Annotated in this window: 93 protein-coding genes (2 of these 93 only partly in view); 45 read left to right on the top strand and 48 right to left on the bottom strand. The window is 39.1% G+C overall.

What is annotated here, in order from left to right; all coding sequences use genetic code 11:
* A protein-coding gene (locus tag OQ268_RS00910) for a M16 family metallopeptidase (protein WP_265854180.1) crosses the window boundary here: on the top strand, positions 1–1,195 show its 3' portion. Its footprint begins 1,739 nt before the window's first position; 1,195 of the gene's 2,934 nt are visible here — the last part of the coding sequence; the start codon falls outside the window, past its left edge; its stop codon occupies positions 1,193–1,195.
* Positions 1,196–1,414: 219 nt separating this feature from the next.
* Here the strand turns inward: OQ268_RS00910 and OQ268_RS00915 are convergent, their stop codons facing one another.
* The gene (locus OQ268_RS00915; RefSeq protein WP_265854181.1) at positions 1,415–2,455 is read right to left on the bottom strand and encodes a glycoside hydrolase family 130 protein; all 1,041 of its coding nucleotides are present in this window, start codon (positions 2,453–2,455) and stop codon (positions 1,415–1,417) included.
* A 103-nt stretch (positions 2,456–2,558) separates the two neighbouring features.
* Positions 2,559–2,744 (bottom strand): CsbD family protein, encoded by a 186-nt coding sequence (locus OQ268_RS00920; protein WP_265854182.1) that lies wholly within the window; start codon positions 2,742–2,744, stop codon positions 2,559–2,561.
* Positions 2,745–2,939: 195 nt separating this feature from the next.
* Between OQ268_RS00920 and OQ268_RS00925 the strand changes: the two genes are divergently transcribed.
* Entirely contained in the window at positions 2,940–6,032 is a 3,093-nt protein-coding gene (locus OQ268_RS00925) for a SusC/RagA family TonB-linked outer membrane protein (protein ID WP_265854183.1), read from the top strand.
* A gap of 16 nt (positions 6,033–6,048) precedes the next feature.
* Positions 6,049–7,416, top strand: coding sequence for a RagB/SusD family nutrient uptake outer membrane protein (locus tag OQ268_RS00930; RefSeq protein WP_265854184.1), 1,368 nt, complete (start codon positions 6,049–6,051; stop codon positions 7,414–7,416).
* Positions 7,417–7,473: 57 nt separating this feature from the next.
* Here the strand turns inward: OQ268_RS00930 and acs are convergent, their stop codons facing one another.
* Positions 7,474–9,369, bottom strand: coding sequence for an acetate--CoA ligase (gene acs, locus OQ268_RS00935; RefSeq protein ID WP_265854185.1), 1,896 nt, complete (start codon positions 9,367–9,369; stop codon positions 7,474–7,476).
* Positions 9,370–9,583: 214 nt separating this feature from the next.
* On the opposite strand from acs, the gene rpmB reads away from it, so the two are divergent.
* From rpmB to rimO, 5 genes are all read left to right on the top strand, one after another.
* A complete protein-coding gene (rpmB, locus tag OQ268_RS00940; RefSeq protein ID WP_010599806.1) occupies positions 9,584–9,817 on the top strand; it encodes a 50S ribosomal protein L28 in 234 nt (77 codons plus the stop codon).
* Positions 9,818–9,861: 44 nt separating this feature from the next.
* On the top strand, positions 9,862–10,044 hold the full coding sequence (gene rpmG, locus OQ268_RS00945; RefSeq protein ID WP_010599807.1) for a 50S ribosomal protein L33: 183 nt from the start codon (positions 9,862–9,864) through the stop codon (positions 10,042–10,044).
* Positions 10,045–10,128: 84 nt separating this feature from the next.
* Positions 10,129–10,284 (top strand): DUF4295 domain-containing protein, encoded by a 156-nt coding sequence (locus OQ268_RS00950; protein WP_088301992.1) that lies wholly within the window; start codon positions 10,129–10,131, stop codon positions 10,282–10,284.
* 81 nt (positions 10,285–10,365) lie between these two features.
* Entirely contained in the window at positions 10,366–11,328 is a 963-nt protein-coding gene (gene ftsY / locus OQ268_RS00955) for a signal recognition particle-docking protein FtsY (protein ID WP_265854186.1), read from the top strand.
* 114 nt (positions 11,329–11,442) lie between these two features.
* The gene (gene rimO / locus OQ268_RS00960; RefSeq protein WP_265854187.1) at positions 11,443–12,777 is read left to right on the top strand and encodes a 30S ribosomal protein S12 methylthiotransferase RimO; all 1,335 of its coding nucleotides are present in this window, start codon (positions 11,443–11,445) and stop codon (positions 12,775–12,777) included.
* Between the two features lie 68 nt (positions 12,778–12,845).
* Here rimO and OQ268_RS00965 read toward each other — a convergent pair whose 3' ends face one another.
* The 4 genes from OQ268_RS00965 to OQ268_RS00980 form a co-directional block, all read right to left on the bottom strand.
* A complete protein-coding gene (locus tag OQ268_RS00965) occupies positions 12,846–13,187 on the bottom strand; it encodes a hypothetical protein (protein ID WP_265854188.1) in 342 nt (113 codons plus the stop codon).
* A gap of 205 nt (positions 13,188–13,392) precedes the next feature.
* Positions 13,393–14,391 (bottom strand): NAD(P)H-dependent glycerol-3-phosphate dehydrogenase, encoded by a 999-nt coding sequence (locus tag OQ268_RS00970; protein ID WP_265854189.1) that lies wholly within the window; start codon positions 14,389–14,391, stop codon positions 13,393–13,395.
* A gap of 119 nt (positions 14,392–14,510) precedes the next feature.
* Entirely contained in the window at positions 14,511–15,845 is a 1,335-nt protein-coding gene (locus tag OQ268_RS00975) for an efflux RND transporter periplasmic adaptor subunit (RefSeq protein WP_265854190.1), read from the bottom strand.
* Between the two features lie 78 nt (positions 15,846–15,923).
* On the bottom strand, positions 15,924–17,279 hold the full coding sequence (locus OQ268_RS00980) for a TolC family protein (protein ID WP_265854191.1): 1,356 nt from the start codon (positions 17,277–17,279) through the stop codon (positions 15,924–15,926).
* Between the two features lie 74 nt (positions 17,280–17,353).
* Here OQ268_RS00980 and OQ268_RS00985 point away from each other — a divergent pair, with 74 nt between their 5' ends.
* From OQ268_RS00985 to OQ268_RS00995, 3 genes are all read left to right on the top strand, one after another.
* Complete coding sequence (locus OQ268_RS00985; protein ID WP_265854192.1) at positions 17,354–17,971, top strand: polysaccharide deacetylase family protein; 618 nt, start codon at positions 17,354–17,356, stop codon at positions 17,969–17,971.
* Between the two features lie 354 nt (positions 17,972–18,325).
* Complete coding sequence (locus OQ268_RS00990) at positions 18,326–20,605, top strand: aconitate hydratase (protein WP_265854193.1); 2,280 nt, start codon at positions 18,326–18,328, stop codon at positions 20,603–20,605.
* A gap of 36 nt (positions 20,606–20,641) precedes the next feature.
* A complete protein-coding gene (locus OQ268_RS00995; protein ID WP_265854194.1) occupies positions 20,642–20,842 on the top strand; it encodes a hypothetical protein in 201 nt (66 codons plus the stop codon).
* Positions 20,843–20,900: 58 nt separating this feature from the next.
* Here the strand turns inward: OQ268_RS00995 and OQ268_RS01000 are convergent, their stop codons facing one another.
* Both OQ268_RS01000 and OQ268_RS01005 read right to left on the bottom strand, forming a co-directional pair.
* Positions 20,901–21,338, bottom strand: a complete 438-nt coding sequence (locus OQ268_RS01000; RefSeq protein ID WP_265854195.1) for a putative signal transducing protein — start codon at positions 21,336–21,338, stop codon at positions 20,901–20,903.
* Between the two features lie 72 nt (positions 21,339–21,410).
* Positions 21,411–22,748, bottom strand: a complete 1,338-nt coding sequence (locus OQ268_RS01005) for a GH1 family beta-glucosidase (protein WP_265854196.1) — start codon at positions 22,746–22,748, stop codon at positions 21,411–21,413.
* 122 nt (positions 22,749–22,870) lie between these two features.
* On the opposite strand from OQ268_RS01005, the gene OQ268_RS17825 reads away from it, so the two are divergent.
* Positions 22,871–25,387: a PKD domain-containing protein gene (locus tag OQ268_RS17825; protein WP_322973917.1), complete on the top strand. Its 2,517-nt coding sequence runs from the start codon at positions 22,871–22,873 to the stop codon at positions 25,385–25,387.
* Here the strand turns inward: OQ268_RS17825 and OQ268_RS01020 are convergent.
* Positions 25,379–27,202: a MutS-related protein gene (locus OQ268_RS01020; protein WP_265854197.1), complete on the bottom strand. Its 1,824-nt coding sequence runs from the start codon at positions 27,200–27,202 to the stop codon at positions 25,379–25,381. The two genes, OQ268_RS17825 and OQ268_RS01020, sit on opposite strands and share 9 nt — an antisense overlap.
* 42 nt (positions 27,203–27,244) lie before the next feature.
* Here OQ268_RS01020 and rlmH point away from each other — a divergent pair, with 42 nt between their 5' ends.
* Positions 27,245–27,718 (top strand): 23S rRNA (pseudouridine(1915)-N(3))-methyltransferase RlmH, encoded by a 474-nt coding sequence (gene rlmH / locus OQ268_RS01025; protein ID WP_265854198.1) that lies wholly within the window; start codon positions 27,245–27,247, stop codon positions 27,716–27,718.
* 355 nt (positions 27,719–28,073) lie between these two features.
* Here rlmH and OQ268_RS01030 read toward each other — a convergent pair whose 3' ends face one another.
* Both OQ268_RS01030 and OQ268_RS01035 read right to left on the bottom strand, forming a co-directional pair.
* Positions 28,074–28,616, bottom strand: a complete 543-nt coding sequence (locus tag OQ268_RS01030) for a DUF5606 family protein (RefSeq protein ID WP_265854199.1) — start codon at positions 28,614–28,616, stop codon at positions 28,074–28,076.
* Positions 28,617–28,758: 142 nt separating this feature from the next.
* Positions 28,759–29,217: a peptidylprolyl isomerase gene (locus OQ268_RS01035; RefSeq protein WP_265854200.1), complete on the bottom strand. Its 459-nt coding sequence runs from the start codon at positions 29,215–29,217 to the stop codon at positions 28,759–28,761.
* Between the two features lie 235 nt (positions 29,218–29,452).
* On the opposite strand from OQ268_RS01035, the gene OQ268_RS01040 reads away from it, so the two are divergent.
* Positions 29,453–30,634 carry an asparagine synthetase B gene (locus OQ268_RS01040; RefSeq protein ID WP_265855152.1) on the top strand — a complete coding sequence of 394 codons (1,182 nt, stop codon included), beginning with the start codon at positions 29,453–29,455 and terminating at the stop codon, positions 30,632–30,634.
* Between the two features lie 264 nt (positions 30,635–30,898).
* Positions 30,899–31,633 carry an outer membrane beta-barrel protein gene (locus tag OQ268_RS01045; RefSeq protein WP_265854201.1) on the top strand — a complete coding sequence of 245 codons (735 nt, stop codon included), beginning with the start codon at positions 30,899–30,901 and terminating at the stop codon, positions 31,631–31,633.
* Positions 31,634–31,819: 186 nt separating this feature from the next.
* Here OQ268_RS01045 and OQ268_RS01050 read toward each other — a convergent pair whose 3' ends face one another.
* From OQ268_RS01050 to lpxK, 3 genes are read right to left on the bottom strand one after another with little or no spacing between them, the layout of a single operon-like run.
* Positions 31,820–33,817 (bottom strand): putative porin, encoded by a 1,998-nt coding sequence (locus OQ268_RS01050; RefSeq protein ID WP_265854202.1) that lies wholly within the window; start codon positions 33,815–33,817, stop codon positions 31,820–31,822.
* A 1-nt stretch (position 33,818) separates the two neighbouring features.
* Positions 33,819–34,634 carry a purine-nucleoside phosphorylase gene (locus OQ268_RS01055; protein WP_265854203.1) on the bottom strand — a complete coding sequence of 272 codons (816 nt, stop codon included), beginning with the start codon at positions 34,632–34,634 and terminating at the stop codon, positions 33,819–33,821.
* Positions 34,606–35,667: a tetraacyldisaccharide 4'-kinase gene (gene lpxK, locus OQ268_RS01060; protein WP_265854204.1), complete on the bottom strand. Its 1,062-nt coding sequence runs from the start codon at positions 35,665–35,667 to the stop codon at positions 34,606–34,608. The genes OQ268_RS01055 and lpxK overlap by 29 nt, the downstream gene beginning before the upstream one ends.
* 198 nt (positions 35,668–35,865) lie before the next feature.
* Between lpxK and OQ268_RS01065 the strand changes: the two genes are divergently transcribed.
* From OQ268_RS01065 to OQ268_RS01105, 9 genes are all read left to right on the top strand, one after another.
* A complete protein-coding gene (locus OQ268_RS01065) occupies positions 35,866–36,993 on the top strand; it encodes an NAD(P)/FAD-dependent oxidoreductase (protein WP_265854205.1) in 1,128 nt (375 codons plus the stop codon).
* Positions 36,994–37,707 (top strand): methyltransferase domain-containing protein, encoded by a 714-nt coding sequence (locus OQ268_RS01070; protein ID WP_265854206.1) that lies wholly within the window; start codon positions 36,994–36,996, stop codon positions 37,705–37,707. It begins immediately after the preceding gene.
* Positions 37,668–38,756, top strand: coding sequence for a type III polyketide synthase (locus OQ268_RS01075; RefSeq protein WP_265854207.1), 1,089 nt, complete (start codon positions 37,668–37,670; stop codon positions 38,754–38,756). The genes OQ268_RS01070 and OQ268_RS01075 overlap by 40 nt, the downstream gene beginning before the upstream one ends.
* A complete protein-coding gene (locus tag OQ268_RS01080; protein WP_265854208.1) occupies positions 38,750–39,196 on the top strand; it encodes a 3-hydroxyacyl-ACP dehydratase FabZ family protein in 447 nt (148 codons plus the stop codon). Before OQ268_RS01075 ends, OQ268_RS01080 begins: the two co-directional genes overlap by 7 nt.
* The gene (locus OQ268_RS01085; RefSeq protein WP_265854209.1) at positions 39,189–40,469 is read left to right on the top strand and encodes a beta-ketoacyl-[acyl-carrier-protein] synthase family protein; all 1,281 of its coding nucleotides are present in this window, start codon (positions 39,189–39,191) and stop codon (positions 40,467–40,469) included. Before OQ268_RS01080 ends, OQ268_RS01085 begins: the two co-directional genes overlap by 8 nt.
* Entirely contained in the window at positions 40,462–40,716 is a 255-nt protein-coding gene (locus tag OQ268_RS01090) for an acyl carrier protein (RefSeq protein WP_265854210.1), read from the top strand. Before OQ268_RS01085 ends, OQ268_RS01090 begins: the two co-directional genes overlap by 8 nt.
* Positions 40,706–41,275 (top strand): 4'-phosphopantetheinyl transferase family protein, encoded by a 570-nt coding sequence (locus tag OQ268_RS01095; protein WP_265854211.1) that lies wholly within the window; start codon positions 40,706–40,708, stop codon positions 41,273–41,275. Before OQ268_RS01090 ends, OQ268_RS01095 begins: the two co-directional genes overlap by 11 nt.
* 81 nt (positions 41,276–41,356) lie before the next feature.
* A complete protein-coding gene (gene pruA, locus OQ268_RS01100; protein ID WP_265854212.1) occupies positions 41,357–42,991 on the top strand; it encodes an L-glutamate gamma-semialdehyde dehydrogenase in 1,635 nt (544 codons plus the stop codon).
* Between the two features lie 244 nt (positions 42,992–43,235).
* The gene (locus tag OQ268_RS01105; RefSeq protein WP_265854213.1) at positions 43,236–43,493 is read left to right on the top strand and encodes a hypothetical protein; all 258 of its coding nucleotides are present in this window, start codon (positions 43,236–43,238) and stop codon (positions 43,491–43,493) included.
* Positions 43,494–43,657: 164 nt separating this feature from the next.
* On the opposite strand, the gene OQ268_RS01110 is transcribed toward OQ268_RS01105, so the two are convergent.
* Together OQ268_RS01110 and OQ268_RS01115 are read right to left on the bottom strand one after the other, a co-directional pair.
* Complete coding sequence (locus OQ268_RS01110; RefSeq protein ID WP_265854214.1) at positions 43,658–45,262, bottom strand: SulP family inorganic anion transporter; 1,605 nt, start codon at positions 45,260–45,262, stop codon at positions 43,658–43,660.
* 147 nt (positions 45,263–45,409) lie between these two features.
* Entirely contained in the window at positions 45,410–45,754 is a 345-nt protein-coding gene (locus tag OQ268_RS01115; protein ID WP_265854215.1) for a hypothetical protein, read from the bottom strand.
* Between the two features lie 391 nt (positions 45,755–46,145).
* On the opposite strand from OQ268_RS01115, the gene OQ268_RS01120 reads away from it, so the two are divergent.
* The 4 genes from OQ268_RS01120 (at position 46,146) to OQ268_RS01135 (ending at position 50,624) form a co-directional block, all read left to right on the top strand.
* Positions 46,146–47,687 carry an acyl-CoA carboxylase subunit beta gene (locus OQ268_RS01120; protein WP_265854216.1) on the top strand — a complete coding sequence of 514 codons (1,542 nt, stop codon included), beginning with the start codon at positions 46,146–46,148 and terminating at the stop codon, positions 47,685–47,687.
* A gap of 78 nt (positions 47,688–47,765) precedes the next feature.
* Positions 47,766–48,950: an MFS transporter gene (locus OQ268_RS01125; RefSeq protein ID WP_265854217.1), complete on the top strand. Its 1,185-nt coding sequence runs from the start codon at positions 47,766–47,768 to the stop codon at positions 48,948–48,950.
* A gap of 1 nt (position 48,951) precedes the next feature.
* Positions 48,952–49,371, top strand: coding sequence for a GNAT family N-acetyltransferase (locus OQ268_RS01130; protein ID WP_265854218.1), 420 nt, complete (start codon positions 48,952–48,954; stop codon positions 49,369–49,371).
* Between the two features lie 137 nt (positions 49,372–49,508).
* A complete protein-coding gene (locus tag OQ268_RS01135; RefSeq protein WP_265854219.1) occupies positions 49,509–50,624 on the top strand; it encodes a M42 family metallopeptidase in 1,116 nt (371 codons plus the stop codon).
* Between the two features lie 85 nt (positions 50,625–50,709).
* Here OQ268_RS01135 and xth read toward each other — a convergent pair whose 3' ends face one another.
* Positions 50,710–51,498, bottom strand: a complete 789-nt coding sequence (gene xth / locus OQ268_RS01140; protein ID WP_265854220.1) for an exodeoxyribonuclease III — start codon at positions 51,496–51,498, stop codon at positions 50,710–50,712.
* 120 nt (positions 51,499–51,618) lie between these two features.
* On the opposite strand from xth, the gene OQ268_RS01145 reads away from it, so the two are divergent.
* The 4 genes from OQ268_RS01145 (at position 51,619) to OQ268_RS01160 (ending at position 53,872) form a co-directional block, all read left to right on the top strand.
* Complete coding sequence (locus OQ268_RS01145; RefSeq protein WP_265854221.1) at positions 51,619–52,086, top strand: hypothetical protein; 468 nt, start codon at positions 51,619–51,621, stop codon at positions 52,084–52,086.
* Complete coding sequence (locus OQ268_RS01150) at positions 52,076–52,570, top strand: hypothetical protein (protein ID WP_265854222.1); 495 nt, start codon at positions 52,076–52,078, stop codon at positions 52,568–52,570. Before OQ268_RS01145 ends, OQ268_RS01150 begins: the two co-directional genes overlap by 11 nt.
* 58 nt (positions 52,571–52,628) lie before the next feature.
* Positions 52,629–53,201, top strand: a complete 573-nt coding sequence (locus tag OQ268_RS01155) for a DUF1543 domain-containing protein (protein ID WP_265854223.1) — start codon at positions 52,629–52,631, stop codon at positions 53,199–53,201.
* Positions 53,202–53,284: 83 nt separating this feature from the next.
* The gene (locus OQ268_RS01160) at positions 53,285–53,872 is read left to right on the top strand and encodes a DUF4142 domain-containing protein (RefSeq protein ID WP_265854224.1); all 588 of its coding nucleotides are present in this window, start codon (positions 53,285–53,287) and stop codon (positions 53,870–53,872) included.
* 18 nt (positions 53,873–53,890) lie between these two features.
* Here OQ268_RS01160 and OQ268_RS01165 read toward each other — a convergent pair whose 3' ends face one another.
* Positions 53,891–55,627 (bottom strand): FAD/NAD(P)-binding protein, encoded by a 1,737-nt coding sequence (locus tag OQ268_RS01165; RefSeq protein ID WP_265854225.1) that lies wholly within the window; start codon positions 55,625–55,627, stop codon positions 53,891–53,893.
* 102 nt (positions 55,628–55,729) lie between these two features.
* On the bottom strand, positions 55,730–56,131 hold the full coding sequence (locus tag OQ268_RS01170) for a LytR/AlgR family response regulator transcription factor (RefSeq protein WP_265854226.1): 402 nt from the start codon (positions 56,129–56,131) through the stop codon (positions 55,730–55,732).
* Between the two features lie 115 nt (positions 56,132–56,246).
* On the opposite strand from OQ268_RS01170, the gene OQ268_RS01175 reads away from it, so the two are divergent.
* Entirely contained in the window at positions 56,247–56,669 is a 423-nt protein-coding gene (locus OQ268_RS01175; protein ID WP_265854227.1) for a DUF1810 domain-containing protein, read from the top strand.
* Between the two features lie 106 nt (positions 56,670–56,775).
* On the opposite strand, the gene OQ268_RS01180 is transcribed toward OQ268_RS01175, so the two are convergent.
* Together OQ268_RS01180 and OQ268_RS01185 are read right to left on the bottom strand one after the other, a co-directional pair.
* Positions 56,776–59,271, bottom strand: a complete 2,496-nt coding sequence (locus OQ268_RS01180) for a PAS domain S-box protein (RefSeq protein WP_265854228.1) — start codon at positions 59,269–59,271, stop codon at positions 56,776–56,778.
* 601 nt (positions 59,272–59,872) lie between these two features.
* Positions 59,873–60,295, bottom strand: coding sequence for a helix-turn-helix domain-containing protein (locus OQ268_RS01185; protein WP_265854229.1), 423 nt, complete (start codon positions 60,293–60,295; stop codon positions 59,873–59,875).
* Positions 60,296–60,585: 290 nt separating this feature from the next.
* Here OQ268_RS01185 and OQ268_RS01190 point away from each other — a divergent pair, with 290 nt between their 5' ends.
* The 8 genes from OQ268_RS01190 (at position 60,586) to OQ268_RS01225 (ending at position 69,280) form a co-directional block, all read left to right on the top strand.
* A complete protein-coding gene (locus tag OQ268_RS01190; protein WP_265854230.1) occupies positions 60,586–61,008 on the top strand; it encodes a DUF1801 domain-containing protein in 423 nt (140 codons plus the stop codon).
* 115 nt (positions 61,009–61,123) lie between these two features.
* A complete protein-coding gene (locus OQ268_RS01195) occupies positions 61,124–63,541 on the top strand; it encodes an alpha/beta hydrolase family protein (RefSeq protein WP_265854231.1) in 2,418 nt (805 codons plus the stop codon).
* Between the two features lie 158 nt (positions 63,542–63,699).
* Positions 63,700–64,584: a J domain-containing protein gene (locus OQ268_RS01200; RefSeq protein WP_265854232.1), complete on the top strand. Its 885-nt coding sequence runs from the start codon at positions 63,700–63,702 to the stop codon at positions 64,582–64,584.
* Positions 64,585–64,589: 5 nt separating this feature from the next.
* Entirely contained in the window at positions 64,590–64,886 is a 297-nt protein-coding gene (locus tag OQ268_RS01205; RefSeq protein ID WP_265854233.1) for a chaperone modulator CbpM, read from the top strand.
* A gap of 103 nt (positions 64,887–64,989) precedes the next feature.
* A complete protein-coding gene (locus OQ268_RS01210; protein ID WP_265854234.1) occupies positions 64,990–66,561 on the top strand; it encodes a helicase HerA-like domain-containing protein in 1,572 nt (523 codons plus the stop codon).
* 54 nt (positions 66,562–66,615) lie between these two features.
* Positions 66,616–67,515 (top strand): nucleotidyltransferase family protein, encoded by a 900-nt coding sequence (locus OQ268_RS01215; protein WP_265854235.1) that lies wholly within the window; start codon positions 66,616–66,618, stop codon positions 67,513–67,515.
* Positions 67,506–68,579 (top strand): phosphotransferase enzyme family protein, encoded by a 1,074-nt coding sequence (locus OQ268_RS01220; protein ID WP_265854236.1) that lies wholly within the window; start codon positions 67,506–67,508, stop codon positions 68,577–68,579. The genes OQ268_RS01215 and OQ268_RS01220 overlap by 10 nt, the downstream gene beginning before the upstream one ends.
* A gap of 5 nt (positions 68,580–68,584) precedes the next feature.
* A complete protein-coding gene (locus tag OQ268_RS01225) occupies positions 68,585–69,280 on the top strand; it encodes a TMEM175 family protein (RefSeq protein WP_265854237.1) in 696 nt (231 codons plus the stop codon).
* Between the two features lie 253 nt (positions 69,281–69,533).
* On the opposite strand, the gene dnaK is transcribed toward OQ268_RS01225, so the two are convergent.
* From dnaK to OQ268_RS01245, 4 genes are all read right to left on the bottom strand, one after another.
* Positions 69,534–71,441: a molecular chaperone DnaK gene (gene dnaK, locus OQ268_RS01230; RefSeq protein ID WP_265854238.1), complete on the bottom strand. Its 1,908-nt coding sequence runs from the start codon at positions 71,439–71,441 to the stop codon at positions 69,534–69,536.
* A gap of 309 nt (positions 71,442–71,750) precedes the next feature.
* Positions 71,751–72,311 (bottom strand): aminoacyl-tRNA hydrolase, encoded by a 561-nt coding sequence (gene pth / locus OQ268_RS01235; RefSeq protein WP_265854239.1) that lies wholly within the window; start codon positions 72,309–72,311, stop codon positions 71,751–71,753.
* Positions 72,312–72,611: 300 nt separating this feature from the next.
* Positions 72,612–73,196: a 50S ribosomal protein L25/general stress protein Ctc gene (locus OQ268_RS01240; RefSeq protein WP_265854240.1), complete on the bottom strand. Its 585-nt coding sequence runs from the start codon at positions 73,194–73,196 to the stop codon at positions 72,612–72,614.
* A 70-nt stretch (positions 73,197–73,266) separates the two neighbouring features.
* Positions 73,267–74,208, bottom strand: coding sequence for a ribose-phosphate pyrophosphokinase (locus tag OQ268_RS01245; RefSeq protein ID WP_322973919.1), 942 nt, complete (start codon positions 74,206–74,208; stop codon positions 73,267–73,269).
* Between the two features lie 370 nt (positions 74,209–74,578).
* Here OQ268_RS01245 and OQ268_RS01250 point away from each other — a divergent pair, with 370 nt between their 5' ends.
* Positions 74,579–74,929 carry a hypothetical protein gene (locus OQ268_RS01250; protein ID WP_265854241.1) on the top strand — a complete coding sequence of 117 codons (351 nt, stop codon included), beginning with the start codon at positions 74,579–74,581 and terminating at the stop codon, positions 74,927–74,929.
* Positions 74,930–75,215: 286 nt separating this feature from the next.
* A complete protein-coding gene (locus OQ268_RS01255) occupies positions 75,216–78,263 on the top strand; it encodes a glycosyltransferase family 117 protein (RefSeq protein ID WP_265854242.1) in 3,048 nt (1,015 codons plus the stop codon).
* A 198-nt stretch (positions 78,264–78,461) separates the two neighbouring features.
* On the opposite strand, the gene OQ268_RS01260 is transcribed toward OQ268_RS01255, so the two are convergent.
* The 18 genes from OQ268_RS01260 to OQ268_RS01345 all read right to left on the bottom strand — a co-directional run bounded on the left by OQ268_RS01260 (position 78,462) and on the right by OQ268_RS01345 (position 107,495).
* The gene (locus OQ268_RS01260) at positions 78,462–79,424 is read right to left on the bottom strand and encodes an acetyl-CoA carboxylase carboxyltransferase subunit alpha (protein ID WP_265854243.1); all 963 of its coding nucleotides are present in this window, start codon (positions 79,422–79,424) and stop codon (positions 78,462–78,464) included.
* Between the two features lie 53 nt (positions 79,425–79,477).
* Positions 79,478–80,341, bottom strand: a complete 864-nt coding sequence (locus OQ268_RS01265) for an SPFH domain-containing protein (RefSeq protein ID WP_265854244.1) — start codon at positions 80,339–80,341, stop codon at positions 79,478–79,480.
* A 5-nt stretch (positions 80,342–80,346) separates the two neighbouring features.
* A complete protein-coding gene (locus OQ268_RS01270) occupies positions 80,347–80,520 on the bottom strand; it encodes a hypothetical protein (RefSeq protein ID WP_265854245.1) in 174 nt (57 codons plus the stop codon).
* A 325-nt stretch (positions 80,521–80,845) separates the two neighbouring features.
* Positions 80,846–82,399 (bottom strand): S10 family peptidase, encoded by a 1,554-nt coding sequence (locus tag OQ268_RS01275; RefSeq protein ID WP_265854246.1) that lies wholly within the window; start codon positions 82,397–82,399, stop codon positions 80,846–80,848.
* A gap of 131 nt (positions 82,400–82,530) precedes the next feature.
* Positions 82,531–84,111, bottom strand: a complete 1,581-nt coding sequence (locus OQ268_RS01280; protein ID WP_265854247.1) for a SusD/RagB family nutrient-binding outer membrane lipoprotein — start codon at positions 84,109–84,111, stop codon at positions 82,531–82,533.
* 19 nt (positions 84,112–84,130) lie between these two features.
* Positions 84,131–87,406, bottom strand: a complete 3,276-nt coding sequence (locus OQ268_RS01285) for a SusC/RagA family TonB-linked outer membrane protein (protein ID WP_265854248.1) — start codon at positions 87,404–87,406, stop codon at positions 84,131–84,133.
* A 189-nt stretch (positions 87,407–87,595) separates the two neighbouring features.
* Positions 87,596–88,654, bottom strand: a complete 1,059-nt coding sequence (locus OQ268_RS01290) for a FecR family protein (protein WP_265854249.1) — start codon at positions 88,652–88,654, stop codon at positions 87,596–87,598.
* Between the two features lie 330 nt (positions 88,655–88,984).
* A complete protein-coding gene (locus tag OQ268_RS01295; RefSeq protein WP_265854250.1) occupies positions 88,985–89,539 on the bottom strand; it encodes an RNA polymerase sigma factor in 555 nt (184 codons plus the stop codon).
* Positions 89,540–89,655: 116 nt separating this feature from the next.
* On the bottom strand, positions 89,656–91,542 hold the full coding sequence (locus OQ268_RS01300; protein ID WP_265854251.1) for an alpha-amylase family glycosyl hydrolase: 1,887 nt from the start codon (positions 91,540–91,542) through the stop codon (positions 89,656–89,658).
* A gap of 206 nt (positions 91,543–91,748) precedes the next feature.
* Complete coding sequence (locus OQ268_RS01305; protein WP_265854252.1) at positions 91,749–93,125, bottom strand: MFS transporter; 1,377 nt, start codon at positions 93,123–93,125, stop codon at positions 91,749–91,751.
* A 72-nt stretch (positions 93,126–93,197) separates the two neighbouring features.
* Positions 93,198–94,877 carry an alpha-amylase family protein gene (locus OQ268_RS01310; RefSeq protein WP_265854253.1) on the bottom strand — a complete coding sequence of 560 codons (1,680 nt, stop codon included), beginning with the start codon at positions 94,875–94,877 and terminating at the stop codon, positions 93,198–93,200.
* 161 nt (positions 94,878–95,038) lie between these two features.
* Positions 95,039–97,354, bottom strand: a complete 2,316-nt coding sequence (locus OQ268_RS01315; protein WP_265854254.1) for a glycoside hydrolase family 65 protein — start codon at positions 97,352–97,354, stop codon at positions 95,039–95,041.
* Between the two features lie 316 nt (positions 97,355–97,670).
* Positions 97,671–98,351 (bottom strand): beta-phosphoglucomutase, encoded by a 681-nt coding sequence (pgmB, locus tag OQ268_RS01320; protein ID WP_265854255.1) that lies wholly within the window; start codon positions 98,349–98,351, stop codon positions 97,671–97,673.
* A 66-nt stretch (positions 98,352–98,417) separates the two neighbouring features.
* Positions 98,418–100,262: a glycoside hydrolase family 13 protein gene (locus tag OQ268_RS01325; RefSeq protein ID WP_265854256.1), complete on the bottom strand. Its 1,845-nt coding sequence runs from the start codon at positions 100,260–100,262 to the stop codon at positions 98,418–98,420.
* A gap of 81 nt (positions 100,263–100,343) precedes the next feature.
* Positions 100,344–101,390 (bottom strand): SusE domain-containing protein, encoded by a 1,047-nt coding sequence (locus OQ268_RS01330; RefSeq protein WP_265854257.1) that lies wholly within the window; start codon positions 101,388–101,390, stop codon positions 100,344–100,346.
* Positions 101,391–101,498: 108 nt separating this feature from the next.
* Positions 101,499–103,082 carry a RagB/SusD family nutrient uptake outer membrane protein gene (locus tag OQ268_RS01335; protein ID WP_265854258.1) on the bottom strand — a complete coding sequence of 528 codons (1,584 nt, stop codon included), beginning with the start codon at positions 103,080–103,082 and terminating at the stop codon, positions 101,499–101,501.
* Positions 103,083–103,094: 12 nt separating this feature from the next.
* On the bottom strand, positions 103,095–106,049 hold the full coding sequence (locus OQ268_RS01340) for a SusC/RagA family TonB-linked outer membrane protein (RefSeq protein WP_265854259.1): 2,955 nt from the start codon (positions 106,047–106,049) through the stop codon (positions 103,095–103,097).
* Positions 106,050–106,481: 432 nt separating this feature from the next.
* On the bottom strand, positions 106,482–107,495 hold the full coding sequence (locus OQ268_RS01345; protein ID WP_265854260.1) for a LacI family DNA-binding transcriptional regulator: 1,014 nt from the start codon (positions 107,493–107,495) through the stop codon (positions 106,482–106,484).
* Between the two features lie 319 nt (positions 107,496–107,814).
* Here OQ268_RS01345 and OQ268_RS01350 point away from each other — a divergent pair, with 319 nt between their 5' ends.
* Positions 107,815–108,174, top strand: coding sequence for a response regulator (locus OQ268_RS01350; protein WP_265854261.1), 360 nt, complete (start codon positions 107,815–107,817; stop codon positions 108,172–108,174).
* A gap of 202 nt (positions 108,175–108,376) precedes the next feature.
* Positions 108,377–109,483: a DNA polymerase IV gene (dinB, locus tag OQ268_RS01355; RefSeq protein WP_265854262.1), complete on the top strand. Its 1,107-nt coding sequence runs from the start codon at positions 108,377–108,379 to the stop codon at positions 109,481–109,483.
* An 89-nt stretch (positions 109,484–109,572) separates the two neighbouring features.
* Here the strand turns inward: dinB and OQ268_RS01360 are convergent, their stop codons facing one another.
* The 4 genes from OQ268_RS01360 to OQ268_RS01375 all read right to left on the bottom strand — a co-directional run.
* Positions 109,573–112,062 (bottom strand): glutaminase family protein, encoded by a 2,490-nt coding sequence (locus OQ268_RS01360; RefSeq protein ID WP_265854263.1) that lies wholly within the window; start codon positions 112,060–112,062, stop codon positions 109,573–109,575.
* A gap of 187 nt (positions 112,063–112,249) precedes the next feature.
* On the bottom strand, positions 112,250–113,083 hold the full coding sequence (locus tag OQ268_RS01365) for a PKD domain-containing protein (RefSeq protein ID WP_265854264.1): 834 nt from the start codon (positions 113,081–113,083) through the stop codon (positions 112,250–112,252).
* Between the two features lie 25 nt (positions 113,084–113,108).
* Positions 113,109–114,548: a PA14 domain-containing protein gene (locus OQ268_RS01370; protein ID WP_265854265.1), complete on the bottom strand. Its 1,440-nt coding sequence runs from the start codon at positions 114,546–114,548 to the stop codon at positions 113,109–113,111.
* A gap of 24 nt (positions 114,549–114,572) precedes the next feature.
* Positions 114,573–115,343: the final stretch of an alkaline phosphatase family protein gene (locus tag OQ268_RS01375; protein WP_265854266.1), read on the bottom strand. The gene runs 924 nt beyond the window's last position; the window shows 771 of its 1,695 coding nt (coding positions 925–1,695); its start codon lies beyond the right edge, outside the window; its stop codon occupies positions 114,573–114,575.

Below are 115,343 nucleotides of genomic sequence, written 5' to 3' on the forward strand. Positions count from 1 at the left end.
GGGCTCTTACAACTACAAACTGTTGCCCTACGCTTCCCAGTATCTCGCTTTTTTAAGTACAGATAAATATTCTGCAGAAGAGCTAAGTAAGGCATTCTATAATATTGCATGCTCTTATAACATAAATGTGGGCACAGAAGTTACCACAATTTCAATTTCAGGCCTCCAGGAAAACTTCGATAAGGCGGTTTCATTGGTAGAGGATGTATTGGCAAATTGCAAACCAAATGAAAAAGCGTTAGACGATTTAAAAGGGAGATTATTGAAAGCAAGAGACAATGCCAAACTTAACAAATCGTCAATTTTAGGTGGGTTAATGAGCTATGCACAATATGGAAAAGATAATCCATTTAACCACGGATTAAGTAATGATGAGATTAAAAACATGAAATCTGCCGATTTAATTTATCTGTTGCACAACTTAACCAACTATAAACATACGGTAACTTATTATGGGCCTAAAACACTCGCTGCCTTATCAGCAGATATTGTAAAACTTCATCCCCTGGCTAAAGAGTTTACAGAAGCAGCGCCAATGAAAAAGTTTGCATATACCAAGACTGATTCTAACCGGGTTTATTTTGCAGATTACGATATGGTTCAGGCAGAAATTCGTTGGGTGCGCAATGGCGGTTTATACGATCCGGCAAATGCAGCAAAAATAGGTTTGTTTAATAACTACTTTGGTGGTGGTATGGGTTCAATCGTATTCCAAACCATTCGCGAATCTAAAGCATTGGCTTATTCTACATTTGCGGTTTACTCATCGCCAAATACTAAAGAAAAAGAGAATGCCATAATCGCTTATGTAGGTACACAGGCAGATAAAATGACCGATGCTGTTGCAGGAATGAACGAACTTTTAACAACCCTTCCAGAATCAGATAAATCATTCAATCTTTCTAAAACCAATTCTTTAAATAGTTTAGAAACTTCGAGAATTACTAAAGATGGCATCATATCTACCTATTTAGCTGACAAGAAATTAGGTTTTGACCACGATTCTAGAATTGATGAATACGCCAACCTGAAGCCGCTAACCTTTGCTGATGTAAAGTCTTTTCATCAAAGTAATTTATCTGGAATGCCATACAACTACTGTATTGTAGCTTCGGAAAAGAAAATAAACATGGCAGATTTGGCAAAAATTGGTCCGGTAACGAAGCTTAGTCTCGAGCAAATTTTCGGTTACTAATTCCCAAATAAAGCTTTATAAGAATGCCCTGATGAGATATCGGGGCATTTTTTGTTTTAATAATATTAGAAAATGAACGGTCTGGTGGTTGTGGCCGCCTTCCGGCCCCGCCATCCGTTATAGCCCTTCATTGCATTACGGGGCTGCCACTTCTGTCGAGGTTTAGGTCCAATGGCTTGTTTAAACGCCACCTCAGAACATTTGATGTTAACCTTAAAGCTAAGCAACTGGCACTAATTGAGATAGAATTTCCTTAATTGAATACTTCGCTCCACAAACAAACTCATCTGCTGCACCGTAGTAAATTATAAGCTCATCAGCATTTACAGTATGGCCGTTTGTAAAAACAACGTTTCCAAAAAACCCACACTTTTCGTACTTGGCAGTAGGACGCATAATGGGCTCATCGGTTTGCGCTAAAACCTTTGATGGTTCTTCCAGATCCATTAGAAAAGCACCCAGGCAATATTCATGTTGGGCATTAGCACCATGGTAAATTGCCAACCAACCCATGCTGGTTTTAATTGGAGCAGCGCCCGCACCAACGCGTTTACTATCCCATTTATCTACCCGGGTTTTAATTAGGCACCTATGATTTCCCCAGTGTATACCATCCGGCGATTCAGCAATCCAAATGTAGTTGCCCCCCAAGCCAACACTACTTGGGCGGTGCAGTGCGAAAAATTTGCCGTTAATTCTTTGCTCAAAAATTGCGCAATCCTTATTGTGTGGTGGGATAATCATTCCATGATGTTCAAATGTCTTCCAATCTTTAGTAGTCCGCATTCCAACACCAACACCATGTGCTGATACCGCTGTATATGTAAGGTAATAAGTATCTGCTATCCAGGCAACCCGACAGTCCTCAATACCAAATACCTCGTTTAAACCCTGTCCGTGTAACAATGGATAATCATCAGGTTGATAAAAATTAATACCGTCATCACTGCAAACCAAACGAAAATGAGAAAGCGTAGTTAAATAATCGGCACCCTTATAATTGATAACCCGTGGGTCGTCAGCTATCAAATCCGGATCATTCTCTGCAATTTCGATTACTTCAATACCATCGCCTTTTAGTATAGGAAATGAGATCATTCCCGTTTTTTGCCGCGGCCGCTCTGCCACACGGATGAGCAACCATGTTTTAGCTTGAAAAACAAAAACACCAGGGTTAAGTAAGCAAGCAATTTCAAGGCCTGGCCTGCTTGGTACCAGGTCCTGCGGCGATAAAATTGGATTCTGGGGAAATCTTTCCATCTGTCAAATTTAAATTGGCAACATCAAATTACTATTACAACCTACATCAAACAAAAACGGCAATCAAAATTGATCGCCGTTTCGCTGTGACAGTTTTACTATCTTATAATGAATTGATCCATTTAACCAGTTCATCTCTACCCTTTCCAGTTTTTTGCTGCAATCTACCTAATAACTCGTCTTCCTGGCCTTCTTCATGCTTTAAATCATCATCAGTTAACTCGGCATAAGATTGTTTAACCTTTCCTTTTAACTCATTCCACTTTCCTTTTATTTCTAACTTATCCATAGTCTTAAAATTTAGTACATGTTAATTGATTGTATGAAATAAACAGGGTTAAATAGATTTTGTTTCAATAATCCTGGCAAAAATCAAATAATATAGCCGTTCCTATACTCCTATTAGTTTTATCAGCTTTTTTTAATTAAATTGAGTAAGAATTACCAGATAATACAAACTACTCACTATTAAATTTAGAATTTGATGAAAAAACTACTCCTAAGTATGATTTTAGCTTTCGGTTTAATTTCATTTGCTTTCGCACAAAGCAAGGTAATTAGCGGCAAAGTTACATCTGAAAATGCTGGACCAATACCGGGTGTCAGTGTTTTTGTAAAAGGTGCTCCATCTAACGGCACCCAAAGTGATGCCGTTGGAAATTACAAGCTCAATGTTCCAAATGATGCAAAAACTTTGGTTTTTAGTTTCATTGGATACAGCACGCTTGAGCTACCCATAACAGGTAATACAGTTAATGCCAGTCTCAAAGAAGAAAATACCACGCTTACTGATGTTATTGTCGTGGGCTACGGCACGCAGATTAAACGAGACATCACCGGTTCTGTTGCTTCGGTAAAATCGAAAGATTTGGAAAATCTTCCCGTTACTAGTTTCGAGCAAGCACTACAAGGAAAAGCTGCAGGGGTGCAAATCGCTGCGCAAAATGGAAAGCTTGGTCAGGGCATTACGGTGCGTGTTCGGGGCGCAGCATCTGTAACCGCCGGTAGCGAGCCTCTTTACATTGTAGATGGCATCCCGATCACATCTGGTGATTTTTCGAGCACAACAGCACCAACCAGTGCTTTAGCGGATCTCAATACCAACGATATTGAATCTATAGAAGTTTTGAAAGATGCATCGGCCTCTGCAATCTATGGTGCACGTGCCTCAAACGGTGTGGTTATTATCACAACCAAACAAGGTAAGATTGGTAAAACATTGATCCAGTTTAATGCCTTAGGCGGAATAAGTACACCTTCAAACCATAGAGAATTTCTTAACGCAGAACAATATGTACAGATTTTAAGAAGAGCCGGTGCAGGTGCAGCAAACCAGGATTTTTTAAATGGCGATTACGCCACCTTGCAAGAAGCTATTGATGATTATGCAACAATAGTTGAGAACAGACTTACCCGGTATTCAGCAGGAAATACAGATTATCAAACCTATAAGGTAAACACAAACTGGGAGAGAGAAACTTTTCAGGACAATCCTGTAACGCAACAGTACGATTTAAATTTGACTGGTGGAAACGAAAAAACTAAATTTTATATTGGTGGCCAGGCGCTAGACCAACAAGGTATAATAGTTGGTAACAGTTATAAACGCTATAGCGGAAGATTGAACCTAACGAACAAGGTTACTGACTTTTTGGAAGTGGGTGTAAACGTAAATTTTTCAAATAGCATCAACAACCGATTATCAAACGATAACGCATTTTCAAGCCCGCTACAATCAGTGGCCCTGTCTCCTATTACGCCATTTATCGATCCAAGATCTGGTTTAGTTAGCGGTACATTACCGGGGGCGGCATCCAATTACCCGGTATACTATAATCCATTCATCGGAATTGATAATGCATTCTATAAGGCTACGGTTTACCGCACCATTGGTAAGGCATTTGCAAATGTTAATATCGCCAAAGGCTTAAAGTTTAGCACCGATTTTTCTGTTGATAATTTAAATCAAAATGAAGAAAGCTACTACGGATCGCTAACGTTTAGAAATACCGGAACAGCCAATGGCGATGGCCAAAACATTTCTACCTTCGTAATAAACACGAATACGAACAATTTTTTTAGTTACAATACTTCAATCGGGAAAAGTAGTTTAGATGCCATATTGGGCACTAGTTATCAGAAGTCTACTACAAAATACAGTACGTTAGAAGGACAGGATTTCCCTAGCGATGCATACATTAAATTGGGGTCTGCGGCTACTAAGGTAATTGCCACAAGCAATGAAAGTGCATTTAGCTTCCTGTCGTATTTCTTCAGAGCGAATTATAAATATAACGATCGCTATTTAGTAGGTTTTAGTGTAAGAGCCGATGGCTCATCTCGGTTTGGAGAGAACCACAGGTATGGCTATTTTCCTGCCGGATCTGTAGCGTGGATTGCATCGGAAGAAGATTTTCTGAAAGCCAGCGAAACCATTAGCTTATTAAAAATAAGAGCAAGTTATGGGTTAACTGGTAATGCTGAAATTGGTAATTATTCTGCAAGAGGACTTTTTAGTGGTACAGGCGCATACGGCGGTTTACCTGGCCAAATACCTACTCAAATTCCCAATCAGGAATTAACTTGGGAGAAAACTAAACAATTGGATTTAGGATTGGATTTTGGAATCTTAAAAAATAGAATTACCGGTACATTCGATTTTTACCAGAAAAAAACCACCGACCTGTTGCTTAACGTACCCATTCCGCAAACTACCGGTTTTTCTATCATCACTCAAAACCTTGGTGCTTTAGAAAATACAGGTTATGAACTGGGCATAAATACCGAAAACTTTGTGGGTGCCTTCAAATGGTCTACAGCAATAACGGCAGCAATAAATAACAACAAAATAACAGATCTTGGCGGGCAGACCTTAAATTCTAATGAAATTAATGCTGCAATAGAGGGACAACCAATTGGAGTATTTTATCTTCCAGAGTATGCAGGTGTTAACCCGGCAAATGGAGATGCTATGTATTACCGCAATACCAGAGATGCAGCTGGAAATCTCGACAGAAGTACCACAAACAACATAAATGAAGCACAGCGCATTTTCGCTGGTAATCCAAATCCGAAATATACATTTGGCTTAAATAATACCTTTTCTTTTAAGAACTTCGATTTAGGTGTGTTTTTACAAGGAGTTTCTGGCAATAAAATTTTTAATGCCGGCGGTCAATATATGAGTGCCAGTGCTTCTAATGGATATGATAACCAAACTACAGATCAAATGGCTTATTGGAATAAACCAGGAGACATCACATCGGTGCCAGAACCCAGGTTGTTTTATGGTAATGGTGTTGGGAATTCAACCAGATACTTATCAGATGGAAATTATGTTCGTTTAAAAACGTTAACCCTGGGGTACACTTTTCCCTCAACAGTGTTATCGAAAATTAAGTTAAGTAAATTGAGACTTTATGCTACTGCGCAAAACCTGGCTACCATAACGGGTTATAAAGGTTGGGATCCGGAGGTAAACGCAGATTACCAATCTACCAACATTAACCAAGGCGTAGATTTTTATTCGGCGCCCCAACCACGTGTAATTTCATTTGGTATTAATATAGGTTTATAAATTTAATTAGATAGACATGAGAAAGATATATATATACAATCTGCTACTTGCCTCGGTATTACTTTCGCTAACACCAGCTTGTAAAAAAGCACTCGATATTAGCCCGGTAGATACGATAGAACAAAGTAAAGCATTGCTTACCTCTAAAGATGTAGAGGTGGCACTGGTAGGGTCTTATAGTGCGCTCGGAAGCAGAAACTTTTATGGAGGCAGGCCGTTCTTAATGGCCGATTTTTTGGCAGCCACCGATGAGATAGAATGGTACGGTACTTATGAGGAACTTACACAAACAATAAATAAATCCTTATTAAAAACAAATACTTTTGTTGATAACATTTGGGCGGCTGGCTATACAGCTATCAATGATGCCAATAATGTGCTCGCAGCTGTTGGTAAAGTTGATGCAGCTAAGAAAAACCGAGTAGAGGGAGAAGCAAAATTTATTAGAGGTGCAGCGTATTTCGATTTAGTAAGGCTATTTGGTAAAGCATATAACGATGGGTCTCCAACTACCAACCTGGGCGTACCAATTGTATTGACACCCACCACTGCTGTTACGCCAGAAAGTTTTGTAAACAGAGCTACGGTTGCTGCAGTATACACGCAAGCCCTGGCAGATTTAACAGATGCAGAAAGCAAGTTGCCCGCAACGAATGGATTTTTCGCAACAAAATCAGCCGCTGCAGGGATGCTTGCCAGGATATACTTACAGATGGGCAACTACGCTGCAGCCGGAGCGGCAGCCAACAGGGTAATTACATCCGGAAACTATTCTTTAACAGCTACCTATCTTGGTGCTTTTCCTACTATGGGCTCAACCCCGGGGGGCAATACAACCGAAGATGTGTTTTCGATACAAGTTACAACGTTGACCGGATTTAATGGCTATAACGAGTTTTACGGATCGTCTACCTACGGCGGACGAGGAGATGCAGTAATCTCCCAAGACTGGATTGATAATACTTACAGCCCTAACGATGATCGTATTAATGCCTTTTACGATGATGGCGACATTTATACCTCTAAATATGCGAACTTATATGGTAACGTTCCAATGATGAGACTTGCAGAAATGTATTTAATAAGAGCAGAATGCAATGCCAGGTTAGCGCCGGCTGCCCCAATCGGCGGACGAACTCCGCTACAAGATTTATCAGTGGTTAGGAGCAGAGCAGGATTAACAACTACCACGGCAACACTTGCTGATATCTTAACAGAAAGAAAATTAGAGCTGGCATTTGAAGGATTTGCATTACATGATGCGAAGAGAACGCAGACTAATATCGGCTCAATTGCGTGGAATGCTAATGCACTAGTGTTCCCCATTCCTCAAAGAGAAATAGATGCAAACAAAAACCTGGTTCAAAACCCAGGCTATAATTAATAAACAAAAAAATGCCGGTTAAAAGACCGGCATTTTTGTTTACTGAAAGGCAAAAAACTAGAGCACTTTCGCGGCTGCAATGATTTCATCTACAACTGCAGGATCTAATAACGTAGAGGTATCCCCTAAGTTTGAAGTATCCCCTTCAGCTATCTTACGCAGAATTCTACGCATAATCTTTCCCGAACGGGTTTTTGGTAACCCCGAAACGAATAATATTTTATCGGGTTTGGCAATGGCACCAATAACCCTAGTTACGGTTTGCAATATATCTTTCTTAGATAATTCTGCTTCACTATGCATCTCCGGATAAATTACGAACGCATAAATACCTTGGCCTTTTACATCATGTGGATAGCCCACAACGGCACTCTCAACCACACCAGCATGCATGTTTATCGCGTTCTCAACCTCGGCGGTACCAATTCTGTGACCGGAAACATTTAAAACATCATCTACCCTGCCTGTAATGCGGTAATAACCATCTTCATCGCGTAAGCAACCATCACCGGTGAAATATAGATTATCATAGGTTGAGAAATAAGTTTGCTTACAACGCTCGTGGTCGCCATAGGTGGTGCGCAACATGCCCGGCCACGGAAATTTAATACAAAGGTTTCCGCTAACCCCATTGCCAACAATTTCATTTCCATTTTCATCTACCAGAATGGGCTGTATACCAGGCAGAGGCAGAGTAGCGTAGCTCGGCTTTGTTGGGGTTACTGTGGCTATTGGCGAAATCATAATGCCGCCGGTTTCAGTTTGCCACCAGGTATCTACAATTGGCGCCTGGCTATGGCCAATTTTTTCATCGAACCAGTGCCAGGCTTCCTCGTTGATAGGCTCACCTACCGATCCTAAAACCCTGATGGTGCTGAGGTCTTTTCCTTTCAGAGGTTCGTCACCAAAACTCATAAGCGAGCGAATGGCTGTTGGCGCTGTGTATAGCGTATTTACCTTGTGCTTTTCTACAATATCCCAAAAACGCGATGGCGATGGGTAAGTTGGAATTCCTTCAAATAACACAGAGGTTGCTCCTTGCGAAAGCGGTCCGTAAACGATGTATGAATGGCCTGTAATCCAGCCTATATCTGCAGTGCAAAAATAAACTTCTCCAGGTTGGTAATTAAACACATTTGAGAATGTATATCCGGCATAGACCATGTATCCGCCACAAGTATGCACTACACCTTTAGGTTTTCCGGTAGAGCCCGACGTGTAAAGAATGAAGAGTAAATCTTCAGCATCCATTTCCTCGGCTTCGCAAATATCATTTACATGTTTAACTTCATCTTCCCACCAAACATCTCTACCTTTTAACATCGAAACCGGTGTGCGAATGTGTGTTAAAACAATACATTTTTCAACCGTGGGGCAACCAATCAAGGCATCATCAATAACATCCTTTAACGGTATTGGCTTATTTCCACGGTAAGCACCATCGGCTGTTATAACCAATTTACATTTAGAATCGTTTATCCTATCTGCAATAGACTTTGCAGAAAAACCACCAAAAATTACGGAGTGCACCGCACCAATCCTGGCACAGGCAAGTACAGCAATGGCAAGCTCGGGTACCATTGGCATGTAAATACAAATTCTGTCGCCCTTTTTTGCACCGTTCCGCTTCAATACATTTGCAAAACGGCATACCCTTTCGTGCAACATTTTATAAGTGTAGATAATGCTTTCTTGTTCGGGGTTATTGGGCTCCCAAATTATTGCAGCTTTATCGCCATTTTTTTCTAAATGACGGTCGAGACAATTCTCTGTAATATTAAGCTTAGCTCCTTCAAACCATTTAATACTGGGTTCGTTAAAATTCCATGATAACACTTTAAACCAAGGCTTACGCCACTGAAAGTTCTGCGCTACCTCTCCCCAAAACTGTTCTGGATTTTCTACACTTTTCTTATAATGTTCTTCGTATTGGCTAAAAGATGTAATTTGCATGGCAATGTTTATATTTATTGGATTAGATGTGGCTAATTTAATTAAATAATATTGGTAGATTATCCAAATTCAAGAAAAATCCTCAGGCAGAAACAATTTTGATAATTTATAAAAATATTTATCTGCACTATTGATGATTACAATTATTATTCAGATATTTGCACACTCTTAAAAAAATTAAGCGACGATATTTTAACAACTATATTTACAAGTCATGTCAAGAGTTTGTGATTTAACAGGAAAAATGGCAATGAAAGGTAATAACGTATCACACTCGAACGTTAAAACCAAACGCAAATTTTATCCTAATTTGAAACTTCAGAAATTTTATATCCCTGAAGAAGACCGTTGGATTACGTTGAAAGTTTCTACTTCAGCGATTAAAACCATCAATAAAGTGGGTATTAGCGAAGCAATAAACCGTTTCGTAAAAAAAGGATTTTTGTAAAAAACATTAACTGTTGAGATTAACAGTTTATAATTAATATTAAAATGGCAAAAAAAGGTAACAGAGTTCAGGTTATTTTAGAATGTACTGAGCACAAAGAAAGTGGCATGCCAGGTATGTCTAGATATATTTCTACTAAAAACCGTAAAAACACTACTGAGCGTTTAGAATTGAAAAAATTCAACCCAGTATTGAGAAAAGTAACCGTACACAAAGAAATTAAATAAGATTGATGATTCTAAGTTAGAAGGTTTAGGGTGAGTAACCCCCATTCTATCAGTCTATCATTCAATCATTAAAATTATAAAAACATGGCAAAGAAAGTAGTTGCGACCCTTAAAACAGGTACAGGTAAAGAATATTCGAAAGTAATTACAATGGTAAAATCACCAAAAACTGGTGCTTACTCATTTAAAGAACTTATCGTACACAACGACCACGTAAAAGATGCTGTTGCATCTAAATAAGGTTAATATTTTTTAACATAAAATATTAAAGGCCGTTCCGTTTTTTCCGGAAGGGCTTTTTTTGTTACATTAAATTTAGATATGGGCTTATTTGATTTTTTCAAAAAGAAAGAGACTGCGCCTGAAGCTCAAGAAGCTTTAGATAAAGGTTTAGAGAAAACAAAAGATGGTTTTTTAAGTAAAATCACTAAAGCTGTAGCTGGTAAATCTTCTGTTGATGACGAAGTTCTGGATAACCTGGAAGAGGTTCTGGTTACCTCTGATGTTGGTGTAAGTACTACACTGAAAATCATTAAAAGGATAGAAGAACGTGTTTCTAAAGATAAATACCTTAACACCTCCGAATTAAATTTCATTCTTCGTGATGAAATTCAGTTATTGCTAGCCGAAAATAATAGTAACGACTTCAGGCAGTTCGAATATGGCGACCATAAACCCTATGTGATTATGGTGGTTGGAGTTAATGGGGTTGGCAAAACAACAACAATCGGCAAATTAGCACATAAACTAAAAGAATCTGGCTTAAGAGTTTGCCTGGGCGCTGCAGATACTTTTAGAGCAGCGGCTGTTGATCAAATCAAACTATGGGGAGAACGTGTGGGCGTACGTGTAGTGGCACAAGCAATGGGCTCTGACCCAGCTTCAGTGGCGTTCGACACCCTGCAATCGGCTGTTGCAGCCGGCGAAGACGTAGTAATTATTGATACGGCGGGTCGCCTTCACAATAAAGTTGGTTTGATGAACGAGCTTGGAAAAATTAAGCAGGTAATGCAAAAGGTTGTTCCCAATGCACCACACGAGATTTTATTAGTGCTAGATGCATCTACAGGACAAAACGCCTTTGAGCAATGCAAGCAATTTACAGAAGCAACAGATGTTAACGCTTTAGCCATTACCAAACTAGATGGTACTGCCAAAGGGGGCGTGGTAATTGGTATATCCGACCAGTTTAAAATCCCTGTCAAATATATTGGTGTAGGCGAAAAAATTGGAGACTTGCAGCTTTTTGATAAGAAAGAGTTTGTAAACAGTCTTTTCAAATAAGACAGATTAACTGTTAGGCTTAGATGGTAATTTGGAAATGAATTTTGGGTTCTTTCAGTTGCCGAAGCTTATTGCAGAAAGAACAGAAATAACAGCAAAGATTAAGTGTAAAAGATGAATACGAAAATCATACGTAGTAAAACGCCCGCAAAGCAGCCAAAAATTAATGTTATTACTTTGGGTTGCTCAAAAAATATATACGACTCTGAGGTATTGATGGGACAGTTACGTGGTAACAACTTAAATGTTGTACACGAATCTGACAAGATGGGAAAGGATGATATTGTAGTTATAAATACCTGCGGTTTTATTGACAATGCTAAACAGGAATCTATTGATACTATTTTGCAATTTAGCGAGCTTAAAGAGGCTGGCAAAATTGGCAAAGTGGTTGTTACAGGATGTCTATCTGAACGCTACAAACCAGAACTTGAATCTGAAATTACAAACGTAGATGCCTTTTTCGGAACAAATGATTTACAAAACATCTTGCACGAATTAGGTGCAAACTATAAACATGAACTTATAGGCGAGCGCCTACTAACTACTCCTTCGCATTTTGCTTATTTTAAAATAGCCGAAGGCTGCAACAGACCCTGCTCTTTCTGTGCCATCCCGCTGATGCGTGGGAAACACATGAGCAAGCCTATGGAGGAGCTGGTAAATGAGGCTAAAATCTTAGCTAAAAATGGAACAAAGGAGCTAATTCTAATTGCACAAGATTTAACTTACTATGGCCTGGATTTATATGGTATGCGTAAGCTTGATGAATTAATGCGCAGATTGTCTGACGTTCAGGGGATTGAATGGATACGTTTGCAATATGCTTACCCAAGCGGTTTCCCTATGGAAATTTTGGATGCCATGAACGAGCGTGATAACATTTGCAAATATCTGGATATGCCTTTACAGCACATTACCGATAACATGCTAAAATCGATGCGCCGTGGTACTACTAAGCAAAAAACAATTGATTTGGTTAATCAAATTAGAGATAAGGTGCCAAATATAGCTATGCGTACCACACTTATCTGCGGTTACCCTGGCGAAACTGAGCATGATTTCGAAGAAATGAAACAGTGGGTAGCTGATACTAAATTTGATCGTTTAGGTTGCTTTACTTATTCGCATGAAGAGAAAACCCACGCACACACGCTAGAGGATAACGTGCCTGAAGAAGTTAAACAACAAAGAGTGGATGATATTATGGAAATTCAACAAGGTATTTCATTTGATATTAACCAAGAGAAAGTTGGCAAAACATTTAAAGTTTTGGTTGATAAAAAAGAGGGAGACTATTTTGTTGGAAGAACAGAATTTGACTCGCCAGAAGTGGATAATGAAGTGTTGATTGATGCCGCTACAGGTTATGCTGCTAACGGAAGCTTTGTTAATGTTAAGATAGACAGAGCCGAGGATTTTGATTTATACGGAACAATTGTATTTTAATGATTTTGCGATTTAGACATAAAAAAGCCCGATAAAACAATTATCGGGCTTTTGAATATAATCTAAAATTAATTTTTTACTGGTCTGGTTTTAATTTGACTAGGCTTTAACCAAATCTTCGCACCTTTTGCATTAACATAATACTTTTCGTTTTTCGCGTTAATGTAAACATCAGAACCATCCGGAGCCATTTTGCCTTTCCAGGTTTTGTCTGCTACTTTAGAAGAACCTTTTACTGCAACTTCTGCAGTTTTGTTCCCAACTGATTTAGCACCTTTTTCTATTGCTTTACCAGTGTGGTCTAGTGCTTTACCTACTTCTGTTTTCTTTTTCTCTTGCGCATTAACGCTTAAACTTATGCCTCCAAACAAGGCTAATGTTAACAATCCTACTGCTAATTTCTTTTTCATGACAGTTAATTTTTTATTTAAATAACTTAACAGCTCAGGTGAGAATTTGTTTTTTTTAGCCCGCAGATATTTTGCCATCTAAACCTTATTGTAGCGGTATCCTATTTTGGAGCACTTTACAAAAGTTTTAACCTGACAGACACAAAATAGATTAAGCGGAAAGAAGGAATGACATTGCTAAGTACGAGTGGCTTTGCTTTTCTGATTAGTTTAACTTTTCGGCGAGCAATTTCATTTCAATTTGTGGTGAGCGATTCTCGTATAAAATACTGTGCACGGCCTTGCAAATGGGCATTTCTACGCCATAGGATAAATTTTTGAGGTGCATACACTTGGCGGCATAATAACCCTCGGCAATCATATTCATTTCCAACTGCGCAGACTTTACGGTGTAGCCTTTGCCAACCATGTTACCAAAGGTTCTATTCCTGCTGAATTGCGAATAAGCGGTAACGAGTAAGTCGCCAAGATAGGCAGACTCCATGATGTCGCGGTTAATGGGGTGGACGGCATCTACAAAAAGCTTGATTTCGCGAATGGCGTTGCTGATAAGTACGGCTTGAAAATTATCTCCATAGCCAATGCCATGGCAAATTCCACTGGCTACGGCATAAATATTCTTTAGTACGGCGGCATATTCAGTGCCATAAATATCGTCGGAAACGTTTGTTTTAATATACCGGGTGTTTAATAAGGTGGCAAATTTCGTTGCCGTTTGTATTTCTGTACATGCAATGGTGAGGTAAGATAATTTCTCTAAGGCAACCTCTTCGGCATGGCATGGACCGCTTACAACAAGAATGTCATCATAAGGAATATTGTAAACTTCATGCAGAAATTCGCCAATAATGAGGTTATCTTCTGGTACAATGCCTTTAATTGCAGAAACAATTTTTTTCCCTTTTAGATGAGCTGCAGTTATGCCAACGAGAGTTGATTTTAAGAAAGCTGCAGGCACATTTAAGATAACAAAATCAGCTTCCTGAACAATTGAACCAATATCTGATGACAGATGATCTGCTTCCAATTTGATTTCTACAGAGCTTAGATAATGGGGGTTGTGCTTAAACTTTTTGATATGTTCGATAGCAGTTTCATTGCGCATCCACCAAAAGATTTCTTTCTCAGATAAGTTATCTGATAGCATTTTAACGATCGCCGTAGCCCAGCTCCCACCCCCAATCATTGCTATTTTAGGTACCATTTTATAAAGAAGATTTAAGGTAAAAGGTGTAAGTTTTAGGACTTGAGACCTTGCAGCCCGCAACCTAAACCTTACACCCTAAACAACGCAAGTTACTATTTCCGACGATTAAATATAAACTACTTTTTACCGTCTTTACTAAATAGTTGGTCTTTAGATGTTTTTTCTACAACAGCCCCATCTTTTAGTTTGTTTTGAATGGCTGAATATGGTCCGGTTACAATTTCCTGGCCCGCTTTTAAGCCAGATTTTACAATAATAAACTGATCATTCTGGATGCCAGTGGTTACCTCAACTTTCTTAACTTTCTTCGTTTTTGCATCATAATCAAAAACGAATTGTTTTACTTTCTTATCAGATAATTTAGATTTCTGCTTTTCGGTATTTTCCTGGTTACCCGCTTTCTCGTCGCTACCTTTGCCACTATCTGTAAATACGGCTTGAATTGGAATTGCTAAGCCCTTTAGTGTAGCACTTTCAATATCTACCGTAGCCGACATGCCTGGTCTGAAGATAGACTGTTGCTTGCCTTCCATTTCTTCCGTAATTCTGATTTTTACCGAAAAATTGGTTACCTGATCTACAGATGTAGAAGCTGTAGCACCCACTGCTGTTGATGAACTGGCAATTTCTGTTACTGCGCCTCTGAACTTCTTATCAGAAAAGGCATCGACTTCAATGGTGGCTTTATCTCCAACTTTAACACGTGTAATGTCGTTCTCGTTAACATCTACGTTCACTTCCATTGATGATAAGTTCGAGATACGCATAATTTCGGTACCTGCCATTTGTGATGTACCCAAAATACGGTCGCCAAGTTCTATCGACAATTTAGATACTACCCCATCTACCGGAGCATATATTGTTGTCTTTGCTAAATTTGCACCTGCTTCCTTAACATTTGCACCTGTTTGCTCTAAAGTATATTTGGCACCTGTCACATTCTCTTTTGCACTGGCTAAGGTAGCTTTTGCCGTAAGGTAAGCTGCTTTTGCTGCGTCAAATTCTGCTGCTGTTATCACCTTTTTATTGAAGAGCTCTACGTTACGCTTGTAAGTAGCTTCTGCGTTAACAAAATTAGCCTGGTTTTGTATCAACTGCTGTTGTGCAGCAGCAACACTTGCTTTCTGTGCATTATAGGTGGCGACTGTGCGTTCATAACCCGATTGCAAAACATCTGGGCGTACTTTACACAATAACTGGCCTGCCTTTACTACATCTCCTTCTTTAACTTTCAACTCCACAACCTCTCCAGAAACTTCAGAACTTAGTTTTACTTCGGTTTCTGGTTGAATTTTGCCACTGGCAGTTACTGTTTCTACAACAGTTCTATCACCCGCTTTTTCTACGGTAACCTTTTCTGTCTTATCACCACCGATAACACCGGCTAGTTTTAACCCGATTAAAATAGCAATGATAACACCAATGGAAATTAATATGTGTTTCAGTTTCATAATTGTTTATTGTATTTCGTTTATTTAGTACTTAAAGGTTTATACTGCTTGCCCGATTGTTAACATCTTTTCGCTTAATTAAAAGGTAATTTGCTTGCCCAGGTAATAGTCGATTACCTTGGCTCTGAAAATCAGATCGTATTTAGCTAGGATAAAATCTATTTCTGCACGGTTTCTATTTGTTTGCGCAGTGCTATAATCCAGTGAGTTTACCAAGCCTACATTATAGCGTTGATCGATAACATAAAATGCATCTTTCTGAGCCTGGAATGCTTTATGGGTAGAACTGTACCGGCTTTTGGCTGCATTCAAATCTGCAACCGCCTGATTAATTACTTTAATTAAATTATTCTTGGCTAATGCTTCATCCGTTCTGCGTTGCTGTAAGTTTATTTTTGCTCTTCGAACATTAGACCTGGTACTAAATCCATTGAAAATTGGAATCTGAATGCCCATGCTAACAAACTGGCCGAAGTTATCTGATAATTGGTTGGTAAAAGCTGCATTTGGAAATAATGGATTAGCATTAAAGCGATAATAATAAGCAGAACCCAATCCGCCACCAAGGCTAATTTGCGGAAAGAAACTACCCCTGGCAACATCTACTGCTTTTTCTGCAGCTTTAGAATAATTCCAGGCTAACCTAATATCCGGAAAAGCATCCATAGCCTGTTTGTATATGTCATTCGGTACATAATCAGATTTTACATTTTCTACTTCGTCAACCAAAGGAGGCTGTACTTTGAATGTCATTGGTGGCTGTATCTCCATCAACTGCCCAAGCGTGAGGTAAGCAATGGTTAATTGGTTTTGGGCGTTCGTCAGATTTAACTCTGCCGTTGCCGCTTGCGATTTTGCTTGCGAAATATCTGCCAAAGTTTTATTTCCAACATCCAGAAGCGCTTGCTCTCGTTTTAACGTAGAGTTGGCTACTTCAAGTTGTTGCTCGGTAGCCTTAACTTGATCTTGGTTATTTAATACCTGAAGATATGCTGTTACAACCTGCAAAACAAGGTCGTTCTTTACCTTTTCTACATTGGTTTTACTTGCATCAAGCAAGAATTTATTTTGCCTGATTTGATTGAGTTTTGTACCGCCACCGAACAAAGTAACATTTGCGTTAAGGTTGGGGTTAAGGTTATAATTTTGAGTGTTTTCAAACAAACCTGAAACCTGCTGACTCCTTCCCCACTGCATCGATTGATTGACGCTTCCATTCAGGCTTGGCAGTAGCGCATTTTTCGATTGCCTTAAATCCTCTTCACTTATAGCCGCACTAAAAGCAGCTTGTTTGATGTTTAAATTATTTTTTAGGGTGTTTTCAACCGCTTGTTCGATGGTAATGACTTGCTGTGCACCAGCACTTAGCCCTAAACTCGTGGCTATTAATAATGCAGATCCGGTAACTAACTTATTTTTGGTAAACATTTTCATATTTTGCTTCAAATCTATATAAACAACTTTAATAATTTCTATGTATACAGGCAATTAGTAACTTTGATTACAAAATGTACCTCATCAAATCACCGCTTCTGCTAAAATGGTATTATCCATCGCTGTTATGGAATAAATCCCGCAACGAAAAAGTTATTTATTTAACCTTTGACGATGGACCTATACCCAATGTTACAGATTTTGCGTTAAAAACTTTAGCCGAATTTAATGCTAAAGCTACTTTCTTTTGCATTGGTGATAATATTATTAAACATCCTGAAGTTTTCGAGCGCCTTAAAAATGCAGGGCACGCAATTGGCAACCACACTTTTAACCACCTTAGAGGATGGAAAACGGACGATGACACCTACCTTGCCAATACACTAAAATGCCAGTCGCTTACGCAAACTAAACTCTTTCGCCCTCCCTATGGAAGGATTAAAAAGTCACAAATTTCTACCCTAAAATCCAGCGTTGCTAACCTGGAGATTGTAATGTGGGACGTACTAAGTGGCGACTTCGACGTTAATCTATCGCCCCATAAATGCTACCAAAATGTAATTAAACATACGGAAAATGGTTCTATAATAGTTTTTCATGATAGTTTAAAAGCATTTGACAGAATGAAATATACACTTCCACGAACACTCGAGTATTTTAGCACTAAAGGCTTTAAATTCTTATCGCTGTAGCCAATGTTATGCCAGTTGACAAAAACGCACAGCATAGCGATAGAATAGCTGCCCGGAGCGCTACAGTATTGCAAACCTGTTCATATTCGAACATTGGTGTGCATAAACGCACAGCATAGCCCCGATTGAACGAATGCCGGTTTTTCCCCGGCAGCAGGGAAAGCGGGAGGAAACTTTAATTGAAAAATAAGACATTGCGCTCCTAAATAAAGAATCAAAACCAAATCAACCAGCTAGTTATTTAGAACCCTTCCAAATAATACAATGATCTAAGTATGACCAGAACAGGAGCATTTTTTTTGTAAATTCGCAGCTATTAGAATAGAAGTATTACCTTTTAACCAATAAAAATCGATGGCTTTTGATATAGACATGATTAAAAAGGTGTATGCAAACTTCGGTCCGCGTGTAGATGCGGCTCGTAAAATTGTTGGCAGACCTTTAACATTATCAGAAAAAATATTGTATGCTCACCTTTGGGATGGAGATCCTAAGAAAGCATTCTCTCGCGGAACGGATTATGTAGATTTCGCTCCAGACCGCGTTGCTATGCAAGATGCAACAGCACAAATGGCGCTTTTACAGTTTATGCAAGCTGGTCGCCCGCAAGTTGCTGTCCCGTCTACGGTTCATTGCGATCACTTAATTACAGCTAAAGAAGGTGCTGCGATAGATTTGCCTCATGCCAGAACAGAAAGCGCAGAAGTATTCGACTTCCTTTCTTCTGTATCTAATAAATATGGTATTGGTTTTTGGAAACCAGGTGCAGGAATTATTCACCAGGTAGTATTAGAAAATTATGCATTTCCCGGTGGAATGATGATTGGAACCGACTCCCATACTGTTAACGCAGGTGGTTTAGGTATGGTTGCTATTGGTGTTGGCGGTGCCGATGCTTGTGATGTAATGGCTGGTTTACCATGGGAGCTTAAATTTCCTAAATTAATTGGTGTTAAATTAACTGGTAAATTAAACGGTTGGACAGCTGCTAAAGATGTTATTCTTAAGGTAGCTGGTATTTTAACAGTAAAAGGTGGCACAGGTGCTATTGTAGAATATTTTGGCGATGGTGCTATTAACTTAAGCTGTACTGGTAAAGGTACTATTTGTAATATGGGTGCCGAAATTGGCGCAACCACCTCTACTTTTGGTTACGATGAAAGCATGGAGCGGTATTTACGTTCTACTAACCGTAACGATGTAGCCGATGAAGCCAACAAAATAAAAGACTATTTAACGGGCGATGCTGAAGTTTATGCTAACCCTGAAAAATATTTCGATCAAGTTATCGAGATCGATCTAGATACTTTAGAACCTTACCTAAACGGTCCGTTTACGCCAGATTTGGCTACTCCGGTTTCGCAAATGAAAACCGAAGCTGAGAAAAATGGCTGGCCTTTAAAAGTAGAATGGGGTTTAATTGGTTCTTGTACCAACTCATCTTATGAGGATTTATCGAGGGCTGCATCTATTGCAAACCAAGCTATTGCAAAAGGCTTAACCACCAAAGCAGAATTCGGTATTAACCCTGGTTCTGAGCAGGTACGTTATACTGCCGATCGCGATGGATACCTTAAAACTTTCGAAGATTTAAATGCAACAATCTTTACCAATGCTTGTGGCCCATGTATTGGTATGTGGGATAGAACCGGCGCAGAAAAAGCAGAAAAAAACACCATTGTACACTCCTTCAACAGAAACTTTGCTAAACGTGCAGATGGAAACCCAAATACTTTCGCTTTTGTAGCTTCACCAGAAATGGTTGCTGCCATTGCCATTGCCGGAGATTTAGGCTTTAATCCGCTAACAGATACACTCACCAATAATAATGGAGAGCAAATTAAATTAGACCCGCCAACGGGCGATGAGTTACCAGCAAAAGGTTTCGATGTAGAAGATGCCGGTTATCAAGCTCCGGCAGCAGACGGCTCTACGGTTGAAGTGTTAGTTTCGCCAACTTCGCACCGTTTACAGTTATTAGATCCATTTACTCCTTGGGAAGGCACTGATTTAAAAGGTTTAAAACTTTTAATTAAGGCTAAAGGTAAATGTACTACCGATCATATTTCTATGGCTGGTCCCTGGTTAAAATTCCGTGGTCACTTAGATAACATTTCTAACAACATGTTAATTGGTGCAGTAAACTACTTCAACGATAAAACAGATAACGTTAAAAATGAATTGACTGGCGAGTACGGTCCAGTTCCGGCAACCCAACGCGATTATAAAGCTGCAGGTTTTGGCTCTATCGTAATTGGCGATGAGAACTACGGCGAAGGTTCATCTCGTGAACATGCAGCTATGGAACCTCGCCACTTAGGCGTGCGTGCGGTGTTGGTAAAATCTTTTGCCAGGATCCACGAAACCAACCTTAAAAAACAGGGCATGTTGGGTTTAACCTTCGCAGATAAAGATGATTATGATAAAATTTTAGAGGGTGATACCATCGATATTTTAGGCTTAACCACGTTTGCGCCAGACAAGCCGTTAACGTTGGTGTTGCACCATGCAGATGGTTCTGAAGAATCTTTCCCGGTTAACCACAGTTACAATGCACAACAAATTGAATGGTTTAAGGCTGGTGGTGCACTAAATATCATCAGGGCTGAAGCAGCTGCAAAAGCAGGTCATTAAAACAAGTAATTAAATTTAAATAATAGAAATCCCGTTTTGAATAACATCAGAACGGGATTTTTTTATGATTTAGAAAGCAAATGCAGTATTACTTATGCCGGGTTCCATCCCGCTAATGCTGCTGCCGATATAACCTGTGCAAACATTAATGGTAGGAAGTATTTTGTGGGTGGCAATGCCCACAATCGGCATCCGCGAATATCGGGTTTAGGTGGCACGGCAAAATGCATCAGTTAACGTTTGCCTTGCAAAGCGAATTAGCTAGCGGGCTAGTAGCAAGAACATAGGCAAGTAGTTAGGCAACCTTAAATTCGTGACCGCAATCGTAACAATGAAAACATTTTTTAGCTACAATTGGCGGCGATAAGGTTAAAAACGCTATGATAGATGCAAAAATCCCATACTTGTTTTTTGTAGCCATTCCATAACTTACATTTTTAGAATTGCAGTTAGGGCAAAGTGCTCCACTATCTGCTGCAGCGAAATCTGTATCTCCATCTAAGTCGGTATCTATGGCAATATCTTCACTCAATAAAGATTGTATGGCTTCAACATCTCGTTCAAAAACGATTAACTTAACACCACCAATGGCCTGGTTATACAATGGATTTATGGTTGCTACGTTTTCATCTGCCAGGAAACACGCAAACCCAGAATCTTCTAATCTTGCCCTAATAATGTTGGCCTGCATCGGATCGTAAAAAGTGCTGTAAACTATCGTCTTGTCGTTCATATTCAAGACTAAGATATTTATTCCAATCTGGATAATAAAATAAATTGATGTAAATGAATGCTACAATTTCCTTTAAGCTCTTAAAAATTCCTGCCACCAGTATCCAGAATACTTTATTGTTCGTTTAAGGGTTGCAAAATCAGTATGTATCAGTCCGAAACGGGCATTGTAACCTTCTGCCCATTCAAAATTATCCATCAAAGTCCACACCATATAGCCTGTAACATTAATGCCCTCGTTTTTTACCTTTAATAAAGCTGCGAGGTATAATTCAAAATACTTAATACGCTCGGCATCTACAACATTTCCAGTTGCTAGATGATCCCGGTAGGCGGCACCATTTTCGGTAATTACAATGTTCTTAACCTGTGGATACGAAGAAAACTGTTTAATGATGTTGTAAAAGCTGTCGGCATTAACTTCCCAACCCATTGCCGTATGTGGCTTTTTCCTGCTTTTGGCTTTTACTTCCCAAGCCTGTATCACAGGAATAAATGGATTGTATTTTACTGTAAGGGGAAAATAGCTTTGTAGTCCGATGAAGTCAAAATCAAATTTCATTCGGTTGTTAAATCTCCAGGTACCATATTCCATTTGAAACTTTTCCAGCATTTCCCAATCTGCGGTAGGGAATCCTAGACCTTGCGCAGGTTCAACAAAAAGCCTGTTCATTAAACAATCTACACGTTTGGCCGCCAAAAGGTCGTTATCGCTCTGCGTATATGGCAAAATTTCAGAGCAAGAATAGGTGGTGCCGATATTGGCATTTTTCACTTCCGAGCGGAGAATATGTCCTCCATCTGCCTGTGCAAGTGCAGTATGTAAAACTGCTGGGAAAAAATTACTTAGGCCTGTTTTGCCAGGTGCATGTACACCTAACATATAGCCTAAAGACGTGAAGCCGAATGGTTCGTTAAGGATTAACCAGTTCTTCACTTTATCGCCGTATTCTAAGGCGCAAAGTTTAACAAAAGCATTAAATGCAGCATTGATACTGAAACTTGTCCAGCCACCATCATTCTCAAGTGCCTGTGGCAAATCCCAGTGGTAAAGGGTGATGTAAGGCGTTATTTGTAAAGCGAGGCATTCATCAATAACCTGGTGGTAAAAGCTGATCCCTTGTTGGTTCGTGGCTCCTATTCCATTTGGTAAAATCCGCGACCAGGCAATGGAAAAACGAAAAACTTTGAAGCCAAGCAACTTAACCAATGCAAGGTCTTCGCGATAGCGGTGATAGAAATCGCAAGCTCGATCTGGCTGATGATTATTTTTTATTTTACCACTTCGGCTAGCGAATGTATCCCAGATAGAAGGTCCTTTGCCATATTGAGAGGCAGCGCCTTCTATTTGAGGGGCAGCAGTAGCTACTCCCCAGGTAAAGTTTGGGCCAAAATCGCTTGCTTTTATCATGATCAATTAATCGATTGAAGATGCACCTTTTAATATTAACAAATCATTAAAATTTAAATTGTATCAAGAAAATATTTTTTTAATAGCTTTACGGTATGCGCTTTCTGTTTATCACATTCTTAATGCTATCAATTGTTTCGAATTGTTGGGCTAAAAATGTACCTCCCACTAATGATGAACTGCCAGATGCCCTTAACATCTCGAATACTACTGCCTTTTGCACAGAAGATGCGGCTTACAGTAACATTGAGGCTACCACATCTACGTTTTATAATAAGCCCCTGGCATGGAATGCAATAGGTAAGGATGTTTGGTTTAAATTTACTGCTACAAAATACGACGTAAATATTTCTGTAACAGGACAAATTAACACAGCAAGCACTAACTCTCTGGTTAATCCATTGGTTGCACTATATACTATTGACCCCAGCAATAATGGAATTAGCGAAATGATTGGAACTTCTTTCAGCTCTAACAATGTTACTTCGCTCTATAAAGGCGCTTTAAACTTAGGGCAGGTATACTATATTCGGGTTAGTGCCCAAAATGACAATACCGGAACCTTTAAACTTTGTGTAGATAACTATTTCCCTCCTATAAAACCGGGTCAAGATTGCGGTACAGTTTCTATTCTTTGTTCAAAGGAAACGTTTACGCAGCTAAATGTAAGCGGCACAGGCACCAATAGAAACGAGTCTGCAGGTACCTGCCTGGGTACCGAATCGAATTCTGCATGGTATATGTTTAGGGCATCAAAAGCAGGGAGCTTTACCTTTGTGATAACGCCAACGGTAACCACCAACGATATAGACTGGGTATTTTATGACCTCGGCGTAAACGGTGATTGTAGTAACGTAAATGCCTCCACAGCAATCAGGTGTGCATCAGGAAGTGGGGTAACCTGCTCCCCATCCTATTACAAAACCGGCCTAAGCCTTACCGAAACTGATTTATCGGAGGCGTCGGGCTGTCCCGCCGGTCAAAATGGTTTTGTTAAATACGTAGATTTAATTGCAGACCATACTTATGCTATATTGATTGATAATTTTTCGAGCGGAAATAACGGCTTTACAATAGAGTTTGATGGAACAGCAGATTTAGCTGGCCCAAGTGCCGAGATAGCGGTGCAGAAATTAAATCCCTGCACAGACAATCAGGCTTACATTTTCGAAAGCATTGCCACAAATTATACGGAACTTAAATGGTCTTTTGGCGAAGGTGCAAGCATTGCTTCGGCCACAACTGAGGGGCCATTTACCGTTACTTATAGCACACCGGGTGAAAAAGTGGTAGTTTTGGAAGCCAAGGCCAGTAATGGATGCAGTGTTGTTACCACAAGAAACTTTATTGTAGCCAAAACCCCAGATCCACCTGCTATTAACGCATCCGATTTGACCCTATGTCAAGGAGATATATTGCAGCTCTCAACACCATCACTTGCCTTGGCTACGTACCATTGGTCGGGTCCAAATAACTTTTCATCTACACTGCAAAATCCAAATGTGCCCATAACAGGGCCTGAAAATGTAGGTATTTATCAACTTTTTGTTCAAGTGGGCGACTGTGTAAGCTCAGTAAGCCAGATCGCAGTACAATCGGTTGACCTGAAGCCTGAAGCAGATTTTTCAGTTATCATTAACAACAAATGCGAACCTAACCAAAGTTTTTCATTTGTTAACGCCTCAAAAAATTACACCAAAATATCATGGGATTTTGGTAATGATGTAGTGAGTAACGTGGTGTCCACCAATGACAGCCGAGTGGTGAGATACGCTACGACAGGAGCTCGAACCGTTACTTTGAAAATAGAGACTGATAACGGTTGCATCGCTACCAAAAGTTTAGATTTACTCGTTGAGTTAAGTCCGGAAGTACCCCAAATTGCAGTTAACCAACCATTGTTTTGCATAAAGGATGTGATTAAACTCTCGGTACCAGAGCAACCGGGCGTTGCCTATGCCTGGACAGGACCGAACAATTTTACCGCAAGTACAAATGCTGTTGAGATCCCAATCATCGACTTTAACCAGGCAGGAACCTACCAGGTAACATTAACTGCCGGCAGCTGTAGCGCAGCTCCCGCAACTATAATTATTCCACCTATTGCTAAAATACCAACAGCAAAATTCTATACTGAGCCAAATTTTAACATCAAATTCGCTGTTCCAGCGCCAATTAATTTTATCAATACATCTACCGATGCGGATGATTATGAATGGGACTTTGGGGACGGACAAACTTCAAATGAAATAAGCCCGACACACACCTACCGAATTGATGGGTTATTTAAAGTTAAACTTACTGCATTTTCAAAGAACGGGTGTTTCAATTCGATTATTCTTGGTGATTTACTTGTGAAAAAAGAGGGCTCGATTTACACACCAAATGCCTTTTCGCCCAATGGAGATGGTGTTAATGATGAGTTTGTAGTAGGAGTAACCAATTTAAAGCGCTATCGGATACAAATTTATAATCGCTATGGCAGTCAGGTATTTTTTACTGATAATATTTTCGATAACTGGAAAGGAACCTTTAAAAATGGCGAATTGCCGGTAGGCGTTTATTATTATGTCATTTTAGGCACTACGCTAAGCAATGAAAACGTTAAGTTTTCCGGTTCGGTGACATTGTTAAGGTAAACCCTCGACTGGAAGTCCGATTTCAGCTAATAAAATAGCTGCGTTAAAGGTGGCGCATGGCCCTTGTTTTAATTTATAATCGAAACGCATTTCTCCATCACTAACCTGAATATCAAAATGAAAATTCCGCAGCCGATTTGGGTATTCATCCTTTAAGTCTGCCAATTGAAGATCATGCGTAGCAAACAAGGCGGGTGTTTTTTCGGAAATTAATTTTTCTACAAACACCTTAGACCCCAGATATTTATCGCGACTATTTGTGCCACGAAGCATTTCATCAATTAAAACAAGAGTATTTTTATCGTGGGCAACGTTGTTCAAAATCATCTTTAGCCGATTCAGTTCTGCCTTAAAAGTTGAAGTACTTTCTGTTAACGAATCTTTGATGCGCATGTATGTGTTAATTGCGAATATTGATAATTGCATAGCGGAAGCGCAAACTGGAGCCGCTGCATATGCCAAAACCATATTGATCCCTACCGTTCGCAAAAAGGTACTTTTACCTGCCATATTAGACCCCGTTATTACATCCACTGTTGGCATTTTATCAAACTCGAAATAATTGGTAACACTTATGCTTTCTGGAATTAATGGATGAGCCAAATTCTCAGTAGCCAAACTGAAATCGTCGACTATGATTGGAAAAGCCCATGTAGGCTTATTGTAAGCTAGTGTTGCCAATGAAATTATTTCCTCGAAATCTCCAAGATGATTGAGCGAGGAAACTACATCCTTAGATGATGATTGATACCATTGATCTAAGTTAATGCAGCATTTAAGGTCCCAAAGTAGAACTGCATTTAAAATCCCACCAACAATTATATTTAAACGGGCATCGAAATTCTGAATAATTTTAGATAGGGATTTAATCTCTTTACTCACCGGAACTTTAGAAATGAACAGATTTTTGATATACTGGCTTTCCCAATTATGACTTTCTGTCCAGGAAATAGCCAAAGCATAGCCATTTAAAAGGTTTGAGCTACCACCGAAGCTATAGAATACCTTGTTTATTTTTGGACCTAGCAATACATTCCAACCGATATGCATAATTAATAGGGTAACAAGGATTTTGCCGAAGATTGCACTGGCAAATATTGTAGCCAATATCAAAGTTAAGGAGATATAGGGGACAATTGCAACGTAAAATCTGGTTGTCTTGTTTCGAACAAAACTCAGTTGTTCACCAAGCTGGTGTTTAAGTTGAAGTTTAATCTGTTCCATCTTATCGATATCATGTCCGCGCAAATTCGCCCTGAAATCGAAAGTAGTGTCTATCTTCCCAAGCATTTCTGTTACGGCGATTTGTCGTTCAACGATTCCTGCCTGCGTTGTTTTAATTTCCAGGCGCTTGGCTAACAGATTTTTGCCGTTAACGGTATAACACCTGTTTAAAAGCGAATAAAGAGAAGATTTTCCAAAAATATCCAGATCTGATGAGTAAGGATGAGTCGCTTTTTCAAACGCAGATCCGTCGTAGTAACCATTCGGCAAATCATTTAAAACATTCCATTCATTTTGATATACCCATAGTAATTGCTTTTGATAATCTATCTGCCGATCTAATTGGCTTTGTTTACGTACTACCGCAACGAAAATTAACACAGGCAAGATCAGCAGAAACTGAATCAGCGATCGCCAGCCATTATCTTCAGAATTTAAGAGCAAAACAAAAAACAGTATTTCCGCTAAAAAAAGCCCAATGCGTACAAATGAAAGTTGATCTACAAGCTTTTTTGTTTGACAGATGATAGCCGTTACCTCTTCTATTTTAGTGGTGTAAGCAGATATTATTTGTGCTTCTGTTTTTAACATTATCTTTGGTTGGCGGAAACGATAAAGATAAGAAATTATTAAATGAAGATTACTTTACTAGCTATAGGCAAAACCGAAGACAAGTACCTTATCGAAGGTATAGAAAAATATATTAGCCGGTTAAAACATTATATTAATTTCAGCTTTGTACCAATTCCCGATGTAAAAAACGTGAAGAATTTAAGCGAGGCACAGCAAAAAACAAAAGAAGCAGATCTGTTACACAAACAAATTAATAATGGTGATGTTGTTATTTTACTTGATGAAAGAGGAAAAAAATACTCATCTGTAGCATTTTCCAACTACTTAAATAAACAAATGGTTGGAAGCGTGCAGCATTTGATCTTTATAATCGGTGGGCCCTATGGTTTCGATGAAACCATTTATAAGCGGGCCAATGGTTTGATCTCATTATCTGATATGACCTTCTCACACCAGATGATCAGGCTGTTTTTTGTAGAACAGCTTTATCGTGGATTTAGTATCTTGAAGGGCGAGCCTTATCATCATGCCTAACACAAAAATTGTGTGGAATTATCGTTTAAAAATCATCAATAATAAAAAAATATGTTAGATAAATATAAAAGACAGTACCGCTTTAGGAGTAACCAAAGCGGTAACAATAGAATGCTTTGGATTAGCATCATTATCTCGTTGGTAATTGTGGCAATTTTATACTATTTCTTCTAAAAGAAATTGCCTATTCATGTGGTTTTCGAACCCGTTAGATAACTTAATCAGTCGTCTTGCAGCGCACAACCTTCTTAAGGGCTTTGCGCTTCCCTGGAGGCGAATTAACTAATGGCGGCTGCAATTTTAATTTCAAAAAAAAACACCAGGCAAATACCTGGTGTCTTATTGAGAAAGAAGCTTAAACTCCTTTTTTGCTCGTCATACTTGCTTTTTTAGCAGGAGCTGAGGTTTTCGTAGTTGCTTTAGCGCTTCCTGAAGCTTTAGCACCACTGGTTTTTTGTTTTTTATCAGCGGTTGCTTTTTCCTCTGCCAATTTAACTTCGGCAGCAGAGCCAGGAGTTTCTGGTGTTTCTTCGGTAAATAATGGTAGATCTTTCAACAAGTTATACCAGGTAAGGATTTTCTTCATGTCAGAACCATATACTTTTTCTTGGTCGTGCCCCGGAGCCACTTCTAAGAAATATGGACGTAGATCGCCCTTTAAGTCAGGTAGGTTTCCTTTTTCAGAAATCTTTGCAAAAATATCGGCTAATTTAATTTCATCTTCTTCGCCATATACAGTAATGTCTTCCAAAGAAGCCAGTTTGGTATTGGTGATGTTGGCTACTACCTTAGTTTTCTTCTCGTCTAAGCTTTCTAAAATGTAACCTACTTTATTTTGTCCAATCAGTTTAAATAAACCTGGTCTGCCAGATACGGCAACAATTCCTCTTAAGTTCATAATTTTTTGAGATGTGAGATATGGTAATCATAATGAGCAAAAGTGCTCAAAGTAAAACTCAAATCTAATGTCAATTAATGGAGAGGAAGAATCAAATAGAAGAATAATCGCTATCTGATTGCTTGCAACTCGCTGTTATTTATTAGTCTTCAACGATTTCAATTCCTAAAATCTTATCTCCCTGGCGGATATCATCCACAAGATCAACATTATCAACAGCTTTACCAAAAACGGTGTGGTTACGATCTAAATGGGCAGTATTAGTTCTGCTATGGCAGATGAAAAATTGAGATCCGCCGGTATTGCGACCTGCATGCGCCATTGACAATACGCCACGATCGTGATACTGATTTTCGCCATCTAACTCACAATCTATTTTGTAACCCGGGCCACCTGTACCAGGCATTCCTGTTGCACCTTCTTTAGAATTCGGACAACCAGTTTGAACCATAAAGTTTGGAATTACGCGGTGAAAAGTTACTCCATCGTAAAATCCTTCGTTTGCCAATTTTTTAAAGTTTGCAACTGCTTTCGGCGCATCTTGTTCAAAGAACTCAACAGTCATATTACCTTTTTCGGTTTTTATTATCGCTTTACTCATATCAATTTTGGTACTAATTTTAAATTTTAAACCCTAAATAAACAAATGCGTTTTTTTAAGTAGAGGGCAAAAATAACAAATTTGTGTAACTTCTAACACCATTAAATTTTTCTAACCAATTTAAATGAGGTATTTTAGTGTTTTAAGCATCTGCATTTTGAAAATAAAATATTATATCCTGATCATCTATTTGTGTTTCACATTTGGAGCCAAAGCATCATCCTTATTAATTTATATGGATGAAGATCAAAAAAACCACCTCAAAGCATACGGAATAGCCTATTGGACGATAAGTAAGCAAGTGGAGGTAGATTGGTTGTTAAATTACCGAGGGGGAAGTTTTCTAATTAAATACAATAAAGCCGTAGAAGATGAATTGAAAATAAGAGGTGTTTCTTACGATGTAATGGCTGATGGAAAAGTGATAAACCTACTGAACGAAATTAGCGATCCATCGGTTAATATGGAGATGGTGAAATTAGAAAAAACGCCAAAGATTGCGGTTTATTCACCAAAAAGTAAGTTACCTTGGGACGATGCGGTGACGCTGGTGCTCACTTACGCAGAAATCCCCTACGAAGTAATTTATGATGATGATATTATCCAGGATAAATTGAGTAAGTACGATTGGCTACACTTGCATCATGAAGATTTTACCGGACAATACGGGCGGTTTTGGTCGAGCTTTAGATATGCCACCTGGTACCAGGAAGATGTTAAAAACCAGGAGGCACTGGCTAAAAGACTCGGTTTTAAAAAAGTATCAGAAATGAAATTAGCTGTTGCTAAACAAATTAAGCAATATTGTGCTGGCGGAGGCTTTTTATTTGCCATGTGCTCTGGTACTGATAGTTTCGATATTGCACTAGCAGCAGAGGGTATAGACATTTGTGCACAGGTTTTTGATGGCGACCCTGCAGATATGAATGCGCAATCGAAGTTAGATTTCAATAAAACGCTGGCATTTCAGAATTTTAGATTAGATAATAACCCGATGAACTACGAGTTCTCGGACATCGATGTAACACAATACAGGACACTAAACCAAAGCAATGATTACTTTTCCTTATTTGATTTTTCTGCCAAATGGGATTTAGTACCTACCATGCTGACGCAAAATCATGATAAAGTGATTAAGGGTTTTATGGGCCAAACTACTGCGTTTAAAAAAAGCTTAATTAAAACCAGCGTAACTGTTTTAGGCGAAAATAAGGGCGCAGGAGAAGTTAGGTATTTACATGGCGAAATAGGCAAAGGTCAGTTTACTTTTTATGGTGGCCATGATCCTGAAGATTATCAACATGCCGTAGGCGATCCACCAACTGATTTAAATTTACATCCCAATTCTGCAGGTTACCGCTTAATTTTGAATAACGTACTTTTCCCCGCGGCAAAAAAGAAGCCCCAGAAAACTTAAGGGTAGATTCAATTTATTTTGTAAAGCGTACCGTTTTAAACAATATTCCTAATTTGTATACAACCTATACTGCCGTTTAGTTAGTATCATAAATTTTATAATGAATACCTGTGGGACAAAAAAACGTCCTGTAAACCAATATATTAACCATGGTATTGTAACACACCTGATACTTTGGCACAGCTTTTGGAATTGAGGCTTGTAATTAACAAGGGTTAATCCCTAAATTTTTAAACAAGATTCTTTACCTAAAAGAAAAATATTATGAAAAAGTTACTATTAAGTGCATCGGTTGTTTTATTGGCTACTGGAGCATTCGCACAAACTACAATGTCAGGATCGGATGCTAGATTTGGATTAAAAGCTGGAGTAAACTTAGCAAGATTTCATGTAAGCGGAGATGGAAATTCTTCATACAATGATAATGTTAAAGACAACGTTGGATTCAATGTTACTGCATTTGCCGATTTCGGTGTAGCAAACAATTTCTTCATCCAGCCAGGTGTTTCATTACAAAACAAAGGTGCCAAGTTTGAATCTACCAATGCTGTTACTGTGGGCAATACAACTACCACAACAGTTGCTGCTAACAAAACCAGTCTGATGACTATCGAAGTTCCGGTAAATGCTGTTTTCAGAATCCCTACGGGAGATGCTGGTGCCGTGCAGATTAGTGCAGGGCCATACGTAGGGTTCAATATTTCTGGTAAAAACAAATTGGAAAGCACTACTACAGTTTTAAACACTACCACAAATACAAGCAGTGTTTCAACTGGATCTAACGAAAATGATTTATCCTTCGGTAGCGCAGCAGATAAAAATTATGCTAGCACTGAATTCGGAGCAAACTTCGGGTTAGCATATCGCACTAATTCAGGTTTCTTAGTAGGCGCAAACTACGGCTTAGGTTTATCTAACTTGGTTCCAAAAGACCAACGTAGTGGAGATGCCAAATTAACAAACCGTGTATTAGGTTTCTCAGTTGGTTATTCTTTCTAAGACAATATTGATTAAATAAAAAAACCTGCCTTGAGTTAATCATGGCAGGTTTTTTTGTGTCCTATATTTTACAAATACTTGCGGCAGTTTCACAAGGTGCTCCATACCTAAAACCATCTTTGCTTTATTCAATCATAGTTAAACTTCTTTTAATATCTCGTTAAGATGTTCTTCTAAGCATGAAGTTTAGTCGTAGAAGTTCCAGCTTACGCCGAACTTAAGTAAGGCATCTTGCATTGGATATCTGTTCACGACATAGTAACCCGGAACTAAAAGCCCTTGGTTAACAAAATCATATTTAATAAATAAGTTAGCACGTTTTAGATTAGCTTTCAAAAATACGTCTACAATTGGCGTAGATTCCAACATTTCATTACTACCAATATAAAACTGGGCCGTAGCCGGAGAATAAGAGTAATTGGAGTAAGCGGTATTATACCTCACATCGAAACCAATATTGGCTTTTAGCACTTTAAAAAAGGTGTTGTTAAGGTAGAAACTGTTATAGGTGTAAAACTCTGGTGTCCTTAAAATTTCATTACGATCTGTCTTTTGGTAAGCAACATAATTTTCCAAAACAAACTTTCCAAAACGCCACTTTTTGGAAACATCCAATCGAACTAAACTAATATCACCATCAACCTGACGGGGCAGAATAGCATTGGTAGCATTTGAATTGTTTAGCGCAAAATACAAATGGTTACTTGTTAAAAAATAGTTAGCTCCGGCGGTGAAATCATATTTATCGTTTATAAACTTGAAAGATAGGTTGGCAACCTTTGTATTTTTAAAGCCAGTATTATCCCAACGGTAATGATTGCCATGGTAATAATTGTAAAGTTGAGACGGAGATTGATTTTGAACATAAGCTCCGAGTTCTATTCTACCTACGGTTTTACTTAATAAAATCTTGCTTTTGGCTTCGTAAAGGTAATCGCCTGCGTTCTCCCCCTGTAAAATTTGCTGTAAATCTAGATTAAAATCGATGTTATTAGAAAACCGATAACCGGCATTCCCCAAGATGGTAATATTCTGGAAGGCAAATTGACTTCGCTCATATGCACTACCATCACGTTTCAAGCCTAAAAACTGATGCTTAAAATAATCATGGCGTATCCCAGCATCAATTTTTAATTCGTTTTTAATGACTGTAGAATTTTTTGGCCGCAGAAAAAAGCTGTAAATGAACTCATTTTTTATGTGCTGCACATGGGTTGAATCGTTTGTATAAATGGCATCTGCGATCCCCGGGGGCAATACGCTACTATCATCATCTTCATCTTTAAAGAAATCGTAACTATCGTTATTGTATTCGAGGTTGTAGGTTACCTTATTGGTAGGCACAACCGAATTGTTTACGTTTACTGAGGTATCTATACGTCCAACGTAATAGGTTTGCCTCAGGAATAAGGTGTTTTTTCTGTATAAATTTCTTGCCGTGGAAAGGTTAACTTCCTCCGCATCTCTGGGAATTTTATCGTAACCAGGCTCAAATATTGTGGTGTCTTTATTAGAACCATTTTCATATGCCCGCATGGTATTGAAGATTGCGGATGCCCACATATTGTAGCGTTTATTTGGCGATTGATACCATGAGAATAATGCAACATTCAGATTGTCGCCACGTTGACGGCGGTAAAAACCTCTCGAATCTCCCCTATTAAAATTTACACCTACATTCCAATTCTTTTTAATATTCTGACTGTGAATAAGCTTGAAAAGTTGTTCTTTTTGTCCTGCACTTACAAGATAAAGGCTGGTATAGGGTGCCCTGGCCTGGTAGTAAATAATATCTTCGGGCGTTAGTGCATAATAATCCAAAGAATGAAAACCTATATCAAAACCAATTCGTTTGCTTGGCTCGTAAAGTAAAGGTCTGGCAGCAAGCCCCATGTTTCCATTGTTGATAGTTGGATGCATGGGTTGCAATAAAGGACTATAATTTTGGATATTCGTAGTAGAAGTATCTAACGGCAGGAGCACGATACTATCTTTACTTAGCGCCAACTTGGTAAACCGAATAAACTTTGCTGTATATACGATAGAATCTTTACTATCTAACTTCTTTCTGATCGAATCGGCCTCAGTTTTATCGTTGATACTGGTTTTTAAATCTTGTGCAAAGGCAGACTGATAACCCGAGAGGAACAAGATTACTAAACAGATTCGAAAAACGGTGCGCATGTTACAGTTCGGCAATTAGTCGGGTTAAAATCTCTGTCATTTTGGGTTCTGCTTTAGCAGCATCTTCTAAAATTTCATTTAAATTAAATGGTTGCAACACTTCTGGAAAACCTTCATCTGTTAAAACTGAAATGGCAAAAACAGGTAGACCAGCATGGTTGGCTACAATTACTTCGGGTACTGTACTCATCCCCACAGCATCGGCACCAATTAACCTCAAATATTTATATTCTGCTTTGGTTTCTAAATTCGGCCCAGAAACAGCAACATAAACACCCTTATGACAGTTAACATCCACTTCTTGTGCAATCTTGAGCGCTTTAGCAATTATAGAACGGTTGTAAGGCTCACTCATATCAGGAAAACGTGGCCCTAAAGAACTTTCAATTAAACCCCGAAGTGGATTATCTGGCTGGAGATTGATGTGATCTTCAATAACCATCAAATCGCCTTTTTTAAAATCAGGATTTAATGAACCTGCCGCGTTAGATACGATTAGGTTTTCAATGCCTAAACCCTTCATTACCCTAACCGGAAAGGTAATTTGCTGCATGCTGTAACCTTCATAATAATGCAAACGACCTTGCATGGCAATTATTTTTTTACCATTTAAGGTTCCGAAGATGAGTTTGCCACTGTGAAACTCTAATGTAGAAATTGGAAAATTTGGAATATTGGAATACATCAATTGATGCTCCACTACTATTTCATTCACTAAACCGCCCAACCCAGTGCCTAGAATAATTCCTATTTCAGGCTTAAAGTTTTCAGTTTTTCGTTTTATATACTCAACGGTTTCTTCTATTACTCTTAACATAGTTTAAAATAAGTTCATCAAAGGTAAACTTATCTTCCTCAAATAAATCAACCTCGATGGGTAAAAAATATACGGGTAAATTTACCAGTAAATCTTTAAATCCCGCAGCTTTTAAACGTTTGCTATCCTTTTCTGTTGTGATGATAATTTTATCTTTTCTTTCACTTTTCTCAAATGCTGTTTTAAACTTCTTAATGTCGTCTATTTTAAAAGCATAATGATCTGGAAATTTCTCATGTTTGATCGTCTTGGAATACTTTTCGAGTTCTTCAATCAAAGGATCAGGGTTTGCAATGCCTGTTAAAAGGAAGATCTCTTTATCTTTTATACTAGCTAGTTCCAAGTCACTTTCAGTATAAAGGTGCTTTAAACCGCCATATTTTAGGTAAGAGTGAAGAACCTTTTGATTCGTATTTGGCTGCAATTCGTTTACAGAAGCTTGTTGGGCCACATGCAGCAATGGTACCGGCGATTTCGTAACTAATAGCACATCAGCCCGCTTTCGCGAAGAAAATACATCTCTTAAATTTCCTGCCGGAAGTAGGAATTGCAAGGTGCCCAATTTTCGAAATTCGAAAAGTAAAATGTTTAGCCCCGCTCTAACCGAACGGTGTTGAAAGGCATCGTCAAGAATAATCACATCGTGACCAGGTGATAGTTTTTCGATGCCATCTACCCTGCTTTCGCTTACTGCTACGCTAATATTGTCGAATTTTTGATAATATTGAAGTGGTTCGTCGCCAATAGTTTCTGCTGTTGCATCCGCATCAGCCAGAATATATCCCTTCGTTCTTCTGCCGTAACCACGACTCAAAATTGCCACTTTATAATCAGACAACAGCCGAACCAGGTATTCGGTTGTAGGCGTTTTACCTGATCCCCCAACCGCCAAATTACCAACGCAAATAATGGGCAAATCGAACTTAACTGAACGCATAATGCCCCAATCATAAAGCTTTTTACGCAAAGTTATGGCCATGCCATAGATCAAAGAAAAAGGTAACAGTAAGAGGCGAAGGTAATTAACTAACATATCTTGTTGTTTTCAAAAATACAGATAATTTAAAAAACCAGTGTATGTTTTACACATTGGCTATAAATGCAACCAACATTGCCAAAAAATGTTTGTAAGTAGTTTATAATTGCTACTTGCGGCATTATAATACAATGTTGTAACCTTTTTATTATAGCGAACAAAGATTAATTTAAAGTGTTATCTTGTGATATGCCCATGAAAACAGAAATCTTAATAATTGGCGGTGGTTTGGCGGGCTTAACAGCAGCATTACACCTCCAAAAGTTAGGCATTTCAGTTATCATTATCGAGAAAAAATCTTATCCTCACCACAAAGTTTGCGGCGAATATATTTCAAACGAAGTGTTGCCTTATTTCGATTGGCTAAACCTGAATCTTGACACCCTGTTTCCAACCACTTTAACTACTCTGCAGGTTACCTCGGCAGATGGTGGAAAAATTGATAGCCAGCTGCCACTTGGTGGCTTCGGCTTAAGCAGGTACACTATCGACAATTATTTATATCAGGTTGCCGTAGCCCGTGGGGTTCCGGTTCTAACGGATACGGTATTGGAGATTAACTTCAGCAATGACCAATTTGTTGTTGAAACGAGCGGATCTAAAACGTTTAATGCTAATCATGTGATAGGTGCATACGGCAAACGTAGCCATTTAGACACCAAGTTGAACAGGGCTTTTATGCGCAAGAAATCTGAATATTTAGGTGTGAAGGCACACTACCAGTCAGATTACCCAAATCACATTGTTAGCCTGCATAACTTTAAAGGTGGCTATTGTGGGGCATCGAAAGTAGAAGGAGATATATTGAACCTATGTTACCTGGCCGACTACCAAAGTTTTAAACAATACAAAAACATCGAAAGTTACCAAGAGCAGGTAATATATAAAAACCCATCTCTAAAGAAGATTTTCGAAAATGCTACCATGCTATTCGATGCGCCAATTACGATTAGTCAAATTTCGTTCGAGCCTAAAACGCCAGTTCACAATCATATTTTGATGGTTGGCGATACCGCAGGGTTAATTAACCCGCTTTGTGGCAATGGGATGGCGATGGCCATTCATAGCGCTAAAATTGCCTGCATCTGCTTAATGCAGTATTTGAACCATACAATCCCATCTAGACTTGCCCTAGAAAACACATATACAAATGCCTGGCAAAAAGAATTTGGAAGCCGGTTGAGAGCAGGCAGAATTCTTGCATCGCTAATGCGAAACCAAAAAATTGAGAAGTTAGCAATGAATACTTTAACTAAAATGCCTTTTTTGCTCAACACCATCATTAAGAAAACACATGGAAAACCAATTACAATACCAAACTAAATGCCTGTAAATACCAGATTTAGAAGCACTGCCCCAGAGCTGATGGATGATTTTGGGATGGAAGGCGAAATTTTAAAAGATGCGCTTGACAAACTTGCCAGCATTAATAAATTGTTGGGTGGCAACAACGTTACCATTAAAGGTATTCAATTTCTTTTAAAAGACAAACCAAGAACCCAGCCCATACGTATTTTAGATATTGGTTGCGGTAATGGAGACATGCTTAGACAATTGGCCCAGTATGCAAAGAAACACGAGTTAAATTTTTTACTGGAAGGTATAGATGCCAATCAGTTTACAATTAATTATGCAGCACAAATTTCTGCTAACTATCCAAACATCTCTTACCATTGTGATGACATTTTTAATAACTTTTTTGCAGATAAAACTTACGATATAACACTATGTACCTTAACCTTACATCACTTTACTGATGAGGACATCGTGAAACTATTGGCCAATGCTGCCGAAAAAACAAGTATTGGCATTGTGGTTAACGATCTCCAACGAAGTGCTTTGGCCTATCGACTTTTTCAGGCATTATGTTGGGCATTTCGGTTAAATGATATGTCGAGAGAAGATGGATTGGTTTCGATATTAAGGGGATTTAAAAAGATAGATTTAATACATTATGCAAAACAACTCAACTTTAAAACAAGCTTAATTAAGTGGAAATGGGCATTTCGCTATCAATGGATAATAAGAACAACATGAGTGTAAAAATAAAAGCGGTAGCTAGGGCCTTACCAGAATTTTATAGTAAGACGGCGGACATTTTCCCTTTTTTGGATGTATGGTTGAGAGATCAGGATGAGCGGTTTATCAGAAAAGTAAAGAAAATTTTTGAGGGAGCGGCCGTTGATAAGCGCTATGCCATCATGTCTCCTGAACAGGTTTTTAGCGACCTTTCCTTTGAAGCACGAAACGATATCTACATTAAAGAAGGAATCAAATTAGGCAGGCAATGCCTAGAAAAGGCCCTTGAAAAAGCTTCCTGGAAACCCGAAGACCTAGACTATATCATTACGGTAAGTTGCACAGGGATTATGATCCCATCTCTGGATGCTTACTTAATTAATGCACTGCAGCTTAGGCAAGATATTGTTCGCTTACCCGTTACCGAAATGGGTTGTGCTGCAGGCGTTTCTGGGTTAATTTATGCCAAAAACTTCCTTAAAGCAAACCCGGGGAAAAGAGCGGCTGTAATTGCGGTAGAATCGCCAACGGCAACTTTCCAGCTCAACGACTTTTCTATGGCAAATATTATAAGTGCTGCCATTTTTGGCGATGGTGCCTCCTGCGCATTGCTGAGTTCTTGTCCCGAAGAAAGTGGCCCGGAGGTAGTTGCTGAAGAAATGTACCACTTTTATGATGCAGAACAAATGATGGGATTTAAGTTAACCAATACCGGTTTGCAAATGGTTTTGGATGTAGCCGTTCCTGACACCATTGAGTCGCATTTCCCGCAAATAATTCATCCCTTCCTAGCCAAACATCACTTAGAAATAAAAGATATAGATTACCTTGTTTTTCATCCCGGAGGGAAAAAAATTATACAAGTGGTAGAAGAATTATTTGGTAGCTTTGGCAAAAATTTAAATGAAACAAAGGCAGTTTTGCAAGACTTCGGAAATATGAGCAGTGCAACAGTTTTATATGTATTGGAAGATGTGATGAACAAACAACCGAAAGCCGGTTCTACTGGCCTCATGCTCAGTTTTGGGCCAGGGTTCTCGGCACAGCGAATCTTATTAAAATGGTAACATCAGGCAAGGAAATTATCGAACGCTTACCGTATGGTAAATCTTTTTCTTTTGTTGACGAAATAATAGATATAAATGAAAATGGGGTTGTCGGTACATTTACATATGCTAAAGATTTACCCTTTTACGAAGGACACTTTAAAGATAACCCAATTACCCCGGCTGTAATTTTAACCGAAACTATGGCGCAGATTGGTTTGGTTTGCCTGGGTTTATTTTTGTTAGACGCAAAAGTTGAAAACCGGTCTTTGGCCATGACCTCAAATGCCGTAGACTTTTTTAAGCCAGTTTATCCTGGAGAGAAAGTTTTAGTAAAAAGTGAGAAAATTTATTTTAGATTTAAAAAACTTAGTTGCCGCGTAACGATGTATAACCATCAAAATGAAATAGTGTGCAAAGGAACAATATCTGGTATGTTTTTCGAAAATTCAAATGAATAATATTCGTGTTGTAATTACAGGTTTAGGTGTTTGTGCCCCAAACGGAACAACAATTCCAGATTTTACGCATGCCATAAAAAATGGCATTTCTGGAATCAGACATCAGCCCAATCTAGCTACATTAGCTTTCTCTTGCCAAATTGCGGGCAAACCCATGTTAGATGCTGAGCGAATTGCCGATTACTTTACACCTCTGGAAATTAGAAATCTAGATAGCAGTGGCATTGTATATGGCGTTATTGCTGCTTCTGATGCCTGGAAAGATGCAGGGCTAGAAAAGAGTTCGAAGGAAACCCCAGATTGGGATAGCGGTACTATTTTCGGAACGGGTACCTCGGGTATAGATAAGTTTAGGTGGGCAATTAACAAGATAGATAATCTAGAACTTCGCAAACTTGGCAGCACCTCGGTAGTACAAACTATGGCCAGTGGCATTAGTGCATTTATCAGTGGCAAATTGGGCCTGGGAAATCAAATAAGTACTAACTCATCTGCCTGTGCAACCGGTGCAGAAAGTTTGCTATTGGCTTACGAGCGGATAAAGGCCGGCAAGGCTGTTCGCATGCTCGCCGGAAGTACCAGCGATAGCGGCCCCTACATCTGGGCCGGTTTCGATGCCATGAAGGTTTGTACCATTAAACATAATGAAGATCCTGAAAAAGGAAGTAGACCTATGAGCGCAACTGCTAGCGGTTTCGTTCCCGGTAGTGGCGCTGGAGCAATGGTTTTAGAATCTCTTGAGTCGGCCCTGGCAAGGAATGCAAAGATTTACGGAGAGGTATTGGGTGGCAACCTAAATTCTGGCGGCCAACGTGGTTTAGGAAGCATGACAGCACCAAACCCGCAAGCGGTACAAAAATGTATTACCAATGCATTAGCCGACGCCAATATTAAACCAGAACAAGTGGATGTAATTAACGGACACCTAACTGCAACAAGCAAAGACGCGTTGGAAATTGAGAACTGGAAAACTGCATTGGGTTCCTCAGCAGAAAACTTTCCGCTCATTAACTCTTTGAAAGGAATGATTGGCCACTGCATTGCAGCATCTGGAAGCATAGAATGCGTAGCTGCCGTACTACAATTAGCAGAAAATTTTGTGTTTCCTAACATCAACTGCGAAGATTTACATCCTGATATTACCGATCTTATCGATAGCAAATGCATCCCTCAAAAATTAATAAATAAAGAATTTGATATACTTGCTAAGGCCAGTTTTGGCTTTGGTGATGTAAATGCCTGTGTCATCTTAAAAAAATACAAACATGAATAAAGAAGAAATTTTATCAAAACTTAAAACAATTATAACGCCTTACACGGAAGAACACTCGGCATTAGACAATATTGATGAAAACACAGATTTCATTAAAGATCTTAAGATTAACTCGGCCAATTTAGTAGATATTGTTTTAGACATTGAAGAGAAGTTTAATATTGCAATTGATGATGATTCTATGGCTAAAATGTTGACTGTTAAAGCTACGCTGGATATTATCGAAACCAAACTTAATGTTGGGTAATGATATTGTAGATTTAAGCCTGGCGAAGACACAAAGCAATTGGAGGCGCAGAGGCTACCTTAATAAACTCTTTACCGCTACAGAACAAGCATTGATTGCCAGTGCCAAAGATGCTGATTTAATGGTTTGGCTTTTATGGAGCATGAAAGAATCTGCTTATAAGATTCAGAACCGCAACACTGGCGAACGCCTCTTCAACCCAATTGATTTCGAATCTAGTTTGGCACTTGTTACTGATGAAGAAGCACGGGGCCAGATACGGTATAAAGGAACGATTTATTGCACCAAATCTACATTTAAGCACGATTGCTTGCATACCGTATCTATAGCAGATGCTTTAAATTTCGAAAATTTAATATTGCATTTTCTTGTAAACCACGAAAATTACTTAAATCGTTTCAACAACGATCATCCATTTTTGCGACTATTCAAAGATAATGACGGATTGCCAAAAGTTGAGCACTCGACGCTCAATTTCTGTATAGATGCGTCTGTTAGTCACCATGGAAAATACCTAGCCATTGCCTATCCCGACTTTGGCAATCCTTTAATGCAGTAATATGCGCCATTTTCTTTACAGAAGAATAGAATTGCATCTCTCAAAAAGCCTTATCTTTGCGCAACTCATAAAAAATACACTATGCTTAAAGGATTTTTTAACGTACCCACCCCGGTAAACGAACCTATATTAAATTATGGCCCAGGTAGTAAAGAAAGAGCACTTTTGAAAGAAGCGCTTGCCGAAGCCAGATCACACCAGCAAGACATTCCGATGTACATTGGCGGAGCGCAAATTTTCACTGATAAAAAAGGCAAGGTTGTTCCTCCACACGATCATCAACATATTTTAGCGCAGTATAGCATTGGCGATAAAAGCCATATTGCAAAAGCCATAGATGCTGCGTTAGCAGCAAAAGCAGACTGGGAAAACCTTGCTTGGGAGCATCGTGCTGCTATCTTTTTGAAAGCAGCTGATTTAATTGCAGGCAAATACCGCTATAAATTGAATGCTGCTACCATGCTGGGCCAAAGCAAAAACGCTTATCAGGCAGAAATAGATGCTGCTTGCGAACTTATCGACTTCTTACGTTTTAACGTAAGCTACATGGCAGATATTTATAAGCAACAACCTCCTGTTTCTCCCCGTGGAAGCTGGAATCGTGTAGAGCAACGCCCTTTAGAAGGATTTGTGTTTGCCCTTACCCCTTTTAATTTTACTGCAATTGCTGCAAACCTTCCTGCTTCGGCAGCCATGATGGGAAATGTTGTAGTTTGGAAACCAGCTGATACGCAAGTGTATGCTGCTAACTTGTTAATGGAAATTTTCCGCGAAGCTGGATTACCAGATGGCGTGGTGAATTTAGTTTATGCCGATGGACCCGAAACTGGTGATGTTATTTTTAATCATCCGGATTTCGCTGGGATTCACTTTACAGGCTCTACGAAAGTGTTTCAGGAAATTTGGAAAACCATTGGTACAAACATTCATAAATACAGATCTTACCCACGCATTGTTGGCGAAACTGGCGGTAAAGATTTCATTTTGGTTCACCCCTCTGCAGAAACAAAAATTGCCAGCACAGCCATTGTACGTGGTGCATTCGAATATCAAGGTCAGAAATGCTCTGCCGCAAGCCGCGTTTATATCGCAGAAAGCTTATGGCCGGAAATTAAAAATCAAATGCTTGCTGACCTTGCAACTTTTAAAATGGGCGGAACTGAAGACTTCACCAACTTCATTAACGCTGTAATTGATGAGCGCTCATTCGATAAGTTGGCTAAGTATATCAACCAAGCCAAGCAAGATCAGGGAGTTGAAATTATTGCCGGTGGCAATTGCGATAAAACTAAGGGTTATTTTGTAGAGCCTACGATCTTAGTGGTTAACGATCCCAATTATACCACCATGTGCGAAGAGTTATTCGGACCTGTTTTGACTGTTTATGTTTATGCAGATCAGGATTTCGATGCCATTTTAGAGGTAATTGATACCACATCACCCTATGCCCTAACAGGCGCTGTCATTGCGCAAGATCGTTATGCCATCGATAAAGCCAGTCATGCATTACGCAATTCTGCAGGTAACTTTTACATTAACGATAAATGCACCGGAGCAGTGGTTGGTCAACAACCATTTGGCGGTGCCAGAGGTTCGGGTACTAATGACAAAGCGGGTTCGATGATTAATTTATTGCGTTGGGTTTCTCCGCGTACCATCAAAGAAGTTTTCGAATCGCCAACAGATTACCGCTATCCGTTTTTAGCAGAAGATTAATTCAATAACAGAAAGTTTTCAGCATATGCTGAGCGCTTAACAGTATTTAAACCCTCGAGCATTTCGGGGGTTTTTGCGTTTTGTGGATTAGGAGATTAGCCTACGCTTAACACCTAATAAAAGTTCACATCACCAAAACTTGCTAATAACGCTACAACCATCAACCTAATTAATACAGGAAATCTCTTCGAAAGATTAAAACCATGTTGAGCGACAAATGTTCTATTCTATAAAGTGATGTATTATGGAAAATCAAGAAGATAAAAACGAGAATTTAAAAGACAATAAAGTTGAACATTCGGCAGAAAATTCGAATATGCCAGATCAACAAGTTCCGCGACACCGCAGCGATGAAAACAGCGACGAGAATAAGGTAAAAACCGAAGCAGGCTATCTGGGCCGAAACTTTGGCAAGGGCGATTTTGGATCGGAAGAGGCTCGTGAAGATGCCGAGAAGGGCAACGAAGGACACGCAGGCAATATGCCTAATACAGCAGATTAATATTAACGCCCCGATGGTGATCGGGGCGTTGCTCCTCTTGCATACGGTAAGCATCGCGAATGTTCCTAAACCAGTTATCGATGATACCAGCTTGCTTATCGCCGAACCTTATAACAAAAACCTTAAGTTAAGCTTTTGTTTCTATGGGTTTTGCGCACATAGCTTTATCTATTTATGTCTTCAATTATTTTATCAGTTAATTTTGGCACGGTATAGTGTTTCTGTACATGCTCTAATGTTACTACTATACCTTTTGTATAGGCATTGTGTTTATAATTGAAAATTGTCTCCAGCACATCCGGATCAATGTATCTGGCATTAGACCCATCAATAATTACATTGGTTTCTTTCGGAATATTCGTTAAAACCACTTGTATGGCAGCCTTATTTAGAAAAGAAACTTCCTCCGCCAGCTTAATTCTAATGTGTTTTTTATCACCTTCATTGGTAATCCTGTAGAAATACGGGTTACGCATGTTGGTACGGAGCAGGTAAAAAATAGATACCAGCATGCCAACCGCTACACCCTTAAGCAAATCGCTAAATAGCACCGCAACAATGGTAACTACGAAGGGCACAAACTGATCCCACCCTTTATGGTACATGTGTTTGAACAAACCAATTCTTGTTAGCCTGTACCCGGTTACCAATAGAATGGCAGCTAAGCAAGAAAGCGGAATCATGTTTATAACCTGCGGAATAAACAGCAAGGATAACAATAACCAACAACCATGAAAAATTGCCGACATTTTTGTTCTTGCACCCGAATTTACATTAGCAGAACTCCGCACAATTACCGAAGTCATGGGCAAACCGCCCACCATACCACTGGTTATATTACCCAAACCCTGGGCAATCAATTCCCTATTAGTTGGCGAAACCCGTTTTATGGGATCAATTTTATCAATTGCCTCGATGCTTAAAAGTGTTTCTAAACTGGCCACAACTGCTATGGTAACAGCAACGATATACACATTCTTGTTGGCAAGTTGAGAGAAATCTGGCATGGTGAATAAACCAAAAAATTCAGCAACACCACTTACTACCGGAATCTTCACCATTTGATCTGCCCTTAATGGAAACGACGTTTGAGAAAATATGAACGTGGCTACAATACCTAAAATTACCACCAGCAAAGGTGCTGGTACAATGGCCAGTTTCGAAAACTTTGGCCACACAATTAATATAGCAATGGAAAGTAAACTAATTACCACTGCAGCTAAACTAAAGTGCCCTAGAGCTGCAGAAATCGCCGAAAAAGTATTTTCATGGTCTTGCTGAAAAAAACCCTCGTCGCCTGTAAAATCGGTATCTACACCTAATGCATGTGGCAACTGTTTTAAAATCAAGATCAAACCAATGGCGGCCAACATACCTTCAATAACGCTCGATGGAAAATAGTTGCCAATAGTACCGGCCTTTATCAAGCCTAAAACCAGCTGAAAAACCCCTGCCAATACAACGGCGAGTAAGAAAGTTGGGTAGCTTCCTAAAGAAGTGATGGCACCCAAAACAATAACGGTTAAGCCTGCTGCGGGTCCGCTAACACTTAGCTGTGAACCACTAAATGTGGCAACAACTATTCCTCCAATAATGCCCGTTATTAAACCGGCAAATAACGGGGCGCCAGATGCAAGGGCAATGCCCAGGCAAAGCGGCAAAGCCACCAGAAAAACAACTATACTCGAGGGTATATCTTTTTTAAGATTCTTTTTAAGAAAATATTTTTTAACATCCGAGCCTACAGCGGTCGGGTTTAACTTTTGCATAACGATGTAATTATCTAGTAAGTTTTAACGAATAAATCGTAGGGCAACATAAATTCCTTAAATGGCGGCAAAAAAGCTATTGAAAAATCAATAACCTTTTTAAGCAGCGATAACTTGCTTAAGGAAAGGGCACCCTATTAAAAAATGCTAAATAAAATTCGGAGGTGGTGTTGGAACCGTAGGGTGGTATGGATCTACATATCGCCTAAAATGCTCAATAAAGCTGCTTTTAAGCACAAAATGATTCGAAGAAAATTCGTAAGCAAAAATAGGATGGTTCAGCTCTAATAGCTTAATATCTGTAAACTTCGTAGTGTCTTTAGCTGTATCTTTCCCGCCGTCATGCTCTAATTCAATTTGCATAATAACGGCGTTCATAATCTCCTTATCAATACTGGTGCAAAAAACCGGCGCACCAGAAATACCCATTTTCGCAACGAAAATAAGCATGAAAGATGCTACGATAACATATTTGTACCTTCTTAAAAACATTCTTAGTTCTAATGCTATTCTAATGTGACTTTACAAAAATAAACGGATAATTGGTTTTTCAACATCTAAATGCATAAATATTTTCGCTTTTCTAATTTCCAGACCGCTATATCTAAATCACGCAGCTATATTTTTTGAAAATGTACGGTCAGAAAATCTTCGGGAACTGTCGCCCTACCATTCACTTTATCTTTTTGGTTGCATCAACAATGCAGCTACTTGAGCCGAAAAGATGGTTAAATAGTTACGGAAACCAAAAAGGATATCGTTCCTGTTAGGTTTATTTAACCTGGGCATGTGGCTCTTGGGCCGTTACAAAATCTAAAGACTTGCTAACTTACGCTTGCTTTACCGCAAGTAATTTATAATTTTAAATCCTCATACCCTTACAATGGATAAGAAAATAGCAGTACTACAAGACAAAATAAACCAGGCACAACTTGGAGGCGGCCAGGCACGCATAGATAGCCAACATAAAAAAGGAAAATTAACCGCCAGAGAGCGTATTCATTTCTTGATGGACGAGGGCAGTTTTGAAGAGATTGGCATGTTGGTTACGCACCGGAGTACTGACTTTGGCATGGAACGCGAAAAGTACCTTGGCGACGGTGTAGTTACCGGGTACGGCACCATCAATGGCCGATTAACCTATGTATTCTCGCAAGATTTTACCGTCTTTGGTGGTTCTTTATCCGAAACCCACGCCGAAAAAATTTGCAAATTAATGGATATGGCCATGAAAAATGGCGCCCCATTAATAGGCTTAAATGATAGTGGTGGTGCCCGTATTCAGGAGGGTGTAGTTTCACTGGGTGGCTATGCCGATATCTTTTACAAAAATGTACAGGCATCGGGTGTAATTCCCCAGCTATCTGCCATTATGGGCCCATGTGCTGGTGGTGCTGTATATTCTCCTGCCATTACCGACTTTATTTTGATGGTAGAAAATACGTCTTATATGTTTGTAACCGGCCCTAACGTTGTTAAAACCGTTACACACGAAGAAGTAACATCAGAAGAATTAGGTGGTGCAAGCACACATGCTACCAAATCTGGGGTTACCCATTTTGCCTGCGCCAATGAAATTGAAGCCATCAACCAGCTAAAGAAACTGTTAACTTACATGCCGCAGAATTGCGAGGAAATGGCTAAACCACTACCTTACGAGCCTGGTGATGAAAGCAGACCTGCGTTAAATACTTTTATGCCAGAAAACGCAAGCCAACCTTACGACATTAGATCGGTAATTGCAGAAGTTACAGATGCCGACAGCTTCCTTGAAATTCATAAAGATTACGCAGAAAATATCGTAGTTGGTTTTGCACGCCTTGCCGGCAGAAGCATTGGTATTGTAGCCAACCAGCCGGCCTACCTGGCGGGAGTTCTAGATAGCAATTCATCTACCAAAGCGGCTCGTTTTGTACGTTTTTGCGATTGCTTTAATATTCCTTTGTTGGTTTTTGAAGATGTACCAGGTTTCTTGCCAGGCACCGATCAGGAGTGGAACGGTATCATTACCAATGGTGCAAAACTGCTTTACGCCTTTAGCGAAGCCACTGTTCCACGCATTACAGTAATTACCCGTAAGGCCTACGGTGGCGCTTACGATGTAATGAATAGCAAACACATTGGTGCCGACTTGAATTATGCATGGCCAAGTGCAGAGATCGCAGTAATGGGTGCTAAAGGTGCGGCAGAAATTATTTTCAAAAAGGAAATCACAGCAGCCGAGCAGCCAGAAGAAAAATGGTTGGAGAAAGAAAAGCTATATTCAGATATTTTCGCCAACCCATACCGGGCCGCAGAACGGGGCTTTGTAGATGAGGTGATTACACCATCGCAAACTCGTTTGAAGCTAATTAAAGCCTTTAAGATGTTAGAAAATAAAGTAGTAAACAGTCCCAGAAAAAAACACGGAAATATACCTTTATAACAACTATTATAACATAGTGGCTACCTAATGAAGCTGACTTTTCGGCTGTTTTAAACCTTCATTACCCTCAAAAACTCCATGCTTAAACGAATAGATATATTGCTAATGGCTTTTTGTACTGGCCTTATTGTAGCTAATATTTATTACTGTCAACCCTTAGTTATTCTCATCGCTAAAGATTTCAATTTAACAGAAACCTATGCTGGCAGAATTACTTACATCACTCAAATTGGATATGCCTTAGGCCTATTGCTATTGGTTCCCCTGGGCGATATGTTTGAACGCAAAAGTCAGATTTTGACTATTACGGGCATGTCTATCTTGGCTTTATTGGTTGCGGCACTCGCCAAATCCTTTCTATTGTTAGAAATTGCATCACTTCTTATTGGCGTGTGTTCTATTGTTCCACAACTTATATTGCCATTGGCGGCCAACCTTAGCACCGATCAAAATAGAGGTGCAAACATCGGTATGATTATGAGCGGACTGTTAGTTGGCATTTTGGCCTCACGGGCCGTGAGTGGGAGTATCGGCTTTTGGCTGGGCTGGCGAGCTGTATACTACATTGCTGCAACAATTTGTTTGCTTTTAATTGGGCTCATGGCTCGACGTTTTCCCAAGAGCTACCCAAGTTTTAAAGGAAACTACAAACAGCTTATGGGCTCAATGTTTTTATACATTAAAACGCAACCTGCATTAAGAGAAACTTCCATTATTAATTTTTTAGCTTTTGCCATCATCAGTGCTTTCTGGACAACCATGGTATTGTTTTTAGCAAATCCGCCATTCAATTTTCAAACCTTACAAATTGGTTTGTTTGGCATTGCAGGCGCCGCCGGCGCATTAGCTGCGCCTTTGGTAGGCAAGTTAAGCGATGGAGATAATCCCCGGAAAAACCTAATGATTGGTTTCCTCCTGCAAATCGTTAGCATAGCTTTATTTTATTTCACAAAATCACACTTGTACTTATTTGTTGTAGGCATTATCCTTATTGATATCGGACAACAAGCGATCCATGTAACCAACCAAACCCGGATATATACCCTGGTACCCGAGGCCCGAAATCGGCTAAATACCATTTTCATGTCGGTGAGCTTTGTAGGCGCCAGCTGTGGCTCGGCTTTAGGATTGTGGCTTTGGGGGATGGGCGGATGGGCCTTGTTTTGCTATGGTATGCTAACAATCATCGCCCTAAATATTGCAATCTATTTTTTCTATGGGCGAAAAAGTACTCACGTAACTTCTAATAGTAACACAATATAATATGGCTTTAGTTCAGATCGAACAGATGTTTCCATCATTAACCTGGCGCATTAGGCACGAGGTAATGTATCCGGAATTATCACTAGATGCCGTGAAACTGCCAGAGGATTTCGATGGTGTACACTTCGGGTTGTACGTTGACCATAAATTAACCGGCGTAGTTTCACTATTTAATGAAGGCAGTATTTATCAGTTCAGAAAACTTGCCATCCTTAAAGATGATCAGAAAAAAGGTTACGGTAAGCTATTGATGGATTATTTACTAGATTTTTGTAAAATTCAAAACGCGAGTAAGCTATGGTGCAACGCTAGGGTAAATGCTAAAGAATTTTATTCTAAATTTGGATTCATTGAAACCGATAAAACCTTTTCTAAAGATGGGTACGATTTTGTGGTAATGGAGTTAGCATTTAGCAAATAAACTCAGAAACTGAAACCGGTTGGCAATAAAATTTGGTTTTGCTAAACCCTTTCTCAAATCAATAAGAAAAATTAATTTAGTTAGCAGATGTAGCCGGTTAATTTGGCCGCATCGAAAACCTAACAAAGCACATCAATATGGCTAAGAAAAAAGAAGAAGAAAAAAAGACACATGTTCCTGTAGTAACAAAAAAATCGTTACAGTTTTTAGAAGCATATATCAACAACCCCGCTCCTACTGGCTACGAGTGGGAGGGTCAAAAAATTTGGTTAAATTATTTGAAACCTTATATCGACGAGCATTTTGTAGATAATTATGGTACAGCTGTAGGCGTAATAAATCCGAAAGCACCATTTAAAGTTGTTATTGAAGCACATGCTGATGAAATATCCTGGTATGTTAATTATATCACAAATGATGGTTTGATCTATGTTATTCGCAACGGCGGATCAGATCACCAAATTGCGCCATCAAAGCGGGTAAATATTCATACCGAAAAAGGGATGGTAAAAGCGGTATTTGGTTGGCCTGCTATCCATACCCGCCACGGCGAAAAGGAGCAGGCGCCAGAACTTAAAAACATCTTTTTAGATTGTGGCTGTACTTCAAAAGAAGAAGTAGAGAAATTAGGAATTCATGTGGGTTGCGTAATTACCTACGAAGACGAATTTATGGTGTTAAATGACCGCTACTACGTTGGCAGAGCTTTAGATAACCGTGTTGGTGGATTTATGATTGCCGAAGTTGCCAGGTTACTAAAAGAAAATAAGAAGAAACTCCCTTTTGGCTTATACATCGTGAACTCTGTACAGGAAGAAATTGGCTTGCGTGGTGCAGAAATGATTGCACAGCGCATTAAACCGAATGTAGCCATTGTTACTGATGTAACGCATGATACAACGACGCCAATGATTAATAAAAATACCCAGGGCGATCTTTCAGCAGGAAAAGGTCCTGTGGTTTCTTATGCTCCGGCAGTACAAACAAACCTAAATAAATTGCTCATCGCAACTGCGGAAAAAAATGGAATCCCTTTTCAGCGCCAGGCATCATCTCGCTCTACGGGAACTGACACCGATGCATTTGCCTATTCGAACGGCGGTGTGCCATCTGCCTTAATTTCGCTTCCGCTGCGCTACATGCATACCACGGTAGAAATGGTTCATAAAGAAGATGTAGATAATGTAATTAGTTTAATCTACAATAGCTTACTAAACATTAAAAACGGACAAGACTTTAGGGCTTTCTCATAGAATAATCGCTTACAATTAAGGCTTAGGGCATGTGCCCCAAGCCTTAATTGTTTAGATACTATATTAAACGCACCTTAGTACGCGTCTATTCGCCAGATGCTTCGTCGCTAAGGGTAATCCATACTGGTGCATGGTCGCTAGATTTTTCCCAACCACGAACATGCTTGTCTACTCCAGCCTTTTCCAGGCGACTTTCCAACTGCGGACTGAGTAAAAAGTGATCAATCCTTAATCCGGCATCCCTTCCGTAAGCATTTCTAAAATAATCCCAAAAGGTATAAATGGTTTCTGTTGGATACAGCTTTCGAATGGCATCTGTCCATCCTAAATTTACCAGGTCTTTAAATGCCTCCCGAACTTCAGGCCTGAAAAGTGCATCTGTAACCCAACGTTCTGGTTTATAAACATCTTTTTCAGTCGGCATTACATTGAAATCACCAGTTAACACTACAGGCAAATTAAATGTTAATAGCTTCTCTGCATGACTAGTCAAACGCTTAAACCAATCCATTTTATAATCAAATTTTGGTCCGGGCGATGGGTTTCCATTAGGCAGGTACAAACATGCAACAACCACATTATTGATTAAAGCCTCTATGTATCGGCTATGCAGGTCCTCATCATCTCCTGGCAAACCTCTTCTTAGCTCTTTAATTTCATAACCACGAGCCAGAATAGCCACACCATTCCAACTTTTCTGGCCTTGCCAAATCGCATTGTATCCTGCATCCCTAATTGCTTGTAAGGGAAATTTCTCTTGCGGGGCTTTCAGTTCTTGTAAACAGACCACATCTGGCTTGGTTTCCGCCAGCCAGCGTAATAAAACAGGCAGTCTGCCGTTTACACCATTTACGTTATAGGTTGCAATTTTCATTTTACAATATTCTTAAGACAGTAACTCATGTGGAAAATACATAAACAAATGATATATTTATAATGTAAATCCAATTATTGGCCTTACCTTGCAGTTTTACAGATGCATCCCCGATAATTAATGTCAAACGCTATTTTAAACGTCCCGAAAACAGCGCCTAAAGATATTCGTATTTTATATGATAAATATGCGAGTATGCTTCTAGGGTTTATAAGCGGAGTAATTCAGGATCCGAAAAAAACTGAAGAACAATTGGTAAAAATATTAACATCGTTTGTATTGATAACACAATCAAATTCTGAAAACATTACAAGCACCTGGTTGCAATTGAGGCAGCATGCGCTAAGTCATCTTGAGCAACTTGACTTAGCTTCAGGGTATATCGGGGAAGAAAATATCAGTTCATCTGTGGGCAAGGGAGACGATCAGAATTATTTATCTGCTGAGGAGAAGTTAATTTTCCATTCGGTTTATCACCAGAGAAAATCGATATCCTATTTAGCAAACATACTAGGTAAGGAAGAGCACCAAATACGTATTCAATTAAAATCATCAATAGATAAAATGAGGAGGGCAAATGGAAATTAACAAGTTAATAGAAAGTGGCCTGATGGAAACCTATGTGATGGGGATTGCCACCGAAGACGAAGTTGAACAAGTTCTGATGTTGAAAAAGCAGCATCCGGAATTTGCACATCAATTAGCCAAACTGGAATACGATATGGAAGTGATGGCCCACAGCATGGCTATTGAGCCACCTCCTGGGATATTAGCTAAAATCGAAAATGAAATAAATGAAATTCGTTTACGCGAACAACATATAGAAGAATTTATCCAAAAAGACTACACCACCCATAACGACTATAAAAAGCAGGAACGCTTTATCGAGGTAGAATCAGAATCAAACCAAATGCGCATTCATAAATCTTGGCGTTTGGTTTTTGCCGCGGTATTCATCCTTGGAAAAATATTTCTGGGCTTTGCCCTTTATTTTTATCTAGAAAACAGACAGGCGCAAGAACAAATAAAAGATCTAAAAATCGAGCTTAAACACAATAAATTCCCTCGCTAACAAATTAGATATTTTTTAAACCATAATTGCGGTAATGGGTTATTAATAAAAAATTATAATGGGCGAAGAAACGAACAAACTTAAATTATATATGCTTTTATTGGGCTCAAAAGCCCCCAAGAGAAATGTAGAGCAGCACGATTATTTTTTCGGCATAGGTACATCACTTAAGGATCTGGTGCCAGAAATTAAGTCCTTTTGGCCAGAAGCCGGGGCAAGTATCCACATAGATGGTTGGCGTGAAGTAAATTGCGTGGAAGGTTTCAAGATAGAAGTAATTTCTAGAACGGCAGAGGTGCAAGCCAATAACCACAAGCTTTTTTTTACCAACTTAGGCGGTTACCAGGCCGGAAAGCTGGCAGAACAGCATTATATTGTTTTAAGTGTAAAAGATGATCGGGCTACAGCCATACAAGATGCTAAGAAGACTGTTTTCTTTAAAACAAATTCTATAAAAGGTGCTAATTCGCACATCGATGAGAAATATGGGATAGATATTGATGACATCTATCGGGTAGAAGAGATTTTGAGCCCGGTTTATAAAGATCAATACCGGATTCATATCTCCCCAACAGAGGAAATGGTAGAAGACGAAATTAGACTCGGCTACTTTAAATTGGATAAATTATAGTACATCTGCCCTACCGAGGTTTAAAGCCAGGCAAACTATTCGTTGCGATTCATGTTGTTATAGGTATATCAAAAACCGATAATATGAAAAAGTTAATTTATGCAATGGTATTTGCAACATCTGCAATGGCCATCCAGGCCTGTAATAGTGGCGGTAAAGACGCCAAAGAAACTGCAGACAGTTTGAACATGAGCAAGGATACTACCATGAATGCAGCCGCAACAGGTGGTATAGCCGTTGACGATGCAGATTCTAAATTTGCTACTACCGCGGCAGTAAATGGCATGGCCGAAGTTGAAATGAGCAAACTTGCGCTTCAGAAAAGCACAAATGCCCAGGTAAAAGAATTTGCTACAATGATGGTTACAGACCATGGCAATGCAAATGCAGAGCTCACTGAAATTGCAAAAATGAAAAACATCACTTTGCCAACCACAGTTGATGAAGATCATCAAAAAAAGTATGATGACTTAAGCAAAAAAACCGGCGCTGATTTTGACAAAGATTATGTTAGTGCGATGATGGATGGCCATAAAGCTACCCTTAAGCTAATGGAAGATGAAGCTAAAGATGCTAAGGATGCAGATTTAAAAGCGTTTGCAAGCAAGACCGCTCCAGTGGTACAGGGCCACCTGACCATGATTAACAAGATTAATGACAGTATGAAATAAAACTAAAAAATCCCGAAATTAATTTTCGGGATTTTTTTTGCCTTTAAGGCTGTATAACACCTCAAGCGATGCAGCTTCGCAAAAATCAATGCCAGAGTAATCTGGATTATAACCGCCAATATAAGGCACTGCCATCATATAAATCCGCTCGTTAGCTTTCCCTTTGTTACTGATTACCTGAAAGGAATCGTTAATTGTTATGCCAGGCACCCGTAAAAAGTATGTTCCCCGGCCATTTCTCTCCACTAATTCGTTCCCATTTTCCATTTGTTGTCTACCTGCTTTGTTCGATTTAAATTTCAGTTTAGCAGGGCTAACTGTACCTTCTTTTACCAGAGTTTGAAATGGAAAATCATCGAAAGATAAGTGTGGTTGACCAACGCAGTTTACAAAAGCTTTATACTTTTCTGAGACCTTTTCTCCAGCATCTGTAGTGTAATGATATTTTATTCCACCTGTTGGTAGGTTCTCTACGTAACTATCTTCGCCTACTGCGTTAATCTCCAGGATTCCGGCATCATGAAGTGCCATTAAATCTTTACAAGAACTCTGAGGAACGAAAGCGATAACAATTGAGATCAGTGGCATTAATACTTTTTGCAAGCGTTGCATGTCTTCAGCACTCAAGTATTTAGCCGGATAATTCATAGTAAAACTCAGTACCGCCAACGCCTCTTTCCAATAAATAGATTCTCGCTTTGCGATCGATTTTTCAGCCTCTTCATACTCTTTTTTAAACAAGCCAAATGGAGGTAAATTCTCACGATAAGACATCATTGCATCTACAAACTCCTCGAGCGTATAGTCTTTTATCTTGTGGTAAAATGCCGTATCTTTTTCCTTAAATTGATCTTTAAAATTTTTCTCAAACACATAATCTAAAGAAATAAATCCTTCGTTCTTATTGGTATTTCTCAACATCTGTGCCCGGGTTAAGGTAGTATCTTTACCGAGGTGAGAGTCTTCCAAATGGAATCTAATAGCAGGTAATAATCCATTTCTGGAGTGCATTACAATCTTAAATTTGCTGCTATTTTCGTTTAAAACAAATTTGTATTTTCCATCGTTCTGGTGAATAAATTCTCCGTTATTTCTAGCCAGCGTTCTAATGGCATCTATAGCCGTTAATGACGATCCCATTAGGGCTACCGGATAGTTAAATCGTTTTGCTATTTTTTTCGGCGGATATGGTGAATCGAAATAATTAGGAATTTTGCCCTCATGCTTTTTAGGCCAGGAATGGCCAACGCAAACAATTACCTTATCAAAAAAAATTACTTCTTGTTCGCCTACCTTAACACCAACTTTTTTCTTCCGCTTATCATCTATAAGATCGGTAACAGTTGTGTTTAAATGGATTTTGGTGGTTATTCCTTTTCCTGTAGCGGCATCATTTAACAATTTAAATTGCGCAGAGAGATATTCGCCAAAAAACAGACGAGGTAAAACTTTATACTCGTTAAAAGAATCGATACTGATATTGAACCGTTCCAGTATTTCTTTTGGCGCAATTTTAATCCATTCTTCAATGGAACTGAAAATGATTGGTATTTCATTATCAGACACATTTGTAATGTGCTCTTCGCTGGCACCATCTGTACTGTAAGGCATTCCAGAACCCAGAAAATCTTTCTTTTCAAAAATCTCGATTTCGAGAGGATGCAGATCAGACTCTACAAATCTTTTATACATAAAGAGGCCAGCAGGGCCCCCTCCAAGAATCGCTATCCGTTGTAACTTATGCTGTTCGCTCATTTAACTGAATTAAATAGTAGGAAAGATGCACCCAAAGCGTACACTATCCCAAATCATTTAAACACAATCAAAAAAAGTCGAAATTGTTTTGCAAACTTTGATCTAAAGTAAATTGAACCTTTTCTGCTCTCTAACTAAGATTTCAGCTACTACATCACGTAATTTTTCAAATGATACTGGCTTTGTCAAAAAACGATCTCCATGCACACTAAAAGCATCGATCGCATACTCGCTGTGCGAACTTACGAATACTAGAAACCTTACTTTGTCTCTTAGCACCCGTGCTACGTCTAAGCCGGAAATATTCATCCTGATATCAAGAAATAGAAAATCGATATCATCATGCTCAGAAATTTCAAGTAATCCCGAAAGCGGATCTGAAAAGGTTTTGTATACGGTTAGGTTTCCGATGTTTTCGATATGTTTACAAAGTATGTTTATACTTAAGGGGTCATCGTCTATTACCACACATTTGCAAGGTAAATTTTTGTTTAAAGCATCCATTCCGTATTGATTAGTCAAACCATAAGCCAAGATAGCATTAAGAGCGTACCTTCAAACCTGCATTAAGATAAAGAAAAACTTGCAAACCATCGCAAATGGCATCTGTTAATTATTTATGATCTATAACCTGGAAAGATTTATCATTGCGCAAGAGAAAAATTACGATGCGGCATTATCAGAACTAACAGCCGGAAAGAAGCAGAGCCATTGGATGTGGTATATATTTCCCCAACTTGAGGGATTGGGGCGTAGCGAAACTGCACAATATTATGGCATCAAAGATATTTCCGAAGCACAGGGATACCTCAGTCACCCAATACTAGGATCAAGATTAATTAGCGTGTCGAAAGCAGTTTTAGAACACAATGATAAAACCGCCAAGGATATTTTTGGCTTTCCAGATTATTTAAAGCTTCATTCATCAATGACACTTTTTGCTTCCCTGGCTACTTCCGATGTCGTGTTTAATCAGGTACTAAAAAAATATTTTGATGGCAAAAAAGATTTGAATACAACAAGATTGTTAACAAAACAATAGCCAGATCAAACCAAGATGATATACTTTTGTTTAACAAATAATTCATTCATGTTTGAGCGCATGTTTGGGTTTAGATATAGGGGTAGGCTTTTGTCTACCCCTTTTTTTACTCAATAGGAAGTGAGAAGTAGAAAGTGGAGCCCTGCCCCCCTTCGCTTTCTACCCAAATTTTACCATTATGACGCTCAATTATTTCGGCACTTAAATATAAGCCAATACCAAAGCCCGAAATGGTGTGGTTACTTTGAACCCTGTAGTACCTTTCGAAAAGCTTTTTGGCATCATCCATAGAAATACCAATTCCTTCATCTTTAACACTTACTATTACTTCTCTATCAACAACCTGGCAGTTTATGGCTATGCTAGTGCCATTTGGCGAATATTTATGCGCATTGCTCAGCAAGTTTGATATCACATTTCCTATTTTATCACGGTCGGCATTAACAGTAACATCACATGCCAAGCCTAGAACTATTTTGTGTGTAGAAGGCGAAATGAAAGTTTCATCTACCGTTTCCCTAAGCAAATTGTCTAAACGAAAGCTTGTTCTATCAATGAGGAGCTTTCCAGATTCCAATCGGGAGACGTTTAAGAAACCATTTATCATGGTTGTCATTTTCTTAATTTGGATGTGTGTTTTATCTAATGCAGATTCTGAATAATGATCTTCACCAAGCCTGGCTTTTCGTTGTAAAACCTGAACAAATCCATTTATGGCTGTTAGCGGAGTTTTTAATTCATGGCTTACCATGCCAATAAAATCATTCTTTCTCAGTTCATCAAGTTTACGCTCGGTAATGTCCATAAACATACCCGAAAATTCTTCAATGTATCCTGATTGATTTAAGAAGACCTTTCCGGTGGTTCTTACCCATTTTTCTTCACCGGTTAGAATATTATTTATTACAAATTCTAAGTCACTTGCCGTTCGGTACGTAATTGCATTGTGATAGGCGTTGTACAAAATTTGGTGGTATACTGGCTGAACCGCCTTCATAACCTCCTTTACAGAAACTTTTCCAGGTGTAGCTATCCCCAAAAAGTCTTTAACGAAGTTAGATAGCGAAAGATCTAAGGAATGTGGCTCAATACTCCAGGTACCCATTTTCCCTGTTTCTATTGCCTGAAACAGTTTTTCCTCGCTATCAGATAATTTTTTAATGTATTGTACTAAATCGTTGTGTGTTTGAGCAAGCTCTTCGTTAGTGGCCGCCAGTTCCTCATTGGTAGCTGCAAGTTCTTCGTTTGCTGCAGCCATCTCTTCATTAACGTTTTGTAACTCTTCCTGGTAGAGTTTTCTTTCCGTAATATCTGGTCCGATGGTTGCAATGGCACTCACCTCGCTTGATAACTCATCCAATATTGAAAAGCAATTCCAGTTAATCCAAAAAGGCTTCTCTGTTTTTTCATTCCAAAACCTTATTTCATATCTGAATATACCGTATTCTGCCAAATTCGATAGTGCAACTTTTGCAAAGTCTCGATCTGGAGGGTAAACGCAATCTATCAGAAACCGATTTTCAACAGAATTCCAGCCGAGTTTTTTTAGCGCTACCGGATTAGCATAAACCATCTGCTGATCTAGGTTGGCCAGTGATATGAATTCTGAGCTCGCATCTACCAAAGCACTTAAACTTTGTTTTTCCAGCTCAATAATTTTGCGTTCTGTAATATCTACACCTGCCGAAATATAACCGGCAAAGCTGCCATCGGCATTTAAGCGAGGAGGTCCGTTTACCAAGATCCACCTGTACTCTCCACCTTTAGATAGCAACCTAAATTCTGCGCTAAAATGTGCCTTTTTTTCAAGTGCCGAAAAATAAACGTCAACATAATTTTGTTTATCGTCTGGATGGATCAAATCAATCCAGCCAGATTTCAGAAAATCCTGAATCGATCTTCCTGTAAGCGCAACCCAGGGTTTGTTAAAATAAAGTGCATTTCCAAATTCATCGCTAACAGAGATCAGAATATCTGTGGCTTCGGCCATGGTTTGAAAACGCTTCTCGCTCTCAGAAAGCTCATTTACTCTGGCACGCACTCGATCTTCTAATTCGTAGTTAAGTGCACTAAGGCGCTCTTGAGTGTGCTGTAATTCGTCATTGGTGGCAGATAGTTCTTCATTGGTTGCTGCTAATTCTTCATTTAATGCTTGCTCTCGATTTAAGGCAGCTTCTTTTTCAGCAGCCCGTTGGATAGCCTTGGTTTTTAGCACCCTTTCGGTTACATCAAGTGCGGTATGAAGAATACAGATTACTTTACCATCATTATTTTTAACTGCCCGGTACTCAAAATCGAAATAGAATGTTTTGATTTGACCATCTATTTCCAAGTCTGCGGGGGTGTCTTCGCCAGCAATTATGAGTCCTTCATTCCAAACACGCTTAAACATTTCTATAAAAGGCTGGCCTTTAAGTTCGGGCAATGCATCTTGGAGCGATTTGCCAATAACGCTTCGGTCTTTACCCCAAATTCTGAGCATTGCATCGTTCGCTTCTTGTATAATTGCGTCTTCTGTAACGTGTATGGCAGTGGCAGTATAAGTGAGGTTGTATACCTCGAGCAGCTCTTCGTTAGTTAATAGATATGGCGGACGACTCATTCGACAAAATAGGATGACAGGTGAAAATATGCTTTAAAAAAATAAATCAAATTTAACTTATGCTTACTTTCTCATTTCGAGAACTAAGTACGTTTGTTGAAATGCAAAGATTGCATTATGTTTTACAAAACCAACAACATTAATAAATGTTTGCTCAGTGCTTTTTTATTAACATTATTAACAGAATGTGTAAAATTATTTCGCGTAAGCAAACCAACATTTATTTAAATTGTTAGCATTAAAACATCCAGCAAAAAAAGTCCTGTGAGCGGGTAATCCGCGGAGGGCAGGCACACCATACAGGCCTCACCTGAAAAAAGATAGCCACCTATTTTTGTAGGTGGCTATTCATTTTGCTTCACGCTAAGCGTATTATTTGAAAGCGGATTAATGTAGATAAAACCAAGTGGATAATATCTGCGTTTCGTTTGTTAGAACTATACCAAAATTTCTCTGTAAATATCTACTCCAGTTAGATAGGGATGTTTGCATTAATGTTTAGGATGTATGCGCCGGTAAAGACAGGCGCATGAAACTTTTTAGCAATGATCAACTGGTAAGAATATTTTTACAACGATCTAGATTTCATCAGTAAAAGATGCTATTGAAACATAAAACTTTCTGTTCGTCTGTTTCTTAAAGGCAACGTTTTGTGCTGATGCTCTGTGTGGGCTTGCTGCTCTTCAACGCTCAATAAATCATTATACTTCTCAAGCAGATGAATGTACTTATTCATCCAGAAATAAACTGATGTTGAATCGTTGGATTGTTTGCCGGCAGCGGCGACGAGGTTTTCGGTTTCGGAATTCCCTTTCGGAAAAACATCGGGAAATGATACAGAAAGATCTTGGCCAAGTAAATTTCCAATCTGCCAAATTACTTCATGACTTAGCCTGTCTTGGCCAAACCAGTTGTAAATTGTTCTTCTGCTCACATTCAGTTTCCTTGAAAGTTCGCTAATTCCCATGCGATCTCGGCGCACTATGCGCTCTAAAATCTCACCGTGTTTTGTTTGTGTTGTCATCGAGATAATTAATTTTTAAAATGTAAAAATTAAATTAAATCAATATCGGGGACGATTGACAATACGAATCTATAAAAAATCGTATAGACTTGTATAAAGTATGCGCATTATTTGACTTGGATCAATATTTTGCGTGCTTTTTTGTAAAAATACTAGTTAATATGCGGAAAACACCTTTTCTAAAAACGTATATTTACGCATACAAACCTCAGAATATCTGATTGCTGAAAAGATTAATTTAACTATTGACCATAACTTTACTTTAATCAATCTACTCAACCTTAAAACAAATGGCACAGAATAAAACAACTGAAAATAACCTAAGTGTAAGCAACTTTCTAAATAAGGTTTCTGACGAGCAGAAGCGAGCAGACGCATTTGCACTTTGCTTGATAATGGAAGAAGCCCTTAGCTTTCCTCCCAAGATGTGGGGAGATGCAATAGTTGGCTTTGGGAGTTACCACTATGTATACGAGAGTGGCCGCGAAGGCGATGCTCCATTAGCAGGCTTTTCGCCCAGAAAGGATGCAATAGCGATATATCTTTCATCGCAGTTTAAAGATCGGGAAGAGCTGCTGCAGGTTTTTGGAAAACATAAAAGTGGAAAGGCATGTATCTATATTAAAAAATTAAGCGATGTTGATGGAGATATTCTGAAGAAAATGGTTTTCAATTCTGCCGAGGCGATTCAGCAAAGATATCCCCAATTGTAGAAAGGATTTCCTTTATATCGCTTTACAAACTCAAATATGTAAGAAAGAAGTTACCCTGTGTGCTTTTAATTTTTGCAATATTTGAATCATTCATCATCAAATAAACTAACTTAACATGATAAAGAAATTTTACCTCTATTTATTAATGGCAGGGAGTTGTGCATCTTTACCAGTTGCCGCTCAAGATGCCATTAGCTATCAATCTCCACCTAAAGAAATTGCCGATTTATTACTGGCCAAACCTACTCCTGCAGTAAGTATTGATGGTAAAGCAGAGTGGATCTTATTTAGCGAGCGTAATTCTTATCCATCAGTAGAAGAGTTAGCCATGCCTGAGTATCGTATTGCAGGTTTAAGGTTAAATCCAAATAATTATTCGCCAAGCAGGCAGAATTACATCAATAACTTCAGCTTAAAGAACATTAAAACCAATGTTACCAGCCAGGTGCTTGGTTTACCATCGCCATTATATGCAGGCAATATGGTTTGGAATCCTGCTGAAACCAAAATTGCTTTCACAAATACGACTCAAAAAGGTGTTGACTTATACATCATAGATATTGCAACTAAAAAAGCGATGAAAGTAAACAAGGAATACCTGAATGTGGTATTAGGAAGTGGCTTAATGTGGCTTAATAACAATTCTTTAATTTATAGAACAGTAACAAAGCCAGCGAGTGCAGCACCAGCCAAGCCTTTAATGCCGAAAGGACCTACCATACAACAAAATCTAGGTAAAGCCGCACCAAGCGCAACTTACCAGGATTTGATTAAATCACCTTTTGATGAGCAGCTGTTTGAATTTTTTGCAACTGCTCAATTGGTAAAAAATACTGGCGGAATAGAAACACCTATCGGTAAACCGGCCATTTATGCAAGGGTAAATCTATCACCAGATAAAAATTACCTTATGGTAGAAACCATCCGCAAACCTTTTTCTTACCTGGTATCCGCCTTCGGTTTTCCTTCAACTGTCTCTATTACAGACCTGACCGGAAAAACTATAAAAGTTATTGCAACCTTACCATCATCAGAAGGTACTCCTTCTGGATACGATAACACGCAGAATGTACCACGGGGTTTCGACTGGAGAGATGATGAGCCGGCAACAATTGTTTGGGCAAAACCATTAGATAGCGGTCTTATTAAAAAGAACGTACCATATCACGATGCAGTGTATGCGCTAAGCGCACCATTTAGCGGTACCGAAAAAGAACTCTTGAAAACGCAAACACGTTATCGTGGTATACAATGGGGTGATGCCAACTTAGCCTTAGTTATGGAAGGTTTAAGAAGCAAGCAAACCAGTAAGGTAAGTAGATACAATCCAACTACGGGCGCTATAGAAGAACTTTACAGCCGCAATCAAACCGATGCCTATGGAAATCCTGGATCGCCGGTAACGGTAAAAAACAAATTCGGTCGGCAGGTGATAAAAACCGTTGATAATGGCACCAAATTATTAATGAATAACCAGGTAGGGTCTTCTGACAAGGGCGATTTGCCATTTTTAGCCAAATTTGATCTCGGCACAAAAAAGAATGAAATTATTTGGCGCTGCAATGAAGGTACTTTTGAGTATGTTAATGATGTAATTGATGCCGATAAGTTAGTCCTCTTAACGCGTAAAGAGAGCCAAAAAATGGTACCGAATTACTTCATCAAAAATTTGATGTTAAGAATTGCCGACCAGCCAATAACTAACTTCAGCAATCCATATCCATCTTTAGAGGGTATTAGCAAAGAGAAAATTTCTTACAAACGTGCCGATGGCGTAGATTTAACAGGCGACTTATATTTGCCGAAGGGATATGACAAGGCAAAAGATGGACCCTTGCCTACCCTAATTTGGGCCTATCCAAGGGAGTTTAATTCCGCTGCGGATGCCGCACAAATTCGTGGATCGAAAGATAAGTTTACTACTATCAGTTGGGGTTCGCCAATTTATTGGGTTACCCGTGGCTATGCAATTTTGGATAATGCAGAAATGCCGATTGTTGCTAAAGATGGGAAAAAACCAAACGATACATTTATTGAACAGCTGAAATTAAATGCTGAGGCAGCCATCAATAAATTGTCTGATTTAGGTGTTGGCGATAAAAAACGCATGGCAGTTGGCGGGCACAGCTACGGAGCCTTCATGACAGCTAATCTGTTGGCTCACACCGATTTATTTGCCGCCGGAATTGCCCGCAGTGGAGCCTACAATAGAACATTAACACCATTTGGTTTCCAAAACGAAGAAAGAACCTATTGGCAAGCACCACAGCTCTACTACGAGATGAGTCCATTTAGCTATGCTGATAAAATTAAGACTCCATTATTGCTAATTCATGGCGATTCTGATGATAATCCAGGTACTTTCCCGATCAATAGTGAACGTTTATTTAACGCTATTAAGGGCGCAGGGGGAACCACTCGATTTGTTTTCCTGCCATACGAAGCGCATGGCTACCGGGGTAAAGAGAATATACTTCATACCTTATGGGAAGAAGACCAATGGTTGGAAAAATATGTGAAGCAGAAAAAATAATACCAATGCAAATGCCCCGAGATTCGGGGCATTTTTCGTAGAGCTGGTGTTCCTCGTAAAGTTGGTATAAAAACGGTTGGAATTATTAGCCTTTAGGTTTCAAGCTCAATTTTACTATTAAATGCCGAACATTCGTTTTAAATAATTGTTATCAGCTTATGGACTACATAGACTACTATAAAATCCTGGATTTAAAGAAAGATGCTTCGATAGATGACATCAAGAAGGCTTACCGCAAGCTGGCCAGAAAACACCATCCAGACTTAAATCCAAACAATGAAGAATCGAATAAAAAATTTCAACAGATTAACGAAGCCAACGAGGTACTGAGCGACCCGGAAAAGCGGAAGAAATACGATAAGTACGGTAAAGACTGGCAACATGCCGATCAGCTAGATGCGCAAGAACAACAAAGGCGGCAATATCAATCGCAGGGGAATGGCTACGGTGGAAGTTTTTCCGGTGGCGATGATTTTTCGGATTTTTTCTCATCAATGTTTGGCGGAGGCGGAGGACGGAGCAGTCGAAAGTCGCCTTTTAAAGGGCAGGATTACAGTGCCGAATTGCAACTTAACTTAACAGATGCATACAATACCCATAAGCAAACGCTAACCGTAAATGGTAAGCAAGTGCGGATAAATATACCTGCGGGTGTAGAAAATGGACAGAAAATAAAGCTTGCTGGCTATGGTGCACCAGGAATGAATAACGGTCAGCCTGGCGATTTATACATACAATTTAACATTGCCGAACACCCTAAATTTAAGAGGAAAGGAAACGACATCTTTATCCAGGAAGAGATAGACCTTTATACCGCTGTACTTGGAGGCGAGAAAATTATCGAAACCCTGAGCGGTAAGGTTAAAATAAAAATACCCGAGGGTACGCAGCCAGATGCCAGTTTGCGATTAAAGGGTAAGGGTTTTCCGGTATATAAAAAAGCCGATCAATTTGGCGATCTATATATCAACTGGCGGGTTAAATTACCAACCAATCTCAATGCCGAGCAAAAAGAATTATTTCTACAACTTTCTCAAAGCTAAGCCATATGAAAAAGAATTTAATACCCGCAGATGAGATTTGTATTCATCATCATATCGAGTTGAATTTTATTCGTTCTCTTGAAGATTTTGGTCTGATTAGTACAGTCGTTAAAGAGAAAAGCATCTTTTTAACGCTCGATGAAATTTTGAAGCTGGAAAAATTTGTTCGATTAACACAAGATTTAGATATTAACCTGGAGGGTTTGCATGCGGTTTCGCATTTGTTAAGGCAAATGGAAATAATGCAACTTGAAATTGCCAATCTAAAAAAGGAAATAAGCCATTATAAACATTTTAATTAGCAATTAAACGCGGGATTGTGCAAAAAATTGCACTAAGAATTCATGTAACGTACACACCTACTTTAAGATTAGTTTATTAAATTGTGCGTTCAAACCAACAAATATGAGCGATTCTTCTACTTCATTCATCCAAAAAATAAAATCATCCTATGCGCCAACAGGCTCGTACATTTATTTAGGTGCTGGCATTTTAGACGGACAAGTTTACAGCGATGCCGAGGTAAATTTATCTCTCAAAATGGTAAATAGGCATGGTTTAATTGCTGGAGCAACCGGTACAGGAAAAACAAGAACGCTACAGCTGCTTGCCGAACAACTTTCAGATGCGGGCGTGCCGGTTTTTATGCTTGATGTTAAAGGCGATTTGTCGGGGTTAAATCAGCCTGGTGCAGTAAACCCAAAAATTGAGGAGCGGGCACAACAATTAAATAAACCATTTTCGCCTTCTGGCTTTCCACTAGAGATTTATTCATTATCAGGAAAGTTGGGTGCCCAAATGCGGGCCACGGTTCTCGAATTCGGGCCAACGCTTTTATCGAAAGTTTTAGATTTAAACGACACCCAGGCAGGTGTAATGGCTGTTATATTTAAATATGCTGATGATAACAAAATGCCAATTATCGATTTAAATGATTTGAAGAAATTGGTATCTTATTTATCTGAAGGCGCTGGAGCAGCTGAAATTAAAGCCAGTTACGGCAGCATTTCTACAGCCACATCCGGAACCATTTTGCGCAAAATTGTTGCAATAGAACAACAAGGATTAGGCGGAATGTTTGGCGAAAAATCCTTCGATATCGAGGATTTATTTAGTCGTGTAGATGGAAAAGGCGTAATTAGTCTACTAAACATTGCCGATGTGCAAAATCAGCCAGTACTATACTCTACGTTTTTGCTAAGCTTGCTAGCAGAATTGTTTAATACAATGCCGGAGGTAGGCGATTTGGATAAACCAAAGCTGGTATTCTTTTTCGATGAAGCTCATTTATTATTTAAAAACTCATCTAAAGCTTTTCTAGAGCAGATTGAAACCATTATCAGGCTAATTAGATCAAAGGGGATTGGTGTATTTTTCTGTACGCAATCGCCTACAGATGTTCCAGAAAGTGTGTTGGGGCAACTTGGAAATAGAATGCAGCATGCGCTAAGGGCATTTACACCTAACGATGTTGATGCTTTAAGAAAAACGGTAAATACCTACCCTAAATCTGACTTTTACAAAATAGATACGGTACTTACCTCCTTAGGAACCGGCCAGGCATTGGTTACGGTGTTAAACGAAAAAGGTATTCCTACTGAAGTTTCTGCAACCATGCTTACCCCGCCAAGGGCAATAATGGGTCCGCTTAATGCGGCAGACTTCGACAAAACGATTCATGCCAGCACCATGTATGGAAAATATAAAGACGCCATTGATCCGGAAAGTGCTTACGAGATCTTAACCATGAGAATTAACGAGCAAACTGCGGCAATTGAGCAAGAAAAACAACAGCTGGAGACACAAAAACAGCAAGCACAGGAAAATAAGCCTAAGCCTGGAGAGAAAACCCTTATCGAACAAGTTATGGGTGCAACCATCACCCGCCAGATTGGAAAAGAAATTGTACGGGGAATTTTTGGCATGCTTACTGGTAAGAAAACCAGATCGAAGACAGGTGGCCTCTTCGGCTTTTAACCATTAAAAATTTAATCAATACTCTATTAACAAGCAAATTATTAATTTCGCAATATGAAACCTACCCTATTAATATTAGCAGCTGGAATGGCTAGCCGCTATGGAAGCATGAAACAGATTGATGGATTCGGTCCAAACGGAGAAACCATTATAGATTACTCAATTTTCGACGCCATAAACGCTGGCTTCGGCAAAGTTGTATTCATCATCAAAGAAGAATTTTTAGATAACTTTAAAGGTATTTTCGACCCAAAATTAGCCGGCAAGATTGAGGTTGACTATGTTTTTCAAAATTTCGATCTTAAACAGTTTGGTATCGAAGAGGAGATTTACAGAGAAAAACCGTGGGGAACGGCACATGCTATCTTATCAGCAAGAAATCTAATTAAGGAACCATTTTGTGTAATTAATGCAGATGATTACTATGGTTTCGATGCATTTAAAAAGATGGCTGATTTCCTTAACACTGAAGTTAGTGATAGTAATTTCTCTATCATAGGCTACGAAATCGGTAAAACGCTTTCAGAATTTGGTGCAGTTTCTAGAGGTGTATGCAAGGTAGACGCGGCCGGTAATTTAGAAGAAATTGTGGAGCGCACAAAAGTATATCCAAAAGATGGTAAAATCTTCTATGAAGAAGATGGCGAGGAATTCCCACTGGATTTTCAAACACCAGTTTCAATGAACTTTTGGGGCTTTACCCCTGCTGTTTTTAAAATTACCGAAGAATTATTTAAAGAGTTTGCCATGGCCAATAAAGATAAGCCAAAGGCAGAATTTTTTATTCCACTAATTGGCGAAAGCTTGGTAAGAGAAAATAAGGCAACATTTCAGGTGGTACCAACATCCAATAAATGGTTTGGTGTAACTTATAAAGAAGATAAACCATATGTACAAGACTCTATTGATGAGTTGATAAAGAACGGTACTTATCCAACCAAACTATGGGATTAAATTTCGATTACGAAGTTTTAAAAGCATATGGATATCATCCAGATATTCACATTTCACAGATAGGTTCGGGTTTAATTAACCGGACCTTTTTGCTTTCTCAGCCAGCTAAGCCTAGCGCACACATCTTACAACAGATTAATACCGATGTTTTTAAGAACCCTGAAGCGATAGCGAAGAACATAAAGGCAATCGGTAATTTTCTCTCCCTTAAATACCCTGATTATCTATTTATAAAACCCATTAACACCGTAGACGGAAGCGACATGGCGATTGTTAATGGTGCCTATTGGCGTGTGTTGCCTTTTATTCCTGATACGACTTCTTTAGATGTGCTTACTGAGCCAAAGCAAGCTTACGAGGCTGCAAAGCAGTTTGGTAAGTTAAGCAGGTTGCTAGATGGATTTCCCGTAGAAGAATTAACGCCAACTATACCACATTTTCACGATTTGAATCTCCGTTTCGATCAATTTACGCAGGCATTTTACAAAACAACTGACGCATTGAAGGATCTTGCCGCAGCGGAAATTGGTCTCGCCTTCGCTAATCGCCCCATTTTGGATTATTATAATACCAGGGCGCAGAGCGCTGCATTTCCTGATAGGGTAATGCATCATGATACGAAAATCAGCAATGTGCTCTTACATCATGATGGTTTTGAAGGGGTTTGCGTAATTGATCTAGACACGATTATGCCTGGCAAATTCATTTCTGATCTGGGCGATATGATGCGGACTTATCTCTGTGCCTGTAATGAAAACGAGACAGATTTAAAGAAGATCAAAATCCGGCTTCCTTATTTTGAGGCTACAATGAAAGGTTATTTATCTGAAATGAAAAATATATTGACCGAAACCGAAAAGGAGCTTATTTTATTTTCGGGTAAGTATATGATTTATATGCAAGCACTGAGATTTTTGACTGACTACCTGAATGGCGACATTTACTACCCAATAAAATATGAATCTCAAAATTTGGATAGGGCGAAAAATCAATTTAAATTACTTCACGAATTATTCTACAGTGAGCAATCGCTACAGGAAATTATTGACCGAAACCTAACTTAAATTGTATGTCAGAACACCAAGATCTAAAAAAAGAATTTCAAATAGAACGGATGATTCTGTTTACCGACGCAGTGTTCGCTATCGCCATTACGTTGTTAATTATTGAAATTAAAGCTCCTGAAATTCACCATGGCATGACGAATACCGAGATGCTTGCACAACTTTTAGCACTTACACCGAAGTTTATAGGCTTCATCATCAGTTTTTTTGTGATTGCCATTTACTGGCGGTCGCACCACAGAATGTTCTCGTTTATTAAAGATTATGATGATAGACTAATCTGGCTGAACTTCATTTTTTTGTTCTCAATTATCTTGATGCCTTTCAGCTCTGCTTATTATAGCGACAATACGCCTTTTGCGCTACCCTTTTGGTTTTATTCATTAAATATTGCCTTTACTGGATTAATAAACTATGCCGTCTTAAGCTATATAATTAAGCATCGGGGAAGAATTTCCAATGGCTTTAATGATGTGAAAGTGCGCCAATTGGCGAGGTGGAGGACATTAATTGTTCCGGCAATATTTCTATTTGGTGCAATAATGGATTATATTTTACCTAAAAACCATGGTATAAACATGTTAAGTCGTTTTACGCCAATGTTAATTTGGCCAGCCATTACTATTTTAAATAAATTTTTTGGTAGGGTGCATGATTTGGAATACCATCCCCAAACAACTCGAACGAGAAATAAGAAATAGCGCATATTAAACTTTGATCAAGTAAAAATCACAACAAGATTGCTTCGTGCCTCGCAATGACGGAAGCACGTAAAAACGAAGTTTAACCTTAAAGAAGAAAATACGTAAGAAGTTGCTAAAAATTTGGATTAAGCAACAATCGATTAAAATTGCTTCATGCCTGGCAATAAAAAACTCATAAATCAAAAAAGCGTTCCTGAATTTAATCAGAAACGCTTTCTATATTCATAATCTTTGGTCTTCCGACTAAAAACTATTTTTCTTCTTTTACCTCTTCAAAATCAACATCGGTAACGTTATCGCCACCACCTTGAGGTTGACCATCAGCTTGCGGTTGTTCACCACCTGGTTGTGGCTGGCCGCCATCTTTGTACATTTCCTCAGATGCTGCGTTCCATGCATTTTGCAATTCAGCTTGTGCTGCATCGATATCTGCAAAGTTACGTGAACCGTGTGCGGCTTTCAATTTCTCTAAGCCAGCTTCGATTGGTGCTTTCTTGTCAGCAGACAATTTATCGCCAAACTCTTTCAATTGTTTCTCTGTAGAGAAAATTAAGGCATCAGCACCGTTAATTTTATCAGCTTCTTCCTTTGCTTTAGCATCGTCTGCTGCATTAGCTTCTGCTTCTTCTTTCATTTTCTTAATCTCAGCATCGGTTAAACCTGAAGATGCTTCGATGCGAATTTTCTGCTCTTTACCAGTAGCTTTGTCTTTTGCGCTTACGTGTAAAATACCGTTAGCATCAATATCGAAAGATACTTCTACCTGAGGCACACCACGAGGCGCTGGTGGAATACCATCTAAAATGAAACGACCGATTGTGCGGTTTTGTCCAGCCATTGGGCGCTCACCTTGTAAAATATGAATTTCTACCGAAGGTTGGTTATCAGCCGCAGTTGAGAATGTTTCTGATTTCTTAGTTGGGATAGTTGTGTTAGACTCAATTAATTTAGTCATTACACCACCCATAGTTTCAATACCTAATGATAAAGGGGTAACGTCTAATAACAATACATCTTTCACATCACCAGTTAATACACCACCTTGGATAGCAGCACCAATTGCAACAACCTCATCAGGGTTAACACCCTTACTTGGCTCTTTACCGAAGAAAGCTTTAACAGCATCCTGAATTGCAGGGATACGAGTTGAACCACCTACTAAGATGATTTCGTCGATATCGCTTGTGCTTAAACCAGCATTTTTTAATGCAGATCTACAAGGTTCGATAGTACGTTTGATTAAGCTATCTGCTAATTGCTCGAATTTAGCACGAGACAAGGTACGCACCAAGTGTTTTGGTCCGCTAGCATCAGCAGTAATGTATGGCAAGTTAATTTCTGTAGAAGTTGTGCTTGATAACTCAATTTTCGCTTTCTCAGCAGCTTCTTTTAAACGTTGTAACGCCATTGGATCTTTAGCTAAATCCATACTGTTTTCAGTTTTGAATTCGCTAGTTAACCAATCGATAATAATGTGATCAAAGTCATCACCACCTAAGTGTGTATCACCATCAGTAGATTTTACTTCGAAAACGCCATCACCTAATTCTAAAACAGAAACGTCATGTGTACCACCACCGCAATCAAAAACAACAATTTTCATGTCTTTGTGCGCTTTATCTAATCCATAAGCTAAAGCAGCTGCAGTTGGCTCGTTAATAATACGTTTAACAGATAAACCAGCAATTTCACCAGCTTCTTTAGTCGCCTGACGTTGTGCATCGTTAAAATATGCAGGAACAGTAATAACTGCTTCTGTAACTTCCTGTCCCAAGAAATCTTCGGCAGTTTTCTTCATTTTTTGTAGAATCATTGCAGAAATCTCTTGTGGAGTATACTTTCTGTCGTCTATTTCTACACGTGGCGTGTTGTTATCGCCTTTAATAACTTTATAAGGTACACGACCAGCTTCTTTAGCGCTTTCATCGTAACTGCTACCCATAAAGCGTTTAATCGAATATATCGTTTTTGTTGGGTTGGTTATAGCCTGACGTTTAGCAGGCTCGCCAACCTTACGCTCACCGTTTTCTGCAAAAGCAACAATAGACGGCGTAGTACGTTTACCCTCACTGTTCGCAATAACTACAGGCTCGTTGCCCTCCATTACGCTTACGCAAGAGTTTGTTGTTCCTAAGTCTATTCCAATAATTTTTCCCATTGTATTTTAATTTCTCTTTTTAACAATTATAATTTCTACCTATTAAACAATGCTTGTGCCAATTGGTTTTTGGCAGTTAAACCGCATAAAAGACTGATAAAATGTAAAAAATACGACCAGATATTACTGACAGCATGACAGCATCGCGATTTGGAGATTGCCCAACAACCAAGTAATAGCGTACCTGAAATGCAAAGGCTATTTAGGTTGGCGTATTTAGCCCGCTAGGTGGGTTTAGGAGATTAGGTCTTATCTTAAAACAAGTTTGGAATTCGAAATTTTGCTAAGCCTATTGATAATAGCGGTGTATCATTTATTAAAAGCAGTCATAGTATGTGCAGCCCCAACAGTTACAAAGCTTTTAATAAGGTTGACACTTTTATCGATCAGAGCGGGTAATTCCAATTGTTCCTCTTTATCAAATAAACCTAAAACAAAATCTACTTGTCGGCCTTTGGGGTAATCATTTCCTATACCGAAGCGCAAGCGGGCGTAATTTTGTCCCCCACATACTTCTTCTATACTTTTCAACCCATTATGCCCTGCGCTAGAGCCCTGTAATTTGAGCCTAAGCTTGCCCAGTGGAAGCGCTAAATCATCAACAATAACCAAAACATTTTCTGGCGCAATTTTAAGTTCCTTCATCCAGTAATTAACGGCTTTCCCACTTAAATTCATAAAGGTAGTTGGCTTAATTACATGAAGTTTCTTGCCTTTGTAACTTACTTCTGCATAATAGGCTAACCGGATGTTATCGAAACTTCCATTTAAATCTCTAACTAATTCATCGGCAATATCGAAACCAATATTGTGGCGGGTGTGCGCATAATCAGGACCAATATTGCCTAAGCCTACTATAAGATATTTCATGGATGCAAATTTAAAAAAAAAGGGGGAAGAAAATGAGGTGGTAGATAGTGTAAGTTGAAGTGAAGAGGCGAAAATTTAGGGTTTAAAGTGGAAAGTTAAAAGTGCATCATAAGAGAGACTTCGGAAAGTTAAATTGTGAATTAATAGGGAAGGCGGAAAGCTCAGAATGGAAAGTTGAAACCTTGAAGGAGAATTACTAAATCAAAAAGCTGGACCATGGTACTTTATATTTTTTCAAAAAAAAAAGCGGCGCAAATATTTGCACCGCTTTCAATTAATCGAACGATTTTAAAATCGCGATTATTTTTTACCTTTTGCAGCTTCAGTTTCTGCTTGTTTTAATGCTCTAGACATTGCTACAGAAACGATAGTATCTTCAGGAGTATTTGTAATTGCGTAACCTTCAACTTTTAAGTCGCGTACACGGAACAAACTACCAACTTCTAATTTCTCTAAGCTTACTTCAACGTTTTGTGGCATGTTAGCTGGCAACGCTTTAACACGAAGTTTACGTAATTTCTGGATTAATTTACCCCCCATTTTAACACCTGGAGATGTTCCTGTTAATTTAACCGGAATTTCCATTACGATTTCTTTTTCATCAAATAGTTGAAGGAAATCGATGTGCATTAATACGTCGGTAAGTGGGTGAAATTGTGTGTCTTTAACGATAGCTTTAGTTTTTGCACCGTTAACGTCAATTTCCACAAAATTTACTTCCGGGGTATAAATAACATCTCTTAAATCAGCAATAACTACAGCTAAGTGTTGTTGCTCTTTTCCACCATACAATACCGCCGGAACTTTACCTTCGTAACGAAGTTCCTTGGCATCGCGTTTCCCTACGTTCTCTCTTGGAGAACCGCTAATTGCGATTGTTTTCATTTTATTTATATTTATTTATTAGTAATCGGCATTGAGTATCGGTATTATACCTTTACTTTCTGCCATAGTATTAAACTCTAAATAAGTCGCTTATAGAACCATGCTCATTTACATTGGCAATCGCTCTTGCAAATAAGCTTGCGGTACTTAGCACTTTAATTTTCGAACTTTCCATTTTTAATGGAATAGTATCTGTAACAATTAATTCTGTTAATACAGAATTTTCTACTGTTTCAATTGCCTTGCCAGATAATACGGCGTGCGTACAAACGGCCCTTACACTTGCGGCACCGTTTTCCATGATTAGCGCTGCTGCTTTAGATAAGGTTCCTGCAGTATCGCAAATGTCATCAATCAATACTACATCCTGGCCCGTAACATCTCCAATGATCGACATTGATTCGATTTCATTAGCACGCTTACGGCGTTTATCGCAAATGATCACCTCAGCATTAAAAAACTTGGCAAAGGTACGTGCCCGATAAGAACCGCCCATATCTGGCGATGCAATAGTTAAATTCGGCAGATTTAAGCTTTTGATATAAGGCACAAATATAACAGATCCATCTAAATGGTCTACCGGGATATCAAAGAAACCCTGTATTTGTGCAGCATGCAAATCCATCGTCATGATGCGGTGAATACCTGCAGATTTAAGCAAATTCGCAACCAACTTGGCGCCAATAGCTACACGCGGTTTGTCTTTCCTGTCTTGACGAGCCAACCCATAATAAGGTACAACTGCTGTAATATAATGTGCCGAAGCCCGTTTTGCAGCATCAACCATGAGCAAAAGCTCCATTAAGTTGTCGCTCGGTTGATAAGTAGACTGGATTAAAAAAACATCACACCCACGGATTGATTCGTCGAAAGAAGGCTGGAATTCTCCATCGCTAAATTTATGAATACTAACTTCACCAAGCGGCTTGCCGTAACTTTCAGCAATTTTTAGTGATAATCCTCTAGAACCTGTTCCGGAAAAAAGCTTTACCGGGTTAAACTGCAATGGCATGATCCGTGTGTAGTTTACGGTTTAAAAAAAATCGGATCATGTTATCTTTAAAACATGATCCGACATTAATTTTAGTTGTCCGACCTGGATTCGAACCAAGACAAACGGTACCAAAAACCGTTGTACTACCCTTATACTATCGGACAAGCTTTTCTCGAGGATAAATCCCCGAAAGGGAATGCAAATGTAGGAAGCTTATTTTAATTATGCAAGAGTGATTTTAAAAATTTTTAAATTTCCTTTTGCACTTCCTTTTCTGCATTGCAAAGATAAAAAAATCATCACGTCGCATGCAACATTTTATTCTTTTATCCGACCTTTTGAGACCAGAACGACCTAAACCATTTATTATCAAAGACTAAATTTTTTTATGAATTACGCTAGAATTATCACCACAAGCGGCATATTATGCTTTTTAGTTAAGTTAATTGCTTTTACGCCAACCTTAAATCAATCGCTCAGTTTTTTGGATGGCAGGAAATGTATTGGGTCGGCCTTTGAAATGCCGGTGATAAACCAACCAAATGAACCCTTGGTATCTATGAGTCAAAAACTGTTGTACCTGCTTTCTTTTTGTAGGAATACACCGGAAGTTAAAAGATCTACTTATTATTTCAATCACAAACCATCGAACAATATCTCTGAACAGAATTTCCAGAGATCGATGACTTGCCTGCGCAACTGGAGATGCTTACCGCTACCCTTCAGCAGAAGAAATTAAGCCGAAGTATAGAAACCAGATATAACACTCGCTGTAATCGATTTGCACTATATATAAACAGATCGGCGATCATTTGAGCTATAGAATGCCGTAAATAATCTTAACATTAATAATTAAAACATAAAGAGGTAAGGAATATGATTACAAAAAGAAAAATAACGAATAGGTTGCAAACAGTAGCGTTTTGTTAAATCAATCTAAAAATTTACTCATTTTATCGCCTAGAATAGTTATTTTCGGCAGCATTTTAATGTGAATACCATTTTTAAATATCATTATAAAACCAATGAATTATTCAAAAGTCAATAACATAGCGGGCTGGATCTGCTTTCTAATTGCAACAATAACTTATGTATTAACGTTAGAGCCATCTGCAAGTTTTTGGGATTGCGGCGAATTTATCGCATCTGCATTCCGAATGCAAGTTGTTCACCAACCGGGCGCACCCCTATTTTTGATGATACAGCGCTTCTTCTCTGTTTTTGCGTTAGGTGATATTACAAAAATTGCTTACTGGATGAACGTTGGTTCTGCAGTTTCCAGTGGGGCAACCATCCTCTTTTTATTTTGGACAATTACGGCTTTAGCAAAGAAGACTTTAGTTAAAGTTGGAGAAGAGCTTTCTACGGCTACCCTAATTACCATTATGGGCGCTGGAGCAGTAGGAGCATTAGCTTATACATTTTCGGATAGTTTTTGGTTTTCTGCAGTAGAATCTGAGGTGTATGCACAATCTTCCTTATTTACTGCAATTGTGTTCTGGGCAATTCTGAAATGGGAAGCACATGCCGATGAGCCAAGGGCAGACAGGTGGTTATTATTTATCGCATACATCATGGGGTTATCTATTGGTATTCACCTATTAAACTTATTAACCATACCAGCGCTGGCCTTTATTTATTATTTTAGAAGAACAGAAAAAGCTACAACATCTGGCATCTTCAAAACCTTAATTGTTGGCATTTTAATCCTGGCAGTTATCCAATATGGCATTATCCAATACCTGGTTTCATTTGGTGCTTATTTCGACCTTTTCTTTGTAAATACACTGGGGCTTGGATTTGGAACAGGCGTTTTGTTCTTCGCTATCCTACTTATAGGAGCATTGGTTTGGGGAATTAAATACTCTATCAAACACCAAAAGAAACTGTTGAATTTAGGTTTAATCTCAACTGTACTCATCATTTTTGGTTATGCTTCTTTCTCTATGATCATTATCCGTGCAAAGGCAGATCCGAACCTAAATAACAGTGCCCCGAAAGATGCTTTCTCGTTTTTAAGCTACCTTAACCGTGAGCAATATGGCGATAGACCATTGGGCTATGGCCCCAACTATAACTCTGAGCGGGTTGGAATTAAAGACGACGGCAAAACCATCTGGAGGAAAGGTACAGATAAATACGAACCTGCAGGTACGAAAACCGAATACGAATACAATAACAACACATTATTACCTCGTATGTATAGCGACGATGCGAGACATGCAGCATTTTACAAAGAGTGGATGCATTTAGATGATGCTAAAAACCCCAATGTAGTTGACAATGTTGGTTTCCTATTTAGTTATCAGATTGGCTACATGTATATGCGTTATTTTGGATGGAACTTTATTGGCCGCCAAAATGATGAGCAAGGACAAGGAAGTGGATATGAAGGCGAATGGCTAAGCGGAATTAAAGCTTTCGACTCATGGAAAATAGGCGACCAAACACACCTTCCCCCATCTACTGTTGATAATAAAGCATACAATCGTTTCTTTTTCCTACCTTTTATAATTGGGTTGCTTGGTGCTATCTGGCATTTTCAGCGTAACCAAAAAGATGCAGGAGTAGTTGCGTTATTGTTTTTCTTTACGGGTATTGCCATTGTTTTATATCTAAATCAAAAACCATTAGAACCTCGTGAGCGAGACTATGCATACGTGGGGTCGTTCTACGCTTTTGCCATTTGGATTGGCTTAGGCGTAGTGGCCATTAGAGAATGGGTGCTCAAAAAACTAACACCCACAGCGGGTGCAATTGGCGCTACGGTAATTGGCTTGTTGGTAGCACCAGTAATTATGGCCGAGCAAGGTTGGGATGATCATGATCGTTCTACTAAATTGGTTGCACATGATATTGCATATGATTATTTACAATCTTGCGCCCCAAATGCCATTTTATTTACTTATGGCGATAACGATACCTACCCGCTTTGGTACATTCAGGAGGTAGAAAATGTACGCCCTGATATTAGGATTGTAAATTTAAGCTTATTCGACACAGATTGGTATATCAACGGGCTTAGACAAAAACAGAACGAATCTGAACCGCTTCCAATTACAATGGAGCCTGAGCAATACGTTCAGGGCGAAAGAGATGTAATGCCATATGATGATTATAAAATAAGCGGCAACGTAGAATTAAAAAGCATTGTAGATCTTTTGCTGTCAAATAATGAAAGCGATAAAGTAGCTATGCAAGACGGCACAAAGTCGAACTTTTTACCTACAAAAAACTTTAAAATTACTATTGATCCACAGCAAGTACTTGCAACAGGAACGGTATCAGCCGCTAATGCCGCTAAAATTGCTCCGGAAATGGCTTGGACCTTCAATAAAGGATATGTAACCAAGGGTACTTTAGCCATGCTAGATATTTTGGCACATAACAACTGGAAACGTCCAATTTATTTTGCATCTACAGTACCTTCTGAGCAATACAACGGCTTAGACAAATATTTGTATAGCGAAGGTTTAGCCTTACATTTGATGCCCTTAAAGCCAGATACCACTGCTGCAGACGAAAAAGCAGAGCAATTAAATACTCCAGAATTGTACACTAACGTAATGACGAAGTTTAAGTGGGGCAACATGAAAAATGCTACCTATTTAGACCCACAATCGTCTGATGATACATTTATCTTCACAAATATTTTCAGTAACCTATCTGGAAGTTTAATTAAAGAAGGTAAAAATGCCGAAGCCAAAAAAGTGATAGATAAGTATTACGAAGTAATGCCTCAAAGATTTTTTGGCATTCGTACGGTAGTGGTTAAGTTTTATCTTGCAGAAAACCTCTATAAACTCGGTGAGACGGCAAAGGCAAATGAAATTTTGACGCAATGTGGCGACTATATCAATAAGGAATTAATCTTTTTGAGTGATATCTCGGCATCAAAAGGAGCGCTAACAGGTTCGCAAAATATTCAAACTGGACTGTACTATCTAGATAGGATGATCAGAGCTAGTAAGATAGCCGGGCAAACCAAAGTAGCTTCCCAACTAGAGAAAACGTTTGCTAGCCTGGAAACAAGATTCTCTGGTTACTACACACAACAAGCACCAGGACAATAATACTTTGTTAAATAATTGATAAGCAGTTACATTAATTTGTAACTGCTTTTTTTTAGCTATTAATTTTCAATGTATTTTTAGATAAAGCTAGTCCTAAGCAAATTGGCCAACAGCAGTAACAAAGAAAGCGTAGCGCTACAGGCAAAAAAAAAACCGCTCAACTTGCATTGAACGGGATTAAATATAGTTAGTTAATGATTATTCGTTTACTACACCCATAGCACAGAACTTTTCAATACGTTGCTCAACCATGCTATCGGTTTTCAATTTACCCAATGTATTTAAATCTTTGATGATGTATTCTTTCAAGGTTTTTCCCATCAATTCCGGATCTTGATGTGCACCACCAAGCGGTTCTGGAATAATTCCATCGATCAATTTATTTCCAAACATATCGTCTGACGTTAATTTCAAACAAGCGGCGGCTTTCTCTTTAAAATCCCAGCTTCTCCATAAGATAGAAGAACAAGACTCTGGTGAAATAACCGAATACCAGGTATGTTCTAGCATATAAACTTTGTCGCCTATACCGATACCCAATGCACCTCCAGATGCGCCTTCACCAATAACGATGCAGATAATAGGCACCCTCAGTATAGACATTTCGAGCAAGTTCCTTGCAATTGCCTCTCCTTGTCCGCGTTCTTCTGCTTCCAAACCAGGGTAAGCACCCATGGTATCGATAAAAGTAACAACAGGTTTGTTAAATTTTTCTGCCAAACGCATTAAACGCAAAGCTTTACGGTAGCCTTCTGGGTTGGCCATCCCAAAATTGCGGTGCTGGCGCTCTTTAGTATTTTTGCCTTTCTGGTGGCCAATTACCATTACCGTTTGACCGTTTAGCGTAGCAAAACCGCCAATAATTGCCTTATCATCCTTAACAGTTCTATCGCCATGTAATTCGATAAAGTCATCGCAAACCATGTTTATATAATCAAGCGTTTGCGGACGATCTGGATGGCGGCTCATTTGAACTTTATTCCAGCCAGTAAGGTTTTTATATAAGTTATTGGTGGTTTCATCTAATTTACCATCAAGCTCATCTAACGTAGCAGACATATCTACCTTTGTTTTTTCAGCTACTTGCTTAACCTTTTCTATCTGCTGAACCAAATCGGCAATAGGTTTCTCAAAATCGAATGATGTTTTTATTTGCTGCATAATTGAACCACAAAAATAAGTAATTATTTTTAGTTTGCAGGCAACACTTTTATTTACTTTATAGGCAGCATAAAGCTAGAGTTGCCTCCGGCCTGGGTTGTAGGCAATTTACCATCCCACCGTTGTATCCATTGTTGCTGCACCAAAAGTGGCGTAAGCGATTGCTGCCGCAGCCTATTGGCTTCAGATTCTGCCTTTGCCCGAACCAACAATGCCTGTGCCTCGCCGGTAGCAGTTGCAACTTTTACTTTCGCCTCTGCATCGGCTTGTTTCGCTTGGTTTTCTGCTTTCAACCTGGCCTGGATAGAGGCATTTTTCTCATCAATCATTTGCCTTAGGCTTTCGGGGGGCGTAATTGCCGAAGTAAGCTGATCGTAAACAAAACCGTCTTTACTTAAATTTTTGGTCAAAATCATTTGTATTCTATCTTCGAAACGTTCGCGGTTGCTCATCACAGAATCAGAACTGAAAGAGTTGGCCACAATCCGGTATGCATCATAAATGGTATTACGCATAAACTGTTGCTCTATTTCTGCCAGGGGCTTGCGGTATTGCCTGTAAATTTGGGGCACCATTGTAGCGTTTACATGGTAATTTAATTTCGGGTCTACTTTAAATTCCGCAGCATCTTTGGTGGTTACCACAAAAGGTTCATAGTCTACAGATTGGGTAAAAGTAGGAAATTCGACAATTTTAGTTGTCCAGGTGTTATACCAAACCCTACCCGTAACAATGGTAATGTTATCTACACCCCTATCGGTACCATACAGGTTAATTTTTATGCCCACATTACCGGCATCAATATTTTCGTAAGTAAATGGCTGTATGGCATAAATAATAATTAATACAACCAGGCCGGCAAATAACTTCAGCAGCTTTTTATACCATAATTTTTTAGAGGCGTCTTGAAATTCCATGAGTGTTAATTTTTATTGAATAAACTTTTAAGTGGAAGGTAAACCACAACCAAACCTAAAACAACCTCGGCCACACCAATCCAAACCTTAAGGTTGGCCGGCTGGTTGATGTTGTCTACGCCAAAGCTAATCAGCACGATTGCCGCAATAACGGCAATTAGAAGGAGAGCGATTTTCATTTTTGCAGTGTTGGTACTGAAAGATAGAGATTTATAGCTAAAATGCAAAAACAATTTCAATAGGTTTTTGAAAAGCAATTGCAGAAGCAGTATGGTCCCGAAAGCCCCGCCCCCGTTTCTGCCCCCGAAGAAAAATCGGGGGGCATCTCACTAAGGTCGGGTTTAGAGTACGCAGGGCATTTTTGCTATTGGCGTTGTCTGTGCCACCGCCTTAAGTGTTATAGCCCTGATTGGAGCGGTATCCCCCAATTTCTTAATTGGGGATTTAGCGTAAAGCAGGAGGAACGATAAGTGTTGCACTGCCATTGCGCTTCAAAAAAATTTGTTAAAACTTGGCCGATTCCCCTGCTTTCGGCAGCGCTTTCTGAATAAAATCGCGAATGTGGTTATTGGCATTTTTTAAATCTTCTTTACGGAGGTACATCATGTGCCCGCTTCGGTAACCTTCCCAGGTCATTCTATCTTGCAATTTGCCAGCAGCATCTAGTTGCCACATATTGTATTTCGCATTAAAGTAGTCGCATGCGCCATCGTAATACCCAGATTGCACCAATAAATGCAGGAAAGGGTTTTGCGCCATAGCCTGGCGAAGGTTGTCGCCCGTTTGATCGCCAGTTTTATCCCAGGGATACACCGAGCCGAACATATTGTATTTTAAATCTGTTTTGTAATTAAGCTCGTTGCGGATGTAAATATTAATTGCAGGTGTAAAAGAGTGCAGCCAGGAAGTTAATTCTGCATTGTAATCTGGCCCTTCGCCGGCACTCATCTTATCGATGCCGCGGTAGCGAGAATCTAACCTGCCTACGGTAAAGCCTTTGTCTCTCATTAATTCTTTCCAGAAAAAATCTGTTGGAACGTTTAAGTTATAGTCTAAAATCACCTTTTCTGAAAGGCCCGAGTAACGAGACATTTTCGCCGCAATCGCTTTCTTTTTATCTTCAGGTAACATTCCACCCTGCGAAATTGCAGGAATGAGTTCGTTTATGGTAAAATTTTCTACCTCGGGCAACATGGCCGTTAAATCTTTAGCCTGTAAATCGGTAGGCAACACTTTGTGGTACCAGGCGGTTGCTGCAAAATACGGCAGGCGTAAAGCAGCATCTACTGGCCCTGCCCGATCGATACCCAGCTCAGTAGGCGACACCAGCACCACGCCGTTTAAATACATCCATTGGTTATTTTGAAGTTCTAAGGCCAAACCCGAAACACGTGTGGTGCCATAGCTCTCGCCAATTAAGAATTTTGGCGATGCCCAACGGTTGTTGCGGGTAACGAAGGTATTGATCCACTCGGCCAGGTATTTAATATCTGCCCTAACCCCAAAGAACTTTTCTTTAGGAATATCTTTGCTTACCGCCCTGGAATAACCGGTATTTACCGGATCTACGTACACGATATCGGCTACATCCAAAATAGAATAGGGATTTTCTTTGTAACCATAGGGCTGCACAGGATAACCTTCATCATCGATATTTAAAACAACCGGACCGGTGTAGGCAATGTGCATCCACACCGAGGCAGAGCCTGGGCCACCATTAAAGGAAATAACCAAGGGCCTTTTATCGCGGTTAGCAACATCGCTCCGCTCGTAATAGGTGTAAAATAACCCCGCAATGGCTTTGCCTTCATCATCCCAAACTGGCAAAGTACCCGTTGTGGCTTTATAGGCAATGGCTTTACCATTAATGTTTACCGAATGACTGGTAACTACACTGCTTTCTACCTTAATTACCCTTTCGTTAGTTGAAGATTTGGCATCTTCCTTTACGACTTGGCTGGTACTATTTTCTTTTGATTTATTGTTATTTGCACTTTGCTGTGCTTGCGCTAACATACCTGTACATAATAAAGCGCTGAGTATGGTTTTAAATTTCATCAAATTTTGTTTGGTTTATAAATATCATGCTAAACTATGGTTTATCAAACACCGCATTATAATTGTTACGCATAAAAAAGCCGATAGCAAAGTTATCGCTATCGGCCAAATCATCGGGATCTAATGTCGTTTTATTTGTCCCACCAAACTCTACCTGTGAGTTTATCGCCACCAGGAACTGCAGCAGCTGCCGTTTTGTAGTTCGCGGCGTTTGATACCCCTTCTGCGAGCGGGTAAGGAAAGCGACGTGGAATAACCCCACCAGTACTAGTGTTTGGATAAACCACCGGTACAAGTGCTGGCACAGCTGTTCTTCTCCAGTTAGACCACGCTTCATAAAAATCGAGCATAGTAATAGTATGGGCCCAATATTGCATTGCAATCATCTCTAGGCCATTTGTAGCCACATAAGGATGGGCTGCAAGGTAATTTGCCGCATCTGTTGCATTAATAGCCATTGCGGCATCATATTGCGAAAGGAATGTCATTGCCGCTGTTACACCTGCGTTGTAATGCGTTACTGCAGACCCACCAATATTATATCTTTGCGCTGCCTCTGCCCATAATAATTCTGTTTCGGCATAGGTTAAAATGAAAGTGTTTCCATCTCGCTTTAACATACCAGGGTTTGGTGATGAATAATCTGTAAAATCGGTGTAAGAAGGGTCTTGACGAACATCTCTACCCGCGATACCACTTAAATCTTTTCCATTAGGCATTCCTTTTTGTACCGAGGCCGTTGTAATGTAAGCTGGGTTTTGCGCTTTGGTAACATCGGTTAAGTAAAGTTTAGTAACTGCAACCTTGCTCAATCGTGGATCGTTATTGCTTTTTAAATAATTGATGAAAGTGCTGCTCCACCTGGTGTAATAATTTTCCTGTCCACCATCACCCAGTAAAACCTGTGCATTTCTATTTTGTGTAACACGGCCGCCGTTGTTATCGTGCCTAAACATTGCATTGTCCGCATCGCTTAACATGGTTTTGCCTACAGCTTTGGTAATGTAAGTTTGCGCTAATGCACCATCGGCTTTCGTTAATCTCATCGCCATACGCAACATCAAGCTATTTCCAAACCGTTTCCATTTGGCAACATCGCCGCCAAAAACCAAATCGCCAATTACCGCATCGCCACCGGCAGTTAAGGCAGTGCTAGCCTCATCTACTTCTTTCAACAAATCAACATAAATGGCTTGTTGTGCATCGTATTTAGGATAAAGGTTTGCGGTGTAATATCCTTTTCCAGCATCAAAGTAAGGGATGTCGCCATATAAATCAGTTAAACGTTCAAACATCAACGCTTTCCAAATTCGGCCCATTTGATGAACATTGTTATACTGAGGTTTGTCTTTCGTGAATTCTACTAAATCGGCAGCATATTTTATCTGATCGGGATAAGCCTTCTCCCAATATGCCGCAGTGTAACCCTCATTGAGCATATATTTATCTCCGGCCCAATAACCAATTACTGATGACATGCCCTGCATCATGGTAGCGGCATAAATTAAATTGCCACGCCAGGTTTCGTAGGCAAAATCGACGCTCCCGGTGTATGTTAGTTGCGCTGTGGATAACAGGTAGTTCGGATTGTACTGTTCCTGACCAACAGATACAGGATCGGTATTGATTTTTTCGAATTCTTTTGTGCAGCTTGTTATTAGTGTTAAGCCAGATAAAAGAAGAGGCACATATAATTTTATGATCGTTTTCATTTTCAATTCGTTTAAAGGATTATAACTTAACACTTAAATTTAAACCATACGTACGCACTGGTGGTACGCCACCCAATTCGATACCTGGAATAGTGGCATTATAACTCGATTCTGGATCGATGTTATCTGTTTTCTTCATCAGGATGAATAAATTACGTCCGACAAAACTGACATTTAAGCCTTTAATTCTGTTGTTAAACATTTTAACAGGAAAGTTATAACCTAATATAAATTGCCTGAATTTTATGAAGCTGGCATCTTGTACAAATTGCTTAGATACGTTATTGGCGAAAGTACTGTAGTAGTTAGCAGCACCAATACCCAAAGCATCGCGATTTTCGAGCGTTGCTTGGTGTAAGCCGAAAATGTAACCATAATAATCGGTTGCGGCGAAGATTTTTCCACCCCATTTACCATCAATTAAGAAAGATAGATTTACCCCTTTAAAGGTAAACTCGTTATTCCAGCCGGCAAACCATTTATTGTATGATGAGCCATAAGGCTTAAGTTCGCCGCGTTGTGGCACCCCATTGGTATCTTTAACTATGTTCCCGCTGGCATCGTACTGGTAATCGTATGCCATAACTTGACCTATAGGCAGGCCAACTAAGTTTTGCAAGAAACCTACGTTACTTCTAGATGTAGCCAAAAGCTGTGAAGCCGTACCCGGCGCCAGCGTAATTACCTTATTATCGTTATATGAACCGTTGATTGTAGAAGTCCAGCTGAAATTTTCGTTTTTTAAGATGTTACCAGAAATCAAAGCCTCTACACCCCTATTCCTAAGTTCGCCAATGTTTAATACAGCACCATTGTAACCAGTAGTGGTTGATGTTGGAACAGCTAAAATCTCGTCGGTAGACTTTTTACTATACCAGGTTAAATCGAGGTTCAAGCGGTCGCCAAAGAAACGCATTTCCGTACCAATCTCCAATTCTGTGGCTTTTGATGCCCTAAGGGAGGCATTAGGAATTGAACCGTTTACGATATTTCCGAGTGGGCTGCCATTAACGGTTTCGCTTCTTAAGTTATAGTACAGCTGGGTTAAAAATGGATCGGTTGCATCGCCAACCACAGCGTAACCTGCCCTTAGCTTACCAAAGCTCAAAAACGATGGTTTCCAAAGTTCTGAAAATACAAATGATCCACTTACTGATGGGTAAATTACGTTAAGCTTATTGTCTTTTCCAGGAGTAGCCAAGGTAGAAAACCAATCGCTACGAGCGCTACCTGTTAGGTAAAGTACATCTTTATAGGTTAACTCTAAAGTTCCGTAAACAGATTGTGTCTCCTGATCGCTTTTTATTACCGAAACTGATTTCCCCCCGGTGTTCGATAATGTATAGATGCCAAACAATTGAAAAGATGAGCCCCCATTATTGGTTGATTCGCTTTTGGTACGGCGGAAACTAGCGCCAATATTTGGCGTTATGGAAAAATCATCTACTTTAAAAGATTTACCAATTAACGCATCGGCATTGATATCTGAAAATTTACTAATTTGTTCTGTGTAGCCACCATCTGCATCATAAGCAGTACCAGATGGCGTTACCGCAATGTAACTATCGTTGTAGGCATCTCTACCTGTTCTCGCCTGTAAGAAAAGACCATTATCGAAAGTGTATTTTGCACTTATGGAACTTAACAAACGATCTCTTTTAGTATCGTGGATAAAATCATTCGCTGCAAACCACGGATTAGTTGCATAAGGGTTGCCTGTGTTGTAAGAAAGCTCATTTCCATCGGCCTTTTTCCCTGGTTGTAAAGTAGCAATGTTAACGCTTGTCGGCAAAAAAGCGGCATTATAGTTTGCGTTACCAGCACCATCTGAAAGCATTGGGCGGTTATTGGCTTGTTCTAGAATGTAATTTACCCGTGCATCAATCACCAGATTTTTAATAGGGTCGAAAGTGCTTGATAAGGTAAAGTTTTGCCTGTTTAAGCCAGAATTGGGCACTACCGAACGATTAGTTAAATCGCTTGCGGATAGTCGGATCACCCCTCCTGTAAAAGACTTGTTGAGGGCCAGCGTGTTGGTCCAGCTTCCACCAGTCCTATAAAAATCTTCGATATTGTCTTTCTGTGCAGAATAGGGTCTACTTACGCCATCAAATTGGATCACGTTTGAACCGTCTAAACGGGCACCCCAGCTAGAACTACCGGTAGATGCTGCTTCTAATTGAGTAACCGGTTTCTGTCCGTTTACGCCCTGACCATAAATGTATTGCCAATTCGTTCTGTCCATAACCTGCTCGGCTACGTAGTTGCTACTGAATTCTATGCTATTGCCTTTACCGCTTTTTGTAGTGATGAGAATTACTCCTGCTTTGGCCCTATTTCCATACAACGCAGATGCGGCAGCGCCTTTCAATACCGAAATGCTTTCGATATCATCTGGATTAAGGTTGCTGATGGCATCGCCCAAATCTGGGGCATTATCATACTGCCCACCATTGTTGCCGATGCCCGCGTTGCTACCAAAACCAATTGGTGCACTTTCCATTGGAATTCCGTTTACGACATATAAGGGTTGACTTGAAGAACCTAGACTAGAAACACCACGAATGGTTACGTTAGTTGCTGCACCAGCACCTCCAGAAGTACTGGCGATGTCTAAACCAGCTACCTTACCTACCAACGAATTGGTGATATTGTTCTCACGAGCCTGGGTCAATGTCTCGCCTGCCACTTGCGTAACCGAGTAACCAAGTGCTCTACGCTCTTTCTTTATTCCTAGTGCAGTAACTACAACATCGGTAAGTTGTTTTGTATCTTCTGATAGTACAATGGCTATTGTGGTTTGGGCACCGATAGCAATCTCTTTGGTTTGGAAACCTGCATACGAAACCACAAGCGTTGCATTTTCTGGAGCATTTAACGAAAACTTACCATTAATATCTGTTGATGTGCCTATACCTGTTCCTTTTACGCGTACACTTGCCCCCGGCAATGCACCACCTAATCCATCTTTAACCGTTCCGCTAATAGGCACTTCTTTATTCCTACTAATTACTATCAAACCCCCATCAGATATAGAAAACTTAAGGTTGGTTTTACTTAAAATGGCAGCTAATACATCACTTACTAATGTATTGGTTACGGTGATGCTCACATCTCTGTTTACAGGAACATAAGCTGAACTGTAAACGAAATGGTAGCTGCTCTGCTGCTCAATAATTTGTAATACCTTACCCAGTTTTGCTTTCTTAACATCGAGCGATATTTTCTCTTGAGAAAAAACCGATGCAGAAACATTGAGGCAAGTAATGAAAACCATAATACAGGCTAGTTTCATTATCAAAATGAATTTTAAAAGCGCCCGGTATTTCGGGTGCCCTTGCAGTAAGTAATAATAAATCATATTTTTGTTTTTTTTGGTTGCATAATTCTTGGCAGCAATCTGTTTGCGCATAAGCTGCCATTAGTTAATCAAAGAAGAAATACATTAAGGGCGGTGCGCCAACACCGTCCTTTTTTAAATTCCTTATTTGGAAATGATTACCGTTTTTCCTTTTATTTCATATTTAAAGTTTTCTGCTTTCTGTAATGCCGATAATGCTTGTTCTAGGGTTTCGTTGCTGAATGTTGCCGTAAATCGATATTTTTCTATCTCTGGATGAGCAAATTTAATTTCGACATTATACCACTTCTCTAGTACGGCCTTTACCTGGTCAAAGTCTTGATCGTAAATTTCAATATGATTTTGTGTCCAGGCCGTTTCCACGATGGTAGTATCTTTTATTAAAGTATAATGATTGATAACTACCTCTGGGTGAGCGACAACAGGTTTGCTTAGTTTTGTTGTGGGTTGTGTAGGTAAGTTTTTATAAAAGGTTACCTTCTGGCTTGGCTTCAAGGTAATTGTACCGCCACTTCCATTTACGGCCTCCATAGTTATAGAACCGCGGATTAGGGTAGCTTCGGAAGTGATTTCATCGGGATAGGCTTTAACATTAAATGCAGTGCCTAAAACATTTATGTTGAAATCGGCAGTATGCACCATGAAAGGTTTGCTTTGATCATGAGCTACATCAAAAAACGCTTCGCCAACCAACACTACTTCTCTTTTTTCGTCATTGAAACCTTTGCCAATGGTAATTGAGCTTTTTGCATTCAGCAATACCGAAGTCCCATCACATAACTCAATTTTTTTCCGCTCTCCACTTTTCGTCACAAAAACTGTTGATGTTTCGAGGGTGCCAGGTTGTTTTGGATTGTTTATTTTGAGATAAACCAATCCGGCTCCCACTAAAATGATGAATACTGCAGCAATCTTCAGCCATAAAAATCGGTTTAGTTTAACAACCTTACTCTCGCCAAATGTATCCCTGAAATGCTCCACTTGCGTATTTAACTGCCGCTTATTTCCACTTAGTATTATAAATAATCGTTTTGCCTCTTTAATTACTTCTGCCTGCTCTGGGTGTGCTGAAATATATTTTTCCCAATATCCAATGCATAATTGATCTGTTCCAGCACAATACTGCTGAAAGGTACTATCAACAAGAAAATCTTCTGCATTAAATTTACTTCTATCAACCATTCTTATTCACCTTTTATATATCAGTGCCCAAAAGCTTTACTTTTTCCTAAAGAAATCTTAACTTTTTTTTAATGGTGAAAATTTGTGGGTAAATAAGCAGGTTGTTTGGCCTGAAATCTTTCGGTTGCAATTGAGATGATGAATACACTCACACCCGTCACTTCAAGCAAAGCCGAGAAATCTGTGAATCAAGGATAGCCAGCTAAAAAGATTCTGCACGCCAATGTGTTCCAGTTTTAACAACAGGAGAAAAGTTGCGCTTAAATCGAGATAATGAATTAATGATGCTTCGCAATAATCTTATCCATTCATTGGAGAGAAACCATTTAATTAGGCATTAAATTCTTTCCTTAAAATCTTTAGTGCATCGTAAATGGTATTGTAAGCCGTTTTTATAGTCTGGTTTGTCTGCTCGGCAATTTGTTCGTAGCTAAACCCATCGAAAAATTTTAAATGAATTAACTGTTTTTGCCGGAAGGTAAGTTTTTCCAATGCATGTTTAAGTTGGCTTTTAACCAATTCATCACTCTGCACTTTAACAATAAATTCTTCATAGCTCATCTCCATCCAATCGCCGTCTGCACCAGCATTGGCCAACGCATCGCTAACCTTGCGCTTCCGCTCTAAAATCCGGAGCAATTTACGTTTAAGGAATGTTCGGAGGTAAGCTTCAACATTATCGACACGGGAAAGAGTTTGGTGTTTTTCCCAGATTGTGGTAAACACCAAGTCGGTAGCTTCGCCAGCTGTATCAGCATCTGCGCATACACGAATGCCAAAGTTGACCAAGGGGTAATATAGATTTTTGTAAAGGTCGAAAAAGGCATCTTTATCGCCAGATCGCAGTCGTTCCCAAAGTAGATGATGCGCCAGTTTATCGTTCATTTAAGATGCCAGGTTAATGAAACAATATTAGCTAAAAACAATTAGAAAGCAACGAAAAACCACAGATTTACCGATTTGTGTGTAATCATCGGAAATCTGTGGTTGGCAGCAAAGGTTTATTTCAAAGCTGTCTTACTAAAAATATGATATTCGCCAGGTGCTAGCGTAGCGGTGTAAGTGTTAGTTGTTAAATTCGTATTGGCTCCCATGGCATCTATCCAAGTGCCGGCAGCGCCGAAATCTACATTAGCCGCCTGACTCACTACGTCGAAATTTCCTACAACTACCACGGTATTTCCGCCTTCTACAAGTTTAATATACTTCACGCCATTGGCTAAATTGTAGGTAGCACTAGTGGAGTTAAATATGCTGTTATTCTTTTTTAGTCTGATGAATTTGGCGTAAGCATCGTATAATGCTTTTCGATTTGGGTCTGTAAAATATTCCCATCTAATTGGCTTCTCGCCGGTACGACCGTTAAAGTCGATGCTAACATCGTAACCTAATTCGCCAAATTGCCAAATCATTTTCGGACCAGGAATGCTAAACAGAAACGCAGCAATAAGTTCTTCCCTTTTTAATGATGTTGCCAGGTTACCCTTAATTACATAACTACCAGAGGCATTTCCATAACTAATATTTTTTAGATTAAGGCGCTCCTCATCATGGCTCTCGCCATAGCTTACTAAATTCTCTGATTTAGCAAAACCATGATTGGTGTAAAAACCCCATTGAAAATTAGAATTACCCAGCCAGCCCATGGTAGCCTCATTCATATTATAGTTTAGGTTATTCCAAAGCATCATGCCATCATCAGCCAACACCTTTTCTTCAGACTCTTCAGCAAAATGCTCTAATATCACGTAAAAATTATTTGGATCGATGCTTTTGATGTAGTTGTTATATTCTTTCCAAATGGCTACCCTACCTGCATCATAGAGCCTGAATACATCATCACCAGACGAAGATTTCTGAGTAAAGCCCTTAGAAAGATCGAACCTGAAGCCATCGATTTTATACTGCTGCATCCAGAATTTGATTACATCTTTAGAAAATTTCTTTGTTGCAGCACTTTCGTGGTTAAAATCGTAACCTACATTAAATGGATGTTTTGCATCTACATTAAACCAAGGGCTATTTGCTGTAGGTTTACCATTGCTGAAATATAATTGCACCATTGGCGATTGACCAAAAGAGTGGTTTAGCACCATATCCATGATCACGGCAATCCCTTTTCCATGACATTCGTCTATGAAGTTCTGAAGCGCCGTTTTAGTGCCATAATACTTATCGGGCGCAAAATAAAAAGAAGTATTGTAACCCCAACTTAAGTTACCTTCGAACTCATTTACGGGCATTAATTCAATAGCATTGATACCTAAGCCTAAAAGATAATCGAGCTTTGCAAGAGTAGAAGCATAAGTATGCTCGGTGGTAAAATCCCTAACCAGCAATTCATAAATGACCAGATTGTTCTTTTCGGGGCGGTTGAAATTATTATTTTTCCAGGTATAAACGGGCTGATTAGCTTGCATTACGCTAACAATACCTGTGGTTTTGCCTGTTGGGTAAGCTTTTAAGTTTGGATATACAGTAGCACTAATAAACTTATCATTATCCGGATCTAAAAGTTTTTCTGCATAGGGATCTGCGACTTTTAGCGTGCCATCTACTAAGAACTGATAAGCATATTCAGTATTTGGGTTGAGGTTATCAATTTGCACCCACCACGTATTTCCATCGGCAGTTTTTTTCATCGGCGTTGCCGATGTAGACCAATCATTGAACTCTCCAATTAATGCAACTGAAGTTTTACCAGGCGCATACAAGGTTACTATTGCCGATGTACCATTGTTGGTAAATGCCACTCCGTCTTTTGCGCCACTTGGTAAATCTGTTGTTGGGGTAGTTGGCGCCGGATCTACCACACCACCTGTGGATGACTTCTTACAAGCCAAATTAAATAACGTAATAAGGAGCAACAAAAAGGTAATTTTTTTCATTTGGTTAGTTTTAGTTGATACAATAGGGATGATAAAAAACACGAGCACCCTGGCGATCTTTAGCCCGGCGGTTTCGGTTAATAATTTCTTTTTAAATATTTACAATAGTCCAATTTAAATGGCAAACTGCTTACTTTCGATATTAGCACAATCGGTTTGCATAAGTACCAAACACGTTAAGCCTATCCGGAGATACCTTCCGCTGGTTAAACTGATCTATTCTCTTCTATACCAAGCTCTGCGGCCAAAACCGTGTTTGTTTGTTTAGTTTCTTTAATGAAGATGAGGCATATAACTGCTGCCAAAATCATTAATCCCCCACCGAGCTGAACAGCCAGGAGTCGATCGTTATGAAGTACGTTTCTCATAAGCCAACCAAAACCTAGCGATGCGATGATTTCTGGCAAAACAATGAAGAAATTAAAGATACCCATATAAATACCGATTTTATCTTTTGGCAACGACCCACTTAGCATGGCATAAGGCATCGATAGGATACTTGCCCAGGCAATGCCGACACCCGTCATGCATAGATAGAGCATATTTTTATCATGCACCCAGGCAACACTAATTAAACCTATTGCCCCACAAACCAAGCATAGTGCATGTGTAGTTTTTCTTCCTAATGCATCAGCAATTTTAGGTAAAACCAAGGCAAACAAAAATGTGATGACACTATAATAAGCTAAGGTAAGGCTGCCAAAATCTGCCCCCTGTGCATATAGTGGATCTGCAGCATCTTTACCACCAAACACATTAACGGCCACCGCAGTGGTATAATAAAACCACATTAGAAATAATCCCGGCCAGGTGAAGAATTGTACAAGAGATACAATTTGCATGCGTTTGGGCATATTTTTTAAGGCATGAAAAATTTCTCTTGCGCCACCACCAAAGCCCTTATTACTCTCCCGAACCTTTTCTTTAAAATCTACATCCTGCGGGGGATATTCTTTGGTTGTAAACACGGTCCACAGTACTGCGGCGAAGAAGAAAAATGCACCGATGTAAAAAGAAAATTTTACGTTTTCGGGGATGCTGCCCTGCGCTGCAGTATTTTCTAAATTGAATACATTTTTCATTAACCAAGGCAATGCAGAGGCTACACTTCCGCCCAAACCAATCATCATGCTTTGCATAATAAAACCTCGATTAACCTGGCTATCTGGAAGTTTATCTGTAACAAAGGCACGAAATGGTTCCATGGCAATGTTCCCAAACACATCTAAAATCCAAAGCAGGCCAGCAGCCATCCATAGCGCACTGCTATGTGGCATAAAGATTAAGGCAATACTACTTACAATGGCGCCAACCATGAAATATGGTCTTCGTCTTCCCCATTTCGGGTGCCAGGTTCTATCGCTGAGGTAACCAATAATTGGTTGCACTAAAAGACCGGTGAGCGGAGCAGCCAAAAATAACAGCGGTACCTGATCTGGATTTGCCCCGAGGTTTTCATAAATACGACCCATGTTGGCACGTTGTAAATCCCAACCGAATTGAATCCCAAAAAAACCAACGCTCATATTAATAATCTGTACGAGGGATAATTTTGGGTTTTCAAAAATTGTTTTTAAGCTCATTATATTTGGTTTTTTACGCAGAAGATAATATAGGATCGTGGTTTGCTTTACGCCAGGTTTATCTCTTCCATTTTAAAATTCTATTATTTGTGCCGAGACTGGTGCAAGTTTTACAGGAATACTTGTTCCTGGCGTGATATTCAATTTTTGGTTTGTAAGCAGTTCTGTAACCGGAGAAGAATGTTTTACTTTCAAAATAGCATCCGGAATTTCGATACTGGCATTCAAAGATTGATCTCTGTCGAAATTAGCAATAATCAGCAAACGTTGTTTGGCCGTGTACCGTACAAAGGCGTACATGCGTTTGCTCATATTTCCCGTTGTAGGAACCTCAAATATTTCACCTCGGGCAATAGCATCGCTTTTTGTAGTCACTTTTAAAAGTTGCTGGTAAAATGATCTTAGGTTAAGCTGCGCTGAAGATAAACGCTTTCCATCAAATTCGCCACCGTTCATCCATTTCTGGTGGTTGGGCACCCCCCAATAGTCGAATATTGTAGTACGGTTATCATCGCCACCAAAACCTTCCTTACCTTTGCCAGGTTCGCCAACTTCCTGCCCAAAATAGAGCATTACAGGGCCAGCGCCTAAGGTAGCAGAAACCACCATTGCAGGTAGCGCTAGCTCAGCACTTCCTGCAAAACCTGCAGATGCGATTCGTTCTTCATCATGGTTTTCTAAAAAGCGCAACATGTGTTTGCCAAAACCAGCACTTTCTACCTGCCAAACCTTTCTTATCGCCGCAACATCTGCAGTTGGTTCATTTCTTATCAATTTTTTTAACCCATCATAAAGGCCAACCTTGTCGTACAAGTAATCAAATTTTCCCTCAACTAGATATTGTTGATACACTTGCGGATTATACGCCTCGCCAACGAAAATTAATTTTGGGTTTACTTTTTTAATTTGTGGAATCACCCAACTCCAAAACTGAATAGGCACCATTTCTGCCATATCGCATCGAAATCCGTCTACTCCCTTATTTGTCCAAAAAGTTAAGATATCACGCATTTTATTCCACACAGGTGGGATGGGATCAAAGTGCTTTTTTTCTCCATTTTGAAAATCTATACCATAATTTAACTTGATGGTTTCGTACCAGTCATCATATTTCGGGGCTGCAGAAAACACATTATTGCCGGTAGCCTTCGCCGGATTTTCGTCAAATTTTCCATCCTGTAGAGCTGATAGCGGTGTCGTTTCTCCGTTGGTAGGTACTACGAAAGGCTTGCCTGGGATATAATAAAAATCGTTAAGCGGGCTAAATCCTTTCGTTACATCGTCTTTCGAACCAAAATCTTCAACATTTTTTGGTTTGGCATAAGCGTGATAACTCCGGGCAACATGGTTGGGAACAAAATCAATGATCACCTTTAAGTTTTTATTATGCGTCCTTTTTACTAAAGCTTCAAATTCCTGCATACGCTTTTTGACGTCAACTGCTAAATCTGGATTTACATCATAATAATCGCGGATAGCATAGGGCGAACCTGCCCTGCCCTTAACCACATCGGCGTCATCTACTTTTATACCATAGGCAGAATAGTCTGTTAGACTCGCGTGAGCCAGAGCGCCAGTATACCAAACGTAATTTACGTGTAATTCCTTTATGCCATCCAACGCCTTATCAGTAATATCATTAAACTTTCCAGAACCGTTTTGCTCAATGGTACCGTATGGGATGTTGGTAGTGTTTTTGTTTCCGAATAATCGAGGCAATAACTGGTATATAACGATTTGTTGATCGTCCATATTTTGATGCTTTTTTTGTGCAAAGGATGATTGAAAGACTGCTAAAATGCAAATCGTAGCTAAAAAAACTACCCTAGTACAGAGACGGCTTCGCTTCTCGGAATGACGAGAAGCTGAAGCAAGCTTCAATACATTTTTCATTTTATAACTTGTGTCTATAATCATACCAACTCTGCACTGCTAACCTCTATTTCTGCGTTGCCAGCCAATTGATAGGCCTGGCCTTTGATCACAATTTCTAAATCTACATCATGATGATTTTTGATGTTGATTGTATTTTCCGTAATGTTGATTTTTAATGTAGCACCCCTGAAACCAATGGTAAAAGAAAAAGACTTCCATTGAGTTGGTAAAAATGGATTAAAGTGCAGCTTGCCCTCGCGAACACGCATACCTGCAAAACCTTCTACAACACTCATCCACGTTCCGGCCATCGATGTGATGTGCAACCCGTCTTCGGTATCATTGTTATAGTCATCCAAATCTAAACGAGCGGTTCTTAGGTAAAATTCGTAAGCACGGGCTTCATCATTAAGCTTAGCCGCTAAAATACTGTGTACGCAAGGCGATAAAGAACTTTCATGTACCGTTCTTGGCTCGTAAAAATCGAAATTTCTTCTAATCGTTTCTAAGTCATAATCTTCTTCAAAAAAATAGATTCCCTGTAAAACATCTGCTTGTTTAATAAACGGTGAACGTAAAATTCTATCCCAGCTCCATTTTTGATTAATTGGTCTTTCGCTTGCCGGCAAATCTTTAACTAAAGTCTGTTCCTTGTCTAAATAACCATCTTGTTGCAGAAAAATACCTAAATTCTTGTCTTCAGGGTAGTACATTTTTTCGACAATATCTGCCCAATCTGCAAATTCCTGATCGCTAAAGTTTAAGGTTTCCATTAATTTAGCATACTCTAACGGCTTAGCGGCTTTCACAATTTCCGCAGCATCTGCTGCATATTTCATACACCAGGTAGCCAACAAATTGGTATACCAATTATTGTTTACATTGTTTTCGTACTCATTTGGGCCGGTAACACCAAGCATTACATATTGCTGTTTATCGCTGCTCCAATTAACACGTTGTTTCCAGAAACGGGCAATACCAACAAGTACTTCTAAGCCGTAATCGAAAAGGTAACTCTCGTCTCCGGTGTACCGGATATAATTGTAGATAGCAAAAGCAATAGCGCCATTACGATGAATTTCCTCGAAAGTAATTTCCCATTCGTTGTGGCATTCTTCTCCATTCATGGTAACCATTGGGTACAAAGCAGCACCATCTTTAAAGCCGAGCTTTGCGGCATTCTCAATGGCTTTACCTAATTGCTTGTGGCGGTAAACCAACAAATTCTTACTTACTTCCTGCGGGGCAGTAGCCAGATAAAACGGCACACAGTACGCTTCTGTATCCCAATAGGTAGAGCCACCGTATTTTTCGCCAGTGAAACCTTTCGGACCAATGTTTAAACGATCATCTTTACCTGTGTAGGTTTGAAATAATTGAAAAATATTGAAGCGGATGGCTTGTTGTGCCGACACATCACCATCAATGATAATATCACTCTCTTCCCATTTTACCGCCCAAGCCTGGGCCTGCTCTTTCCATAACTGGTCGAAACCCTTAGCAGTTGCGGCCTCAACAACGGCTTTTGCTTCTGCCATCAACTTATCTTTTGCATAATTCTCTGAAGATAAATTAGCAGCAATTTTGATCAATGTAATTTCATCATTCGCCTTAACATCGATGGCAAACTTTTGTCCGACAAATTTTTCTTTACGTACTGCCTCTGGGTTGATGGTTAATTTATCCTGGTTTTTTTGAATTTCGATGGAACTTCCTGTTACAACTTCAAACTCAGTTTTCTTAGTACGCAAATGGATATAGGCGGAGCTATCTGAGATATCATCACCCACCATGTCCCAAAATTTCTCATCATAATTGCTATCCTGATTCTTGATATCTCCATCGATAAAAGGCATGAGCGTTAAATTCCCACTTTGTAAGGGAATAATGGAGTATTGGATGGCCCCTACCTCATCATCAGCTATGCTGCAAAAACGAGTTGCTTTTACTTTTAACGACTTCCCGTGCTTAAGTTTAGCAGTAAAAGTGCGTTCCAAAACACCGGTGTGCATATCTAATACCCGCTTAAAATCGCTTACGTCGGCAGTAGCCAGGTCTAATAGTTCATCGTCAAATTTCACTTCGATACCTACCCAGTTGGCAGCGTTCAAAACCTTTGCAAAATATTCTGGATAGCCGTTTTTCCACCACCCTACTCGGGTTTTGTCTGGATAGTAAACCCCGGCAACGTAGTTACCAAGCAATGTTTCACCGGTATAAGTTTCTTCGAAATTGGCACGCTGCCCCATCCGGCCGTTGCCTAAACTGAAAATACTCTCCGAAATTTTATTTAAATGTGGATCAAAGCCTTCTTCGATAATTTTCCACTCATCTGCTTTAATGTAATTCTTCATAATTTAGTAGCAAATATTTAGTATCAGGTGGCAAGACTCGACCTAAACTTTTTCCTTTTTTTTGTAGCAAGTATTTAGTATCAAGTAGCAAGACTCAACCTAAAATTTTTCCTTTTTGTGTAGCAAGTATTTAGTATCAAGTAGCAAGACTCGAGCTAAACTTTTTCCTTTTTTTGTAGCAAGTATTTAGTATCGAGTAGCAAGACTCGAGCTAAACTTTTTCCTTTTTTTGTAGCAAGATTCGTATCGGATTGAGATTAATTCTCATTAATAGCAGTCTACTACCTCATACATCCTGTCAACTTCAGGACACTTTTTACAATCCCTGTAAATCTTTAACTGTTAACTTATCTAATCCACTTACAACCATATCGGCATCTTGTAGTATGCTTTTTTCGCCAATGCCAATTGCTTTCATGCCACCGCGTTTGGCAGCTTCTACGCCAGCTACTGCATCTTCAAAAACAACACATTCATCTGGTTTAAAACCTAAAAGCTGAGCGCCTTTGAGAAATACTTCCGGGTCTGGCTTTGATTTGGTAACCATATTTCCATCCACAATTTCATCAAAGAAATGAGCAAGATTAGTTTTTTCTAAAATAATGCCCGAATTCTTACTGGCTGAACCAAGAGCAAGCTTGTATCCAGCACGGTGTATTGCAGACAAAAATTCGACTGTACCTGGTAAAACCTCATTTGGGGTCATTTTGGTAATCATTTCCACATACCAACCATTCTTCAATGTGGCTAGCGCTTCCTTCTCATCTTCAGTTTTTTTTACATTACCCCAGTCCAAAATTTTATTCAGGCTTTCTACCCTGCTTACTCCTTTCAACTGTTCATTCTGTTCTTCCGTGAAATCGAAGCCCAGACTATTGGCTAGTTGTTTCCAGGCTTTGTAATGATAAACTGCTGTATCTACCAAGACACCATCCAAATCAAAGAGACAGGCTTTAATTTGAGATGCTGCTGGTAGTATGTTAGATTGTTCTTGCATTTGTGTTTATAAGGCCACAGTGTATCTGCAGCAATGTCTATTCTATTTGTTAAAGCAAAAAAATGGTTAGTTAAGTTCTAATACCAATGTTGTTTTTGCCGGCACTTTTATGTCTGTTAGGCCTGCGCTCTCTCCTGTTATAATGTTCTTCGCTATCGAAAGCCCTTTTGTTCGTTCTTCAAAGCGATTGGTGTTTAAATTCTTTTCCTTATCTGTATTATTTACCACAACCATTACCGTACCTTTTGGGTTTGGCAAATAGCGGAAATAAACATATAAATCATCTTGAGGAACAAACTGCATCAATTTTCCGTTTTGTAAGGCCAAGCTGTTTTTACGGTAATTGGCCAATTTTTTAACAAAATCGAAAGCATCATTCTCTTTATTAGTTCTTCCATCAGCAATGAATTTATCTTTCTTGTCGCCATCCCATCCACCAGGAAAATCAGACCGGACCAAACCATCGGGGTTAGAAAAGTTCTTCATTAAAATTTCCGTTCCGTAATACATTTGAGGGATTCCACGCATAGTTAAGAGAAGCGCCATGCCCATTTTGTATTTATCAAAATCTTCATTTACAATAGAGTAAAAGCGACTCATATCGTGGTTGTCGAGGGCAATGCAATTTAGCGTTGGGTCTTTGTAAAGAAAATCGTGTGCAACAACATCGTACAATCGATTAATACCATCCACCCATCCATTTTTACCATTAATGGCTTCATATATGCCATCTTTTACAGCCATATCTGTTATCCCGGGAAGGTGTGTATCGAAGCCACGATTTACGGTATTGCCACCAGTGAAATAAGCCTGATTAGCTACACCAGCTACAAAGGTTTCCCCAAAAATAGATAGGTTGGGAAATTCCGCCTTAAGTTTCAATGCCCAATCAGCCATGTAAGCGGGCTCATTGTAAGGATAGGTATCTAAGCGCAAACCATCAATCCCAGCATACTCGATCCACCAGATATGATTTTGATTTAAATAATTTTGTACGAAAGGATTATTCTGGTTTAAGTCTGGCATAGATGCCACGAACCAGCCATCTAACATTTGTTTACGATCTGCAACCGATGCGTGTGTATCCATTACGGTTTGATCGCGGTAGCTGGTTTGCGTAAATTTTGGCCATTGATGTACCCAGTCTCTTGAGGGCATATCGTTGAAAAACCAGTGTCCGGTACCAATATGATTGTGAACAATATCCTTAATTACTTTCATGCCTTTAGCATGTGCAATCTCTACATATTTTTTATAGAGATCGTTGGTTCCATAACGTGGATCGATTTTATAATGATCGGTAACAGCATAACCATGGTAGGATGCTTTCTCCATATCATTCTCAATTTCAGGGGTCATCCAGACGGTGGTAACGCCCAAATCTTTTAGGTAATCTAAATGGTTGATCAGACCTTGGATATCGCCACCATGACGGTAATACATGCTATCGCGATTGAGTGCGGTTTCCTTCAACCCTTGCACCACATCGTTACTTTTATCACCATTCGAAAAACGATCTGGCATTAATAAATAAATAAAATCTTTTTGAGTTACACCTTGAATTCTGTTGGCGCTTTTATTGCGATCTTTCAATTCGTAGGTGTAGCTAAATATCTTTTTGCCTCCCGACATAAAATTTATCGGGAACGATCCCGACTTTACCGTTGGAGATAGTTTCAAATCCAAAAACAAATAGTTTGGATTTTCAACTTTGTTAACCTTAACCAATTGGACGCCTGGATAAGATAGATTCACTGCGCTTTTAGCAATATTTTCGCCGTGTACAAGCAGTTGAAGTTTTGGATTATGCATTCCAGAGAACCAAAACATTGGCTCTATCCGCTCTAGTTTTTGCGCATAAATACGGAGGGAAACTGATGCTAAAAGAAGGAAGAGGAGGAATTTTTTCATGTGTTAATTGGAGAAAGCGCAATAACATTCGAAAGTAAAATGAGGCTGTAAAAGTATTAACTCATACAGCCTCATTAAGAATTAGTTTTTTACAATGGTGTAAGACCCACCAGTAACTTTGGTAACCTCAAGTGGATCAGTTGCAACTGTAAGTGTAATGGTATAGTTGCCAGCTACAGTATTTGCAATGTTGCCGCCACCTAGAGTTAATGCGGTAGCAGGACCACCTAAATTGGTACCCCAATCGTGGTTATAACGAAACTTAAACTCTCCAGCAGTTAACGGTGTTGTAAGTTTCCAAGTATTTTTGCCATCGTTTAATGGTTTCAAATCTGTATCTCCTCCCCAACCATTTGGTGTAGCATCGCCTATTAGCGACCAAACCTTTGCGTCGGCGATTTCGATAGTGTTGGCATTTAAATCTACCGTAACTAATTTATAACCTGCCGAAATGGAACTGATATCTCCACCTGTAGTGCTGATTTTGTTTCCTCCAGCAGTACCATAGGCTATGTCCCATTTTTTAGCTGGTGTAATTTTGAAGTTTCCACCATCAAATTTAATGATGCCTGAATAAACACCATTTCCTGAGATCGATACTAAACTATCTGCAGAAGCAGGATTCCAACCTTGGTAGTTACCAGGAACATAAATCCACGAGGTAAGTGGGAATGGCTTAGCACTGATGGTAACAACATTACTATATACAGCACTAACACTATTTGAAATAGAAGACTTTACACGAATTTCTACATCTGAGTTTGCAGTGGTAGGAAGATTTAAAGAAAGTAAAAGGTTGTTAAAATCTAAGCCTGTGTAAGATTTTGAAGTAACATTTGCATCTAATAAGGCCTCCTTAACTTTATCAGCCGCGAAGTTAGTTCCTTTTGGAGCCAGTTGAATGGTGTTGGTTACTGCAGCAGCATAACCGAAATTAGCTTTCGTAACGTCGAAAGTAATCACATTGTTGGTAAGCATGCTCTTGTCTAATACAACTGCAGTTGCAGATGCCTTTAAGGTACCGCCATTGCCATTTGTTGCTACAGCTCTGGTTTCCTCTTTTTTGCAAGACCATAGCGAAAGCGCAATAAAGCCCAACGCTAAGGATTTAAGTAAGTTTGATTTCATCTGTTATTTTAGTTTTAATTGTCAGATGGAAACTAAGTGTTTAAAATAATTAATAACTCGTCATCAATTATTTTAAACACATAAGCTTCATACTTTATTTTTGATTGATTAATATCCTGTATTTTGTACCAAATTTGGATTTGCAATTAAATCTGCTGTTGGGATTGGGTAAAGGTTACGGAAAGTTGCAAGTGAGGTACCGGCTTTAACACCACCTTTAAATGGCCACAAGTAGCTGTTACCCGTAAATTTACCGAAGCGAATTAAATCTGTACGGCGATGACCTTCCCAATATAACTCACGACCACGTTCATCTAACATAAAGTCGACATTTAATGTTGATACATCTCCACTATTATTTCCATACGCACGGCGACGAAGCAGGTTTACATAGGTTAGTGCCTGAGCAGTGGTACCACCATTACCGCCACGGGTAACAGCTTCTGCATAAATTAAATATTGCTCTGCCAATCTAAACAATGGAAAATCTAAAGAACTGAAAGTTCCATTTAATGATGGCGGCATAACATTGGCTGATGATACGTTTTTGAACTTGGTAACACGTAAGCCATCTGTAAACACGCCAACTTCATCTGTTGCTATTTTAGTACCAAAGAAAACACCACGCTTATCTGCAGTACCATTCGGATCTGGAAAAAGCGCAGGTAAGTTTTGACGGGTTCTGTTACCACCCCAGCCACCATTCGGAACACCATAACTTGCCGGATTCATGTCGCCATTAATGGCTGCGTTAATTAAAAACGTTGTACCACCATAGTTGGTTCCGTTAACAGCATCGTAATTAATAGTTAAGATGTTCTCTGTGTTGTTAACGTTATTATCCGTTCTAAACAAATCCATATAATTTGCCTTAAGCGCATAGCCAGCGTTAATTACTCTACTGGCGTAAGTGATGGCTTCCGTATTTTTAGCAGTACCGGTATAAACCTGTGCATTTAAATATACTCGAGCAAGTAAAGACCATGCAGCTGCTTTATCGGCACGACCATATTCGTTGGTGCGAGGCTCAGCTAAATCTCCATCAATAGCCTTCAATTCGCTTTCTACGTAGTTAAATAAGTCGGCACGCTTGATTTGCTTTGGTGCAATCTTACCAATTTCATCCGCTTCGGTTACAAAAGGCGGATTACCAAATGCATCCATCAACACCCAATATTGAAAAGCACGTAAGAAACGAGCTTCAGCACGATAGCGGGTAATGGCGGTTGCATCTGCACCAGTAATATTTCTGGCTGCTAATTTCTCTGGTGTACTTTCTCTTAAAAATTCGTTTACAAAGGTGATCTGCAGCAAACTTCTAGAGTAAAGCCCTCTCAAAAATTGATTGTCGACACTTGGCGTACCGTAATCTAATTCTGGAATTCCAGTATCTCCCCATGCGCAAATAGCCTCATCTGTTACAAGCTCTTGTGAGGTCCAAAATAACCTTAAGAAGTCTGCAAAGCCAGCATTTAAACCACCAACATCACTGTTATCTGATCCAGACGGACTCGTTAATCCATAAGTTGCATATAGTTTTACTAAACTGTTTTTGTATCCAGCTGGTGTGGCATAAACAGTTGTAGAGGTAACATCATTTGTAGGTGTTAAGTTTAAATCCTCTCTTTTACAAGCGCTGAATGATATTAAGAATATACCAGACGCCAATACAATTTTAAATGATTTTTTCATTTCTATATTTTATTAAAAACCAACATTTAAACCTAATGTATATGTTCTTGGACGTGGATAAAGATTAAAATCGATACCTGAAACCAACTCTGGATCTAATCCTTTATATTGAGACACCACAAATACATTTTGACAGTTAGCAGATATACGCATATTAGCGGTTCCGGATTTCGATAGTTTCCCTACGTTGTAAGATAATCCCAGGTTGTCCATCTTTAAGAAAGATGCATTTCTAATATAGTAGTCGCTTAAAAATTGATTAAACTGAAAATTAGTATTATAAAGATCTACACCCGCATTATTTAAGATACCTTGCGTACTTAATACATTGGTTCTGATACCAAAGTTTGAAGACACGTTATCATAGATATAGTTGCCAATGTTTGCTCTTAGCACGGTGCTTGCAGTCCATTTTTTATAAGTAAAGCTTGTTGTAAAGCCTAACGTGATTTTCGGATCTGGCGATTTGTAAAAATACTGATCTGAAGTGTTGATGATGCCATCGCCGTTCAAATCTTCATATACACCTTCCAAAGGCACGCCGGCAGCGTTGTAAACTTGTTTGTAGACAAAGAAAGCACTTGGAATTTGGTTAACGGCATTATATTTAAGTGTAACACCTGTTCCACCGGTAATATCTCCTGCACTTACTTTAGATCCCGGATCAGGATTTAATGTTAGATTGGTGATTTTTCTTTGGTTATAAGCACCATTGAAACCAAGATCCCAGTTTACATTTTCACTCTGAATAGCTACAATGTTTAAGCTTACTTCCGCACCGCGTACGTCCATATTACCCACGTTTGTGGTTAACAGGTTACTAAAGTTAGTACCAACGGGAATATTGATTATGCTCAGTAAATCTTTTGTTTTCTTGTAATAAACGTCTATGGTACCATATATTCTACCTTTAGCGAAGCCATAATCTAGACCTGCGTTGTATGTAGTTGTCGTTTCCCATCTCAAATCAGGATCGTACTCAGCTGGGCTATAGTAATTGTAGAAAGTGTTTCCAACTTGGTACTGACCGTTATTGGTATTTGCATAGTATTTAGATAGATAATCATAATTGCCAATACCATCTTTATTACCTGTTTCGCCATAACTTAATCTCAATTTTAAATCTGAGATGGTTTTGCTATCTTTCAAGAAGTCCTCACCAATAATTCTCCAGGTAAAACCTACAGAAGGAAAATAGCCCCAACGATTGTTTTCGGCAAATTTAGATGAAGCATCAGCCCTCATTGTTCCAGAAAGGATATACTTATCTGCATACGTGTAGTTAAATCTTCCGTAGTAAGACAATAATTTATTTTGCTGTACAGAGAAAGGGAAAACCGGAGTAGTTAATAATTCGCCAGTTCCTCTGTAGTTTGCGTAGTTGAAGTTAGTTGTAGCAATATCGTAATAACCGTAACCAGCAGTTACATCAAATCTACTTTTGATGCTTTCTGCCGTTTTAACATAATTTAAATAAGCCTCAGAAAACTTATTGGTTTCTGTGTTCATCCTTCTCGAGAACGATCCGCTGGTGGATGCGCTTTGTGCAGCAAAAATTGGAACGATGGTACGGCCATAACCTTTAGATACATCATAACCTAAGTTTACATTTGCGTGTAATTCTGGCAAGAAGTGAAAAGAGTAATCCAATTTTAGGTTACCAAAGCTTCTTTCCGCGTTGCCTTGGTTATCTTGTAATCTAATTAAAGCAACCGGATTACGTGGTGCGTTTGGATTTGGCACTGTACCATTAATCCATTCGTAATAGTTGCCAAACTGATTATTTGCATTTACTGGTTTAGTTGGGTCGAACTGAATGGCAGCTCCAATTGCACCATCATTTGCATATTGAGAATTGGTTAACGATCCTTTCAGATTTAATTCCGCTTTCAAATGATCGCCAAAGAATTTTGGAGTTAAAGTAAGTGCACCTGTAGCTCTTTTTAATTTCGAAGTGATTAATACACCATCTTGATCTAAATAACCAGCAGAAACGCGATATGGAACACCTTTAAAAGCACCAGCGATACTCAAGTTATTATCTGTAGTGAATGCCCTTTGATAAATTTCATCTTGCCAATCGGTACTAGCTGTACCTAAAAGGGCTTTTTGCGCTGCACTGCCGTTTGCGTTTACATAAGCACGAACCTCATCAGCAGAAAGTACATCAACTTTTCTAGCTACCGTACCGATAGAGTTGTTGGTATTGAAGTTAATTACTGGTGCACCAGAGGTACCTTTCTTTGTAGTTACCAAAATAACACCATTGGATGCTCTTGAACCATAGATTGCGGTAGCGTTTGCATCTTTCAATACCGTAATGTTTTCAATATCATTCGGGTTGATTAAAGAAAGTGGGCTTGGTGCATTTCCAATTGAATTGCCACTAAATGGAACACCATCTACTACTATTAATGGATCGTTACTTGCGTTAAGTGATGCACCACCACGAATACGAATAGTACTACCACCACCTGGAGAACCGCCACCAGATACAATATTAACACCTGCAACTTTACCCTGAATTAATTGATCTGGAGTAGTAATTGTTCCCTTTTGGAAATCTTTAGCATTAACTGAAGTAATGGCACCAGTTAAATTTTTCTTTTCTGCTGTTCCGTATCCAATTACAACAACTTCATTTAATTTCTGTGCATCTGGCACCAACTGGAAAGTAACTGTTGCGTTTCCCGAAACGGTAACACCTTTGTCTAAAGTTTGGTAACCGATAAAACTTGCAGATAAAGTAACCGATCCATCTGTAAGGCCGGTAATTCTAAATGTACCGTTTGCATCTGTCGATGTACTTCTTGTTGTTCCTTTAATAATAACTGAAGCACCAGGCAAAGGCAACCCAGTTTCATCAAGCACCTTTCCAGATACAGATCCGGTTTGTGCTTTTACCATCAATGCTGAAAAAACTAACAGCACTAAAAGCCCCTGTTTCAACAGGTAAAATACTCTCATATTCGAAGCTCGTTTAAGTATAAAAATTTGGTTAAATATTATAGTGATTTACACATAGGCCTAATTTACAGCACTTAATCAGAATTCAAAATTTATTTAAAAAATATATTTTAGCGCTAAAAACTGAAGCCAAAAGTTGACGCAAAAATTAGCTTTTCAATAAAAATAATTAAGCACAAATCGAACTTATGCTTTTTTATAATATTGATTATCAATTATTTATTAAGTATTTTTTCAAATTATATGTGTAATTTTTACACTAAGTAATTTTGATGATCTTTTTCGGGAACGTTCCCGACAAAATTTGGCTTTTTGATACAGTATTTTCGGGAACGTTCCCGAAATTAAGGCGAAATTCTGCGTATTTTACACTAAGTGAAGATTTTTTTTGAAATTTTTACACCGTCAGAAATGCTGTTTCTCAACTAGTTTTTAACCCTGCAAAGTCGAATTCCGAGCAATGATTTTGGAGCGAAGAACTACCTCGCTAACAAAGTTTTTTTCTTGATGCTTACCTAAGACTTTGAAAAGCAAATGAGCAGCTTCCTCGCCAATTTCGGTAGCCGGTTGAGTGATTGTGGTAAGTGATGGATTTAGCAGTGGTGCGATCTCCAGGCTCGAAAAGCTGATTACCTTTAAATCATTTGGAATGCTGATTTTAAGATCGTAACAGGCATAGTAAGTAGCGAAGGCCAAACGTTCTACCGATGTAAAAACACCATCGGGTTTTAAATCGGTAAGTGCAGTTTTTATAATGCCACTATTCTCTTCATAGCTGTTGCTACAATCTACAATTAATTGCTCTTCAAAATTAATATGATGTTTTACCAGCGCATCTATATACCCTTGCATGCGGGTTTTACCAATCGATAGGCTTTTATTTACCACTAGATAGGCAATACGTTTACAACCTTGTTCAATAAGATGCTCTGTAGCCTGAAAGCTGCTATCATAGTCGTTCGTGATGACTCTAGGTGTTTGAATGTCTTCGTAAATACGATCGAAGAATACGAGCGGCAATCGTTGTCGGCCAAATTCATTCAGGTAATTATGGTCGTTCGCCTCTCCTGAAACCGACATGATAATACCATCTGCCCGGCCATTGTGCAAGTGGCGAATGAAAGTTACTTCTTTCTTGTAATCATCGTCTGTTACATAAATTAAAATATGATAACCTTTCTCCCGGGCAATTCGCTCGATACCATGAATGGCTTGAGAAAAATAATTATTGGCTAGTTCGGGAACAATGACGGCTATCGTTTTGCTTTTCTGCTCCCTCAAATTACTTGCATAGTGGTTAGGCTGGTAGTTTAACTCTTTCGCCTTGGCAAGAATACGTTCTTTGGTCTCGCTATTAATATCACTATTATCTCTAAAGGCCCTAGAAATAGTAGAAGTAGATAAATTGAGCGCTTCAGCTAGTTTCTTAATATTAATGCTATCCATTTTGGCTTTACACCTTTCTATTCAAAATTCGCTATAAATATATCATTTAAAACTACTATCACGTAATAGAAAGTTTTAAGGTAAGATTTAAGCCTATTGACTAGCCAAATCTTTTAACACAAATTATTGACATAACTCATGAAAATACGTACTCTTTCCCAGACAATAATCGCTAATTAGAAAAGAGTGTATTAATTTTGCAAAACAAATAAATAAATTAACAAACAAAAACGGGCATTTCGATATTAGTTGTTGTACGAGAACTTTAGTATCGTATTGAATAACTAACCTTACTGTGATATGAATAAAAACTATACTAATGAAAAGTAAAAAAATACTCATCGCAGATGATGATGAAGGAATTGTGGACGCGGTTACGATGATATTAGAAGTAATGGGTTATGATGTTGAATCTACCTACGATGGAGGTACGGTAATAGAAGCAGTAAAAAACAAACCCGATTTAATTTTATTAGACATTTGGATGAGTGGACACGATGGGAGAGATATTTGCAAAGCATTAAAGAATAATCCGCTATATAACCAAATTCCAATCCTGATGATTTCTGCCAGCAGAGATATCAAGCAATCTGCTTTAGATGCCGGTGCAAATGATTTTATGGAAAAGCCATTCGAAATGGATTCTCTTTTGAGCAAGGTTGACCATTTGTTAAATTAACGATTTAAAACAAAATCTTAATTAATCTTATTCCCATGGTGTATGGAGTGGATTTAACCTATTTCATATCTGGGTGCCCTTTCCAGAATTAAACTTATGCCTATTCTGGCAAATTGAAAATACTTATTTGATTTGTATCTTTAGCAATATGGCTTATCTGAGTGCTTCACATTGTTGAAGTAATAGGCCTTGCTTGGATTGAATGGAAAAGTTAGCAGCGCAAAAGATGGAGTATAGAAAGATCATTCATATTGATATGGATGCCTTTTATGCATCTGTAGAGCAACGAGATTTTCTAGAATATCGAGGCAAACCGCTTGTGGTAGGCGGAAAGCCAGACAGCCGGGGTGTTGTGGCTACAGCCAGTTATGAGGCCCGGCAATTTGGTATCCGCTCGGCAATGTCTTGCAGCAAAGCCTATCAGCTCTGCCCTACTGCTATATTCGTTTATCCTCGTTTCGACGCTTACACTACAGTTTCAAAAGCCATTAGAGAAATTTTTAGCAGGTACACCGATATTATTGAGCCCCTATCTCTTGATGAGGCCTACCTTGATGTTACTGCAGACAAACTTGGAATTGGATCCGCCATCGATATTGCAAAGTCTATTAAGGAAGCTATTAAAAACGAATTGAACTTAACAGCATCTGCAGGGGTATCTATCAATAAATTTGTGGCCAAAGTTGCCTCAGATATGAACAAGCCTGATGGCCTAACATTTATCGGTCCGAGCAAAATTAAGGCATTTATGGAAAAACTCCCGGTTGAGAAATTTTTTGGGGTTGGAAAGGTAACTGCGGCTAAGATGAAAGCAATGCAAATTAATACCGGAGCGGACCTTAAAAAATTAAGTGAGGCTCAACTGATAGCACAGTTTGGGAAATCGGGAAAATTCTACTATAAAATTGTTAGAGGCATTGATGATAGAGCAGTGCAAGCCCATCGGGAAACAAAGTCAGTAGGTGCAGAAGATACATTAGCGGAAGACACTAACGACCTGGCAACCATGCACGAGCTTTTAAAGCAAGTTAGCGAAACCGTAGCCATCAGGCTAGAGAAGCATCAGTTAAAAGGAAAAACCATCACCCTCAAAATAAAGTTTGAAGATTTTAAACTAATTACCAGGAGCAAATCTTTTCAAACACCAATTAACCAGGCTGATAACATGTTTAACGAAGCCATAAATCTCTTACAAGAGGCGAATATCGGAACAACAAAAGTTAGATTACTAGGCATTACGCTATCTCGCTTTTATGATGATTTAATACCAGAAACCCTCACGGCTAGTCAACTCGAGTTTGATTTTTAAAAAAAATAGCTTTTATGCCTGATGTTTTTTAACGTGCATCAAGCATAAAAGCTATTGTATTTCTAACGGCTAATAATTATTTTTTGATATTATTTTGCACGCTCTTGTTTAGCGTTGAGCTTATCAGCAAACATCTTCATGAAGAAGCCGCCAACAACACTACGGGCTTTAAAGTTATCTCTAATTCCTGTTTTAGAATCGTAAAAATCGTTTAATGGCACTCTTGATTCAGTTTCTATAGCATGCTGATAAACCGGATGGACCAAAGCTTCAAACTCCTTACGTGTAGGTGCAAAGGTTGCCGTCCATAAAATCCAGTCGTTTTTGGTATATGCTTTACGACTATCAAGAGGAATACCATATTTGTTTTGCTTGGTAAGGTAATATTTTGTTTCAGTTTCGTATACCTTCTGCGGGAATAAATTTAAGTCTAATACCTTATCCCATACTAAATTATATTTCTGGCTCCAGGTATCTTTATTGTCGAAAGTTAAAGCATAGTGGTCGCCTGCATCAGCCATGTCTATCCATTTAGGAACCATTCCTTGAGCAATTTCACTGTATTTTTTTGCCACATCATTGTAACCTAAAGATTTTGCCAGTTGCGCATAACTTGCAATCCCAACAATTGCTTTAACAGATAAATTGGCATTTCGAGCCAAGTGCCCTGCAAAGTCATCTGTGCAGAGTTGCGTTTTTGGATCTAATCCCTCTCTGGTTAAATAATCTACCCATGTAGTTAAAGTTTTCCAGTGTTTTTTCGCATAATCTGCATTACCTTCAGCTTTGGCAATAGCCGCTGTTAAAATAATCATATTTCCAGATTCTTCAACAGGCATTGGCTCTCCATAAGTTTGTCCGTTAGCTAAAGGGTAAGTACCCAAATCATGTGCAGCCCATGGGTGCGGGTATTTACCACTTTCACTAAAATAAAATATTCCATTCAGCATCCCTTCTAGCAAGGATGGATTGTATATCAGGTACAATGGTGCAGAGGGATAGGTAACATCAACCGTATTGATGAAACCACCGCTATTGTTTTCTTTTGATAACCAAAGTATTTCATTTTCGGGGCTTTTAACGAGTGTGTGTGCCGCAATACTTTGGCGATATCCTAAAACGCAAAGTGCAGCATACTCCTTCCCACCAGATTTTACTGCATCTGCATAAACGGTATTGTCGAACGTTGTACATTTAGACATTACAGACTCGTATTGAGCCTCAGCCGTTGCTAACTGACCCTCGATGGTTTCTTTACCAGAATTATTCCACCAAGGCCTTAAGTTTTTATTGAAATATTGAACGGAATAGATTTCATCGTAAGCCAACATTAAAAATTTATTTACAGGCTTGGCGCCTACCGTACCAAACGGTATGATAGTGTTTAGAGCAAGTGCTTTACCGCGTGATGAAGAACTGGTTGCATTTCCTTTTCTAAATGCATCAGCGGCGTCTTTTTCTGTACTAATAAATTGGGTTACATTGCTTGCTTTGCCCGCAGCTACGTAAAAGTAGCCCCAGTCAATACGCATATCGTCGCTTGCTTTTTGAAGGATAGGCTGTTCTACGGTACCAGCTTTTAGGAGCGATAATTTCGGTGTGCTATACTTTGTTGTGTTAACCTCTTGAGATGGGCGGTATACAGCAATATTGGTAGAGGCACTAAGGTAAACCTTAACCTGATGACTTTTCCCATCATTTGCCATTACCTGGTAACTAACGTAAGATACTGGTCGTGCGAACAAAGACAAATCGTTCATCAACAAAGGTGAAGTAAAGGTTAGCTTCAAATCTATTTTGCCACAAGTAAATTTATAGATGGTTTGCGTTGCGGTAATATCTACACTTTTTTGTTTGGCTAGTTGAATCTGCTGTGCATTGTCTTTTTCTTTATTAACCAAGCCGAAATCCAGGTATCTACCGCCAGCAGTATTAAGCAGGTGAATGGCAATAACATTTTCGCCAGTCTTTAGCGCACTTTTATCTCCAGCACTGAGGGCAACATAGGTGAAAGTATTTGTCCAACCTTCTTTCTTGTAAACCTTTTTGCCGTTTAAAAAAACTTCAATATTATCATCGTGATTAATTTTCAGGAATAACTCATTTATTGACGACGGATTGGAAACGACAAACTTTCTTCTCACCCAGATATCGTGAGATTTCCATAAAGTTTTAACACTCTTCTGATCATCTCCGATTGGAGCAGCACCGGTTTTCCAGGCACTTGCATCATAATTGAAATCGCTCCAATTGCCAGTAGGCTCACTTTCAGTATAGTTAACCTGATACCCTTTTTCATCAGAACTTGGTAAAATAGTTTTATAAATTGGTGTTTCCTTGCCTAAAAAGCGATAGATGTTTCCATCAACATTAATCATTCCTAACAGCGAATGGTCTGCGCCAGTCCAGTGAGTAGTAGATGATTCGTTTAACTGATCTGTATTAGACCAAATGCTGAAATACGTATTGTGTGTAATTAATGGGTAAGATGGTGCCTTTCTTTCTTGCGCCTTTAAAAAGCTGCTCGAGAATAAGGCGGCCAGCATAACCATTAGTTTAAGGTTTTTCAATTGTTTCATGTTATGTGTGTGTATTTATTTGATTTTTTTCTGGTTAGAATAAAGAGGTTAAACGTTTTACTAAAATATAAAAATTTATTTATAAAATGCGTCTGAATTGCTATTTCATAGCGAAGATGGCATACGCAAAAAAAAATACATGAAGGTTTTAAGCTTCATGTATTTTTAGGTTTTTTATCACTTGATACTAAGGTTGTTTTTTGTTAATTGTCCACTCCGAAAGTTGGAAAACCCTTGCACTTCTGGTTTGCTTAATGTACAAACGATAGTACTTGTATGCGATGTAATTATCAAAATGGAAAAGCTTGGTTTGGCGTCTGCTTGCACCGGAATTGGTATTTTCCCATGGGCACACATTCACGGTGTGTAAGTCTTTATATTGAATTCCATCTAAAGATCCTTGCAAGATCCAGAATTTAGGATCGCGGTCTGCAGCATCATTTCCAGAAGTAAGCGTATATGCGCCAACTACCTTTGGCGTGGCTAACTCAAAAGTACAACGTTGTGTACCGTCAAAACCGGCCTGCAAAAACTTCGTGGTTATATCTCCATCTACCAACTTGTTTGACCCCTCATTGCTGTTAGGTCCAGCGTTAGCGTCTAAGTTTACAGAAAAAATACCACCCACTGTTCTTATGTAATTTTCGCCACAAATACTATAATTGATCGTTGGATCTACCACTTTAATGTTAAGTTCTTTTATGGCGGTATAACCTTGACCATTTCTTGCAGTTAATACTACGTGGTAGGTACCTGGGAAACGGTAAACATGCTTTGGAGATACTTCTACAGAGGTGCTGTCATCGCCAAACTGCCACAATAAACTTTTGTAGTTTGTTGGTGTAGCTGTAAATTGCAACTCTAAAAATTTCGTTGCATCTGGCAACTTGTATTCAAACGCTACAGTTGGTTTTGGTTCCTCAACTTCTGGAACAATTTCTACATTTTCGTCCTTTTTACACTTTACAGTTAGTACCACTATTAGTAGAAGAAACGAAAATATGCTTAATAACCTTTTCATATTATTTTTCATATCTAATTAATTTTTATGGTGTTGGGAATAGTTGACTTTTCGGTACTACACGTTTACTTAGGATATTTGGAACCTCAATTTCCAGGAATGCTTGCTGGCCTCCCACATTTTCGCGGTGGTGTGCCTCAATTCTGTAGCGTTTTCCACGTTCTAAGAAAATGGTACCTTTCCTGGTTGCCTTATCCCATTGCGTGGTGTAATCGTTTACAAGTTCTACGCCATTCACATATAATCGAGATCCATCGTCCCAACGGGTTTGATAGAAAGTATATTCACCCCTTACTGGTGCTAAGAACTCTCCCCTCCATCGTGATGCAAAATTATCGCGGCTCAATTGTACGTTGCTACTATTTTTCACATTATCCGGCCATCCATCTCCACTAAAATTGATGGTTTCGTCTATGCGGGTAACAAATGGTGCTCTTCCGTCATTCGGATCAAGCTGTGTATTTGTATAATATTGTGCAATTAACCCGGTACCATTACCAGTGATGTAAGAGTTGTTATCTAAATTGATATTTGGATTAAGTACAACAATTACCTTCCCTTTAGCAGGGTGAATAACGTGGTTGGTATTGTCTGATAAGCTAAGCGCAAATGCAAATTTCTTGTTCGCAACAATATTCGCATCGAAAACAGGCCAAGGGATTTGGAGCCTAACTGTTGCACTTGAAGCGCCTGTGTTAAACCTCACCAAGGTATCGAGCGTAAAATCTGCTGCTTTAAGGTGAATGGCGTCTGCCGGTAATGTTCCAGCAGCCAACAATGTTGAAATGGTATCGATGTTATCTTTAATTTTTACATTAAAGGCAGATGATGGAGCGTTTTCCAGGCTAATGATAAGTGGAATTGTAACACCAGCTGGTCCAATGATGTAATTTCCCTGGTAGGCAACATTATAAGTTCCCCCACCCTGAAACGTTAAATAATGGATATCAGTCTGCTTCATTAAGTCTGCAGTATTGATAATTACTAGGATAGTAGATTTACCATTTGCGATTTGGTTACCTTTTCCAGGAGCTGAAAGTTTTAAAGCGAAAACCAATTTCTTTCCATAATAGCGTTCTATAGTAGATCTGCGTACTATAGCTATACCTTCGCCTGCTGTAGCTCCGTAGGCTACGTTAATAACACTAGGATATTCTACAGAAGACGATGGCATTAGCACCGCATTTGTAATGGTGTTATTATTAATTAACTGGGTAACAGTATCATTGTATAATGTTAAACCCACCTGAAATGCCTCCTCGGCTACGCCGGATAACGAAACCTTAAACGGAACGCGTACATACTGGTTGTCTAACGATACATTGCCTACAACAATTCCTTCGCCAGTGATGCTTCTTACAGCAGGGTTTGGGAGCTCAAGATTATCCAGTTGCGATTCTTTACAAGCGTATGCACCCACGAGCATGGATAAGCATACAATCACATAATAAGTTATTTTTTTCATGTTGATATTTTTATTATCCAAAGTTTATATGTCTAACCAAACTCTACTATCTAACTGCCAGGTTTGCTTGTTGGCAATTTTAAGCCAGTTTAATACTTGCGATGGTATGTCGCTTGTTTGCGGAACCAATACTGCCAAAGTACTTGCAGATGGTGGGCAAATCAAATCGTTAAAATTCTCCCATGTAAATGTTCCAAGCATTTGAAAATCATGCGCTTGAGAAGAAAGATCGGCCATCCGGTTGCCTGTTCCATCCGTTGCCGGCCAGTAGCCAACTAAATAATTATAAGACGGGTGACTTTGATCAATTGCCGTTTCGCAAGCGTATTGTCCGATAACGCCATCAGGAACACTAAGTTTAAAGAAACGAATATCGGTCACATAAACATCAGGCTCACCGTGTCCTGTACCATTTAAATAACCTAATTTTAAAGCATTGTTATTGGCTAATGATCCAGAAGCGGTAATCTCTAACTCGTTATTAAAAACTCCATTTGTATACGTACGGATGAAACGTTGGTTACCTCTTTTTTCTAATTTAACAGAAAGATTCTCCCATTTGCCTTTGGCTAAATTCGCACCTCTGCATTGTTTATAATCTGCATCTTTTGTTCCTCTCCACTCAAAATACCAATATCCTTCTTCCAGGTAAATTACCCATCCAACACTAGGGTGACCACTAGACCACTCGTTTCTTTTACCTAAGATACTTGGCCATCGAAAAATATCCTGATTTTTCTTCACTTTAAGTTCAATGGTCATAGTTGTAGTATCATCAATATTGTAAACACTTGC

It is taken from the genome of Pedobacter sandarakinus, assembly GCF_026240095.1.
GTDB lineage: Bacteria > Bacteroidota > Bacteroidia > Sphingobacteriales > Sphingobacteriaceae > Pedobacter > Pedobacter sandarakinus.

Coding starts and splice junctions, on each gene's coding strand:
- OQ268_RS00915 (WP_265854181.1), bottom strand. CDS start 2,455: ATGGAAAGATTTCCCCAGAATCCAATTTTATCGCCGCAGGACCTGGTA.
- OQ268_RS00920 (WP_265854182.1), bottom strand. CDS start 2,744: ATGGATAAGTTAGAAATAAAAGGAAAGTGGAATGAGTTAAAAGGAAAG.
- OQ268_RS00925 (WP_265854183.1), top strand. CDS start 2,940: ATGAAAAAACTACTCCTAAGTATGATTTTAGCTTTCGGTTTAATTTCA.
- OQ268_RS00930 (WP_265854184.1), top strand. CDS start 6,049: ATGAGAAAGATATATATATACAATCTGCTACTTGCCTCGGTATTACTT.
- acs (WP_265854185.1), bottom strand. CDS start 9,369: ATGCAAATTACATCTTTTAGCCAATACGAAGAACATTATAAGAAAAGT.
- rpmB (WP_010599806.1), top strand. CDS start 9,584: ATGTCAAGAGTTTGTGATTTAACAGGAAAAATGGCAATGAAAGGTAAT.
- rpmG (WP_010599807.1), top strand. CDS start 9,862: ATGGCAAAAAAAGGTAACAGAGTTCAGGTTATTTTAGAATGTACTGAG.
- OQ268_RS00950 (WP_088301992.1), top strand. CDS start 10,129: ATGGCAAAGAAAGTAGTTGCGACCCTTAAAACAGGTACAGGTAAAGAA.
- ftsY (WP_265854186.1), top strand. CDS start 10,366: ATGGGCTTATTTGATTTTTTCAAAAAGAAAGAGACTGCGCCTGAAGCT.
- rimO (WP_265854187.1), top strand. CDS start 11,443: ATGAATACGAAAATCATACGTAGTAAAACGCCCGCAAAGCAGCCAAAA.
- OQ268_RS00965 (WP_265854188.1), bottom strand. CDS start 13,187: ATGAAAAAGAAATTAGCAGTAGGATTGTTAACATTAGCCTTGTTTGGA.
- OQ268_RS00970 (WP_265854189.1), bottom strand. CDS start 14,391: ATGGTACCTAAAATAGCAATGATTGGGGGTGGGAGCTGGGCTACGGCG.
- OQ268_RS00975 (WP_265854190.1), bottom strand. CDS start 15,845: ATGAAACTGAAACACATATTAATTTCCATTGGTGTTATCATTGCTATT.
- OQ268_RS00980 (WP_265854191.1), bottom strand. CDS start 17,279: ATGAAAATGTTTACCAAAAATAAGTTAGTTACCGGATCTGCATTATTA.
- OQ268_RS00985 (WP_265854192.1), top strand. CDS start 17,354: ATGTACCTCATCAAATCACCGCTTCTGCTAAAATGGTATTATCCATCG.
- OQ268_RS00990 (WP_265854193.1), top strand. CDS start 18,326: ATGGCTTTTGATATAGACATGATTAAAAAGGTGTATGCAAACTTCGGT.
- OQ268_RS01000 (WP_265854195.1), bottom strand. CDS start 21,338: ATGAACGACAAGACGATAGTTTACAGCACTTTTTACGATCCGATGCAG.
- OQ268_RS01005 (WP_265854196.1), bottom strand. CDS start 22,748: ATGATAAAAGCAAGCGATTTTGGCCCAAACTTTACCTGGGGAGTAGCT.
- OQ268_RS17825 (WP_322973917.1), top strand. CDS start 22,871: ATGCTATCAATTGTTTCGAATTGTTGGGCTAAAAATGTACCTCCCACT.
- OQ268_RS01020 (WP_265854197.1), bottom strand. CDS start 27,202: ATGTTAAAAACAGAAGCACAAATAATATCTGCTTACACCACTAAAATA.
- rlmH (WP_265854198.1), top strand. CDS start 27,245: ATGAAGATTACTTTACTAGCTATAGGCAAAACCGAAGACAAGTACCTT.
- OQ268_RS01030 (WP_265854199.1), bottom strand. CDS start 28,616: ATGAACTTAAGAGGAATTGTTGCCGTATCTGGCAGACCAGGTTTATTT.
- OQ268_RS01035 (WP_265854200.1), bottom strand. CDS start 29,217: ATGAGTAAAGCGATAATAAAAACCGAAAAAGGTAATATGACTGTTGAG.
- OQ268_RS01040 (WP_265855152.1), top strand. CDS start 29,453: ATGGATGAAGATCAAAAAAACCACCTCAAAGCATACGGAATAGCCTAT.
- OQ268_RS01045 (WP_265854201.1), top strand. CDS start 30,899: ATGAAAAAGTTACTATTAAGTGCATCGGTTGTTTTATTGGCTACTGGA.
- OQ268_RS01050 (WP_265854202.1), bottom strand. CDS start 33,817: ATGCGCACCGTTTTTCGAATCTGTTTAGTAATCTTGTTCCTCTCGGGT.
- OQ268_RS01055 (WP_265854203.1), bottom strand. CDS start 34,634: ATGTTAAGAGTAATAGAAGAAACCGTTGAGTATATAAAACGAAAAACT.
- lpxK (WP_265854204.1), bottom strand. CDS start 35,667: ATGTTAGTTAATTACCTTCGCCTCTTACTGTTACCTTTTTCTTTGATC.
- OQ268_RS01065 (WP_265854205.1), top strand. CDS start 35,866: ATGAAAACAGAAATCTTAATAATTGGCGGTGGTTTGGCGGGCTTAACA.
- OQ268_RS01070 (WP_265854206.1), top strand. CDS start 36,994: ATGCCTGTAAATACCAGATTTAGAAGCACTGCCCCAGAGCTGATGGAT.
- OQ268_RS01075 (WP_265854207.1), top strand. CDS start 37,668: ATGGGCATTTCGCTATCAATGGATAATAAGAACAACATGAGTGTAAAA.
- OQ268_RS01080 (WP_265854208.1), top strand. CDS start 38,750: ATGGTAACATCAGGCAAGGAAATTATCGAACGCTTACCGTATGGTAAA.
- OQ268_RS01085 (WP_265854209.1), top strand. CDS start 39,189: ATGAATAATATTCGTGTTGTAATTACAGGTTTAGGTGTTTGTGCCCCA.
- OQ268_RS01090 (WP_265854210.1), top strand. CDS start 40,462: ATGAATAAAGAAGAAATTTTATCAAAACTTAAAACAATTATAACGCCT.
- OQ268_RS01095 (WP_265854211.1), top strand. CDS start 40,706: ATGTTGGGTAATGATATTGTAGATTTAAGCCTGGCGAAGACACAAAGC.
- pruA (WP_265854212.1), top strand. CDS start 41,357: ATGCTTAAAGGATTTTTTAACGTACCCACCCCGGTAAACGAACCTATA.
- OQ268_RS01105 (WP_265854213.1), top strand. CDS start 43,236: ATGGAAAATCAAGAAGATAAAAACGAGAATTTAAAAGACAATAAAGTT.
- OQ268_RS01110 (WP_265854214.1), bottom strand. CDS start 45,262: ATGCAAAAGTTAAACCCGACCGCTGTAGGCTCGGATGTTAAAAAATAT.
- OQ268_RS01115 (WP_265854215.1), bottom strand. CDS start 45,754: ATGTTTTTAAGAAGGTACAAATATGTTATCGTAGCATCTTTCATGCTT.
- OQ268_RS01120 (WP_265854216.1), top strand. CDS start 46,146: ATGGATAAGAAAATAGCAGTACTACAAGACAAAATAAACCAGGCACAA.
- OQ268_RS01125 (WP_265854217.1), top strand. CDS start 47,766: ATGCTTAAACGAATAGATATATTGCTAATGGCTTTTTGTACTGGCCTT.
- OQ268_RS01130 (WP_265854218.1), top strand. CDS start 48,952: ATGGCTTTAGTTCAGATCGAACAGATGTTTCCATCATTAACCTGGCGC.
- OQ268_RS01135 (WP_265854219.1), top strand. CDS start 49,509: ATGGCTAAGAAAAAAGAAGAAGAAAAAAAGACACATGTTCCTGTAGTA.
- xth (WP_265854220.1), bottom strand. CDS start 51,498: ATGAAAATTGCAACCTATAACGTAAATGGTGTAAACGGCAGACTGCCT.
- OQ268_RS01145 (WP_265854221.1), top strand. CDS start 51,619: ATGTCAAACGCTATTTTAAACGTCCCGAAAACAGCGCCTAAAGATATT.
- OQ268_RS01150 (WP_265854222.1), top strand. CDS start 52,076: ATGGAAATTAACAAGTTAATAGAAAGTGGCCTGATGGAAACCTATGTG.
- OQ268_RS01155 (WP_265854223.1), top strand. CDS start 52,629: ATGGGCGAAGAAACGAACAAACTTAAATTATATATGCTTTTATTGGGC.
- OQ268_RS01160 (WP_265854224.1), top strand. CDS start 53,285: ATGAAAAAGTTAATTTATGCAATGGTATTTGCAACATCTGCAATGGCC.
- OQ268_RS01165 (WP_265854225.1), bottom strand. CDS start 55,627: ATGAGCGAACAGCATAAGTTACAACGGATAGCGATTCTTGGAGGGGGC.
- OQ268_RS01170 (WP_265854226.1), bottom strand. CDS start 56,131: ATGGATGCTTTAAACAAAAATTTACCTTGCAAATGTGTGGTAATAGAC.
- OQ268_RS01175 (WP_265854227.1), top strand. CDS start 56,247: ATGATCTATAACCTGGAAAGATTTATCATTGCGCAAGAGAAAAATTAC.
- OQ268_RS01180 (WP_265854228.1), bottom strand. CDS start 59,271: ATGAGTCGTCCGCCATATCTATTAACTAACGAAGAGCTGCTCGAGGTA.
- OQ268_RS01185 (WP_265854229.1), bottom strand. CDS start 60,295: ATGACAACACAAACAAAACACGGTGAGATTTTAGAGCGCATAGTGCGC.
- OQ268_RS01190 (WP_265854230.1), top strand. CDS start 60,586: ATGGCACAGAATAAAACAACTGAAAATAACCTAAGTGTAAGCAACTTT.
- OQ268_RS01195 (WP_265854231.1), top strand. CDS start 61,124: ATGATAAAGAAATTTTACCTCTATTTATTAATGGCAGGGAGTTGTGCA.
- OQ268_RS01200 (WP_265854232.1), top strand. CDS start 63,700: ATGGACTACATAGACTACTATAAAATCCTGGATTTAAAGAAAGATGCT.
- OQ268_RS01205 (WP_265854233.1), top strand. CDS start 64,590: ATGAAAAAGAATTTAATACCCGCAGATGAGATTTGTATTCATCATCAT.
- OQ268_RS01210 (WP_265854234.1), top strand. CDS start 64,990: ATGAGCGATTCTTCTACTTCATTCATCCAAAAAATAAAATCATCCTAT.
- OQ268_RS01215 (WP_265854235.1), top strand. CDS start 66,616: ATGAAACCTACCCTATTAATATTAGCAGCTGGAATGGCTAGCCGCTAT.
- OQ268_RS01220 (WP_265854236.1), top strand. CDS start 67,506: ATGGGATTAAATTTCGATTACGAAGTTTTAAAAGCATATGGATATCAT.
- OQ268_RS01225 (WP_265854237.1), top strand. CDS start 68,585: ATGTCAGAACACCAAGATCTAAAAAAAGAATTTCAAATAGAACGGATG.
- dnaK (WP_265854238.1), bottom strand. CDS start 71,441: ATGGGAAAAATTATTGGAATAGACTTAGGAACAACAAACTCTTGCGTA.
- pth (WP_265854239.1), bottom strand. CDS start 72,311: ATGAAATATCTTATAGTAGGCTTAGGCAATATTGGTCCTGATTATGCG.
- OQ268_RS01240 (WP_265854240.1), bottom strand. CDS start 73,196: ATGAAAACAATCGCAATTAGCGGTTCTCCAAGAGAGAACGTAGGGAAA.
- OQ268_RS01245 (WP_322973919.1), bottom strand. CDS start 74,208: ATGCCATTGCAGTTTAACCCGGTAAAGCTTTTTTCCGGAACAGGTTCT.
- OQ268_RS01250 (WP_265854241.1), top strand. CDS start 74,579: ATGAATTACGCTAGAATTATCACCACAAGCGGCATATTATGCTTTTTA.
- OQ268_RS01255 (WP_265854242.1), top strand. CDS start 75,216: ATGAATTATTCAAAAGTCAATAACATAGCGGGCTGGATCTGCTTTCTA.
- OQ268_RS01260 (WP_265854243.1), bottom strand. CDS start 79,424: ATGCAGCAAATAAAAACATCATTCGATTTTGAGAAACCTATTGCCGAT.
- OQ268_RS01265 (WP_265854244.1), bottom strand. CDS start 80,341: ATGGAATTTCAAGACGCCTCTAAAAAATTATGGTATAAAAAGCTGCTG.
- OQ268_RS01270 (WP_265854245.1), bottom strand. CDS start 80,520: ATGAAAATCGCTCTCCTTCTAATTGCCGTTATTGCGGCAATCGTGCTG.
- OQ268_RS01275 (WP_265854246.1), bottom strand. CDS start 82,399: ATGAAATTTAAAACCATACTCAGCGCTTTATTATGTACAGGTATGTTA.
- OQ268_RS01280 (WP_265854247.1), bottom strand. CDS start 84,111: ATGAAAACGATCATAAAATTATATGTGCCTCTTCTTTTATCTGGCTTA.
- OQ268_RS01285 (WP_265854248.1), bottom strand. CDS start 87,406: ATGAAACTAGCCTGTATTATGGTTTTCATTACTTGCCTCAATGTTTCT.
- OQ268_RS01290 (WP_265854249.1), bottom strand. CDS start 88,654: ATGGTTGATAGAAGTAAATTTAATGCAGAAGATTTTCTTGTTGATAGT.
- OQ268_RS01295 (WP_265854250.1), bottom strand. CDS start 89,539: ATGAACGATAAACTGGCGCATCATCTACTTTGGGAACGACTGCGATCT.
- OQ268_RS01300 (WP_265854251.1), bottom strand. CDS start 91,542: ATGAAAAAAATTACCTTTTTGTTGCTCCTTATTACGTTATTTAATTTG.
- OQ268_RS01305 (WP_265854252.1), bottom strand. CDS start 93,125: ATGAGCTTAAAAACAATTTTTGAAAACCCAAAATTATCCCTCGTACAG.
- OQ268_RS01310 (WP_265854253.1), bottom strand. CDS start 94,877: ATGGACGATCAACAAATCGTTATATACCAGTTATTGCCTCGATTATTC.
- OQ268_RS01315 (WP_265854254.1), bottom strand. CDS start 97,354: ATGAAGAATTACATTAAAGCAGATGAGTGGAAAATTATCGAAGAAGGC.
- pgmB (WP_265854255.1), bottom strand. CDS start 98,351: ATGCAAGAACAATCTAACATACTACCAGCAGCATCTCAAATTAAAGCC.
- OQ268_RS01325 (WP_265854256.1), bottom strand. CDS start 100,262: ATGAAAAAATTCCTCCTCTTCCTTCTTTTAGCATCAGTTTCCCTCCGT.
- OQ268_RS01330 (WP_265854257.1), bottom strand. CDS start 101,390: ATGAAATCAAACTTACTTAAATCCTTAGCGTTGGGCTTTATTGCGCTT.
- OQ268_RS01335 (WP_265854258.1), bottom strand. CDS start 103,082: ATGAAAAAATCATTTAAAATTGTATTGGCGTCTGGTATATTCTTAATA.
- OQ268_RS01340 (WP_265854259.1), bottom strand. CDS start 106,049: ATGAGAGTATTTTACCTGTTGAAACAGGGGCTTTTAGTGCTGTTAGTT.
- OQ268_RS01345 (WP_265854260.1), bottom strand. CDS start 107,495: ATGGATAGCATTAATATTAAGAAACTAGCTGAAGCGCTCAATTTATCT.
- OQ268_RS01350 (WP_265854261.1), top strand. CDS start 107,815: ATGAAAAGTAAAAAAATACTCATCGCAGATGATGATGAAGGAATTGTG.
- dinB (WP_265854262.1), top strand. CDS start 108,377: ATGGAAAAGTTAGCAGCGCAAAAGATGGAGTATAGAAAGATCATTCAT.
- OQ268_RS01360 (WP_265854263.1), bottom strand. CDS start 112,062: ATGAAACAATTGAAAAACCTTAAACTAATGGTTATGCTGGCCGCCTTA.
- OQ268_RS01365 (WP_265854264.1), bottom strand. CDS start 113,083: ATGAAAAGGTTATTAAGCATATTTTCGTTTCTTCTACTAATAGTGGTA.
- OQ268_RS01370 (WP_265854265.1), bottom strand. CDS start 114,548: ATGAAAAAAATAACTTATTATGTGATTGTATGCTTATCCATGCTCGTG.